The organism is Cytobacillus sp. QJM3NY_8, from assembly GCF_056173585.1.
On sequence record NZ_CM149681.1, the window covers coordinates 4,068,489 to 4,183,831 of the forward strand.

The following is a 115,343-nucleotide window of genomic DNA, read 5'->3' on the forward strand; positions in this document are numbered from 1 at the left end:
TGGGATCCATTTCGGACAGTAACAAAGTAAGGAAGCAGCCTGCCCTCTTTGGACTTTACCGGAAAATAACGCTGATGCTCCTTCATCGATGTAATTAAAACCTCTTCCGGAAGCTCCAGGTATTCTTCTTCAAACTGGCCATATAATGCTGTTGGATACTCAACCAGGTTATTTACTTCTTCCAATAAATCTTCATCTACAGGGATCACCCAGTCATTTTCTTCTTCTATTTTTTGCAATTGTGATAGAATTGCACTTTTTCTTTCCTGCGGATTAGTTATCACATATTGCGCCAGCAGGGACTTTTCATAATCAGAAGGATTGTTAATTTCAATCTCTTCGCCCAGAAAGCGGTGGCCCCTTGTAAGGTTAGAAGTATGAACGTTTGTAATTGCAAAAGGAATGACTTCATTTCCGAATAATGCCATAAGCCATTTGATCGGCCTGATAAAGCGCAGCTCCTGGTTTGCCCAGCGCATATTTTTCGGGAATGATAACGAGGTGACAATCTGCTGGAGTTCCGGCAGCAGTGCTGCTGTTTCCTTTCCTTTTATAAATTTGCTGACATGGGCATATTCAACCCCATTAATTTCTTTAAAGAATATATCTTCAACAGAAGCTCCCTGGCCCCGGCTGAATCCAACCGCAGCTTTTGACCATTCTCCATCCTCGGTTAAGGCAATTTTTTTTGCAGGTCCTTTCGCTTCCTCATTTATGTCCTCCTGGGCGGTATCTACTCCCGTTACAAGAACAGCCAAACGGCGTGGAGAAGAGAAAGCGCTGATCTCGTCAAAAGATATTTTCTTTTCCAAAAGCCATGAGTTCACTTTATCTGAAAGCTGATTCATTGAATTAGTGACAAATCTGGCAGGCATTTCTTCAAGTCCAATTTCCAGCAGAAGATCTTTCTTATTCATGAGATTCTTCCTCCTTATCCTTTAATATTGGGAAACCGAGTTTTTCTCTCTCTTCATAAAAAGTTTTGGCTACTTTTCTGGCCAGATTTCGGCATCGGGCGATATAGCCGGTTCTTTCTGTAACAGAGATCGCTCCCCTTGCATCAAGCAAATTAAAGGTATGAGAGCATTTTAATACATAGTCATATGCCGGGTGTACTAGGCCTTCATCCATTTGTCTATGTGCTTCTTTTTCATAAATATTGAACAAATTGAAGAGCATTTCCTGATCTGATGTTTCAAATGTGTATTTCGAATGCTCGAACTCAGGCTGCAGGAAGATATCTCTAACCGTAAACCCGTCAGTCCATTCAAGGTCAAAGACATTTTCCTTGTCCTGAATGTAGGATGCAAGCCTTTCAATTCCGTAGGTAATCTCAACTGACACAGGCTTACATTCCAATCCGCCTACCTGCTGGAAATATGTGAACTGCGTTATTTCCATACCATCAAGCCAAACTTCCCATCCTAAGCCTGCACAGCCCAGAGAAGGATTTTCCCAGTTATCTTCTACAAACCGGATATCATGTTCAAGCGGATCAATGCCCAATGCTTTTAATGAATCAAGATACAGCTCCTGAATATTATCCGGCGACGGCTTCATGATCACCTGAAATTGATGATGCTGATAAAGCCGGTTTGGATTCTCACCATAACGCCCATCGGCAGGACGGCGTGAAGGCTCCACATAAGCAACATTCCACGGCTCTGGTCCAATCGCTCTTAAAAAAGTATACGGGCTCATTGTTCCGGCCCCTTTTTCAGTATCATATGCCTGCATCAAGATACAACCCTGTTCAGACCAATGTTTTTGAAGTGTTAATATCATGTTTTGAATATTCATAGGACACCTCTTTCTTATTGTATAAATTATAGCTTTATGAACTTAACAGCTGTCTACCCACCGCTTTTCTGTGAACATAAAAAACTCCCGTCTCTATGCCCAATGGCATAGGGACGAGAGTTTACCCGCGGTTCCACCCTATTTGCTGCGATTTTGACCACAGCCTCTTTAGTTGTCGATAGACAATATTGCTCTGGAGCGCCCTTCCTTAACCATCCATGCCCGGCTCCCACTATCCCGGGTTCGCTTTAATTAGAAAAGGTTAAGTACTCTTCTCCTTCACAGCAATTATATTTTATTACTTTGAATCATAGCGGAATGGATTTAAATTGTCAATAATAACAAAAGCCAATGCGCTTCGCCTATAAAGAAACGCATTACATTAAATCATTAAACTTAGCCATTTGATTCAGAAACTTCTTTGTCTTCAAGTTTAAGCCTGAATACTCTTCATAATAGGCAGAAATAATCTTTTTCAATTCAGCTTTGGTTTCTGGTTTGACAGAGATATTGCCGAGCCGGGACAAGTCAAAAAAGTAAAACAGGCGAAGAAGCTTAATTGTCGCCTGGGACACTTTATAATGATAAGGATCCTTATCAAGGCAGCGGTGACAAATAAGCCCGTTTTCGCGGATAGAAAATGCAAAATGCCCGTCAGTGCTTCCGCAGACAGAACATTGATCAAGTACTGGATATAAACCCAGAGCATTCAGCATTTTCATTTCATAAATGTTTGTAAGAATTTCCGGGTCATATCCTTCGTTTATTAAATTTAGGGTTTGATACAGCAATTCGAACAAAAATGGGTTGGGCTTCTTATCCTCAATGCTTTTATCAGTCAAATCGACAATATAGCTTGCATATGCAGTCAGAAAAATATCTTCTTTAATGGACCGCATAGATGAAATCATGTCCCCCTGCTGCAGGGTACCCAAACCGCTTCCACGCTGAACTAAGAAATTCCCGTATGTAAAAAGCTGGGTGACAGCAGCAAGTCTGCTGTTCGGCTTTTTCGCTCCTCGTGCCATCACACCAACTTTTCCCCATTCACGGGTATATAAAGTAACAATCTTATTTGTTTCACTATAATTAGTTGTCCTGATGACGATGCCTTCACATTTATCAAGCAACCGTGACACCATCCCTGTCTTTCGACAAACCTATGAGATGGGAAAATCAGCTTCTGCTAGCTCTTCATCATTGCTGCCGGGTATATCCTGAGTTTCCTTTTCTAGCTCCTTGAAGAGAAGATATGTGTCAATATTTCCTGTCTGGGAAAACACTCTCCAGGTAAAATCCATCATCGAAAACCCCACCTTTCAGTTATTCAACTAGCAATTTCTTTATCCCAATACATTTATCTATATCATAGCCTGTCTTTGTAAAATCATGAGACGAAAATATTGTCAATCACCTGCATGCATATAAATCAGAAATGAATAATACTTTAATTAGGGCTGGGTTTAGTACTCATCTTCACGGAAGCCAAAGTCGCGGAGCTGTGACATTTTATTGCGCCAGTCTTTTTGGACTTTGACCCATAGCTCCAGGAAAACCTTTGATCCAAGAAGATTCTCAATATCAACTCTTGCTCTTTTTCCGATTTCCTTGAGCATTTTCCCTTGCTTTCCAATCACAATGCCTTTTTGGGAGTCACGCTCCACAATGATTGTAGCCATGACATGAATGACATCCTTATCTTCGCGGCGTTCCATTTTATCAATGGTTACAGCAAGCGAGTGCGGTATTTCTTCTCTTGTTAAATGCAGTGCTTTTTCCCTGATCAGTTCGGAAACGATAAATCTCTCTGGGTGGTCCGTTACTTGATCAGCTGGATAAAACTGCGGCCCTTCCGGAATATATTCTTTAATCTGTCCTAACAGCGTCTCTACATTATTGCCTTCTAAAGCAGAAATGGGGATAATTTCGCTGAACTCGTACTTTTCCTTGTAAGACTCAATAATTTTAAGAAGTTCATCAGGATGTACCTGGTCAATCTTATTGATTACAAGGAAAATCGGTGTACGGACTGACTGAAATTTCTCAAGTATGAATTCTTCACCGCGTCCAAAGCCTTCCTGGGCATTTACCATAAACAGTATGACATCCACTTCTTTAAGTGTATTTTGGGCAACTTTCATCATAAAGTCTCCCAGTTTATGCTTTGGCTTATGGATTCCTGGCGTATCAATAAATATAAATTGTGCGTCATTGGTAGTCAGGACACCTTGAACTTTGTTGCGCGTTGTTTGCGGTTTATCACTCATAATCGCAATCTTCTGCCCGATTACGCGATTTAAGAACGTTGACTTCCCTACGTTCGGTCTGCCGATTATGGAAATAAACCCTGATTTGTGTCCTTTTGGTGTAGTAGTGTTATTCATGTAAATCCTCCGGTGAAAATGCTCCTGGCAGTAATTCTTCAACTGTTAATTCCTTAATATCCCCTTTTAAGTTGGTTAAAACCACTTTCATTTCAGGCGGACATAATTCGGCTATTACCTGTCTGCATGCACCGCATGGGGGAACTGGACGGTCTGTGTCAGCAACTACAGCTATGGCTGAAAAACTTTTTACGCCATCAGAATACGCTTTAAAAAGCGCAGTCCTCTCAGCACAATTACACATGCTGTATGCAGCATTTTCGATGTTGCAGCCATGAAAGACCTGCCCGTCACTGCTTAATAGTGCCGCTCCTACTTTAAATTTTGAATATGGCACATATGCTCTATCTCTTGCAATCATTGCTTCTTTTATTAGTTGATCGCTGTTCACAAATAATTCTTCCTTTCCTGTAAAGCGAGTTGCTCCCCAAGCCAATAAACCCAAGGTTTGGACCTGCAATGGGCCTTGTGAAATTAAGCAATGCGCTCAATAGCTTCTTCGGTAAGAAGCAGCCGCTTCTCTTTTATTTTACAACATTTCACTGTGATTTTCATCGTTTGTAGCAAAAACGTAACAAAAAAATTGAATTTTCTAAAAATACATAGGCTGATTTAATTTTGAACCAGGTCCCTGTTCTGAATGAGATTCCACAAACATCTCCCCAGCATGCAATATTTACTGCTGTTCTGTCATTTTAGCGGATTCAGTGAGCGTTTTCAAACCCATGCTCTAAATTTTTTCACCATACTTCAGACTTTGCTGTTTATATAGAAATACCAAAAAGCAAAGCTGCCCATCCGGACAGCTTCACATTACTGCAAAAATATGAGAATTTTAGGAAGGAATATAACTCCGCCTATAATTACACTTACAATTGCATACACCAATACTGCTCCAGCAGCAATATCCTTTGCTTGCTTTGCAAGGGGATGATACTCTTCTGTCGCCAGATCCACAACCCTTTCAATGGCAGTGTTCAGCAGTTCGAGTGAGAGCATGCCCCCTATGGCCAGGAGAATGATTATCCATTCAAGGCTGGAAATGCCAAAGAATACCCCAAACATAATAACAGCTATCGACACTGCCAAATGTATTTGCAGATTCCTTTCATTCAATAATGCTGCCCTAATGCCGGAAAAAGCAAACGAAAAGGATTTTAGGACACTGTGTTTTCGGACCTTTCTATCTTGTGAGCCCGAATTCATCTAATATATCCTTTTGGCGGGAAAACATTTTTTTCTCATCTTCTGGATTTTCATGATCATATCCAAGAAGATGAAGGAAGCCATGGACCGCCAAAAAACCAAGCTCCCTTATAAAAGAGTGACCGTACTCCTCAGCCTGCTCCTTGGCCTTTGCAACTGAGATAATGATATCCCCCAGGACTCTGGGCATATCGGCACCAATCAGTTCGATTTCACCTTCACCCAGCTCTTCCATTGCAAAAGAAATAACATCTGTCGGCCGATCTTTATCCCGATACTCCCTGTTAATTTCCCGGATGCGTTCATTGGTCACAAATGTGATGGATACTTCGCTTTCCGGCTCCACAGATTCTTTAGAGGCAGCAAAATTAATTAGCTCTTCAATTTTGGCTATATCATTTTCCTGAAGCTCATTTGTTTCGTCCAAAAAATCAATATTTAAATTCATGCCTGTTTCACCTTCTGTTTTGTCATTTCAGGATACTCGATACGTGAATGGAAAATCCCGTTTAACGTTTCGCAGAACGAGTGTGAAACGGTTTCCAGTTCTTTTAAGGTTAAATCACATTCATTCAGCTGTCCATCCTGAAGTCTGTCTGCGATTATCTTTTTGACCAGTTCCTCTATTTGTTCTGTTGTAGGATGCGCCATGGAACGGACTGCAGCTTCCACACTATCAGCAATGCCAATTACTGCCGACTCTTTTGATTGCGGTTTTGGTCCCGGATAGCGATAGTCCTCTTCCTTTACTTCCAGCCCATTCTGTTTTGCTTTGTAGTAAAAATATTTAAGCAATGTTGTTCCATGATGCTGTTCGGCAATATCTACTATCTCCTTCGGCATCTTATGCTTCCTCAGCATTTCAGCCCCATCGGCAGCATGGGCGATTATAATATTCTTGCTGGTATGCGGAGGGAGGCGATCATGCGGATTCTCAATATTAACCTGATTCTCGATAAAAAACTGAGGCCGCTTTGTTTTACCGATATCGTGATAATAGCATCCCACCCTTGCCAGAAGGCCATTCGCCCCAATAGCTTCACACGCTGACTCGGAAAGATTGGCAACCATTACACTATGATGATAAGTTCCGGGAGACTCGGTCAGTATCTTTCTCAGCAGAGGATGATTAGGATTAGATAGTTCTATCAGCCTCATAGTAGACAAAATTCCAAAACCTGCCTCGAAATACGGCAGCAGGCCAATTGCCAGCACTGCAGACGAAATACCTGAAATCAGAGCAATAACAAAGTAAAAGCCATATTCAATCGTATCATAGTGGCCGTTTCTTAAGAAAAGCATTGAAAAGATAACAAGTATGTTTACTGCGGATACAAATAAACCAGCCTGCAAGATTTTGGAGCGGCGATTCTGCTTGCTCAAAAACAATATAGCAGCCAAGCCGCTGCAGAGGATATAAATGGCTGATGTCAGCTGAAATGTGCCAGTAACGCCTTCATTAAAAATTACGCTTCCTGCAATAGCCATAATGATCGTATAGTACATGGCAAGCTTTTCATCAATCAGTATTTTGATTAGCATAGCTCCCATGGCTGCAGGGTAAATGTATCCTATCTCTGAATAATCAGCATATTGGAATAGACTGATGACCTTCATCAGCAATATGGATAAGATAAAAATTAGGCTAAACAGCAAAAGATAACTTTGCTTTGTTTCCCGCTGCACGTTCATTTCATGGAAATAATAATATAGGGCTGATAAGACAATGACGATTATCAGCGATAGCCCTATAAAAGGCTGAATCGAATTAACACTGTCAAGAAGTCCTGCAAGTTCCAGCTGCCTGTATATGTCCCGGCTGATAAGCTGATTTTCCTCTACGATTATCTGTCCCTGCAGGATCTTAACCGGCTCGACACTCTCAACAGTCTGCTGCCGTAATTCTTCCGTGGCAGCAGGATCATAAAATTGATTTTGATATATAGCATAACGTCCCAGTTCTATTGCAGCTTTTTTTAAATCTGAATTCAAGCTGGTGAACTTCAATTCTTCTTCAACCCGCTTTTTCGCGTTCTCCACCTGTTCAGCCGGAATCTCATTATTCATAATTTTATTGATGGCCGTTACCGTAAGGTCTTTTGCAATGCTCAGCTCCCCCTCCTTTGCCTGCAGCAAAGAAAGGAAAACGCCATCTGATACCTCACGTGTTACGTCATCAGTGAGCTTTTCCTTAACCATAGCCAATTTATCTTCAGGACGGGTGGCTTCTGGGTCCGGTGCCTCAACATTATTATCGGCCTCAGTTTGAGCAGCTTTCTTTTTCTCTTCCATCTCTTCTTTTACTTCATCGTTCACTTCCGATACAGATCCGAAAATGGAGGTAACCAGGTCAACTCTGTTTTGTGCAATCTCTTTTTTTACAACGTAAATATCCTTAACATTATTTTCTGCTTCTTTTCTCTTTCTTTCTGTGCTAGCTTTATCCTCTATTGTTATTGGAGACCTTATAGTCTGTTCAGCAACAGAGAACAGACTTAAATCCAGTTTTTCAGGCTTAACATTGCTATACATGGAAAAATACATAACAATCCCCAAGAGAATAAATAAGAGAACACGAAAAAAGGTCATATTAAGCAAATTTCTGATTGTTGACATACTCTGCTGAAGGTTTGGCACATTTACCCCTCCTGTCCTGGGTAAAAAAATTCCAATAACTTTAAAAAGCATTTCAGTATTAATTATGTAAAATCATAACAGCTTTTTTGATGGTTTTCACCAAGAAAAAATGGCCTATCTATTAACAGGTTACCTAAACATTTCATTAATAGCAAATAATTCCATGATAAATCCTGCTATCATTCATACCGGTGGAATTTTTTACTCAACGAAAAAACCGCCAAAGTCGGCGGTTTATCAGTTCATTAGTTATCTTCCTTTTCGTATGCATGGATAATCCTGGCCACAAGCGGATGCCGAACAACGTCACTTTGTTCCAAATGAACGAATGATAGCCCACTTACACCCTTTAGTATATCTTCAGCCACTATCAGGCCGGATTTTACTCCTTTTGGAAGGTCAACTTGTGTTCTGTCTCCAGTAATAATCATTTTTGAGCCGAAGCCAAGCCGGGTTAGAAACATCTTCATTTGGGCTTGAGTTGTATTTTGCGCTTCATCCAGAATGACAAAGGCATCATCTAAAGTTCTTCCGCGCATGTACGCAAGCGGTGCAATTTCAATCGTGCCTCTTTCAATCATTCTTTGTGTATGCTCTGCACCTAATATATCATGCAAAGCATCATACAATGGCCTTAAGTAAGGATCGACTTTTTCCTTCAGATCCCCCGGCAGAAAACCAAGGCTCTCGCCTGCTTCGACTGCAGGACGGGTGAGGATAATCCTTTTCACATTCCCATTTTTCAAAGCATTTACAGCCATGACCACAGCCAAATATGTTTTTCCCGTTCCTGCTGGACCTATGCCAAAAACCAGGTCATTCCCGCGGATTGCATGAATATATTGACGCTGGCCCAGTGTCTTAACGCGAATGGACTTGCCTTTTGCATTTTTTGTGATTTCTTCTTCATATAAATCACTGAAATACTCAAGTGTACCCTTATGAGCCATTTGAAGAGCATACATAACGTCTCTCTGGCTTATATTTATTCCTTTCCGGATTACATAAAGCAGTTTATCCAGAACCTTTCCAACGAGTTCTACCTTGTCCATTTCTCCAGACACATAAACAGATTCTCCCCTGGTTACAATGGAAACATTCAGTTCTTGCTCAATAACTTTTAGGTTTGCATCCGAATTCCCCAATAGGGCAATTGCTTCGTTTGGGTCTTCTAGCTGCAGGTTCATTGTTTTCAAGTCTTCTGTCATTCCGAATCTCCTTGAATAATTGGTTGTCCTTCTGCAATATTCTCAATAATTTGGAAATGTATTGCTATAGTTACTTTACCATTGTCAATTGATTGGTGCAAAACTTTTTCTCCCATAACTTTAGCATTTTCATCTAAGCTGCTTTTTATTTTTTTTCTTGCCAAATCTTTCGCAGCTTCAAATGCCTCTTTATTCGAATAAATTCTTGTGACTTGCTCCCTTTCACGGAACGTTTTATTCACATATGAAATAGGAAGCTCCCATTTCAGGAATTTTACGCTTTTTTCATTTTCCTCTAATTCATATTCTTCAAACTCCGGGCTCCCAAACCCCCATATTGGGATCTCAAGATTTCCGATCGTAAGTGCATGCTTGACTTTTTCATTGCCGCTGAATACTTTGAAAGTGCTCTTAAGCGGAAGAATGACCTCAGATTTATACCATGTTTCCCCGAAAATCTCCCCCTTCGAAGGAACAGTCTCTGTTTGACCTTCTTTCCCGATTATCCCTGAGACCAAAAGCTGTCCTGGCTGAACATGATCGTGTATATCAACGACGGGACGCCCTTCTTCGACAAACATATCTACAATGACGGCTTTTTTCTTCGCTACCAAATGGCGCGGACTTAAATACTCAGGCTTCTTAGGCTCATTTTTCTCTACGACCTGTAGATGGTAGGTTGTCCCTTTTAACTCCACACCTACCCAAGTAATCGCTTCAATATTGTTTGAAAGTTGACGCTGAATAGACTCCACGTTATCAACAAAGAACTGCAGCTTTCCTTTTTTAACCCCCATCTTGTCCAATTCTTTGATAATCTGATATTCAGTAGCAGGATTTGCCCCCTTAATCTCTATTCCCCAAACCATATTGGATAAAAGGAGAATGACTGCAAAAAATGCGAGGGCACCAGCAGCAAATCCGCTGTTTTTCAGCAGCCTTTTCACAAGGAATGGAGCTCCTGCCCGCTGCAGGAACTCGATTCTGCAATCGCTGTTCCTGGCGTGGCTCCTTATTTTTTTGGCATCTTCCAATTTCATTTTGAAGGTGACTGATTGCGTTCCATGGTTTTTCACATTCCAGATATTGATTCCGCTGCGGGTAAGCGCATTAATAAACCTTTCTATTCCCTTCCCGCTTGCTTTAACTGTTACAAGCCCCCTGTAAAATTCGATCCACTGGTTCTTCATTTCCTTCCCCCTGAATTCTTAATCAGTGTCTGAAATATAAGTTACTGAGTCAATTTTCCCCTCCAGCAGTATTTCTTCTGGCAGTATCGTTTTTATGACGAAAGCTTTCCCTCTAATTAAAAGCTGCCCCTGCTTCAAAAGCAGTCGTAATTCCTTATCTGAAAAAGCCAATAATCCCCTGTGGTTCTCTATATAGATATGGATTTGTCCAATCATTGTGATGCGGGGCAGATCCATCATGACATCTTGAGGAAGCTCCATATTTTTAGTCATCCAGCCGCGGACGAATTGTCCCCACTTTTTTGCCATAAAAAAAGAACCCCCTTTCATCTCATATTTATGAAATGAACGGAGGTTCTAGCACTTATTTTTGATAAGAATAGAATGTATCAATGCCAACCCTCCCAAAAAGGCAAATAACGCCTTTTGGTGAGACTCGTCTTGTGCTTGAGGCCCGCAGGATAAGGAAGGCTTCGTCAGCATAAACATCGCAAGACCGAAAGCGACAGCTTTTGGGAGGATGCGGGTCATCCAGACGCTGCCACAGGACGCAGCGATCTTAGTCTGCGTTCCTTCGCGGGCAAGGAGCTTCCGCTTTTCTTATTGCTTCCTGTTCAAGGATCGGTGAGGATTTTTTGATCTTGGTGGTCCAAGGATTTCAGACCAAATTATTCCGTCAGCAAGCGATTGTTTCCTAAACTCAAAACTTCCTGCTCCAGATGGTTCTTTTCGATGCTCTGCGTTTGTATTGGAAGCTGTTTTCGCTATTTTACTTGCTTTTCTTTCTGCAGCTCTCCGCTGATTCTGAAGAGCCTTCATGCTTTCTTCAGCCTGCTGTTTACGCTGCCTGTATTCTTCTTCTATTCTTTTGGCTTTCTCTTCCTGCTGCCTGTATTCTTCTTTTAGCGTTTCGGCCAATGCAGAATCTGCCGAAGTTCTTTCTGCCTGTGCCCTCTGCTCTTGCTGTACTGAACGGGGAGTCTGTTTAACAGGCTTTTCCTCCTTCTTTTTTTTGAAAAAGGAGGAAATGAAAGCTATTAAGGCAATAAGAATAAAAGGATTCTCCAATAAGAATTCCAAGAGAGTTTCCTCCCTTCTCCCAATATGGGATCATTTAGTCATTTTTGCGGCCATTTTTGCCATCATCACTCATATTGCCGATTGAGTCCCTCATTTCGGTATCAGCCGAGATGTTTTGGATATTCATATAGTCCATTACACCAATATTTCCAGAACGGAGCGCTTCTGACATGGCAAGCGGCACCTGAGCCTCTGCTTCCACAACCTTCGCTCGCATTTCCTCAACGCGGGCTTTCATTTCCTGTTCTTGCGCTACTGCCATTGCACGTCTTTCTTCCGCTTTAGCTTGGGCAATCTTCTTATCTGCTTCAGCCTGTTCAGTCTGAAGTTCCGCACCAATGTTTTTGCCGATATCGACATCTGCAATATCAATGGAAAGGATTTCAAAAGCGGTGCCTGCGTCCAGACCTTTTGAAAGAACGGTCTGAGAAATCATATCTGGATTTTCCAAAACCTTTTTATGATTATCAGATGAACCGATTGTAGATACGATCCCTTCCCCGACACGTGCTACGATTGTTTCCTCTCCAGCTCCCCCGACAAGGCGGTCAATATTGGCTCTTACAGTAATTCTGGCCTTTGCTTTAACCTCAATACCATCCATCGCCACCCCTGCAATAAAAGGTGTTTCAATTACTTTAGGGTTAACGCTCATCTGTACTGCTTCCAAAACATCTCGGCCTGCCAAATCAATAGCGGCACTTCTCTCAAAACTTAAATCGATATTTGCACGATGGGCTGCAATCAATGCATTCACAACCCTGTCAACATTACCTCCGGCCAAATAATGGCTTTCCAGTTGGTTTGTTGATACATTCAGCCCTGCTTTGTGTGCCTTAATAAGCGGGTTAATAACACGGCTTGGGATAACCCGGCGAAGCCTCATCCCAATTAATGTAAAGATACTGACTCTGACACCTGCTGCCAATGCTGAAATCCACAGCATTACCGGCACAAAGGTGAATAATATCCCAAGTAAAATGACACCAAGTACAACGGCAACCAGAACAAATACTGTCCCTGCTTCTAACATATTCCTACCTCCTAATGATTTTATTTATCTAAATCAAGATTAGATACTTCCCTTACAACAATACGTGAGCCTTCTGCTTTAACAACTTTTATTTTTGCCCCTTTAAGGATAAAGCCTCCCTCACTGACAACGTCAATCCGCTCATCCCCGATGACGACTGTACCAGATGGCCTTAGAGCTGTAAGTGCATAACCCTCAAGGCCAAGCAGTTCAAGTCTGCTCTTATTTGAGATATAGCCTTTTTCTGTATTTGTGCTATCGGTTAATATTATTTTTTTAAAGAATTTCATCTTTTTACCAAACACCTTTATCATTAATATAGATGCCAATATTGAAACTCCCATAGCAATTAAAATAGACATCCCCATATGGGCTGCATTGTCAGCAGCCAGGAACAGGCTGCCCAATACTGCTGCTATTCCAGCTATTCCTGCAATTCCTCCAGGAAGGAAAAACTCAGCTATTATTAAACCTATGCCAATTACAAACAGAATTAAAGTTTCATATCCTGCCAGACCGGCCACCATATGGCCATAAAAGAAAAGGAGCAGAGCCGATAACCCCATGAGGCCAGGGATGCCGAAGCCAGGTGAATACAGCTCCAGAACAAGTCCGAGGCTTCCGATGGACAATAGAATTGGTATAACGACAGGATGGGTAATAAAACGGGCCACTTTTTCTGCAAAGCTTTCATCAATTGTCTGTATATCAGCTCCCTCAAAGCCGAGCACTTTCAGTAATTCCGTCCTTGAATCTACTGTGCCTTCCGAATACCCTACCTCTTTAGCCTGTTCCGCTGTAAGGGTAAGAAGCTTCCCTTTCGGCGCCCCCAAATCTGGCAGATCCACCGACTCATCTGCCATAGCAAGGGCATAAACAGGATCTCTGTCCGTTTGTGCGGCAGCACTCTGCATAGCCGCAAACCAGTATGATTCAGCTTTTTTGCCAGCCGTATTTCCCTGCTGATCAATAATTGCTGCAGAACCCATTGTTGAACCCGGGACCATGTATATTTCATCCGTATTCAAAGCTATATAGGCACCTGCAGATAAGGCCTGCTTATTGACAAAAGATATTGTTTTTATATTTGTCGAGGTTAACAGCCTTCCGATTTGCCCGGCTGCATCCACTGCGCCTCCGGGTGTATTTATTTCAAATATAATGGCTGAGGCATTTTCTTCTTCAGCTGTTTGGACCGCTCTGTTTAAAAATGCATAAAGCCCTTTTTCCACAGTTTCTTCAATAGGAACAATCAGTATTTTTTCATTATCGGCTTTTCCTTGAAAAGGGCTTCCTAAAAGCAGCAGAGCAAAAAACAATGAAAAGGCGGTTATTGCTCTTCTGGCAATCAAATCTTTCCCCCCTTTAACCGCAAAATTGATTCTATTTGTATTTACGATTCAATTATTAAAAAGTTTCATTTTTTATTTTTCCCTCTGATTAGTATTTACAAAGCGGCTGTATTATTAGTATAACCTAGAAATGAATGTAAATCATGCCAGCAGTATTTAGTCACATAGCCCTAAGGATATGCATAAAATAAGTCAGCGCAAAATAAAAAAGACCGTCAGCCAATGGCTTTCGGTCTTTTATTGCATAGTTTTATGAAAGGTGTTGTTGTACAAGTTTATTTACAAGTGAACCATCTGCTTTGCCTTTTACTTTAGGCATAATAGCAGCCATCACTTTTCCCATATCAGCTTTTGATGAAGCACCAGTTTCAGCAACCGTTTCTGCAACAATTTTTGAAACTTCATCTTCAGAGAGCTGTTTTGGCATATATAATTCGACATACTGAAGTTCAGTACGAATTTTTTCAACAAGATCTTCACGACCTGCTTTTTCAAATTCATGGAGGGAATCCTTGCGTTGTTTAACTTCGCGAGAAAGGACAGTCAGCTCCTGTTCTTCGTTAAGATCTTTACCAAGCTTGATTGCTTCGTTTTGAAGCGAAGCTTTAATCATACGAATGACAGTAAGCTTTTCTTTTTCTTTATTCCTCATCGCTTGTTTCATATCTTCATTTAAACGCTCGAGAAGACTCATTACATACACCCTCTCTTACCACTTACGCTTTCTAGCAGCCTCAGACTTTTTCTTACGTTTAATACTAGGTTTTTCGTAGAATTCGCGCTTTCTTGCTTCCTGCAAAGTACCAGTTTTTGATACTGAACGTTTGAAGCGACGAAGAGCATCTTCAAGCGATTCGTTTTTACGAACGACGGTTTTAGACATTCTCTTTCCCTCCCTCCGAGCACAACACACTTACATCAACAACATGGTTTATTCCATGTACCTTGCAATTATAATATAACAGCTTATCAAGGTCAACAGTAATTAGCCTGCTATGAGATGAGTTTTTATTTGATTGTGATTGTTTAATACCCCGTTCATCACAAACGAAACAAATTTTCGCACTTAAGCATGTCCCAGCATACTGTCCCATAGTATTAATTGTAGGGGGTGAATGCTTGGTCCAGCTGTTATTATTTTTTCTGCTAATCGGGTTATTTATTTATGGTATGACACTTTTAAGGTCAGGTCTATTTAATTTATCTGCCGATTCATTAAAAAAATGGCTGGCAGTGATGACAAATTCACCCTGGAAAGGCCTTGTTATTGGCACAATCGTCACAGCTGTCCTGCAGAGCAGCTCAGCGGTAATGATCATTACAATTGGAATGGTAGCTGCACGGATGCTTACTTTTCCCCAGACAATCGGCATCATTTTAGGAACCAACATCGGGACAACATTTACGACAGAATTAATCACTTTTAATATAGAATCTTATATTATTCCGCTTGCTGCTGCCGGAAGCATCCTGGCTGTATTGAAGAAAAATAGCATGCGAAGCACCGGTCTGGCATTGCTGGGTTTATCAGCGGTTTTTGCCGCAATGCGCGGGTTTGAATATCTTGCCAGTTCAGTTAAAAATAATGATATGGTCAATCATTGGCTGCTTACCTTGGATGGGAATTATATGTTCGCAGTAGCGGCTGGGATTGTCCTTACTGCGATTATCCAATCAAGCACCGCAACAACTGGCATTATAATGGGGTTTTTAACTGCAGGAGCAATGGATTTGGATACCGGCATTGCCATAATGCTTGGATCTAATATCGGAACATGCGTAGACGCTTATTTGGCATCCATTGGTTCTGGAAAAGAAGCAAAGCTGACTGCCTTTGCCCATATCTGGCTCAACTGCCTAGGTGTCGCAGCCTTTTATCCTTTTATTCATGCCCTTGCTGTTTTTGGACAAAGTGCAGCAGGTTCTCCGGATGTGCAGCTTGCACACATCAGTGTTTTATTTAATGTAATATCTTCACTGCTTGTTCTTCCAGTTGCAAATCAGTTTGGAAGGTTTGTCATCAGGCTTCATGACCGATAGAACAATAAAAAAATGCCGGTAAATCCCGGCATTTTTTTCAACAAATATAATATTTTAAATTTCGACAACTGTCTACAGGTGCCATCGGCTCACAGGTCTAAGCCGATAAACGGGCACCTTCCGCTTTTCTTAGTAATCCGAATCGCTTGTTAAACCGTTGACAATAGCAGCCCCAGAGCTTGCCCCAATTCTCGTTGCACCTGCATCAATCATTTTCTGTGCATCTTCAGCGCTTCTGACACCGCCTGAAGCTTTAACACCGATTTCCGGGCCGACAGTTTTTCTCATCAGGGCGATATCTTCTGCAGTTGCTCCGCCTGTTGAAAATCCTGTAGATGTTTTAACAAAGTCAGCCCCTGCTTTTACAGAAAGTTCACATGCACGAACTTTTTCTTCTTCAGTAAGAAGACAGGTTTCGATAATAACCTTTGTTAGTGCCTTTCCTTTGGCAGCATCAACAACCGCACGGATATCTCTCTCCACTAGCTCATTGTCTCCGCCTTTTAAAGCGCCAATGTTAATGACCATATCTACTTCTGTTGCACCGTTTTCGATGGCATTCTTTGTTTCATATGCTTTTGTTTCAGGTGTGGAAGCTCCCAGCGGGAAGCCGATTACCGTGCAGACTTTCACTTCAGTCCCGTTAAGCAAGTCGCTTGAAAGTTTGACCCATGCCGGGTTTACACAAACTGATGCGAAATTGTATTCTTTAGCCTCGGCACAGATTTTCTCAATTTGGTCTTTTGTTGCATCGGCTTTAAGTAATGTATGATCGATCATTTTTGCTACGTTATTTGTCATTGTAACTACTCCTTTTAAAAAACAGTTAGTTGTACGTACCTCTTACATAATATCACTTAGATAATAAAATATCGAGCACTATTTATGTTTTTTGTAATCGTTTTCGAAAGTAGTTTTTCCCAAAAGATATTAATAAATTAATCAAAATCACTTTTCTCGTAGATTGATGTTTTTGCTTAGGAATTCATCCCCTTTGATTTCAGCACGGGGCACCTGCTTTCCGCAGGGAGCAACGGGATCCTCCTTCCGCAGGACATTGATTAAGCTTCCTGGAATGAGCACCGCACGAAGGAAATGCTTCAGCATTTTCGAGGATCAAGTGCCCTCCACTCCAATCAACTCAGTAACTTAGTTAATTTAAGAGCAATAAACTAAACAATAACAGCTTAATAAAAAAAGGAATTACCCTTAGGTAATTCCACTAAACTGCAGCCTCTTCTGTTTCATTCAATTCATCAAGGACTCTAACAAATTGACCTTCATTGTAAGGGTAGCCAGCTTTTGTAATCTTAACTTTTACAATCTGGCCGACCATTTCTTCTGCCGCCGGGAAGACGACTTTCAAGTAATTGTCAGTGTAGCCGACAAATAAACTGCTGTCACTGCTTTCCTTAAAGCTTTCCTCCGGAATCACTTCAAGAACTTCGCCTTCATACTGAGATGCGTATTCTTTTGCAAGCTGATCTGATAATGCAATCAGGCGATGGACACGCTCATTTTTAATTTCTTCATCAATCTGGTCGTCCATTCTCGCTGCAGGTGTTCCTGTACGCTTTGAATAAGGAAATACATGAAGCTCGGAAAATTTATGTTCTTTAATAAAGTTGTAGGTTTCCATAAATTCTTCTTCTGTTTCTCCCGGGAAGCCAACGATAACATCTGATGTAACAGCCAAACCTGGGAGAGCTTCTTTCAAGCGCTCAAGACGCTCAGCAAAGAACTCCATGGTATACTTGCGGCGCATTCTCTTAAGGACAGTATTTGAGCCAGACTGAAGAGGAATGTGCAAGTGTCTTACAACAACCTTGGACTGATCCATAACTTCAATAACTTCATCGGTAATCTGGCTGGCTTCAATTGAAGAAATTCTTAAACGTTTAAGACCTTTTACCTGAGCCTCCAGATCCCTAAGAAGCATAGCCAGATTATAATCTTTCATGTCTTCGCCATACCCGCCTGTATGGATTCCAGTCAGAACAATTTCTTTATAGCCGGCATCAACCAGCTGCTGGGCCTGCCGGATTACTTCTTTTGGATCCCTGGATCTCATTAAACCGCGCGCCCAGGGGATAATGCAGAAAGTACAGAAGTTATTGCAGCCTTCCTGAATTTTAAGGGAAGCACGTGTCCGATCGGTAAATGCCGGAACATCAAGCTCTTCGTAGACACGATTCTTCATGATGTTTCCAACACCATTAATCGGCTGCCGTTCTTGTTTATACTGCTCGATATATTCAAGCATCTTTACTCGATCCTGGGTGCCAACAACGATATCCACACCAGGAATCGCCATAATTTCAGCCGGTGAGGTTTGTGCATAACAGCCCGTTACACAGATAACCGCATCAGGGTTTTTCCTGATTGCCCTTCTGATTACCTGGCGGCTTTTCTTATCACCAGTATTTGTAACCGTACATGTATTAATTACATATACATCTGAAACGGATTCAAAGTCTGTCCGTTCATAGCCAGCTTCTTTGAACAGCTGCCAAATGGCTTCTGTTTCGTAATGATTGACTTTGCAGCCAAGTGTATGAAATGCAACTGCAGGCATCTAATTTCACCCCATTAATTCAAAATGATAGGAAACAGCTGACAGCAAATAGAGAGGTGCTGTCTCTGTTCTTAAAATACGCGGCCCCAATCCGCAGGCAACAAAGCCTGCTTCCTGCAGCAATGAAACTTCATTGTCAGAAAGACCGCCTTCAGGCCCGAATACAACCATAAGCGATTGTCCTTTATTCATAGAAGTAAGTGTTTTATAGAGCACAGAGTCCTCTCCCTGCTTCGCTTCTTCCTCAAAGGCAATCAATTTATATGAATAATCTCCAGATAATTTCAGCAATGACTTCAAATCAAGAGGTGCAAACACTTCAGGCACCATGGTCCTGTGTGACTGTTCAGCAGCTTCTTTAGCAATCTTCTGCCATCTCTCTGCTTTTTTCACAGATTTCTTCGCATCCCATTTTACTACTGAACGGGCTGAAGTAAAAGGGATAAAACGGTGTGCTCCCAGCTCAGTGCCTTTTTGAATGATCCACTCAAGCTTATCCCCTTTAGGCAGTCCGCTCACAATCGTAATATTGGCAGGCAGCTCAGAAGACCCTTCAATCCATTGTACAACTTCTGCAGCCACATGTTCATCGGTAATTTCTGCAATTGCGCAAAGTGCACTATTTTGGGATTGATCAACACAGATAATCTGATCGCCTTCTTTCATGCGCATTACTTTTACAATATGATGGCGGTCTTCCCCTTTAATTAGAAAGACATTTTCCTTTACAGCACTCTCTGTGAAATACCGCTGCACAACCTGCACCCTCTTTCTTGCCTGTCCAGAATTCTTTCAACTGTAAAAGGGGGGTAAGTTCATTACCCCCTTTTTTACATTATTGCTTTCTCCTTGCCACAATAGCAACCCAATCTTCCATTTGAATGGTTTCTTCAACTTCAAATCCCGCTGCGGAAATAGCATCTCTTACTTCCTGTTTCTTCTGCTGGATAATGCCTGAAGCGATAAAGTGCCCGCCTTCCTTTACGACAGATGCAACATCATCAGTAAATCTGAGAATCACTTCTGCCAGGATGTTGGCAACGACCACATCAGCTCCCTGACTGACACCGTCGAGCAGGTTTCCTTGTGAAACCTCAACTATATCCTGCACTTTATTCAGCTTAATATTTAATTTAGCTGAATTTACTGCCACTTCATCAAGATCAAGTGCTTTCACCTTCTCAGCACCGAGCATAGCTGCTGCAATGCTTAAAACTCCCGATCCTGTTCCTACATCTACAACTTTATCACCCTGTTTTACTGTTCTTTCAAGTGCTTGTATACACATCACCGTTGTAGGGTGTGTTCCCGTTCCAAAGGCCATTCCAGGGTCAAGCTCTATGATAAGTTCATCACTGCTGACAGGTGTGTAATCCTCCCAGGTTGGGACAATTGTAAAACGTTCTGAAATTTTTACAGGATTATAGTATTTTTTCCAGGCAGTAGCCCATTCTTCTTCATTTACTTCACTGATGCTGACTTTATTTGCCCCGATGTCAATGTTAAATAATATCAGGTTATTGATGGCTTCTTTTATTTCATCGACAGTTTCACCGAGAAAACTATTTACTGGCAGATACGCTTTTACAATTACGCCTTCTTCAGGATAATCCTGCGGATTGAGCTGGTAGATTTCACCGAATTGGTCCTTTCTTTCTTTTACAAGTTCTAAAGGATCCTCAATTACAACTCCGCTTGCTCCGGCTTCATGCAAAATATTCGAAATCGGTTCAACAGCTTCATTTGCAGTATGAATACTGATTTCTGACCATTTCACTACTACCAACTCCATTCCTTTATTCACCTTTAAAGGCTCGTTTTACTTTCGAAAAAAAGCTTTCTTCCTGTTCTCCCTGAGGAACTGTTCCGCTGATTTCAGCAAATTCGCTTAAAAGCTGCTTCTGTTTTTCTGTCAGCTTTGTCGGAGTAATAATACGGACAATAATATGCTGATCCCCTGTTCCATATCCTCTGACATTAGGGACACCTTTTCCTTTTAGACGGAATTTTGTTCCTGTTTGTGTGCCTGATGGGACTTTCAGCTTTACTTTTCCATGCAGTGTAGGCACTTCGATCTCATCGCCAAGGGCTGCCTGCACAAACGTAATAGGCATCTCACAATATACATCATCGCCATCACGCTCAAAGAATTCATGTGAACGAACATGGAATACGACATAAAGATCGCCAGGAGGGCCTCCATTTACACCGGGTTCCCCTTGACCAGCCACTCGAAGCTGCTGGCCATCATCAATGCCTGCAGGAATTTTCACATGTATCTTCCTGCGTTTTTGTACTTTACCAGTTCCTCGGCAAGTAGTGCACTTCTCCTTAATTTCTTTGCCGGTGCCGTTACAATAGTGGCAAACCCTTCTATTTACTATCTTGCCAAATGGCGTATTTTGTTCTACATTCAGCTGACCTGATCCATGACAGTGACGGCATGTTTCCGGCTTCGTTCCTGGCTTCGCGCCTGATCCGCTGCATGTCTCACACGTTTCTTCACGCGGAATTTCAATATCGGTCTCTTTGCCAAATACTGCTTCCTCAAAGGATAAGGACATGGTGTACTGCAAGTCTGCACCCTGTCTTGGGGCATTTGGATCACGCCGGCGGGAGCCTCCTCCGAAGAAGGTGCTGAAGATGTCTTCAAATCCGCCAAACCCTTCAAATCCGCCTCCGCCAAAGCCCTGATTAGGGTCCGTATGCCCAAATTGATCATAGTGGGCCTTTTTCTGGTCGTCGCTGAGGACTTCATATGCTTCTTTAACTTCCTTGAACTTCTCGTCTGCATCAGGCTCTTTATTAATATCAGGATGATATTTTTTTGAAAGCTTTCGATAAGCCTTCTTAATTTCATCCTTGGATGCACCTTTGCTGATTCCAAGAACTTCATAGTAATCCCTTTTACTCATGATTACCACTCCCCGATTCATTTCACATAAAGGTTATTGTATCATTCTCTAATTATATTCCGCAACCGCAATACACACTTCTAAAGCAGAGAATTATGCATTGGCATTTGCCGCTTCCCCAAAGAAAGGACCCCGGTCCACTCATAGGGCAAGGGGCAAAAAACATTTTTATGCATATTTAATGGATTGTTTCAAACAGAAATAAAAGCCAAAGCCAAGAAAAACCTGACTTTGACTTTTGATGTGAACCTGTAGCTGGTGTGTAGATCACACCATCATTTAATTGATGATTTATTTATCGTCTTTAACTTCTTCGAACTCAGCATCGACGACATTATCGTCGTCACTTTTGCTTTCAGTGCCTTCTGCACCCTGTGCACCCTGAGCAGCTTGAGCCTGCTCATAAAGTTTCATTGTTAACGCCTGGACAACCTCCTGCAGGGCATCTTTCTTCTCACGGATTTCATCCAAATCGTTCTTTTCAATTGCAGCCTTTAGGGCATCTTTTGCTTCATTTGCTTTGTTCACTTCAGCTTCATCCACTTTGCCTTCAAGATCTTTTAGAGTCTTTTCGGTAGTGAATACCAGCTGATCCGCTTCATTGCGGAGTTCAACTTCTTCTTTGCGCTTCTTATCTGCTTCAGCATTTTCTTCAGCTTCTCTTACCATTTTTTCGATTTCTTCATCAGATAATCCTGTTGAAGATTTAATCGTAATGGCCTGCTCTTTATTTGTGCCCAAGTCTTTAGCGCGTACGTTCACGATACCATTTTTGTCGATATCGAAAGATACTTCGATTTGAGGCACTCCACGAGGAGCAGGAGGAATATCGCCAAGCTGGAAGCGGCCCAGTGTTTTATTATCTGCAGCCATCGGGCGTTCCCCTTGAAGCACATGGATATCAACAGCTGACTGGTTATCAGCAGCAGTTGAGAACACTTGGGATTTTGATGTTGGGATGGTTGTATTGCGTTCAATCAGCTTAGTGAACACTCCACCCATTGTTTCAATTCCAAGTGACAAAGGAGTTACGTCCAATAGGACAACATCCTTGACGTCACCTGTTATTACACCGCCCTGAATGGCTGCACCCATTGCAACAACTTCATCAGGGTTAACTCCTCTATGCGGTTCTTTTCCTGTTTCTTTCTTGATTGCTTCCTGTACTGCAGGAATACGAGTTGAACCGCCGACAAGGATAACTTTATCAAGTTCTGAAGGAGTCAATCCAGCATCCTTTAACGCCTGGCGTGTAGGTCCCATTGTGCGTTCTACAAGGTCTGCAGACAGTTCTTCAAATTTAGCTCTTGAAAGTGTAACTTCAAGGTGTAAAGGTCCTGCTTCCCCAGCCGTGATAAACGGAAGCGAGATTTGCGTTGAAGTCACACCTGAAAGATCTTTTTTCGCTTTTTCAGCGGCATCTTTTAAACGCTGAAGAGCCATCTTATCTTTGGCAAGGTCAATGCCATTCTCTTTTTTGAATTGATCAACCAGGTAGTCAATAATTACTTGGTCAAAATCGTCTCCGCCAAGACGGTTATCTCCGGCAGTGGATTTTACCTCAAATACTCCATCGCCAAGTTCAAGGATAGACACGTCAAAAGTACCGCCGCCAAGGTCATAAACAAGAATTGTCTGGTCTTCATCCATTTTATCAAGACCATAAGCCAACGCTGCAGCAGTAGGTTCGTTGATGATTCGTTCAACTTCCAGGCCGGCAATTCTGCCTGCATCTTTTGTAGCCTGACGCTCAGCATCGTTGAAATATGCCGGAACTGTGATTACTGCTTTAGTAACATTCTCGCCAAGATAGTCTTCTGCATAAGATTTCAAATATTGAAGAATAATAGCAGAAACCTCTTGAGGCGAGTATTCTTTTCCTTCGATTTCAGTTTTATGATCAGTTCCCATGTGGCGTTTAATGGAAATGATTGTGTTCGGGTTTGTAATAGACTGGCGCTTTGCGACCTCTCCGACCTGGCGCTCGCCGTTCTTAAACGCAACAACTGAAGGTGTTGTACGGTTGCCTTCCGGATTTGGAATTACTTTTGGTTCGCCGCCTTCAAGGACAGCGACACATGAGTTTGTTGTACCTAAATCGATTCCGATAATTTTGCTCATGTTCTTTACCTCCCCAAATATGTAGTTATTGATTTACTTTAACCATTGATGGACGAATGACTCTATCCTTTAACTTGTAGCCTTTTTGAAATTCTTCGACCACGATATTGGAATCAAAATTCTCATCTTCCACCTGCATCACAGCCTGGTGTAAATGAGGATCGAATTCTTTCCCAACTGCTTCAATCTGTTCTGCGCCTTCTTTTTTAATAGCCTCCAGCAAGCTGCGGTAAACCATTTCCATCCCTTGAAGGATAGATTTAGCCTGTTCATTTTCAGCTTCCATCTGAAGAGCCCTCTCAAAATTGTCAATTGCAGGCAGCAAATCGGAGATTAAGCTCTGTGCTCTATATTTTTCAGACGCTTCAAGGTCAAGCCTTGCACGGCGCCGGGAATTTTCAAAATCAGCCTGAAGGCGGTAGATGCGATTCTCTTCCTCTTCCAGCTTGCCTTCCAGTTCAGCTATTTTCGCTTTCGCTGCTGTAAGCTCTGCATCAGTGCTTCCCTCATCAGTACCAGCTTCTGCTTCTGCCTCCGCAAATACCTCTTCAATAGGAGCCTCATTTTCGGTTCCTTCAGGTTCGTTGGTTTGTTCATTTAATTCTTGGTTTAGTGTGTCTTTCTCTTCTGCCAACATGTTCACCTCCCTTAAAGAATGGGTGTTTCTTCGAAATAAAAACCATAAGGAAAGGAGTGGAAAGGTTTTTCCACCCTTAATCAATATCTCCACCATCACCTGTTTTGATACAGTTTAGATAAAACAGCTGATAGGTCTGCACTGATATAGTTCAATAAGCTTATGACTCTTGAATATTCCATTCTGGTCGGCCCCAGAATGGCAATGGTACCGAGCTGTTCGGTGCCGATCGAATAGCTTGCTGTTATCAGACTGCAGTTTTCCATTGCTGAATTATTATTTTCCCGGCCGATTTTTATATTGATCCCTGACTTATTTTTACGGATTAAATCATATATGCCTTCTTCCTGCTCGATCATATTCATGAGGTTTTTAACCTTTTCAATATCATGAAACTCGGGCTGGCTGAGCATATTTGTTTTACCGCCGAAGAAAAGCTTATCATAGGCCGGTATCTTGATTGTATCGGCAATTGAATTCAGCATTAGATCGTAATTATTGATATGATGCCTTAAAAGAACGGCAACTTCTTTATATAACTTATTGTTCAGACTTTCCAATGGTGCACCGGCAAGCCGGTCATTAAGGATATTAACAACCTTCTCCAAATCACCGGCATCAATGTTTTCCGGCAAGTGGAACATCCTGTTCTCCACATGGCCAGTATCTGTGACAATAATTGCTATCGCTGTTTCTTTATTCAAGGGAACGATCTGAATTCTCTTCAGCTTGTTATCCCTTACTGCAGGCCCGAGGACAATGGATGTATAATTTGTCAGCTCAGATAGAATTTTTGCCGATCTTTGAACGATTTTCTCGAGCTCATAGATTCTTTCCGCAAAGATAGATTGCACTTTGTGGATATCATGCTGATTTAATTTTTGCGGGGATAAAAGGTGATCCACGTAGTAGCGGTACCCTTTTTCAGATGGAATCCTCCCCGATGAGGTGTGTGTTTTTTCAATAAACCCAAGTTCCTCTAAATCAGCCATCTCATTTCTGATCGTCGCGGAACTAAAAGAAATTTCTTCTTTTTTCGACAAGGTTCTCGACCCGACAGGCTGTGCAGTTTGAATAAAATCATCAACAATTACTTGAAAAATTAATAATTGACGATCTGTTAACACAGTTATCACCTCTGTTAGCACTCTTTGTTCCTGAGTGCTAATTCTACTAATAAATTATCAAATCAAACGTGCAGTGTCAATAATTTGGCTTTCTTTTTTCCCGACGCAATCCCCATGCCTGATTACCCTATAAAGGACTGAAATACTTCATTTCCAAGGAAGCGTCCTCGCCTTGTCAATTTAATATGCTCTTCCTCTGCAATAATTAATTCTTTTTCAGCATGCTGTTTAATTTGTACTTTAAACAGCTCCAGCGGATCTTTGCCAAATTTCTCTTTAAAGCGACTTATTGAGACACCTTCCGTTTTTCTCAGTCCAAGAAACATTTCCTCTTCCATCTGTTCTTCCAGGGGTACCTTATGCTCTTCCAGGATCGGAAGCCGGCCGTTTTCAATAGGCTCCATATATTTTTTCAGGGGTCCGTGGTTTGAACGGCGAAGCCCTTTTACATAGCCATGTGCGCCAGCCCCAAAGCCAAAGTACCATTCATTATCCCAATAAGTGATGTTATGCCGGCTTTCATAGCCTGGTTTTGCAAAATTGCTGATTTCATATTGCGCAAAGCCGTGCGTGCCCATTTGTTCCATTAATAATTCATACATCTCAGCTTCCACATCTTCTCCAGGAGTTGGCAGTTTTCCCTTCCTCATCAGATTATAGAATACCGTCTTGGGTTCAATGATCAGCGAATAGCCGGAATAGTGGGCAATATCCAGTGTAAATGATGTTTCGAGTGTATCCTTAAAATCCTGAAGTGTCTGGCCAGGAAGACTATATATAAGATCGATACTGATGTTATCAAACCCGACTTTTTTTGCAGCTTCAATTGACTGAAAAACGTCTCTTGCTCTGTGTGACCTTCCAATTTTTTTTAAGAGTTCATCATTAAAGGTCTGAACGCCAAAGCTGAGCCGGTTGACTCCTGCATCATGCAATATTTGAAGTTTTTCCTCAGTGAGATCTCCCGGGTTAGCTTCGAATGTATATTCCGTGAAAGAGTCATAGGGAAGCTGCCCTTTGATAGTGCCGCAAAGCTTTTCAAGCTGTTTCCCGTTCAGCGCAGTTGGCGTACCGCCTCCTACAAAGATGGAATCAAGGCGGGATGCAGGTACTTCTTTCAAAGCAAGATTCATCTCTTTGTCAAGAGAGTCCAGATATTCTCCAACTGGCTGGTTCTTCAAGAACACTTTATTAAAATCACAGTAATGACAGATATGTTCACAAAATGGGATGTGTATATAAGCTGCTTTAATCATTTATTTCACTACTTTCATCATTCAATCGCTTTCCACTTAATTTATATAGCTTTTTGAATTTCACCCGTTGATTTCCGCTGCAGGCACTCAAGCTTTCCCACGGGGCTCCCGAAGCTCCTCGACGCTCTGCGTCTTTGGGGTCTCCCCTGGCAGCTGCTCCCGCAGGACGATGAATAAGCTTCCTTGAATCAGCACCGCACGAAGAAAATGCGGCAGCATTTTCGAGAATCTCGGGCCTTTCGCTCCAATCAACTTAATGTTTTAATGATTTAGCCACTGGAAAGCAACAAGTTTTAAAACACATTCAATAAAAAAGAGGTTAGTGCTGTTATTATTATGACAGCATATCTAACCTCTTAAAACAAAGCAAATATTTTACTTTTTAGGGCTGTTATCATCCATCTTCAAGACCGCCATGAAGGCTTCCTGCGGAACTTCAACAGAACCGACCTGTTTCATCCGCTTTTTACCTTCTTTCTGCTTCTCCAATAATTTACGCTTACGGGAGATGTCTCCGCCATAACATTTCGCCAATACATTTTTGCGGATGGCTTTAATGGTTGAGCGGGCTACAATTTTCTGGCCGATCGCCGCTTGAATAGGAACCTCAAACTGCTGACGGGGAATTAGCTCTTTTAACTTCTCAACGATTACTTTTCCTCTTTCATAAGCAAAATCCTTATGAACGATGAAGCTTAATGCGTCTACTTTTTCTGCATTTAACAAGATATCCATTTTAACAAGTTTTGATGGCTTGTACCCAATTAATTCATAATCAAAAGAAGCATATCCTTTTGTATTGGATTTCAGCTGATCAAAGAAATCATAAACAATTTCCGATAAAGGAATTTCATATATAATGTTAACTCTTGTTTCATCCATGTATTGCATATCAATAAAGATGCCGCGTTTTTGCTGGCAAAGTTCCATTATGGCTCCCACATAATCATTCGGCGCCATCATTGTAGCTTTTACATAAGGCTCTTCTACACGGTCAATCTTTTGCGGATCAGGCATATTGGATGGGTTATCCACTTTAACCTCTGTGCCATCAGTCAGGATGACATCATAAATAACACTTGGTGCTGTTGTAATCAAATCAATTTTGAATTCGCGCTCAATGCGCTCCTGAATAATTTCCATGTGAAGCAATCCAAGGAAACCGCAGCGGAATCCAAAGCCAAGCGCTTGTGACGTTTCAGGCTCAAACTGCAGGGCAGAATCGTTCAGTTCCAGTTTTTCAAGTGCTTCACGCAAATCATTGAACTTGGCGCTGTCTATTGGATAAAGTCCGCAATAAACCATCGGATTCATCTTTCTGTACCCAGGAAGAGCTTCGGCTGCACCATTTTTCGCACTTGTGATGGTATCACCTACACGTGTATCGCCAACATTTTTGATTGCAGCAGTCAAAAAGCCGACGTCTCCAACTGACAATTCAGGCAATGGAGTGGATTTAGGAGTGAACACACCAACCTCAGTAACTTCAAACTCTTTGCCAGTTGCCATCATTTTAATTTTATCCCCTACTTTAACCGTACCTTCCACCACACGGATGTAGGCTACTACTCCACGGTAGGCATCATAAAGGGAGTCAAATATAAGCGCCTTTAAAGGGGCATCCGGATCACCTACTGGAGCGGGCACTTTTTCAACGACCTGTTCAAGGATTTCTTCAATGCCGATTCCTGCTTTTGCTGAAGCAAGTACCGCTTCAGAAGCATCGAGGCCGATGACTTCTTCGATCTCATTGCGCACCCGTTCCGGATCCGCACTTGGAAGGTCAATTTTATTGATGATCGGAAGAATCTCAAGATCGTTATCCAAGGCCAGATATACATTTGCAAGGGTCTGCGCTTCAATACCCTGAGCCGCATCCACAACCAGGATTGCACCTTCACAGGCTGCCAGACTTCGGGATACTTCATATGTAAAATCGACGTGTCCCGGGGTATCAATTAAGTGAAAAGTGTATATCTCTCCATCTTTAGCTTTATATTTTAGCTGGACGGAATTAAGCTTGATCGTGATGCCGCGCTCTCTTTCGAGGTCCATGGAATCAAGGAGCTGATCCTTCATTTCGCGCGATGTCAGCGCATTGGTTTTTTCAAGGATCCTATCCGCCAAAGTCGACTTGCCATGGTCAATATGGGCAATGATCGAAAAATTCCTTATTTTCTCTTGCCTTTTTAGTCTCTCTTCTCTGTTCATTATAAATAATTCAACTCCTACTATAAGAAAAGCGCAAGCGCCTTAAGACAGGCGCCTGGAGCCAAGTGTGTTCAATTTTAAATAGTCCTTTTAGTTTATACACTATTTTTGATTATATCAGTACGTTTGTGAAGATTCAATGCTAAGCTTTACGTCTTTAACCGTCCAAAAAAAATAAGGCTGCCCTCTTGAGCAGCCTATTTTCCGGTTATTAAGTCTGTAATGAATGCGACCGATTTTTCTGTCAGCTCTGATAAACCTTCGGATATACTTTTTCCCAGAGATGAAAAAAAGTTATATGCTTTCATCTCTTCAAGCTTTTCTTTTTTCTGCTGAAGATCATGGCTGGACAGATCATTCCCCAGGACAGATGCCTGCACTTCACCTTCATTGGTTTCATTTAAGGTTAGGGCACTTTTGAAATCTTCGTCATGGAAACCCTTCATTCTGTGGATTCCTTCATTTGCCTGCTGCATTCCAAATAATACTGAGACAAACATAAGGGCTGCCAGAAAAAGAGCTTTTAGCATAAATATTTTCATTCCGCATCATCCTAATACTATTTCTTTTCAGATTCACCGCCAGCTGATGAATTTACTTCCTCGGCCTGCCAATAATATTCACTGAACACTTCTGCGATTGCTTCTGCCGAACGGTTTAATTCTTCAAACGTATTATCAACTCCGCCAAATTCAATGAGAATGGCATTTCCCGATAAATCCTGATTGAAGTTGCCATTTGTCCCTGCACCTTCTTTTTTCATGATTCCCCTGCTTAACCCTTTGTACTTAACGTTCAATCTATCATGCAGCTCTTTCGCAAATTTTAAGTTCTTTTCATAGTTCGGGTTATTTCCGCCAATAATGAAAGCTAATTTGGCATAAGACTCTCCGTTTATTTCTTTCGTTGTATCTTTTTTTCTTTTTGAATCACGGTGAATATCGATTAAGTAAGACAAATCCCGGTTGGACGTAATTGCAGCCTGAACAACTTCTCTGGATTCCTGATAGGAGCGTCCATACGTTAATCCTTTCTTGCTTAAATTCCCCTGGATATCCGTTTTGTCGACAAAGGTCCCTATTCCTTTGCTCTCCATCTCTTCTTTAAGTTTATCACCAATCTTAGTAACGTTAATTTTGGAATGATAGGCTGCATCAGGATTGGTTACACCCTTTAAATAAGGAAGATAGGATTCAGTATTGTGCGAAAAGTAAATATAGACCGGTTTTTTATCACCTGTTGACATCGGCGGTGTTTTCGATTGTTTCGAATCACCGTCAGGCTCAAGTCCTTCGGTGTTTTGCAGGGCTGCTTCCTGTTCTGCCATCAGCACTTCGATAGGAGGAGAAGATTCCACAGGCATGTTTGTATAATCCGTTCCTTCACCAGCAACAAGAATCTTACTGTCATAAATAGAGAAGAATGGAAGCTCCCTTCCCAAAAGGCTTCTGGGATCATCCAAATTGACATTTGTGGATAGCTTAAAAACCAAATTGGCAATGCCCGGGGGAGAACTGGTTTCAGAAACCCCCTGGAGAAATGAGTGGTTTTCCCATCCAAGAAAATGATAAAGCATTTCTCCTGTCAGGCTGTTCGCGGCAGAATTAACTGAGGAGGAGCTGATTCTGTATTCCGGCTTTAATGAAGTTAATGCTCCGCTTATTGAAAATATCATAAAAAGAAAAAGCAAAAATCCGCCTATGGCTTTCAGCAAGCTTGTCCCTTGAATGGTTACTACAAGTCCGTTCGATTTAAAAGGTTTCATTGTTCCACCTCTCCTTGCTAGTCTAGTAAATGTTATGACTTTGCTAGAAAAGATAGAACATGTTATTTCCTATCTGGTATAAAAACCGGCATTATCCTGATTCACTTTTTGATGGAGTGCTGCGTTCAAACCGTTAGCAATTAAATTTGACATATCTTCAATAAATACATCCACTTCCTTTGGAGTCACCATAAGGTTGTGGCCCAAAGGAGACAGGACTTCATAAATAAGCTTCCGCTTCTCCTCTTCAGGCAAGGTTCCAATCATGCCAAGGAAGGTTTTTCTATGATGTTCTTCCGGCAGGTCTTCATCTGTCAGCTTCTTCTTCTCTCCAAAAGTCATTCCTGCAGGAGCCAGGGCACGTGATGGACGTCCGCCTTCTTTCATTTCCTTACCGAAATGCTTGAGGATGTAATCAATTGTATCGCTTGTAATGGACACAGCATCAACAACGGTTGGGATGCCAATCGCTATGACAGGTATCCCTAAAGTTTCTTTGCTGATTTCTTTTCGCTTATTCCCGACACCAGAACCAGGGTGAATCCCTGTATCCGAAATTTGAATGGTAGAATTCACTCTTTCAATTGATCGGGAAGCAAGAGCATCGATTGCAATGACAAAATCGGGCTTTGTTTTGTCAACAATGCCATAAATAATGTCACTTGTTTCTATCCCGGTCAGGCCCATCACTCCCGGGGAAATAGCACTTACTGGCCGATAGCCTTCTTCTACACTTTCAGGCTGCAGCTGATAGAGATGCCTTGTAATAAGCAAGTTTTCACATACTTGCGGACCCAGTGCATCGGGAGTGACATTCCAATTGCCCAGACCGACAATTAAACAGGATGCATCTTCATTGATTCCCAGCTGCTTAATAAATTGGGAGAACTCACTCGCAAATACAGACTCTACTTTGTGCTGCAGCTCCGTATCCTGCTGGCGTATGCCCGTCACTTCAAGGGTCAGATATTTTCCCTCTTTTTTCCCCAATGCCTCTGCACCTTCTTTTGTTACTTCAACAAAAGAAATTTTTATATCATTTTCTTCTCTTTCTTTAATTATTACGCCTTCTATTTGGGAGAGATTCTCCTGCTGATGAATATTGTCTTTCTGCCTGTCGGAAATAACCATTTCCCTGGCTTCAATGGCAAGGTCCGTTCGGACTGAGTATTGGCTTAAATCTATTGATTCCTTCAAATTTATCCCTCACATTCTCAGCTATTGGAAAATAACACACATTATACTAAAATTCGGATATATACTATCATTGCCTTTAAAGTCCAAAAACATGCAGAATCGCCTCCAGCAATTTTGATTACAGAGTATTGCATTATGCCCCCGTGTTTGATAAAATATCACTTGTTCTTAATTATTGTTAATGAATGTGAATGTCGAGTTATAGAATCTCGATGCTTTTTCAGGAGGTGAATGGAATGCCAAACATTAAATCTGCTATTAAGCGTGTTAAAACTAGCGAAGCTCGCAACGCTCATAACGCTACAGTTAAATCAGCAATGCGTACAGCTGTAAAGAAGGTTGATGCTGCAGTCGTAAACAACGATGCTGCTGCTGCAACTGAATCTTTCGCTGATGCTGCTCGTAAACTAGACAAAGCTGCTGCAAAAGGTCTTATCCACAAAAATGCTGCTGCCCGTAAAAAGTCTCGTTTAATGAAAAAAATGAACTCTTTAAACGCTTAATGTTTGAAGATATCGGCTATCTTAAGGGATAGCCTTTTATTTTACGTAAAAAAGCGGTCCAGTTGGACCGCTTTTTTACGTAATCAGAATTACTAATTTTGTCTCAATACTCAAGGTGCCGGAGGCAGAAACGTTATTTCTTTATGGATTTTTTCTGAGAGCCTGACTTTGCAGACGAAACAGGAACATTTCAATCAGCATGGTTTTATTCATGCCTCCAGTTTTCATTTGGTAATCTGCATCAGCAAGCAAGCTTATAATCGCTGCAAGTTCTTCGTCTGCAAACATCTGCGCCTGTCCAGCTGCAAGTTTCACCCGGAAAGGATGAATCTTTAAGTAGCCGGCAATCTGCTGCTGGCCGTAGCCTCTTCTCGCAAGCTCCTTCACCTGATAAATCAATCTGAACTGCCCTGTAATAACAGATAAAATCTTAATGGGTTCTTCATTTTGCTTTAATAAATCATAATAAATTCTCAGGGCTTCTTCTATTTTGCGGTGAACAACTTTGTCTACAAGGGAAAAAATGTTTTGCTCCAATGACCTTGATACCATTTTCTCTGCCATTTGTTCATCGATTCGCTTCGTGTCATTCGCATATAAAGCTAATTTATCGATCTCGTTTGTCAAGATAAATAGGTTGGTGCCTGCCAATGTCAATATTAGCTCAACTGCCGATTCATCAATCTGCACGCCATTAAGTGCTGCGCGTTCCCTGATCCAGGCTTTCAATTCTCCTTCATTTAGTTTCTTTGCTTCAAGGATTGCAGCCGTTTTTTTCAATTGTTTAGTTATTTTTTTCCGGTCATCCAGCTTTTCTGCAGTTGAGGAAAATACCACCACTGAATACGGGGCAGGCTCTTTCATATAGGCTTCCAGCTTTGACAGATTATGCTCCTGTTTAGCCTTCGATTTTTCTGATGTTAAAAAAACTGGGTTATGTAAAAAGATCAGTCTTCTTTCCCCCATAAACGGAAATGTCTCCGCATCTTCAAGGGCTGTATCGATTGGGGTTTCCTCAAGGTCATAAGAGGATAAATTAAAATCAGCTTCATCTTCGCTTAGCACATTGTTGATCAGAAGCTGCTTCGTTTCGTTTATAAGATAAGGTTCTGTTCCATATAATAAGTAAATAGGAGCAAAACTTTTTGCTTTTATCTGCTTCCAAATATCAAAAACCAATTTCTTTCTCTCCGTTCGCCTTACATTATATTCACTTTATTGCAGTCTAACGGGCAGGGATAAAGCCCCTATCCCGCTGATTGCATGTTCACTATATATCCTAAAGAACCAATGCCAATTTGACAAGACATAAGAAATTGGCGCCCAGAAGAACGCCAATTTCCAATCTATATAGAACGCTGCCGCCTGAGGCCCGGGATACTCAGGAAGCTGCGGTGCACCTTTGTTCTATTATTTTTCCCTTGATGTGCCGGCATATTTGTGACAACTCCTGCTATTGCAGGAAAAGGGCAGGGGAACTCTAGATTTTTTTATTTGAATGACTTATACTATATAAGGAAATAGGAGGGGTAGACTGTGAACGAATTTGAAAAGAACGTCCAAAGCAAACGTAATGATGCCATCGACTCTGGAGTAGGATTCATCGTATCATTCGGTTTCTTCGCAACGTTATTTGTTATTGCAACAGTCATTAAATTTTTAGGAGCTTAATGGCTACATAAAGTAAGTAATTGTGTCATACCTCTGACACATCGAGGCTGCCTCAGCAGTCTCTTTTTTTTGTGGCTGTAAGTGATAATAGGCATTGAGAGTATGGAAAGGGAGCTGAAGCATTTCTAACATATACTATGGATGCTGAACGGAAAAGGTTCCTGAATTTCCTTTAAAAACATAGTTAACCGCCCCTTGCTTATCGGTTCTCAGAACATTCACATTAATTTCTTTAAGCCTGCCCGTTACATCATTATGAGGATGCCCATACCTGTTGTTTCTGCCTGCAGAAATAACGGCAATTCTCGGCTTAACAGCAGCCAGAAATGATTCTGTTGTGGAGGTTTTGCTTCCATGATGGGCAATCTTTAAAACATCAATTTTCAAATTGGGATAAGCTTTTATAAGCTGACTTTCCCCCGTTTCCTCCAAATCTCCGGTAAACAGCCAGTTAAGGCCACCCACTTTGGCAAAAAGGACAATAGAGCTATCATTTTTCTCTGTATACACGTCCCCCATCCGATCTCCAAATGGAGACAAAACTTGAAATACGGAATCTCCTTTTGACCAATTATCTCCAGCTTTAGTGAATACAATATTGCTTTTTTTTAATTTAGCCTGAACAATCAAATCCTTTTCAGCCTCTGAAATTTCCGCTTCCTGTGAAAACACAACAGACTTTACCCTCATTTCCCTAATCACAGCTGATGCTCCTCCAATATGATCCATATCCCCGTGAGTCAAAAAAAACTTATCTATTTTACTGATCCCTTTGCTTTTCAGAAAAGGCACTACCGTATCCTTTCCTGTTTCATAAGGATCACTTCTCATCCTCCAATCCTCAGTGTCAAACATAAGCGTGCCTCCTGCATCTATCAGATAATTCCCTCTTCCATATGGAAGCTTTATCAGAATGCTGTCACCCTGTCCAACATCTATAAATGTAATTTCACCGGCAGGAGTAAACACATTCGACAAGTACTGAATTAGTATGGCAAGGATTGGAAGCACACCGCTCCTGATAAGAGCCTTTTTATTTTTTGACCTTTCCCAGCCTGCAAAGAATGCGGGAATCAGGAGCAGATAGACGATCAGCATAATCAGGGATGGCCTGCCAAGAACAAGGGTCGAGTTAGGAATAGCCGAAAGCAATTCAGCAATCCAATTTAGAAAACTGATAAGTCTTTCAAATACATTGAGCAATAAAACTGCTTTCCCCCCTGTTAATAAATCAAAAATGAAGAGAATCAACACCACCGGAAGGATTATGAAAGAATATAAAGGCACAAAAATCAGATTGGCAATTATGGAAATAATCGATACCTCATAAAAATGCCACAGAAGGATCGGAATGGCAGCCATCTGGCAAACAAAAGAAACTGCCAGGATAGCAGCGTATGATTCAGAAAATCTTTTGAGGATGATGGGAGCTGAGAGAATAAGCGATAGGGCGACAGCAAACGACAGCTGAAACCCGGCATTATAGATGATATAAGGAGAGATAAAAAGGTAGCCAATAAACACAATAGAGATAACATCAGCTAATTGAATAGGTGCCTTCAGCTTCTTTGCGAGCAAGATCACAAGCATCATAAACACAGCCCGCAGAACAGATGGTGCTGCCCCTGTCAGGATGGCATATAAAGGCAAAACCAATAATAAGATGCTGGTCATTTTTTCTCTGGTGATTCCAGCACGTACACCAGCAAGAAAGAACATCCCAGCTAGCATACCTACATGAAGGCCGGATATCGCAAGCAAATGGATAATTCCGATTTTCTGATAAGAAGCAATAGTAGCCTGATCAATAAAATTACGTTCGCCGAATATAAGGGCAATAGCCAGTGGAGCTGATTGTTCAGGAAAATGGTCCAGGAGATAATTAATTCCCGTTTCTCTTATTTTTAAAATGGTTAATACAAGGCTGCTTTTACGGTAACTGCAATCAGAGAGGTTTAACTGTTCCATTTCGAGGATCCAAAAGATGCTGTTGTGGTTTAGATATTCCTGATAGCTGAAGGAATTAGGATTGGTGGATGTTGGAGGGGTCTGTAAGGTGCCATTTACCCGGCATGTCATACCTGTTCCCAGGTTGTCTGTAAGGGTCTTTTTTTCTGCTTCGGATTTAATTTTATACCTGGCTGCCAGCTTTTCTTGTTTATCTGCTAATTCAATGAAGACTGTAAGAAGATCTCCATCTATTTTTGCAGATTCTTTCATTGTTACTTCGAACTCGCTCTCATTTCCGGAAAGGCTTGTCCTATTGTGTTCGGATGCAAATTCACTGCGCATGATAAAGGCAAGGAAAATCACTATCATAATGGCAGCGTTATAGGATGATAAAATATTTCTTTTTAAGAGGAAAAATGTCAGAAGAAAAATAACGATAGCAATAGCCGGATGAAAAAAAGATGTCAAAATTCCCAGCAATGAGGCAGCAGCCGCATAGATCCATCTGCCTTTCATATCATTTGCTCCTTTATTTTTTTAGAAGGAGTAAGACCTTCATTTCAGGTGTTACTCCTTGAATGTTTTATTTCTCGAAAAGCTTGTCCTTTGTTTCTTTATAGCTTTTCACCAAGTCCCTATCTTTTCCGCTTTTTTCAAGCTCATTTATTAATTCTTCTATAAAATCATGTTTTTCTTGTTTGCTGTCATCAAAGGACACTTTTTCTGCTATTACCTGTACTGTTTTCACTCCAGCCTTTTCAAAGAGCTCAATTCCATATGGGTGATTTTTATAATCCTGTGCGTAATAAACAGTTTTAATTCCCGCCTGTATGATCGCTTTGCAGCATTGGAGGCATGGAAAATGAGTTACATATATTTCCGCATCAGTTGTAGGTACCCCGAATTTTGCACACTGCAAAATCGCATTCATTTCCGCATGAATGGTTCTGACACAATGGTTATCAATAACATAGCAGCCTTCATCAATACAATGTTCACCGCCCGCAATCGATCCATTATAGCCTCCGGCAATGATCCTCTTATCCCTTACAATGGTTGCGCCTACCGCAAGCCTTGTACAAGTGCTCCTCAAAGCAAGCAAATGGCTTTGCGCCATAAAATATTGGTTCCAGGAAATCCGATCCATCTTGCAGTCTCTCCCCTTCCGTCTTTTGCACAGGCGTATATGCCCTTAATTCAAAAACAAGCTTTTTCTCTAAATAAGTGTAAGCCTCATGCTCGCTAAGGTCAATGGAATGAAATTATTTTACACTAATATGTTCTTTGAGTTTTTCAAAGGTTTTCTCTCCTATCCCTGATATTAATTTCAAGTCTGCAACATCCTTAAAGGGTCCATTTGTCTCCCGGTGTTCAATTATGGCTGCGGCCTTAGATGGGCCGATTCCCGGCAGCATCTGCAGTTCTGATTCATTGGCTTGGTTTAAATTTATCTTTCCATTATCCTGCTGGCCTCTCGCCTTTCCATCTTCGACCGTGGCCTCCTCGAGAATTTCACCCTTTTCTGGAACATATATGACCATTTCATCCGTAATATTGAGGGCAAAATTGATTTTGGTTCCATCTGCTTTATCTGTCAGTCCGCCTGCTTTTTCCAGAAGGTCTATCACCCTGTCACCTTCTGCCGCTTCGTATACTCCCGGCTTTTGTACAGCTCCTTTAATATCTGCCTTCATTGGCTGTGGCATCTGTTCCGCCTGTTCATCACCTTCTGTTTCCATTTCTTTATCATCATCTTCCTTTTCATTTAATTGAACTGTCTGTTCAATCTCAGGCAATAATTCAGCCTCTTGAACAGGCATGAAAAAATAATAGAGGAAGGCAGCCAGTGCAATGGCGGCTCCTAAAGCGTAAATTTTATGTGTTTTTATCCATTGAGCCATTAAGGATCAATCCTTTCTTTTTGGAATAAATGTGTTTTTGATACATATCGTTATATGAGAGAGCTTGCTTTTGAAGGAGGGATAAAGCAATGAAAATCGGTATAATTGGCACAGGTAACATGGGGAGAATACTGACCGAGGCTTTCCTCGATGGCGGAACCGTTTCCCCATCCTCCATGACAATTACCAATCGGACAGCGGCAAAAGCGATGGATATAAAGGAAACTCATCCGGATATTACAGTTGTAAATAACGCAAGAGAGGCCGCACATCGTTCTTCACTTATCTTCATTTGTGTAAAGCCTCATGATGTGTATAATGTCGTTCAGGATATTTTGCCGTCCCTGTCAAAAGATAAATGTGTAGTTTCAATAACCAGCCCTATTAGTGTAAAACAGCTTGAATCTATTCTGCCCTGTTCAGCAGCCAGGGCGATTCCAAGCATAACAAATCGGGCCTTATCGGGGGTTTCGCTTTTATCATTCAGTGAACAGTGCAGCGAGCATTGGAAAGGGATACTTCATAAGCTTTTTGAAAGCATCTCCACGCCTGTCTTTATCGAGGAAAATATTACACGGGTTTCTTCAGATATTGTCAGCTGCGGACCTGCCTTTTTCAGCTATTTGACACAGCGCTTCATCAACGCGGCAGTTGCAGAAACGGAGATTGATAAAGAAACAGCCACAAAGCTTGCAGGAGAGATGCTGATCGGACTTGGGGATTTACTGAAAAAGGGATTTTATACATTGCCGACATTACAGGAGAAGGTATGCGTCAAAGGAGGAATTACAGGAGAGGGAATTAAGATTCTTGAAAGCGAGCTTGGCACAGTATTTGAGCACTTATTCCAGGCAACACATTCCAAGTATGACGAAGATCTTATTGAGGTAAAGAAACAGTATTCTCTCCATTAGCTATTCGATGTTAATGGAAATAATCCTTCTTTTTTCTAAAAAAAAACAGCCGGATTGCTTCACAGTCCGGCTGTAATATATATTAGTTCCTTTTCTTTGCAATAAAAATGATTCGTTCAGCCTGACTGCCTGGAGGGCCCTCTTCAAAATCTGCTGAAATGTCTAGCAGTTCAAATCCGCATTCTCTAAGCCAATTTTCATATTGATCAATAGGATACGTACGCTGGAAGTGAAGTTCGTCATAGCGGTCATACTTTCCGGTTTCTTCTTCCAGGACAAAAAATGAAAGATCATGCTCCACAGAATTAGGATATTCACCCTGATAGCTGTGCCAGATATATGAAATTTCCTCATCATTTTCAGCAAATGTCTGGTTCATAAATATCTGCATGATTTTATAAATGGAGTGAACATCAAATATAAAAAGACCATCCCTTTTCAAATGGGCGCGGGCCCTCATGAAGGTGTCCTTCACCTCTGATTCCGTCTTCAGATAATTTAAAGAATCACAAAAAATGCCAATAATGTCAAATTCACTGAATCCTTCAAGTTCAGCCATGTTTTGCAGGTAAAAGGGGATTTGCAGACCGTTCTGTTCTGCCTTTGCCTGTGCAACAGCCAGCATATCCTCTGATAAGTCCACACCAGTAACATCATACCCCTGTTTACTTAGCCTTATAGAAAGCTGGCCTGTGCCGCAGGCAAGGTCCAGCAGTTTTTTTCCGGGCACATTAAATTCCGCATGCTTTTCATTGACCAATTTAATCCAGCTGTCATAAGGAACATCTTCCATCAGCCTGTCATAGAGATAAGCGAACTTTCCGTAGCTCATTGGTTAAGCATGCCCTGAACGTTCTCGACCGGTGCATCGCCCCAAAGTCTTTCCAGATTATAGTAGCTTCTTTCATCCTTATGGAAAATATGAGCAACTATATCACCCATATCGACTAGAATCCACCTTGCTTCATCAAAACCTTCCATCCTTTTAACAGCAAACCCGTGTTCTTCAGATTTTTCTTTCATTTCCCGAGCAATGGCCTGCACTTGTTTATCTGAGTTGCCGTGGCAAATTACAAAGTAGTCCGAAATCAGAGAAATGCCTTTCATATTAAGTACTGTTATATCTTCTGCCCGTTTATCGTCTGCTGCTTTAACTGCTGTCATCAGCAATGTATTTTCATTCATCTAATCAGTCCTCCTTATTCATTACAAGGTCATTATAAGTTTGAAAGGACGCTGGAAAAACCGGCTGCCCTTTTTTCATTAAAAACATGATGGTATTTTGGACGGCCTTGATTAAGGCTTTGTTCAGATTTGTCTCCGCTAAATCACGCACTTCACCAACACCTGGAAAGTGCCTTCCAGGTTCAATATAATCCGCAAGATATATGATCTTTTCAAGAAGCACCATTCCCGGCCTGCCGGAAGTATGGTACCTTATAGCATCCAAAACCTCTTTATCATTAATTCCTGCTTCCTTCTCCGTCAGAAAAGCACCGACGGGAGCATGCCAAAGTTCACTATTGTACTCCAAAAGCTCACTTGGCATTCCTTCCTTAATGATAATTTCCCTCATCTCTTCCTTAGGACGAAACTTAGCATAATCATGAAAAATAGCCGCCAGTTCCGCTTTCTTTGTATCAGCACCATATTTCGCTGCAAGGTTAATGGCTGTTTCCATCACTCCTACTGTATGAAGGTAGCGATGTTCAGTCAGCTGTTCCTTTACAATTGCAAGAGCCTGTTCACGATTCATATAAATGATTCTCCTTTATATAACTCCGTATAGCATCCGGTACCAGATAGCGAATAGTTCCGCCTTCCTTTACACGGCTTCTGATCATACTCGAGGATATCCCCATTTCAGGAATGTCAGCATAAAGAATCGGATACGGAGTCTGCAGATTGTAAGATGGCCGCCTCACTCCTATAAAAGTAATCAATTCAAGAAGTTTGTCAATGTTATGCCACTTGGGCAGATACTCAACCATGTCAGCTCCAATAATAAAATAAAATTGCTTTTGAGGATAGTTTTCCTTCAAAATCCTGATTGTATCGTAGGTAAATGAAGGACCATCGCGCTCCAGCTCAATCAATTGCAATTTAAAGCGGGGATGGCTCTGCAATGCCAGTTTCAGCATTTCTGTACGATCACCGCTGCTTACATTATCAGACCGCTTTTTATGGGGAGGTTCATGGTTCGGCATAAACCAGATTTCATCCAAACCATGAGAAGACATTACCTCATTCGCGATAATGAGATGGCCTAAATGAGGCGGATTAAAGGTCCCTCCAAGTATGCCTACCTTTTCCATTTACACTCCTCCATGCTTTCCAGTTTTATGCTGAAGAAATTTACGGCAAGTCGATTTGTTTGTTTTCTTTCGATTCTTTATATAAAACAATTATATTCCCGATGATTTGTACAACATCAGCCTTTGTACCTTTTGACAGCTGCTGCGCCACCGTATCCCTGTCTTCTTCACAGTTTTGAAGGACTGAAACCTTTAATAATTCACGGGCTTCCAGTGCTTCTCCAACTTGTTTAATCATATTTTCATTTACCCCGCCCTTTCCTACTTGGAAAATCGGGTTTAAATGGTGGGCTTTTGATCGTAAAAAACGTTTTTGCTTTCCTGTTAGCATGATAATCCTCCCAGCTGATTTAAAACTTTATGTCTCATTCTTTCAATGTCAGGTCCAATACCAGTCCACATCTCGAAAGCAAGTGCACCCTGATATACAAACATATCGATTCCATTCTGAATTCCCGCACCCTTTTCAGCAGCCTCAGTCAGAAGCTTTGTTTCAAGCGGGTTGTATATGATATCACTGACAAAGGCTCCAGGCTTAAGCTTATGTACTGAAAGCGGGCTTTGGCCAATTTCCGGATGCATCCCTATCGATGTAGTCTGAACTATTAGATCGTATGTCTCGAGGCTTCCCTCTGCGTCCGGTCTGCTCAGCACTCGCGCCGGGACACGGAAAGGGCAATCATTTATAATTTGTTCCGCCCTCTTTGGAGTCCGATTGCAAATATCCAGAAGCTCAGGACCTTCTTTGGCAATTGTAAAATAAATGGCTCTTGCAGCTCCGCCCGCCCCCACTATGAGCACTTTTTTGTCTTTAATTGATTGTTTTTGATTCAGCAGGCCTTTTACATACCCGCTCCCATCCGTATTATAGCCTATTAGCTTTCCGGTCTGATTGACTACTGTATTAACTGCTCCAATAGCCTCTGCCAGGGGATCCAGTTCATCTAAAAGAGGGATGATAGCCTCCTTATGCGGCACTGTAACATTAAATCCCGCAATGCCCATTGCCCTGAACCCTATAATAGCATCCGTCAGATTTTCCCTTGATATATGGAATGCCTGATAATGTGCATCAAGACTGTAAGCCCCAAATAGATCATTGTGCATAGCGGGGGACATTGAATGGGAAATCGGATCCCCAATCACCCCAAACAGCTTTTTCAAAATTCCTCACCCCTTTTGAAAAGCGTAAGCAGCTGCAGGTTCACAGCCTAAATTAAAGACTTCCTTATCATGGCATGGACACCTTTAGGAACATATGCAGCTACCTTGGCCCCGCCTTCATTTACTGTAATCCAGCCAAGCCCTGAAAATACTATATCTGTTTTTGGTTCTTTTATTGTGAATTCATGTTTCACAAGCTCCGGGAAGGTTTCCATTTGTTCTTCCCTTGGCGGTGTGAGCATCTCTCCCGCATGATTCCGATACAGCTCATCGGCCTTTTCAGTTTTGGTGCGGTGAATAGTTAGTTCATTGGAGAAATGGCAAACAAATGAACGTCGGCCCCCGGCAATGTAATCAAACCTTGCCAGTCCGCCAAAGAACAGGGTCTGCGCTTCATTCAGCTGGTAAACCTTAGGCTTTATTTCCTTTTTAGGTGTTATAACCTTTAAGTCCCTTTTATCTACATAATGGGCCATTTGATGATGGTTTATTATACCTGGCGTATCTACTAAAGCTTTTCCGTCAGATAAAGGTATTTCGATAATATCAAGGGTTGTGCCAGGAAAGTGGGAAGTTGTGATGACATCGCCCCCACCTGTTACTTCCTTTAATATACGATTGATGAATGTGGATTTACCTACATTTGTACACCCTACTACATACACGTCTTTTCCTTCCCGGTAATGGTCGATAGCTGCTGCAATCTCGTTAATGGAATACCCTTTCGCAGCACTTGCCAGATAGACTTCTTCCGGTTTCAGTCCCAACTGTTTTGATTCCTGCTTCATCCAGTTAATCAGCTTGTTTGTTTTCACCGACTTTGGAAGAAGGTCAACTTTGTTTCCTACAAGCAGGATTTTATTGTTGCCTACAAAACGGTGGAGCCCAGGAAGCCAGCTCCCGTTAAAATCAAAGATGTCCACAATCTTCACGATAAGTGCATCACTTTGTCCAATTTCATTCAGGATCTTAAGAAAATCATCATCCGTCAAGCTTACATCCTGAACTTCATTATAATGTTTCAGCCTAAAACAGCGCTGGCAAATAATCGTTTCCTTCTGCAGAGCTGAATGAGGAGCATAGCCCAGCTCATCAGGATTTTCTGTTTGAACTTTTACTCCACAGCCTATGCAAACAAATTGTTCTTCACTCACTTCTTAATCCTCCCACTGAATCATTCCCTTTTTTCTGAACCAATTTAATATTCGTCTTTCCACAAGCCGGTTAAATTTTGTAAAAAATCCGTCAGTCTGAGCGACAGGCACGACCAAAATAGTATGGAAGCCGCTTCTGTTTCCCCCCAGGACGTCAGTCAGCAATTGATCACCAATCACAACTGTTTCTTCTTTTCTCAGCCCCATCTCTGATAGAGCTCTTCGGAAGGCCCTGCCCATTGGCTTTCTTGCCTGGTAGATAAATGGAATATCGAGGGGGTGGGAAAAAGCCTTAACCCGATTTTCATTATTATTTGAGACAATGGTAACCTTGATGTTACTTTGCTTCATTTCTTCAAACCAGCTAATCAGCTTCGGTGTTGCATTTGGCCTGTCCCATTCGACTAGTGTATTATCCAGGTCCGTGATAATTCCTTTAACTCCTTTTTCCTGTAAACTGTGGGGAGTAATTTCAAATATACTTTTAACATGCTGATCAGGCAAAAAATGCTTTAACACTATATTTACACCTCAATCATAAATTCTTATGGTCCAACAATATTGTTTCTGAATCCTCAAATACCGCTCGGGCTTTAATAATAATTAGTTTCAGCAGTGTTTTCACTATTGAAAAACACCGATTTCATCATACCCAATTTCATCTTCTCTTTCAAAATAAAAACCGGAGGATACAATCCAGCTGTTCTATTTTATACGATTCCACAAAATGGGGAAAGACACTCAAAGCTCAGTAAATTTCCATGGAATAGATATTATTTATCCTTATAATAAAAATTTTTCGACAAAAAACAACTGCCCTTCAACCCTGTGGATAACTTTATGCACATAATCCAATATGATTTTTATACTTTTTCCCTTTTTATAAACAAAATAATCACAGGTTATCCACTGTTTCCTGTGGATAAGAGAACAGTTGTTCTAATCGTTTAATTTTGCTAGAGTAGGGGTACAACATAAAATCTTACATTATATGTATAAAATAATTCTTTTAGAACTGAAATATCAAGTGCCTGGAGGTGGGACAGGAATGCGTAAACTGTCAGATGATTTACTAATCGAATCATATTATAAAGCAAAGGAACTGCAGCTTAGCAAAGACTTCATTCGTTTAATCGAAACAGAAATCCACCGTCGCTCACTATCAAACAGAATAAAAGTTACTTCTTAAAAATGGACAAGCCCTTAATAGGGCTTTTTTTATTCTCCATATCCATTAAAAACTGAAATAAGCGGCCCAAACATTCACAATAGCGTCCCAATCCGCTCCCCTACTTTAATGTGAGCAGGAGTCCTGATTGACTTTTCAAGTTCGAATTTCCCTTGCTCAAACAGGAGAATGACAGTAGAGCCAAACGTAAAATAGGCCATTTCCTTTCCTTTTTCAAGCTGATCCCCTTCATGTATAAGTTCAATGGAATTTACAAACATAGCGCCAACCTTCACAATCGCGATTGCTGCATCTCCATGCCTCACCTCAGTTATGCTCCGATAATTTTTGGAAAGTGTATCTCTACCATATTTTAATCCCCATTTGTTGACCGGATAAGACTTCAGCCCAAGAATCCATTGATCTGCTACTTTTCCAGTGACCGGGCTGTGTATCCTATGATAGTGGCTCGGACTTAAATAAAAGATCATATAAGTGCCGCCTGCATATTTTCCTGCTTTATCTTCACCCAGCATCTCAGAGATGGAATATTTTTTTCCTTTTACTGTAATAACACGGTCCTTCCGGATACTACCAACATCTTCGATAACAGCATCTACAGGACTGACTGCCGAGTTAGGGCTCAGATCTGTAACTCTTGCACCTTCTTTAAGCCTTCTAATGAAAAATTCATGCAGTGTTGGATATTCATTCAGGCTTTTTTCCATTTCACTTTCATTTATATTATAAACCCTTGAAAATGACGGAATGACCCGCCTGCTCAAATTTGATTTTGCAAATTTCTGCAGTATCCCGGATGTCCATCTTCCATTTGTCAATTCAATCAGCAGGCGATATACAGGTTTTAACAAACGACATGCCCCCTAAAAAAATATGTTCTTTACGAACAGGCATAAAAAGCATAGAATAAAATATTATTATATAACATATAAAACTAAGTTTGCCATAGACTTCCTCAGATTTGACACTTTTTTTATTTTTGGCTTTCTTGAAATACTGTGGATTGCTTCTTTTTATCCTTCCAGATTTTTCCCAATTAACGTACACTTTAACACATTGCCCATAAGAAAAAACTTCTTATAGTCTGCAGGCTGTGATTCCCAGGTGCAAGGAGTGTTTGACATGTTTTTACAGGATGTTCTTGATTTAACCATCAAGAAGCTAAAGGCACAGACAGCCAATATCTTAACTCTGTCTAACCTGTTCTTAGGGTGCTTTGCTATTTTATTTTCTATTAATGATAATTTGAAATTGAGTATGCTGCTGATCTTTATCGCAGCTCTTGCTGACCGTTTTGATGGGATGGCAGCGAGAAAAATGAATATTGAATCGGATCTAGGAAAGCAGCTGGATTCCATGAGTGATATTATTTCTTTTGGAGTTGCTCCTGCACTGCTCCTATACATGGGAGTCCTTTATGATTTTGGGGCACCAGGAGCTTTCTTAACTGCTCTATATATCGGCTGTGGAGCTTTGCGGCTAGCCCGTTTTAACATCAGTGACAATAATGGCTATTTTACAGGCTTGCCGATAACGGCTGCCGGCTGCCTGGCCACTTTATGCTTTCTGGCAATTCCATATTGGCCTTCACCTTTATTTCTCTTTATAATGCTGACACTTTCCATTCTAATGATAAGCCCTTTCAGACTGAAAAAAATGTAAAAAAGCCGTGCTCATAATAAGAGCGCGGCTTCTGCTTTTATTAATTTTCTGTTAATGCCAGGAATTCTTCCACATCGTCCATGCATAATTGAACGGCACTTTCCCAGAACTCAGGTTTTGTTAAATCTGCATATAAATGCTTCATAGCTAAATCTTCGACTGTCATCGATGCAGTATCCTTTAATAATGCTATATATTTTTCTTCATACCCTTTTCCTTCTTTAAGAGCCTGTGCATAGATTCCCAGCGAGAACAAATATCCAAAAGTATATGGGAAATTATAAAATGGCACGCCAGTAATAAAGAAATGGAGCTTTGAAGCCCAGAAAGATGGATGATACTCATCAAGTGCGTTTCCATAAGCTTCTTTTTGGGCATCCGTCATGATTTCATTCAGACGGTCCGCACTTACAACTCCTCGTTTTCTTTCTTCATAGAATCGTGTTTCAAACAGGAATCGTGCATGGATATTCATTAGCAGCGCAACAGACCTTTGCACTTTATCTTCTAAAAGCGCCAGTTTCTCTTCCTCTGATCCAGCATTTTTCACTGCTGCATCAGAGACAATCATTTCTGCGAAAGTAGAAGCTGTCTCAGCAACATTCATGGCATAATTTCGATTCAGCAAATGAAGGTCCCTCATTGCATATGTATGAAATCCATGCCCCAGTTCATGTGCCAGGGTTGAAACATTGGATGGTGTCCCTGAGTATGTCATAAAGATCCTTGATTGACTGCTTTCAGGGAAGTAAGTATGGAAACCGCCTGGCGCCTTTCCTGGACGATCCTCTGCTTCAATCCATTTTTCTTCAAACGCTTTTTTAGAAAAGGCTGTCATTTCTTCTCCAAAGTGAGCAAACTGCTCAAGAATAAAATCTGCACCCTGCTGATAAGTTAATTTTGTTTCTGACTTGGAGAGCGGGGCATCCAGGTCATACCAGCTTAATTTCTCTAAGCCTAAAAGCTTTGCTTTTCTCTCCAAATATTTAATAAGAGGTGCTTTATTTCTTGAAATGACATTCCACATGGTATCCAGGGTTTCTTTTTTCATTCTGTTTAAGTCCAGAGGTTCTTTGAGGAAGTCGCTCCAGCCTCTTAGTTTATATATATTTAATCTAAAACCGGCTAAATGATTTAAGGTTTTAGATAAATAATCAGACTGGCTGTTCCATGATTTTTCCCAATTATCAAAAACTTCCTTGCGCAATTTTCTGTCAGGACTTGAAAACTTATTAGCAGCCTGTCCAACTGAAAGCTGCTTTATCTCGCCCTTTTCAGTGTAAGGAATTTTTATATTTCCTACTATTACGTCATACATCTGTCCCCATCCGTGGTAACCATCAACTGCAAGGGCATTAATGACCGTTTCTTCCTCTTGCGAAAGTTTTTCTGAGGCATTTTCGCGGCGTTCGTTTAATACAAATGAAAGCTCAATTAAATCCTTATCATTTATAATTTGCTCCCATGAACTTTGATCTAAACTTGCAAGCTTCTGATCAAATGCCGTTAAAGCGTTTTGAAAAGCTGCACTAAGTTCCGTAGTTGTCCCTCTAAGATCTTTCGCTTTCTTATCCTCGGTATTTTGGGCCTGAAGACAGCTCACAAAAGCACCAGCCTGACGCACTTTTCTTGCCGTCTGCTGGAAAAGCTCAATGATTTCACTTATTGCAGCTGAATCTGCAGCTGAATTAGCAGGCTCCCAGTTATGTATTTGATTAAAAAATGAATCAATATGCTTTCTTGTTTCCAGTAAATGCTGATCAAATTCTGCTGAGTCGCTTCCACCCTTAAAAAAGACATCCAAATCCCAAACTGACGAATAGGCTGTTACAGTCATATGATCCCCCCATAAAAAATTTCGATTACAGAAATATTATACCGCGATTTTTCCGAAATTTCTATAAAATATTCTATATAAAAGAAGCCCATACCCTTGGTATGAGCCAACTTCTGGTTATATCTCTACCTGAAATAGCCGCCGCCATAGTATGCAAATCCTCCAAAAACAAGCAGCAGGATCAGCAGTACAACTACGAGGGCCAGCCAGAATCCTCCGCCTCCATAATAACCGCATGGATAAGGAGGGGGAACGGGATAACCGCCATAACCATAAGGCATAACCTTTACCTCCCTTCGCCTTCTATTACTAAGATATGTAATTTATGGACCAGCGATTAGGCTTTTACACTAAAATCCCGGTGAAAATCGGTATGTTCCCAGCACCTCTCTTAGAATGGTTCATAGGATATACTAGAAGGAATTTTATGGGAGGAGTGTTAAATGAAAATTATCTCAATCTGTAAAAAATGCAAAGGTACAGGCAATATTACAGCATATAAATTCATAAAGAAAACCTGCCCTGTCTGCAAAGGATCCGGCAAAGTAACTAAGCACCTTTCCGATTTTAAAAAAGAGGAACGGAATAAGTTTTTTCTTCACTCTTTATAGGGAGCTATTTATCTGAACCCTTCCATAGGCAAGGGTTTTTTATTTTACGCTGAAATACTATATAATGACATCGATAATCATAATATCCGTTAAACTGATATGAATTGGAGTGAAATCAATGAAACAAGGCAGAATGATTTTGGCAGTTCTCCTGTTATTGTTCGCAGCTGGCTGTTCTGCTGAGAAAGAGCAAAGTAAAAAAACTGCTGATGAACCATCAAGTAAAACTTCAGATGAGGCTGACTATACTATTATTGAGGCATCAGCTCAGCAAATCGAGCATATTCAAGGAATTGGATACCCGGGAAATGATACTGCACTCTACCTATCGTCCAGCGATGGCTTAAAGTTTTATAAAGATGGCACTTGGCATGAGGCCACTTCCCTTAACCATGACTACATGGGTTTTCAGGCAGTCAAAGATGGATTTATTGTCAGCGGCCAGCCTGATAAGAACTCCGTCATAAAAAACCCTCTTGGTATTGTGAAAAGCACTGATAAAGGAGCTTCTTTTAAAGACCTGGCTTTTAGCGGAACAAGTTCCTTTCCTTTTTTAGCTGCCGGCTATGATACAAATATAATCTACATGATCAACCAGGAAAAAAGCGAAGAGCTTGAGGCAGGTGTTTACCGCTCTCAGGACGCAGGCAAAACATGGGAGCCAGTCAGCTTAAATGGGCTTGAGGGTGACACACTTGGTATGATCGCGGCACATCCAACTGATCCGGAAATCATGGCTATGTCCACAAGAAGCGGCATCTTCTTCTCAGAGGATAGAGGTGAAAATGTAAAATTAGTATCTGATCCAATCATGGCTACAGCACTCACCTTCACGGAAAATAGCTTGTACTATGCGTATGCAGATCAGGAAAAGGTGCAAATGAGTAAAATCGATCTTGAAACGATGGAAAACTCACATATTAAAATCCCTTTTCTCAGCTATGACAACCCTATTACATACATTGCTGCCGATAATAAATCTAGCGGAACACTTGCAGTTTCAACGTATCTCAAAGATTTATATGAATCAGCAGACAGCGGTGAAAATTGGCAGCTTTTGTTAAAAAACGGAAGAATAGAATAACCAAAACGAAAGCTACTTGTTCATAGGAACTTCAACTAAAACCGCCACGTTCAATGGCGAACGCTGCAGTCTGTACATCCTGTGCAAGTCCAACAGGCATAAGACTTCACGCAGGAAACCTCCCAAAGCAAGCTGTGGTCGGGCGAAGCATCTCTGCCGAAGCGTTCCTTGCCTGATTTCTGGAGTGATTTGGCTTATGACCCGGGCGCTGGAGCTGGATGCAGACAACATTTCGCGGATTTATTCACAACGCTCCATTTTATAGTTCCTATACAAAAACCAAAGGGACAGTTGAACTGTCCCTTTAGCTGTTATTTTTCCTTTTTTCTTTTTCCGCCCGATAAAACTCATGAAACATTTTCATCAGTGCCCTCTTTTCAATACGGGAGACGTAACTTCTAGAGATGCCAAGCTCTTTGGCAATTTCTCTTTGTGTTTTTTCTTTTTGCAGGTCAAGCCCGAACCTACCCACAATTACTTCTTTTTCCCTGTCATCTAAAACATCAATATACTCCTTCACTTTTTCCAGCTCCATATTTAACTGTATGGTATTAATAACATCCTCAGATTCCGACTTAAGAACGTCAATAAGGGATATTTCGTTTCCTTCTTTGTCCTGCCCGATGGGATCATGAAGGGATACATCTTTCTTCGTCTTCTTCAATGCCCGCAAGTGCATCAGTATCTCATTTTCAATACAGCGGGCTGCATAGGTGGCAAGTTTTGTGCCTTTACCTTCTGAATAGCTCTCAATGGCCTTTATCAGTCCGATTGTCCCTATTGATATCAGATCTTCAGAATCCTCGCCTGTGTTTTCGAATTTCTTTACAATATGGGCGACCAGCCTTAGATTATGTTCAATAAGCATATTACGGGCATGTGCATCGCCTGCAGCCATCAATCGCAGGTATTTCTTTTCATCTGCAGGAGACAGCGGTTGAGGAAATGCATTATTTTTTACATAAGATACAAGAAACACAATCTCCTTAACCAAAAACCCGAGTGCAGTTAAAATACCGGACATCGTTCCACCCCCGCTTTGAATGCGTTCAAAAACGTCTATAACTAATTCCTATGTATGGATGGAGTTGTTTTTGTCTGTCCAATCGAGATATTTTCTTCAGAAAATATTTTATTCTTCATTTTCTCTGCAATTAGACAAGCTATCCGTCACAGTAATAGGATATAATCATTCATGTAATAAATAATTATGGCTGGTATTCCCAATACATAGCTTTGGAAGAAAGAGGTCTTGATATTTGAATGCCCAGAGAATCATTTTAGCTCTCGTTTTTTTTATTGTTCTGCTTGACAGCCTAGCCAAATTTATTTTCGAAGGTTTTTCTTTAAAGACCTTGCTGATATTGCTTGGAGTTTCTGGAATCGTATTATTTCTCTGGATTTTCCCAAACAAAAAGGACTGACTTTTCAATCCCAAAGTCAGTCCTTTTTCTTTTATTCCAAGTTACTCGGCTACGCTCACCTCAGCCGATATGATGCAGCCGATAGTGCCGCATACAACCAATCCCATTACGATCCAAAACATCTTTCACACCCCTATTAAATTCCTTATTTTCTTTAATGTAACATGGTTTCTGCTTCAGAAAAGGAGAGGAATATGAACATTCTGTTAATCCGGATCAAGTGGATCAGTTCCTTTTTTTACGGAATTTCAGGGTTAAAATTAAAATATGCAAAGACATGCACCATACCTCCTAACCGGTTACAGCTTTGTTAGGTGGAATCTTTCTCCACCCAGAAAATTGCCTGACGTCCTTGTAAAATGTAAAACATTTAGCAAACCACCTTTCCTAATTTTTTATACTTAAATTAAAATGGACGGTAAATAGAGAATTGACGATCTCGGTTTTGATCGATAATTTTTTTAGCCAATTGTTCGCGTACAACATCTTCTGCTGATAATTGACGTTTTTTTATTGTGACTGTCAAAAATAATATATTTAGTGTCATTAGATATTCCACCTCCTTATTCATATCCAGCCTGAAGGCACAAAAAAGCCGCAAAGAGATACACTCCCAGCGGCCTGGCCATAAGGCATAAAAAACCGCAGGGCACAATTCTCCCTGCGGCATGGATATGTAATGTCAATTAAGCAAATCTAAGCGATCCATTCCATGTAGGTCGAATTTGTAAAATATTTATTTAGCTGTGCTTCTAATACAATTGCTTTTAACATCATTTCATTCGACCTCCTTTTTAGAATATTTTCACTTATATTGGTAATTATATCCACAGTTATATGGTTTGTAAACCTTTTTTGATTATTTTTATTAATTTTTTTATTAAATAAAAAAAACGCCCGGAAATCCGGACGTTCATTTTATTTATTTCCTCATTAGGTATTCCTGTCCTTCATCCGTTTCATTCAATTTACTTCGGTAACGTTTTGAAAGGATAAAGAAAAGGATTGAGCCAAACAGGAAAGCTGAGGAAGATCCAGCCATTATATATAAATCAGAAACTGTGTTTGCAGTGTCAGGGATAATCAAACCAATGTAAAAAAATGATCCGACAGCAAGCATAGAAATTGCAAAACGCTTGAAATCCACCATTTTTTCAAATAAATGCTTTGCTTCATTTTTCATTTATTATCACCTTCTATGGAATAGATCTTATAAAAGACTATAATCCTACTTTAACATATATGGCAGTTGTGAAGGTGATGTAAATATTGTAAGCGAGGGAAAAACATCTAAATTAGAAAAGCAGAAGGCGCCTGAAGCTAGACAGTTATCGAAGTGCAAACATATAGGTGCTGATATTACGAAAAGACGGCTTCCCATGATGAAAAGCCGCCAAAACGCCGTTATCCTTTATTATTGCTTTAGAGAATCGACAATCTTCATTACCAGCGTAGCGGAATGAAGTGCCGCCTTCTCCAAAAATTGCTCAAATGAAACATCGGATTCTTTTCCAGCAATATCAGAAAGTGCACGAATGACAACAAAAGGAATCTGAAATTGATGGGCAACCTGTGCCACCGCCGCTGCTTCCATTTCTACTGCCTGCAAGTCTGTAAATTTATCACGGATATAGTCAACTCTTGCAGGATCATTCATGAAGGAATCACCTGTTGCAATTAACCCTCTGACAACCTGGATATCCCCGATTTCCTTTGCACACGCTTCAGCGATCTGCACCAGATTGCTGTCTGCTTCAAAAGCAGGCGGCAATTGGGGCACCTGGCCATATTCGTAGCCAAAAGCAGTAACGTCTACATCATGATGCCTAACTTCCGTGGAGATTACCGTATCTCCCACATTCAGTTCAGGATTAAAGCCTCCAGCAGAACCGGTATTAATTACATAATCCGGCTTATATCTCTCCAAAAGAATAGCTGTGGACATGGCTGCGTTTACTTTGCCTATGCCTGAACGGAGAAGCACCACTTCCGCGCCATTCATTTTCCCTGCTGTATACTCGCACCCGGCGATCGTTTCCTGGCTCTTTTCTTCTATTTTATCTCTAAGTAATGTTACTTCCTCTTCCATTGCTCCAATAATAGCTATTTTCATAAATAAAACCTCTTTCTCATTTTTCTAAGCTTTTGATTGCATTCATCAGTAATAGAATGCCCATATGCAATATCCAAAGTCTATTCTACCATCATAGACGGGATGTTTGCCATATTCGATAATCTATCCATACAGCCACCTATCCAGAATTGAAAGTTGCCAGACTTAAATGCACCCCATAAAATAAATAGTGAAAACAGTATGGAAGGGAAGGGGAATCACAATGAATTTTCAGTTTGATTTGATAGAAGATAAGGTTGAGTTCTTTGAGGCTCTTGCTTTAAAAGATCTTGAAAAGAAGATAAATGCACAAATTGAGCATAATAAAGCAATTCTTTTAACCGTCCATCACGTTTCCCATCAAATGCATCTCGATGAGAATGGGAGAACGTATTACTCGGCAGTGGTGCACTTTAAGGCAAAAAAATAAGGACGCCGCTGGCGTCCTTATTACCTAATTAATTTATTGCATTTAAAACTTCCACTTTGGATGGCTTCCAGCCTTCTCCGTCAACCCAGTCAATATATACTCGGTACTTTTCGCTTTGATCTTTTGTGGAAATTGTCCCAACAGAGCTGTTTGGCCCATTATTGCCAAGGAACCAAACAGTCATATTGCCCTGTTCGATACCTGTAGCATATGAAATGGCACTGAGCATTTCCTGCCAATCCACATGATTTTGATCGTAGACAGCAGTATGTTCTCCGGACTGAGATGTGCCGACTGGTTTCCATGCTGGATTTTCAATCGTTTTTTCAACATCAGGCCCGCTTCCGCCTTCTGTTACGACTTGTTCTTTATCTTCCTCAGACTCATCTTCAGCTTCATTCTCTTCAGCCTCTTTTTCTTCTTTATCAGATTCTTTATCTGCTTTCTCTTTGTCTTTACTCTTATCCTGCTCTATGTCATTGTCCTGGTCTTCCTGGCTGCTCTCATTTTGTTTCGATTCAGATGCTGTCTGTTCATCAGCAGGAACTGCCTGGTCATTATTTCCGCCGAGGAATATTTTGGCTGATACAACAATAATTAGGACGATAACAAATGCAATAAGACTATTTAAAATGATATTGGTTTTTTTTCTTTTTTCCCGTTTTCCAAAACGGGATTCTCTGCTATTCCCTTTCAAGGCTTTCTCCTCCCAAATCTGTCAAGATTACAAGTAAATATCTAAAGGTGCTGTTTGATACACTAATATAATATATTTTTACTTATAAATCAGTCCGTTAATTTCCGCTACAGGCCGCAGCGAACCCGCGGGGAGTGCTGCGAGCTTCCCGCAGGAGTAAAGCGCCCTCCGCTCCAATCAACTCAGTGCATATGCATAAAATCTACATACGTTGATAGAATCAATATTAAAACCTAAACAGCGGCTGTCAACATTCTAACATGGAAACAGGTTATCTTAAAAGGAATAACCTATGGACTCAGGCACTGCCAGCAGTTATATGGACGACGGCAGCATGAGGAAAGTTACACTATACCATATTTGTTTAAGAGTCTGCAGAGCCAGATGGAGGATTTTCTTCATTATGATTATTGTTATAGATTTCTTTCACAATATCAGAAAAAAGCGGATTTACTCCTCCTGTGTCTTCAGTAACTTCCAGGTTTACAGCTACAAGGGCATATTTTGGGTTTTTATAAGGAAAATAACCCGCAAACCATTTATTGTGAAGCTGTTGCCCATCTGCCATAATACCTGTTTCTGCAGTGCCCGATTTGCCTGCAACCTCGTATGGAAGTTCTTTAAACCAGCGGCCGGTCCCTTCTTCATTTAATACTACTTCCCTAAGCAGCCTTTGAAGCTTCATAGCGGTAAAAGGGGCAATTTTATCTCCCTCCAGCTTCTGCTCCTTGAATTCTATAAGAGATGTACTGTTTTTATATTCTATTTTAGAAACAACCCGGACCATTTCTTTATCTCCTCCTCTTGCTATAGTTGCCATCATGTTGGCAACAGCAAGTGGAGTGGCTCTCACTTCATGCTGTCCGATCCCTGTCAAGCCTGCAAAATTACTGTCTTTTTTTGCATCTTCTGACAGAAACACTCGTCCTTTTTCTTCGTCTTGAAGCTGTTTGAAATCATTAAAATGATAAATATCCCCCTGCCAGCTCACAGGACCCATTAATGAAAGTTTATCTGCATACTCCTCAAGGAGATCCGGGTTAATATCTTTTAGCTCCTTAGCAATGGAAGCAAATGTATTATTGCAGCTTCTGGCAAAGCTATCATTAAAATTCAGCATCCCATGCTGGTATTTAAGATCAGGCTCCCCGTTTATTTTCCTGCTGCAGTCAAATTGCCTTTTCGGATCGTCCAGACCTTGATCAATTGCCGCAGCTGCCACCACTGTTTTAAAAACTGATCCCATAATTTGCTGTTTAATCATATGATTTACTGTTCCGCTGCTTTCTTCATCAAAAGGATTATCTTTGTTAATGGATGGACGTGACACCATAGCCAAAACTGAATTAGTCTCTATATCAAGGAGGACAACTCCCCCTTTTTTAATCCCATGCTGATCAGCCAATTTTTCGGTCATCATCTGCAAATCGTAGTCCAAGGTTGTTTTAATATTGACCGGATAAAAGGGATTTGCCGGCTCAACATATTTTACATCAATCCCAAACAGCGGGCCGCCTGTCCCGTCCACATGATAAACAAGTTTTGATGCTCCTTCAGGAAGCAGAAACTCATCAAAACTTTTCTCCATGCCGGTAATGCCGATCATTGTGTCAGAAGACAGATCTTTGCTCGGATATCTTTCATTTAAAACGTTCTGATTTTGTCCAGTAATTCCAATAAGCTGGGCTGCAGGTTTTTCGGAACGGCTGTATTTCTTCTCAACAGCAAAGACACCCGGAATTTTCAATGCATTGATGTCCTCCATCTGCTCGAATGACAGCTGAATTGGCTCTGGGGTTCCAAAAGCAAAAGGCTCCTTTGCATTCTCAACTGAATGTCGCAAGGAATACTCCGAAGCACCTGTAATCTTAGATATCTTATTTATATCCCATTCCATTCTTGCAAGGAAGGGGAATAATATAAGAACAGATTTATTTTCAAATGTCATTGGGTTTCCGCTGCGATCCAGGAAATTCCCTCTTCCTGCATCAATAATCATTTCCTGGGAACGCTGGCGGACACTCGATTCCAATAAATTAATTTCTCTGTCTGTAAAATGCTCTGTTGAAACAAGCTGCAGCTGTATCAGTCTGCCCATAAGAAAACCAAGGACCATGAAACTAACGATTAGCCAGCCTACTGCTCTTTTTCTCCACATAAAAAACACCTCGTCAAAAGTCTTGACGAGGTTTTCTGATTTCAAACCAGCTATTCTTATTTAATGGAAACAATACGTACGTTCATTTCTCCACCCGGAGTCTGAACAGTCACTTCATCTCCAACTGTACGGCCAATCAGGCTTTTGGCAATTGGCGAATCATTTGAGATTTTCCCTTCAAATGGATCCGCCTCAGCACTTCCCACGATAGTGTAAGTTTCTTCGTCTCCATCTGGAAGCTCTACGAAAGTAACGGAACGGCCAAGTCCCACAATATCTCCGGCCATTTCTTCTTCTTGGATGATCTTTGCATTGCGGATCATATTTTCAAGAGTGGTAATCCTGCCTTCAACAAATGCCTGCTCTTCTTTCGCTGAATCATATTCTGAGTTCTCGGAAAGATCCCCGAAGCTTCTTGCGATTTTTATACGTTCAACCACTTCTTTGCGTTTAACCGATTTTAAATATTCAAGTTCCTGCTCAAGTTTTTCTTTACCTGCTTGTGTCATTGGGAAAACCTTTTCTGTAGCCAAAACCTTCACTCCTTCGAATTACACATCTTTAAAAGTATGTGTTCTATAATGTATGTACTTCTTTTTATCATATTTTTAGGAAAATGAACAGGAGCGCGTCCTTTGTTAAAGGGCGCGCAGATCATCTTTTTATGTTCACTGGCTCTGATAATTTTAAAATGCTGATCGCAAGCAACATAGCCATTCGGTAAAAGGATAAGTCCTATTGAACATTTTCAATGCTATTGTTTCATAAAAATGACTTTTGTTCAAGAATTGTTTGAATTTTTGTGACCATTAAATCGATGGCAACATAATTATGCCCGCCTTCAGGAATAATGATGTCAGCATATCTTTTGGTCGGCTCTATAAATTGATTATGCATCGGCCGTACCACATTTACATATTGTTCTATAACTGAATCCATGGTGCGTCCCCGTTCTTTTATATCCCTGAATAAGCGGCGGATAATACGCAGGTCGGCATCCGTATCTACATATAATTTCATGTCCATCAGATTACGGAGCCTCTCATCCTCAAGGATCAGAATGCCTTCTAAAATGATGACATCCTTTGGTTCGACTTCAATTACCTCTTCGGACCTTGTATGCATGGCATAATCATATACAGGCTTGTTAATCGGTTCATATCTCAGCAGGTTTTCAATATGTTCAATTAGCAGGTCGTTATCAAATGCAAGCGGATGGTCATAATTCGTTTTCAATCTTTCTTCAAAAGGCAGATGAGTCTGATCCTTATAATAATAGTCCTGTTCGATCATAAGGATTGAATGCCCTTTGAAACGATCATAGATCGCTTTGGTTACGCTCGTTTTTCCTGAGCCGGAACCGCCGGCCACCCCAATTACAACGGGTTTGCGTTTCATTGATTAGAGCTCCTTTCGCATCATGTTGTTAGGGTATACCGGCTTATCAACCTTAAATTGAACAATTTGAAGCGGATGGCGCGCTGCATCCAGCTCATTGCCTTTTTCATCCCATATTTTATCGATGACTTGTGTAAAATTGTCAATTTCCGGACCAAAGAATTCCACTTCTTCTCCAGGCTGAAATTTGTTTCTCTGCTGAAGGGTAACAACCTGTGTATCCGGATTGTATTCCAGTACAAGCCCAACGAAATCGATATTCGTCTTTTTGCTATGATTTCCAAACATTTGCTCTTTATACCCAGGAACCCCTTCAAAGAAAGCGGGAGCTGTTTCGCGATTAGCACATTTATCGAGCTCTACAAGCCATTCCTGCTTAATCTTGAAGTTATCTGGATCTGCACAATAGGCATCAATCACTTTACGGTACACGCTGACTACTGTTGCAATGTAATGAATGGATTTCATGCGTCCTTCTATTTTTAAGCTGTCGATTCCCAGTTCAATCATACGGGGAATTGATTCAATCAGCTTAAGATCTTTCGGACTCATGGCAAAAGGAGCATCTCCTTCGCTGTATAAAGGAACTTCATTCTCGCCTTCAAGCTGGTATAAATCATAATCCCAGCGGCAGGATTGACAGCAGCCGCCTCTGTTGGAATCACGGGCTGTCATATGATTGCTGAGTGTACAGCGTCCGGAGTAAGCAATGCACATAGCCCCGTGGATGAAGGTTTCAATTTCAATGTCTACCTTCTCCTTCATTTCTTTGATTTCCTCCGCACTTGTTTCACGCGCAAGGACGACACGCTCCAATCCTTCTTCTTTCCAGAACTCCACTGCTTTCCAGTTAGACAGGGACTGCTGCGTGCTTAAATGGACTTCTATCTCAGGTGCAACACGGCGGCAGGTTTCAATGATAAGCGGATCTGCTACAATGATTCCAGCTACTCCTGCTTCTTTAAGACCCAGCAAATACTCCTCAAGACCATCAATATTTTCGTTATGCGCGAAAATATTGGTTGTAACATAAATCTTAGCTCCGTATTTTTTGGCGAATTCCACGCCCTCTTTCATTTCTTCAAAAGTGAAGTTGCCTGCGTTCGAACGAAGGCCATATTCCTGTCCGCCAATAAACACGGCGTCTGCACCATAGTGGACGGCAATCTTCAGCTTTTCAAGGTTTCCTGCCGGAGCAAGCAATTCAGGCTTCTTTACAATAACCCTTTTGCCGTTGACAATTTCGGAAATTTTCTCTTTTACCGCTGCCATAAAGCTTCCTCCTCTTTCTTTTTAATTTAGTCAAATCAGTAGACGGTTTCTTTAAAGAAGAATCCTGTATCAAGCTTACGGTTTGCTGGCTGAATTTCTTCAATTTCAGCGAGTAGATCCTCTTTTATTTCATCGTATTGGTCCGGGTCTTCAACACATAGATCAATAGCTTTTCTGTAGAGCTTAGTGACTTCGATAATATATTCAGGACTTTTTAATACCCCGTCAATTTTAAATGAATCAACGCCAGCTTCAATCATTTCCTGCAGTTCATCAATAATGCAGATGTCATTAGGGCTCATGATATGGGTGCCATTTTCATCTTCAAAGATCGGGTATTTGTTTTCCCGTTCCTTATCGTGAAGGAACATATTTCTTTCCTGTTTGCGGTTTTCAACTTCCAGAGCTTTTCCCTGGTATTCATAATAATTGCCAAGCAAGGAGCGCTTAGATTGGAACATTGCAGTCATGCCATGAACCTGCACTTCAATTTCCACTTCAGCATTTTCTTTTATTTCAATGATGGCATCCATATTAATCTCTCTTGCCAGGACTGCGCGTTTAGCACCTTTTCTGCCCCAGTAATTGCATGTATACCAGTTTGTTGCAGTAGTTTCAGTATTCCAATGAAGTTTCATATCAGGTGCAGCCGAGCGGGCTGCCATCAATACTGCAGGATCCCCAAAGATGATAGCATCTGCATTTATTTCTTTTAAGAAACTGATATAGCCCTCGAGTTCAGGCACTTTATCATTATGAAATAAAGCATTCATCGCCACATACACTTTTTTCCCATGCTCGTGGGCAATTTCCACCGTTTTTTGCACATCTTCCCTTGTAAATTCTCCTGCAAGCCTCAGTCCAAAACGCTGTTCACCTACAACAAAGGCATCTGCACCAGCTGACACAAGCTGCTCGATATCTTCAACTCTTGCGGGTGTTACTAAGAGTTCAGGTTTTTTCATTATGATCACCTCTTTTTACTAATTGCCACGCCATCCCCAACAGGCAAAATAACTGTGTGGTATTCAGGATGACTCATTAACCATTTATTAAAAACATCAATTTTTTTAACCAGATTCCGGATACGTTTATTTTCTATATCAGGTTCACACACAAGACCTTTAAAAAGAACATTGTCTGTAATGATTACGCCATCAGAAGAGAGATAGCGGGAATATAATTCAAAAAAACGCTGATATTGTCCCTTTGCTGCATCGATAAATATAGCATCATAGGGTCCATGTTTTTTGACATCCTCCTCAACTTCCAGAGCATCTCCCTTTATAATAAGGATTTGCTCCTTTTTCCGGGCTTCATCTATATATTGCTCGGCAAGCTGATAACGTTCCACATCGCGTTCAATTGTTACAATTTTCGCTTCAGGAACTGCAAATGCCATTCTGAGAGCAGAATAGCCAATTGCTGTGCCTACTTCCAAAATCGTTTTAGGCCTTTGGATGCGCAAAAGCTGAAGCATTGCCTCGATCCCTGCCAGTTCCATGATCGGTACATTATGTTCCCTGGCGTATTGCTCCATTTTGTCCAGTAACTGGGGTCTTTCAGGTATTATTTCCTCTATATATGCATGCAGCTTATCGTTCATCAAGCTGGCATCACCTCGTTCAGACGGAATTTTATTGTCAAGCTGCGGCTCCCAGGGACTCACAGGTCTCAGCCGCTTTTCTATTTAGACATGAAAAAATAGCGTTCACAGATAGGATGTGAAAATGCGCTGTGCGGCATTCCGGCTTAGGTGAGCCTGTATCCATGCTTGTCCGTGATTTACGCTATTGCAAAGCTATATCGCAGTCTAACGGACAATAAGACCCCACTCCAAGACTGAATGAAAATCAAAGAAGTATATGTGAGGTCAAACTGTCCGTAAAGGTACGAAAGAAGAACAAAGACTAAGAACGCCACGTCCTTCCAAAAGCTGCGCTTTCGGTCGTGCGATGTATCGCTGCCGTAGCTTTCCTTGTCCAGTGGCAATGTCTTTGTAACCCACATCCTGTGGGCCTTAACTAACAATTAGCGGGGATAAGGCCCCCACTAATTGAAGTTTCACTGTAATAAAACACCTGATCTATTTTACCATAATTAAAAGGGGAATGCTATATCTGCACATTCCCCTTTTTGCTGTTCAATTATTTGTTATATGCTGTGCTTTCTTTTGATTATGCTCATCCAGAGTTTTTGAGAAAAGCACTTCTCCTGTAGAGGTAGCCAGGAAATACAGGTAATCTGTCTCTGCAGGCACCAATGCTGCTTCAATCGATGAAACACCGGCATTGGCAATTGGTCCTGGCGTCAGTCCAGGATACTTATAAGTGTTGTATGGCGAGTCGATCTCCAGGTCTTTATATAGGACCCTTGATTTATGCTCTCCATGTGCATACAGGACAGTTGGATCTGTCTGAAGCGGCATTCCTGTGTCTATCCGATTGTAGAAAACACTGGCAATCTGATCACGGTCTACTTTCGCCGTTGCTTCTTCCTCAATGAGCGATGCCATTGTCAATAATTTGTGCGGGGTGTATTCACGCTGCTCCATGTCACCTCTATATTCATTAATAACTGATGCCGTTTTATCGAGCATAACTTTGACAATTTCCTCTATAGTCGGATCTTCTTTGTAAAAAGGATAGGTTGCCGGAAATAAGTATCCTTCAAGGGGATACTTAATATTTTGTGCAAGGATTTCCTTTGTCAGCAATTTAGGATATTCTGCCATTAACGACTCAATAAACGCTTTATCATTGAGTTTCTTTAAAACGTCTTCAGGTTTTTTATCAGTCTTTTCGGCAATAATTCCTGCAATTTGCTCAAGCTGTTTTCCCTCAGGAATGGTGATCTTGAAAGCCATTTCTTCCATAACTTTACCTGTTTTCAAGCTATCCAGGATTTCCTTCATATTCATGGAAGGCTTTAATTCATATTCTCCTGCCATGAATCCAGCTTCATTTTTAAATTTCACATAATATTTAAATACACGTGCATCCCTGATGATTCCATTTTCTTCAAGAACAGTGCCGATTCCTGTAACAGATGAACCGATTGGTATTTCTACTTTCTTTGGCTTATCATTGTCGGGATCAACAGGCTTTAAAGCTGAATTAATATAAAAATATCCGCCGCCAATCACTGCAGCAGCTGAGATTAATAATATGATTGCAACAATCATTACAATTTTCCGGACTACTTTCGCTTCCCCTTGGCGCTCAATCATTTTTTCGCGCATTATTTCTTTTTTCCCTTTTTTATCGTCTGCCGACATCACATATCCCCTCCGTTCCAAAGACGTTGGCTTCTTTTGCAAAAGACAGGCTAAATCATGATGTTATCCTGTAAATTAACCAGTTGCTTGCTTGCCAACAGGCCTAAGAATAATTCCTGATACATCTCGGCTTATTATACTATATTTTCTTTTGGAAGTCGCAGGATATTACAAAAACCAAAAAGATTCGCCAATTTTTTCCACATTTTTCACTCCTGATTTTATTAATTATGGTCCATCTGAACTAATATCAGAAATCCAGAGAAAATAAAAAAACTGGCCCGGGGGCCAGTTTTATTAATCTTCCTGCTCATCAAGGAATGTGTTAAGCATTTCTTCAATTAAATCCCATTCCTCTTCTGTTTCGATTGGCTGCAGTTCGCCGTCCTTGCTGTCTTCGCTTGGGCTGAATGCCGATGCATGAATTTCAATTTCTTCATCATCATTTTCATCTGCCCCCACTGGGTAGTACAGGACATATGATTTGCCGAATTCTTCGGAATCGAACGTGAACAATACTTCGCAAAGCTGCTCGTTGCCTTCCTCGTCAATTACAGTAATGTTGTTATCTCCATGGTTCATTTCTGTTCACCTCATTAAATTTGGCTATTTAAAAAGCCTTGTAAAATCATGACGGCTGCCATTTTATCAATGACCTTTTTCCGTTTCTTGCGGCTGACATCCGCTTCAAGCAAAACTCTTTCAGCTGCCATTGTAGAGAGACGTTCGTCCCATAATACGACTGGAAGACCAAATAGCTTTTCCAGCTCTGAAGCATAGAACTGGCTTGCTTCTCCGCGGGGGCCAATGGTTCCATTCATATTTTTAGGCAAGCCGACAACAATTTTACTGACTTCATGCTCTTTTATTATTTCACTAATTCTTTCAAAACCAAACTCTTTTTCTTCCTCGCTGATTTTGATGGTTTCCAAGCCCTGCGCTGTCCATCCAAACGCATCACTTAGAGCGACGCCGACTGTCTTAGAGCCGACATCCAGTCCCATAGTCCGCATGTTTACCCCTCACGCTGCTGTTTTAAGTATGATTTAACCAATTCTTCGATGATCTCATCCCGTTCAAGTTTACGGATGATATTGCGGGCATCCTTATGGCGGGGAATGTAAGCTGGATCCCCGGACAGCAGATAACCGACAATTTGGTTAATAGGGTTATACCCTTTTTCCTGGAGGGCCTCATAAACTTGAAAAAGAACTTCATTCACATCTTGTTCGATTGGTTCCTCAGGAAAATTGAACCTCATTGTTTTATCAAATGAGCTCATATCTTACACCTCGCTTTTCTGTATGAAGGATGAGGATAGCTTAAATGTGCCGGAACTGAAATCCGGTGAACAGCCAGCTTGTCCTGCTCTTCATAACGGTTTGGCCTGCCGCCTGAATATACAGAGCGATCAATAAATGATCTTGTTCGTGACAGGAAAACATGGTGAAGAACAAGCTGTTTCTTCCTGATGATGAACAATTTCTCTTGGTTACCTTCATTTTACACTACTTCTCAGGGATATCAAACGGATTTAACCCATTCTTCCACAAATTGCAGAGCACTTTCAAGTTTTTCCGGGTCTTTTCCGCCAGCCTGGGCCATGTCCGGACGGCCGCCTCCTCCGCCGCCGCATTTTGCAGCGACTTCTTTGACCGCTTTGCCCGCATGGAAACCTTTTTTGATAAGGTCATCTGTTACCCCAGCTATAATATTCACTTTACCCTCATTTACACTGCCTAATACAACAACTGCAGATCCGAGCTTTTGTTTTAAATCGTCGGCCATATTGCGCAGGTTATTCATGTCTGACGCCTGGACCTTCTCAGCAAGAACAGTAATGCCGTTGATTTCTTTTGCCTTTGATACCAGGCTCCCTGCTTCAATATTGCCCAATTTCGCAGCTAAAGATTCGTTTTCTCGCTGCAGCTGCTTCATTTCTCCAAGCAGCACATCAATTCTTGAAGATAAATCTTTTGGATTGGTTTTTAATTTGCCTGAAGCTTCTTTTAAAACATGAATCTGGTCATTCATCAGCTTGTATGCAGCCTCGCCGGTTACAGCTTCAATTCTGCGAGTTCCTGCCCCAATTCCGCTTTCCGATTGAATCTTAAACAATCCGATCGAAGAAGTGTTCGGAACATGGCACCCGCCGCAAAGCTCAAGACTATAATCTCCAACCTGAACAACACGGACAATTTTTCCATATTTCTCTCCAAATAGTGCCATAGCCCCCATTGCCTTTGCCTCGTCAATATCTTTGAAATTGATATCAACATCAAGGCTTTCCCAAATTTGTTCGTTGACAATAGCCTCAATCTTCTCCAGTTCTTCAGAGGTAATTTGACCGAAATGAGAGAAGTCAAAGCGCAGGCGATCAGGACCTACCAGAGATCCAGCCTGGTTGACATGGCTTCCCAATACATCTTTTAAAGCCTGATGAAGCAAGTGAGTTGCTGTGTGATTCTTGATTACCTTAGAACGTATTTGCTCATCTACCGAAGCCAATACAGATGCTTCAGCCTTCAGCGTCCCTTCTTCAATGACAGCTCTATGAAGGTTTTGTCCATTTGGCGCTTTTTGAACATCCTTAATGGAAACCTTTAAACCCTCTTCTTTAAGAGTTCCCTGGTCCGCAATCTGTCCGCCGCTCTCTGCGTAAAATGGTGTTTCATTCAGAATCAGCTGGACTTCTTCACCAGCATGGGCTTCATCAATTAGCTGCCCGTCTTTTACGATGGCTGCTACTTTAGCTGCTGTCTGAAGCTTATCATATCCAACAAATTCGCTTTCAATTTTCAACTCACCTAATACGCCGCCTTGGACCTGCATGGAATCTACATCCTGGCGCGCTGAACGTGCACGCTCACGCTGACCTTCCATTTCCTTTTCAAACCCGGCATGATCCACTTTCATTCCTTCTTCTTCCGCATATTCCTCAGTTAATTCTACGGGGAATCCATACGTATCATAAAGTCGGAAGACATCTGCCCCCTGAATCGTAACACTGCCTTTTTCCTTTTCTTTCTTAATTACAGATGACAGGATGGCCAGACCTTCATGAAGTGTTTCATGGAAACGTTCTTCTTCATTTTTGATGACTTTTTGAATAAATTCTGTTTTTTCTTTTACTTCCGGATAGAAGTCATGCATTATTTCCCCTACTACCGGCACCAAATCATACATGAATGGCTCATTTATATTGATTTGCTTGGCATATCTGACTGCACGGCGAAGCAATCTTCTCAAAACATAACCCCGTCCTTCATTGGAAGGCAGTGCACCATCCCCCACTGCGAATGCTACTGTGCGGATATGATCAGCAATAACTTTAAATGCAACATCGGTTTCTTTAGAAGCTCCATATTTCTTGCCCGAGATTTCTTCTGTTCCTCGGATAATCGGCATAAATAAATCTGTATCAAAGTTTGTAGGCACATTTTGTACGACAGATGCCATCCGTTCAAGACCCATACCGGTATCAATATTTTTCTTTGGAAGAGGCGTATAGGTGCCATCCGGATTATGATTGAATTCAGAAAACACAAGGTTCCAAACTTCTAAATAGCGATCATTTTCACCGCCTGGGTATAGTTCAGGATCTTCCGGGTCATTTCCATATTCGGGTCCGCGATCATAGAAAATTTCTGTATTTGGGCCGCTTGGGCCTTCTCCAATATCCCAGAAGTTTCCTTCGAGGCGGATAATTCTTTCTTCCGGAACCCCCACTTTTTCCCGCCAGATTTTAAAAGCTTCGTCATCTTCGGGATGAATCGTAACAGATAGCTTTTCATCTTCAAACCCAATCCAATTTTTATCAGTCAAAAACTCCCAGGCCCAAATGATGGCTTCTTCTTTAAAGTAATCACCAATTGAGAAATTGCCAAGCATTTCAAAAAATGTATGGTGCCTTGCTGTTTTGCCTACATTTTCGATATCGTTGGTGCGGATGGATTTTTGGGCATTTGTAATCCTTGGATTCTCTGGGATGACACGGCCGTCAAAATATATTTTTAGAGTGGCAACACCACTATTAATCCAAAGCAGAGAAGGGTCTTCGTGCGGAACTAGGGAAGCGCTGGGTTCAACAGCGTGTCCTTTCTCCTTGAAGAAGTCTAAAAACATTCGGCGTATTTCTGCACCTGATAATTGTTTCATACTAACCAGCCTCCTAAAATTATGTAAAAGCTTTAAAAAAACACAAAAAAAGCCCTCATCCCTGGACAGGGACGAGAGCTTGCTCGCGGTACCACCCTGATTATGGAAGTTTATGAACCAATGACCAGACCTTTATCCAGTTCATTAGGAAATCTCCCATCTCTCAGATCCTTAACGCGGATAAACGGCAGGGATTAGCTGCACTCGGGATTAGCTTTCTGTTATCCTTCATCTAGGAGTTCTTTCAGCCTGGGAACTCCCTCTCTTATGTGAATGCAATAGTAGCATTTCACGCAGATGGCCTATAACATACTTATTCCTTCAACATGTTTAATATAGCTTTATAGACGAATTATAGCGATTTATCTTTATTGTTGTCAACATCATGATGATGTTCCAGTGATTTTTGGTTGTTTATTTTTTGAAAAGTGTTTTTTCGCATGTATGATGCTTACTTTAATGACAGCTAAAATTGGAACTGCAATGATTAATCCCAATATCCCTGCTGCTTCCCCGCCAGCCAGCAAGGCCAGCATAATAAGAAGCGGATGCATATGAAGGCTTTTTCCAACAATGAGGGGTGATAGGATATTCCCCTCAAGAAACTGAAGAACAATAATGATGCCAACCGTAATCACGATCATCTTGACCGATAAAGCAGAGGCAATGATAACAGCCGGTACCGCTCCAATAATTGGGCCAAAATAAGGGATTACATTAGTGACCCCTATTATAGTGCCAAGCAAAAGAGGGTAGCGCATATCAAAGATCCAGAAAAGCAGAGAAGAAATGGCCCCGATGGCCGCACATACCAAAAGCTGTCCTCTAATATAGCTTCCCAGGGACTTATCTACATCTCTTAAGAATAAGACGCCTTCCTTTCTCCATTTCCTTGGCGTCAAATACCAGGCAGCCTTTTTCATAATCGAAAAATCTTTAAGCAGATAAAAAGAAATGAAGGGAATAACAGCGATAATCACAGCATAATTCAATACATTAAGAAAAAATGTGATTACCTTTGATAAAAGATTATTCAACCGTTTCTCCACCGCTGCAATGAAATCATCTATCCTGGTTTGCAGGCCATCAGGCCATGTTGATGTTTTACTCTGAATAAGGTCTATCCATCCCCGGTACTGATTGGCAAATTGAGGAGCATTTTCCGCAAGATCACGCAATTGGTGAATAAAAGCCGGAATCCCTTTATATAAAGCAAGGCTGATTCCTCCGAAAAATAAAAAATATATAATAAAAACGGCAAGCCCCCTATGAAGGCCAGTTTCATGCAATTTCTCCACAATCGGGTGAAGGAGATATGTAATAAATGCTCCAATAACAAACGGTATGAATACCGCAAATAAGATTTCCAGTACAGGCATCCATAATGCCTGAAGCTTTAGGAAGACTAAAATCACAATAAACAAGAGAAGCAGAAATCCAAGCCGGTAGTACCATTTCATTTGAATATTCAATATGGCCCGCCTCCTTGTTTTTATTGTGATAGGTTCCTGGGGATTTATACATGTGCTTAATAAGATAAGCGCAAGACATTTGTACATGAGAGGAAATCAGCCATTCCATTACACAAAAAAGCTGGCCCTTTTTAAGAACCAGCCCCAAAATCATTTTTAGAATAAAGCTTTCGTTATTTTTTTTTGCATGCGTTTCATTTTTCGGCCTGATATCATATTATTTTTTTTGGCGTAATTATAAGCCGCCATACCTGCACCAAGCATCATTGCAGAGGTTAATATTTTGTTCAATCTGCTCACCTCTTTCGTCCAAAATTACGAAAGATACCTGCGCTCATCTTCTTCAAATAAATCATCAAGGGAGCTAAGTGTACCATCTTCCTCTACCTGATGGGTATTAATAACCCCCTTGGCCAAGGAAAGTTCTATAAAGCAATTCCAGCAGTAATATTGGTTAATTCCAATTTTTCCAATATCTTTGCTCTGGCAATTTGGACATTTCAGCACGGAAAAGACACCTCACTATTTTACATTTACAATTATGGCGTCTTTTCCTATTGCAGGCGGGTCATCGGTTTTTATGACACGTTTTCCTTCCAGCACATCTGAAAAGAAGCCATCCGACAGTTCGTACCCTACAATCGTGCCCAATTCTTCCCTGAAGTATACATCCTCAAGTAAGCCCAGCCGTTCACCTTCCTGGCTCATAATCATTTTGCCTGTTAACCGGTTATGGGTCTCACATGTATAATCCTCATGTTTTGGAATTGCTTGCAGAACAGAGGAATCTTCAATCATTACTCCATCCCAGCCAAAAGATGTTACGTCCTCAATATTGATGATATATGTCTTTTTCAGAAGAGCGCCCTTTCGCAGCAGTAATCCCTGTACTTTACCGGTGCCTGTGATGGATAAATCACAAATATCGCCTGCTTTATTGCCGGTTTTCAATTCAAAAACCGGCAAACCCTTTAATAAAGAAAATGTCCGCAAAGAGAATCCCGCCTTCCCGAACATTTTTAGTTTTCACTGTCCCTTAAAAAACATGACGAAAAACCTTTGCCATGGGAGCCAAAACATTTTTTCTTTCCCTTTTACTTGCCAGTATATCTCCGCTTATTAAAGCGCTCATTACGCTCTCCACCATCCGAAAGTTCCTCTGAAAATTCATAATCCGGCTGCTGCGGCTTTTTACGCCGTTTCACACCATGGAGATTGAGAAGAGAGGTTCTGCTTTTATTATTCATGTTCACTGCTCCTATATATAAATTTATAATCAAACGACTACACAGTGCTTCTATTGCCAGGATTATTTAATTCCCCTTTGGCTGAATCTTTCTTAGTATCCCCTTTAACCAGGTCAGCGCTGGAGGTTAGATTGGAGGCTGACAGCTCTTCTGAAGCCATATTGTTGTTTGGTGCAGCTTCTTCATTCCACTTTCCCATGAAATCCCCCCTCGAAATCTGATGGTATACAAAAAGAACAGTCTGTTATTAAGACTGTTCTTTTTAGCTATACTCTTTTTCCATAAAATCATACGGTGTTATACTTCCCATTCCTATCATTGGATCGGCTTGGAGAAGCCTTTCTTCGAGGGTTAAGGTTTCAGGCAGTGATAACTCAGCTGTATCTTCCTGTATTGTTTCACCATTTAATGGAATGGCATCTCTAAGCTTTTCTGAAAGAGTTGTCAGTCGGGCCTGTTCATCCGCACGTTCCACACCGATTTTCAACGCATCTTCTTCACCGCACAGTATTAAAAATTGTCTGCTGCGGGTAATGGCGGTATAAAGAAGATTTCTCCTAAGCATCCTGTAATAGCTTTTAACAATTGGCAAAATGACGATAGGGAATTCACTTCCCTGGGATTTATGGACTGAACAGCAGTAGGCATGCGTGATCTGATTAAGATCCTGCCTTGTGTATGTAGCTTCTGCACCATCGAAGGATACGACAATCATATCCTGTTTTTCCGTATTTTCCTTTGCGTAAAAAATAGAAACAATCTCACCCATATCCCCATTAAACACATTATTCTCAGGCTGATTGACAAGCTGAAGGACTTTATCGCCGATTCTGTATTTCACATCACCGAAGGACAGCTCTTTTCTCGTTCCATCAGGATTTGGATTTAGTATTTCCTGCAATATTTCGTTTAGCCTGTCAATTCCTGCAGGTCCGCGGTACATAGGGGCAAGCACCTGAATATCTTTTGAAGAATAACCTTTCTTCTTGGCATTCAGGACAACCTTTTCAACAACATCCGCAATTTGGCCCGGCTGGCATTTGATAAAGGAACGATCTGTCTGCTGTGCAGAAATGTTCGCCGGAAGTTTGCCTTTTTTCATTTCATGAGCCAATTCAATGATTGAGGATCCTTCAGCCTGCCTGTATATATCTGTTAAACGAACGGTAGGAATACGTTCTGAACGCAAAAGATCTTTTAAAACCTGGCCTGGCCCCACTGAGGGCAGCTGATCTTCATCCCCCACAAGGATCACCTGCATATTTTCAGGGAGAGCCTTGAAAAGCTGATTAGCAAGCCAAACATCAACCATTGATGTCTCATCTACAATTAAAATCCTGCCTTCCAATGGACTCTCTTCATGCCGGTCAAACCCTTCGGTCCCATTCCAGCCAAGCAGGCGGTGGATGGTTACCGCAGGCAGCCCTGTTGACTCGGCCATCCGTTTTGCAGCCCTTCCTGTAGGCGCAGCCAGCAGGAAGGGAAAAGGCTCTTCCTTTTTATAGTCTTTTGGCTCCAGGGAGCAGCCATGCAGTTCGGCATATAACTCAACAATTCCTTTAATAACGGTTGTTTTTCCTGTACCAGGGCCGCCAGTCAGTATCAGCATAGGAGACATAAGAGCTGTTTGAATGGCTTCTTTTTGGGTCGGGGCGTACTGAACACCCAGACGTTCCTCCAGATTGCCAAGGGCCAAAAGAAATTCCGACTCCGGAAACTGTTCATCATATTGTGTTTGCTTAAGGATCCGTTTAATATTGGTTACAAGTCCCTTTTCAGAAAAGTAAAGGGATGGAAGGTATATTTTTTGGCCTTCAGCCATGATTTTCCCTTCCTCTTCAAGCTTAATCAGTTCATTGGATATATCCCTGTATTCAATGCTATCACGCTTATTTTCTTCTAAAAGCTTCTTCACACTTTGCAGAAGAGGTTTTGCTTCAGTATAAACATGGCCTGCCTGCATGCTTTCCATTTCAAGTATGTAGAGGCAGGCTGCTTTAATACGATCAGGATGATTACCTGATATGCCGATTTGATATCCCAGTTCATCTGCACGGCCAAAGCCGACTCCTTCTATATCCTCAACCAGCTTATACGGATTGCTTTGGACGACTTCAATCGTCATTTCTTTATATACTTGATAAATTCTCATGGAAAGCTGCGGACCAAAACCATATTGATTTAGCGCAATCATGGCTTGCTCAAGGCCTTGATGTTCCATAAGCGTGTCGTAAAGCAATTTTGCTTTTTCAGGTGACAGTTTTGGAACCTTATCGAGAAGAGACGGCTGATTCAGAATGCGTGTAATCGCATCTTCGCCAAGTGTTTCAACGATTTGCTCAGCGGTTTTCTTTCCAATCCCTTTAAATAATTCGCTTGATAAATAATTGGCTACACCTTGTTTGGTCTGGGGAAGATCTTTCCGGTAATGGCTTGCGTGGAATTGGACACCGAACTTAGGGTGATCCTTGAATTCACCGTAGAAAATATACGTTTCCTGCTCATGCATCTTTGGCAGATAACCTGTAATGACCGCTTCTTTTTCATCATAAGAGTCATTCGTTTCATCAACCCGGATTCGCACAACCGTATATAAGTTTTGCTCATTATGAAAGATTGTGACAAGATGTCTGCCTTTTATGAACTTTCCCTGTTCGACAAAAAGATCCATGGAATCCTGTTTCTCCATTTCCTTATCCTCCCCATAATACATTTAGCTCAAGTCACTGCCGCCTTTTTCAATCAGCTTTTTTCCATACCCGGCAAGCATATGGTCCGGCTGAATTTCCAGTGCCCTATTAAAGTAAGAGAGTGCTTCATTTTCCTGTTCTTTAAATCCATAAGCTACTCCAAGGTTGTAATAGGCATCTGCATGCTCCGGCTCAATTTCAATGCACTTTTTCATCTGCTGGATTGCTTCATCAATATAATCGAGCTGCGCAAGGCATAATCCATATTGAAAATGTGCTTCGGCATCGTTTTCATTCAGCTCCACACTGCGCTGCAAATAAGGCAAAGCCAGTTTACCCTGGTCAAGTGCTGTTAGGGACATACCGAGCATGAAGAAGTTATCTCCAGTTTCCAGGCCTTTTTTCAATGCTGTTTCAAACATCTTTTTGGCTTCGTCAAAATGCTGCAATTCATAATATAAGTTTCCCGCACTGTAATACGCAGCTGCCGCGTTTTCATCAAGTCCTATTGCTTTTTCATACAACTTCAGCGCTTTTTCGTTTTCCCCTACAGCTGATAGCACATTTCCAAAGTTAATATAGGAAACAGGATCAGAAGGATTTTCTTCAATTGCTTCCATAAAAACCTTCGCTGCTTCTTCCCATTTTCCTTCTTGCATATATTGAATACCCATTTGGTTCTTATCCATTATTCATCACTCCATTCAAATCAAAGTATAGCATATTTGAATTTTCATTTTCCGCTGTCCGCTATTTCCATAATAAAACCCCGATTCTATGTAAGAATCGGGGGCCCGTCTTTTCTTAACCCACATAATCCAGCTGTTTGCCATCTTTGAATATTTTATCAATTGTTCCGCCGCCAAGACACTCGTCTCCACTATAAAAAACAACAGCCTGCCCCGGGGTAACAGCTCGGATTGGCTCGTCAAAAATAACTTGTACTTTTCCATCTCCAAGAATCTGAACCTTTACTCTGCTATCAGCCTGGCGGTATCTGAACTTAGCCGTACATTCAAATTCCTGCGGCTGTTCTGAATGGGTAACCCAGCTTGCATTAACAGCAATAATGGAGTCTGAATAGAGCATTTCATTGTGGAAGCCTTGTCCAACATACAAGACATTCCGCTTCAGGTCTTTACCGATTGCAAACCATGGTTCACCTGCTCCGCCAATGCCAAGTCCATGTCGCTGCCCAATGGTATAATACATCAGACCATCATGCTTGCCGACAATCTTTCCGTCCATGGTTTCCATGTTCCCTGGCTGAGCGGGAAGGTAATTTCCAAGGAACTCCTTGAAGTTGCGTTCACCAATAAAACAGATGCCCGTGCTGTCTTTCTTTGCTGCAGTTGCCAAACCGGCATCCTTTGCCAGTTCTCTCACTTTTGATTTTTCAATGTCGCCAATAGGAAACATAACTTTTTCGAGTTGATCCTGTGTTAACTGATTCAGGAAATACGTTTGATCCTTATTATCATCAAGGCCTCTTAGCATTTTGTATTCGCCATCCCTGAATTCCACGCGTGCATAGTGGCCAGTAGCCAGGTAGTCTGCGCCAAGGCTCATAGCGTGTTCAAGGAAAGCCTTAAATTTTATTTCCTTATTGCACATGACATCAGGATTGGGCGTTCGTCCTGCCTTGTATTCTTCAAGGAAGTAGGTAAACACTTTATCCCAATATTGCTTTTCAAAGTTTACTGCATAATAAGGAATTCCGATTTGGTTGCATACCCGGATGACATCATTGTAATCCTCTGTGGCGGTACAAACACCGTTCTCGTCGGTGTCATCCCAGTTTTTCATAAAAATCCCGATCACATCGTACCCCTGTTCCTTCAGAAGAAGGGCTGCAACAGAAGAATCAACGCCTCCGGACATTCCGACCACTACGCGGGTATCCTTTGGATCTTTTTTCATTTCTATTTCACCTCAATTCTAAACGCTTAGACTTGCATTTTTTTCAAATATCCTATCTATTTAGCCAGCCGCTTCACGATTTTAGCAGTCTGTTCTGCAGCACTTTCAGCTTGTTCCTTTGTATTAAAGAGGCCGAAGCTGAAACGGATGGAATTTTGCAGTTTGTCTGATCCTTTTCCAAACATACTGACAAGGACGTGGGATGGATCGATGGAGCCTGCAGTACAGGCCGATCCGCTTGATGCTGCTATTCCAGCCAAATCAAGATTAACTAGCATGGCTTCAACATTTGTTCCGGGAAAGCTTAAGTTTAAAACATGAGGCAGGGAATAATCAAGTGATCCGTTCAGTTCAAAAACAGCACCTTCCTGCTTCAGTTTATTCATGAACAGCTTCCTTAAAGAATGCAGCTCTTCCCGCTTAGTTTCCATCTCCTTCTGAGTGATCCGAACAGCCTCCTCGAAGCCTGCAATAGATGGAACATTTTCAGTTCCTGCCCTGCGCTTCCTTTCTTGTTCACCGCCAAAAAGCCGTGAAGAAAGTTTCACATCAGGATGGGCGTATAAAAAGCCGATCCCTTTTGGGCCATTAATTTTATGGGCGGAGACGGAAAGCAAATCCACTTTCAAGTCCTGCACATCAATTTTTTCAAGCCCGTAAGCCTGAACAGCATCGGTATGGAATTTAGCAGGATGCTCCGCCAATAACTCGCCTATTTCCTTAATCGGCTGAAGGGTCCCTATTTCATTATTTCCGTACATAATGGTTACAAGAATGGTATCCTCCCGCAAAGCATCTTCTACTTCCTTTACCGAAACACGCCCATTTGGATCAACAGGCAAATACGTTACCTCAAAGCCCTGTTTTTCAAGCTCCTCACACGCATGCAAAACCGCATGATGTTCAATTTGGGTTGTGATGATGTGTTTGCCCCTATCGCGGCAAGATTCAGCTGTTCCAAAAATCGCATGATTATCAGCTTCTGTACCGCCGCTTGTAAAAATAATGTCATTGGCTTTTGCACCAATACTGTTTGCTAAAGCAGACCTTGCTTCATCGACAATATGGCGTGCACTCCGCCCGAAATAATGAATGCTGGAAGGATTTCCATATTCAGATTTCATGACTTCAGTCATCCGTTCAATCACTTCCGGATGCATTGGCGAAGTTGCTGCATGATCAAGGTATATTCTTTCCAATTTATCTCACCTACTTCATTTCGTCCTGCTGCTTGTATTTTCCACATGAATTATTCCCTGATTAAGGACTAAATATAAAACATATAAGCATCTGATTCGCCGGTATCTGTATGGCTGGCAAGATCTTCAAGCGTTGTGTTATCAAGCACATCTTTCACAGCATCACGAATACGCATCCATAGTTCTCTCTTTGCAGGCTCTTCATCTTCAATTCCTTCCACTGGACTGATCGGCCCTTCCAGAACTCTGATGATATCCCCGGCAGTAATTTTTGTAGGCTCTTTCCCTAAAATATATCCGCCGTATGCACCTCGGATGCTTTTAACAAGCCCTGCGTTCCGAAGCGGCGCTATAAGCTGCTCGAGATAGTGCTCAGACAGGTCATTCGTCTGGGCAATCGATTTTAACGAAGTGGGACCCTCCCCATGCTTTTTGGCTAATTCAATCATTATAGTTAACCCATAACGTCCTTTAGTAGATATTTTCATCAGCTTGCACCTCTATCCTTTTCTTTAAGCATTTGATTCGCATAGATATCCTTTTCTCTAAGTTTTGCCAAAAATCGGTCAGTTAAAGCCTGACACTGCGGCAAAGCAGCACCGACAATTGGCCCGACTGCAAGACTTAGCACAATTGTGCCCCAGAATACAGGGCCCCCAAGCTGCCATCCAACAGTCAGTACAGCAATTTCCATTAAAGCTCTGACATTTCTGACTTTCCAGCCGGTTTTTGCTGTTAATGCAATCATCAGGCTATCCCTTGGCCCAGCTCCGAGCTGAGCCGAAATATACAGCCCCATTCCATAGCAATAAACAACTATGCCAAAACCAAACATGGCCAATTTTCCCGCCAGCCCATCAGGGGTCTGCATAAATGGCAAAAGCAGATAAGCGTCAATAAACAGTCCGATCAGGACCATATTCAAGAAAGCACCGACTTGTGGAAGTTCCTTTGAAATAAGGGCTGCAGCAGCTAATATGAATATCCCAACAATAATGGACCAGCTGCCTATCGTCAGGCCCAGCTGGTAGTAGAGTCCTACATGCAGAACATCCCAGGGGGTTGCCCCTAAATCAGCTGTAATTAACAAAACAATCCCCAGGCTCATGACAAGCAGCCCTATTAGATAAATCAAAAACCTGGAACCGATTTGCCCTTTATTTTTCAGTATCATGTGCCCCAACGCTCCCCGCAAGACCTGCAAATATATATGAAGTTTAAATCCTTAGTAATATTATAGACTTTTGACATTATAGCATATTTTAGGAGGAAAAGGGGCGGGCCGGGATTGGACTCAGTACAATACCGGCTGTAGCCTAATTGATTTCGCAGCAGGAAATGTTATGGTATCTTAAATAGAAAGCGAAAACTTTGCTGAAAATTGATAGGCAGACTGAAGGCTGCCAGCAAAAGGCTGGAGTGATAACTTTGAACATTAAACCTCTTGCATTCCGGATGAGGCCTAGAACGATTGATGAAATCATTGGCCAGGAGCACCTTGTTTCAGAAGGAAAAATTATCCATCGCATGGTGCAGGCTAAGCAGCTGTCATCGATGATTCTGTACGGCCCCCCAGGTATAGGCAAAACCTCGATTGCAAGTGCCATTGCAGGGAGCACCAAATACGCTTTCCGTACTTTAAATGCTGTGACTAACAATAAAAAAGATATGGAAGTGGTAGCGGCAGAGGCCAAAATGTCCGGAAAGGTTATTCTGCTGCTGGATGAAGTCCATAGACTTGATAAAGGCAAACAAGATTTCCTGCTGCCCTATCTTGAAAATGGCAGCATCACTTTAATTGGCGCCACAACCAGCAATCCATATCATGCAATTAACCCGGCTATTAGAAGCCGATGCCAAATTTTCGAACTAAAGCCGCTGTCTGCTGATGATATAAAAAAAGCACTGACAAGGGCTTTACTGGATAAGGAACGAGGCCTTGGCAATAGACAAACGGAAGTTACCGATGATGCACTTACACATCTTGCCACCGCTTCAAATGGTGATGTCAGAAGCTCGCTAAATGCATTGGAATTGGCCGTCCTTTCAACTAAAGAAGATGAAGAAGGAATCATTAAGATTGATTTGTCTGTTGCCGAGGAATGCATTCAGCGCAAAAGCTTTACACACGATAAAGATGGAGATGCCCATTACGATGTCTTATCCGGTTTTCAAAAGTCCATCCGCGGAAGCGATGTAAATGCGGCATTGCACTATTTAGGAAGATTAATTGAAGCAGGCGACCTGCAAAGCATAAGCAGAAGACTTTTGGTTATTGCCTATGAAGATATTGGACTGGCATCGCCGCAAGCCGGAGCCAGAACCCTTGCAGCTATAGAAACAGCTGAAAGGATTGGATTCCCGGAAGCAAGGATTCCGCTTGCAAATGCGGTTATTGAGCTCTGCCTCTCTCCAAAATCCAATTCAGCATACACAGCATTGGATTCCGCAATAGCGGATATCCGCGCAGGCAAAAGCGGTGAAGTCCCTGATCACTTGAAGGACGCCCACTACAAAGGAGCAAAAGAGCTTGGCAGGGGCATCGGATATTTATACCCTCACGATTATGAAACAGGCTGGGTCAAACAGCAGTACTTGCCTGACAGAATTAAAAACAAGGTATATTATCAGCCTAAGAAAACAGGCAAATTCGAACAGGCATTAGCATCTGTCTATGAAAAACTTCTTAAATAGCAAAAGGTCTGGCAGCAATGCCAGACCTTTTGCTATTTGGGCTTTTAAGCAGAAACATCCCTTTTATTAAACACATAAAATGCAAGTACCTGGAAAAGCAGAAAATATATAAATATCATCATGATGGAAAATCCAATCGTCATCCCGTGAACCATTGGCATTCCTTCAAAATATTGAAGGAGGTCTGTATTGGCAAAAAGGCTGTACTTGGCCCAATCATATTTCATTGCAATCAGCCTTGTGACCTGTCCTCCCATAAACATCAGAAACAGGGAAAGTCCTATCGCCAGCGAGCTATTCCTGAAAACAGCTGAAATCATAAAAGCCATGGTTGCAAGCATAAGCATATTAATGGATTTAAGACCATAATAAGCTATCAGATGAAGTCCCATGCTTTGTTCTATCACTGTTCCATTGTAATAATATAAATAAGGAAATGCTTCTGCAGGAAATCCAAAGAGGAGTCCGCCCAGCAGTGCTGAATATCCGAAGAGGACGGCCAGCACCAGCAGACCGAATAAAATCACGGTAATATACTTTGCTCCCAGGATTTTAACTCTTTTAATAGGCCTAATCAAAAGTAGTTTGATGGTTCCCCATGTAAACTCACTCGCCACGATTCCCCCGGCAATAATAATCGTAAACAGGCCGGCAAATTCAATCAGCTGTGAGGTGTCAGATACAAATCCCCAGATAGAGTATTCCTGATTCGGTGAAATATCATTCTTAATTCTGTATTCGTTTATGGCAATCTCCCTCTGATACTGTTCCTTCATATCTCTGGGAGCCATTTCCCCCATCTCTTCAAGCTGTTTTTTATAGCTTTCGTTTTGAGTCTGCAGTCCCTTTTTCCATTCCGAATTATCCGGGACTGTCCCTCCGCTTTCCTGATATTTTATAAAGGCGCCTGCAACAGTCGTCATAATTAAAAGAAGTCCGATCATGACGTATGTGCCCGGCCGCCTAAAAATTTTCATCCATTCATTTTGAATCAGTCCGAGCATCACCTGCACCCCCTTTGTACTCTGTTACTTCCAGAAAACGGTCTTCCAATGTTTTGGTCACTTCACGAACGGCAAATATTTTCATATCTTCCTGGACAAACACTTTTATCATTTCAGGTATATCTTCCCGGACAAGCGAAAGTATCACACTAGTTTCTGTAAGCTGTACAGGCAAACCAGGATGTGCCCCTTGTAAAATTCCGTTTGCTTTTCCAGGATCATCCACTTCTACTTCGTAAACTTTTTCTTTCCCCTGTACAAAATCACTGATGTGCTGAACATCAATCAACTTCCCGTTTTGAATAATGCCGATTCTGTCACACATCATTTCCATTTCAGATAGTAAATGGCTGGAAACAATGACAGCCATTTCTCTTTCTCTTGCAAGCATCCTCAGGTGATCCCGAATCTCCCTGATGCCGGCAGGGTCAAGCCCATTCGTAGGTTCATCCAGAATGAGGATTTTGGGATCATGCAAAAGACACTGTGCCAGACCAAGCCTCTGCCTCATGCCTAGCGAGTATGTTCTGACTTTATCATGAATCCGATCCGCCAGTCCTACAAGCTCAACCGTTTCATCAATTTTTTCTCTAGTTATACCTTTTGACATTCGTGCATAATGAACCAGATTTTGATAGCCTGACAAAAACTTATACATCTCAGGATTTTCCACAATGGCTCCAATATGGGAAACCGCCTTTTCAAAATCTGTTTTGATGCTGCTGCCAAGAATTTTAATGTCCCCGGAAGTAATGCCGATCAAGCCCACCAGCATTCGAATAGTGGTGGTCTTCCCCGCACCGTTTGGGCCAAGGAAACCGAATACCTCTCCCTTTTTCACCTCAAAGCTGACAGAATCAATAATCGTTCTTCCTTTTATTACTTTTGTAACGTCCTGTATTTCTACAAGAGTATCCATTTAGGCAACCTCCTCCCATCTTTTAAAGTCCAGTTCTTTGCAGACGCCTTTAAAGTCGGGATTATTATTTGACTTACACTATTTTACCTTTCAACAACTGAGAATGGAATATTTTCATCTATTAGGGTGACGATAAGCCTAACAATCGTATTTTCCGAGGTGGTTAAAGGAATGAAGGAACGGAAAGATTTATGGAAACCGGAAGAGGATCAATTACTCGAAGAGACAGTACTTGAATACACATCAAATGGGGATTCAAAAGCATCAGCTTTTAAGAAGGCAAGTACTGAACTCGGCCGTACAGTTTCAGCCTGCCAATACCGCTGGAACACAGTCATAACAAAAAGGACAGATTATGGAACCCAAGAAATCTCAAGCAATAATGCAGCCTGTCAAACCCATGAAAATCCTGACTCTGTTCCCCCTGAAAATTTGGCTCAAGTTATACGCTTCCTAAGGAACTTTGCGAAAACACAGCCTATTTCAGAACAAATGAAGGAAAATAAACGTCTGCATGAAGAACAAATGCACTTAAAACTTCAAAATCAGCAGTTAATTAGAAGGTTGAAGGAAAAAGAAGCGGAATTTAAACATCAGCTTATGCAATACGAGGAAATGGCAAGCATCCTGAAAGAAGCCGACCAGCTTCTGAAGCATGAAAGCAATGAAGAGAAAAGAGCTGTTCATTGATTCGAGGATTCCAAAACATTAATATGCGCAAAGACCGGCCTGCAGAAAGCCGGTCTCTTTTCAGTCATTTACACGTGCAATTTTAATATCGCTTAGTAGTTCTCTAGTTACGTAGCTAGCCATGATTAAACCTGCAACAGAAGGAACAAATGCGTTGGAAGAAGGCGGCATTTTGGCCTTTCTTATTTCAGCATCATCTTTTCCAACTGTTTTGCGGACATCTTCCCGGATAACGATCGGGCTTTCATCGGAGAATACAACCGGAACGCCTTTTCTGATTCCTTCTTTTCTCAGGCGTGTGCGGATAACCTTAGCAATCGGGTCAGTATGAGTTTTGAAGATATCAGCAATCTGGAACCTGGTCGGATCCATTTTATTTGCAGCACCCATGCTTGAGATCATTGGAATCCCTCTGTTCAGGCATTCTTTCATTAGATGAATTTTATAAGAAATCGTATCGGAAGCATCAACTACAAAGTCGAGTCCATAATCAAAGAATTGCTCATAGGTTTCTTCTGTATAAAACATTTTTAAAGCAATAACTTCACAGTCAGGATTGATATCCTTGATTCTTTCTTTCATTAAATCCACCTTTGGTTTCCCGACAGTGGATAATAAAGCGATGACCTGCCTGTTCACATTTGTAATATCAACATCGTCTTTATCAACCAGAACAAGCCGTCCAACACCGGAACGCGCCAGTGCTTCCGCTGCAAAGGAACCAACTCCGCCGATGCCCAGTACTGCCACGGTACTATTTTTCATTTTTTCAAGGCCTTCTTTGCCAATAGCCAATTCATTCCTGGAAAATTGGTGAAGCATATATAAATCAACTCCATCAGATGTTATTTAAAAAGCATGTATTATCTTATACCCGATAATGAATATATCATACTTGAACTTTAAAGCAAGTAGTTCTATAGGATTAATGACATTAACATTTTAAGCAATAATTAAATCGAAACTTTCTATCCAATAGTGTTAACTGCGCTATCATATTTAATCCTTATCATCATATCAGCAATAGCTCAGTTCAAGTACGAACATAAAGAACAGGACAAACAAAAAATCCATGCTCACGAGCATGGATTTTTACAATCGTATGTACTAAAGAGTCCCAATCGTGCCGTCGCTATTGATGCCCTCGTTTTGAACCCGCACTCAGCAGGTGGGTGTCCTGTTTCCTGCGTTTGTAAGTCCTCATCCATGAGGCTTTTACGCTGCGGGAAAACTCCGGACTCCCGAAGGAATAATGTTGGTCAAAATTTCAGGTTTTACAACGAACACATCAGGACTCTTTATTTATTGATACGATCATATCACACGGTTTCTTCTTTTTCAAGCTGATGAAATGGAGCTAATTTGAACATTTTTATCCATTTTCTTCCTTGAAGTTATGGAACCTGCCTTAAAATCAGGAGTTACTTCCCAGTTTATTTTTCTGAAAAACGTGTTTTTTTCACCATTTAATCATTATATAGGAAATTACTCACTTTTTTTCAAATTAAGCGCTAAGTGCAAATCATTAAGCTGGGACTGGCTAACTTCACCAGGAGCTTCTGTTAGCACACAGCTCGCACTGGCTGTTTTAGGGAAGGCAATCGTATCCCTTAGATTTGTTCTGCCAGCAAGCAGCATTACAAGTCTGTCTAATCCAAGGGCAATTCCGCCATGCGGAGGAGTGCCATATTCAAATGCTTCAAGCAGGAATCCAAACTGTTCAACAGCTTCCTCTTTTGAGAAGCCAAGCACACTGAACATTTTTTCTTGAACGTCTCTTTCGAAAATACGCAATGATCCGCCGCCAAGCTCGTAGCCGTTTAATACAAGGTCATATGCTTGTGCACGGACTTGAGCAGGATCTTTATCAAGAAGATCTAAATCTTCTCTGGCAGGCATTGTAAAAGGATGATGGGCTGCATAATAGCGGCCTTCTTCCTCATCGTATTCCAGAAGCGGCCAGTCTGTAACCCAAAGGAAGTTAAACTTGCTTTGATCAATCAGATCAAGCTCTTTTCCAAGCTTTAATCGCAGAGCGCCGAGTGCATCTGCCACAACATTTTTCTTATCAGCCACAAAGAGGAGGAAGTCTCCTGGTTCTACTGACAGAGCAGCATAGAATGCTTTTTGCTCATCCTCAGTCACAAACTTGGCAATCGGACCTTTTAAACCGTCTTCTTCCGCTTTTAACCATGCAAGCCCTTTTGCACCATAAACAGCAGCAAACTCTGTTAGGGCATCAATATCTTTTCGTGAATACTTTCCTGCACCTTTTTTTACATTAATGGCCTTAACCTGTCCCCCGGAAGCTACTGCTCCGGCAAATACTTTGAAGCTTGACTCTTTTACTATTTCGGATAAATCCGTCAATTCCATCCCAAAGCGTGTATCCGGCTTATCAGATCCAAAACGGTCCATCGCTTCCTGATAGGTCATGCGCGGGAATGGAAGCTGGACATCCAGGCCTTTCACTTCTTTCATGATCTTTTTCATCATGTTTTCCATTAGGCCGATGATGTCTTCCTGGCTCATAAAACTCATTTCGATGTCGACCTGAGTAAATTCAGGCTGGCGATCTGCACGCAGGTCTTCATCACGGAAGCATCGTGCTATTTGGTAATAGCGTTCAAATCCGCCTACCATTAATAACTGCTTAAAGATTTGAGGTGATTGTGGAAGAGCATAGAATTCACCCGGATGCACACGGCTTGGAACTAAGTAGTCACGGGCTCCTTCCGGTGTGCTCTTCGTTAAGATCGGTGTTTCAACATCAAGAAATCCTTCGCTGTCCAGATAATCCCTCATCGCTTTTGTTACTTGATGACGCATCTTAAAGGTATCAAACATAATAGGGCGTCTCAAATCCAAATAGCGGTATTTAAGGCGGACATCTTCGGAAACATCCGCTTTATCATCAATGACAAAAGGAGGTGTTTTTGCTTCATTGATGATAGTCACTTTCTCTGCTTTAATCTCAATGCGCCCTGTTTTCAGGTTCTCATTGATGGTGCCTTCTTCACGCGCAATTACTTCTCCCTCTATATCTAGAACAAATTCATTGCGGATCTTCTCAGCTGCTGCAAGAGCTTCAGGAGAAACCTCCGGATTGAATACCACCTGAACAATGCCAGTGCGGTCACGAAGATCCACAAAGATCAGCCCGCCTAAATCCCGGCGCTTTTGTACCCAGCCTTTTAAGCTTACTTTTTCTCCTATAGCTTTTTCCGTTACTTCCCCGCAAAAATACGTTCGCCCAAACATTCTAATTCCTCCCAAATATAAAACTGATTTATGATTGATAAAGCTCTGTAAATTTTTCTATGAAAGAATCAAGACCAAGCTCTGTTTGTTCTCCCGATTCCATTGATTTTACATTAATTTTGTTCGCTTTAAGTTCATCTTCACCCAAGACAGCAACAAACTTTGCATTCGACCGGTCTGCCGCTTTAAACTGGGCTTTAATTTTTCTGTCAAGATAATCTCTTTCAGCAGAATATCCTGCCATTCGAAGTTTTTGAAGAAGGCCGACTGTGTAATCCTTTGCTTCCTCTCCAAGGGATACAAGGTAGCAATCAATGTCCTTATTAAGAGGCAGATCCACCTTCTCTGCTTCAAGAGCAGCAATGAATCGCTCGATACTTAAAGCAAAACCTATTCCCGGCGCTTCAGGACCGCCAATTTCCTCAGTGAGGCCATTGTATCGTCCGCCGCCGCAAAGAGTGGTAATTGCTCCGAAACCTTCGGAATCACTCATAATTTCAAAGGCCGTATGATTGTAATAATCCAGGCCGCGAACAAGATTTGGATCAACAATAAAGTCAATATCCAGGTTCTTTAAATACTTTTGAACCTTCTCAAAGTAGGTTTTTGAATCATCATTTAAATAATCAATGATGGATGGAGCAGATTTCATAAGTTCATGTTCACGGTCCTGTTTACAGTCCAGGATGCGCATTGGATTTTTTTCAAGGCGATTCTGGCAATCCTGGCAAAACTCCCCGATCCGCGGCTTGAAGTGATTGACCAGAGCCTCTCTGTGTGCAGATCGGCTTTCTTTATCTCCCAGGCTGTTCACAATCAATTTAAGCTTTTGCAGGCCCATGCTTCTATAAAGTGACATTGCCAGTGCGATAACTTCCGCATCAATTGCCGGATCCGCGCTGCCGATCGCTTCGACACCGAATTGGACAAACTGGCGAAAACGTCCTGCCTGGGGGCGTTCATAACGGAACATTGGTCCCATATAATAAAGCTTTACAGGCTGGCTCGCATCACCGTACATTTTATGTTCAACGAATGACCTTACAGCAGAAGCCGTTCCTTCAGGACGAAGTGTCAGGCTTCGTCCGCCGCGGTCTTCAAACGTGTACATTTCTTTTTGAACAATATCTGTCGTGTCTCCAACACTGCGCAGAAATAATTCTGTATGTTCAAAAATAGGTGTTCTGATTTCACGATATTGAAACTTCTCACAAAGTTCCCTTGCCTTTTCTTCTATCAATTGCCATTTTTCAACTTCCCCCGGCAAAATGTCCTGCGTTCCCCTCGGTATTCGGATAGACATGAAAATTACCTCCTAATGCAAAATGATAACTATGTATAATTTATTGACCCTTTACGCTTTAGCTAATAAATAGGCCATAATCGAAAGCATCGACAAAATAAAAAAAACTCCCGCCTCCTTGTATATTAAATACAAGGGACGAGAGTTTGGTTTTCCCGTGGTGCCACCCTAGTTGAAGCCAATATATAGACTTCCTCTTTTACAGTTAACGCCTGTTAACGTTCAGCTCCTACTAAAGATCACGCCTTTTTCAGAGAGAAACCTACGAAGTGTTCTTTCGTTAAATCATCATGTGAGAATGCTTTCAGCCGGGCGGCACTCTCTCTCTTTTCATGTGGGGTTTAACTACTCTTCTCCATCAATGGTTTATCGAAAAGCAGAAACGCCTTGGTCAGGCGCTGCAGCTAGACATTTAATTGTAATTGTCATTTTATTTATATTATAATACGGAGCATTTTCATCAATGTCAAGACTAAAAACATGTTATGATCGTTCCAGCTTTTTTTTCAGTTTCCTGACATCCTTGAGAGATAGTCCAAACTCTGATGCGAGTTCAATCATGTTTGAGTTTTGTTCTCTTTGTATAAAATCATGAAAATCCACCCCGAACAGCTGATTTTCACCAGATTGTGCAGACATCCCTTTTTCACCAAATCTCATAGTGCTCACCCTTTTTTTTATAGTCTGTTCTATTCTTTCCATTTTCAGATGAAATGTTTCATAACAGGACAAATTTAATTCCCAGCTAAAAATGATTGCTGATAAACCGATAATAGAAGGGAAATTGCACAAGATGCAGAAGTATTCTAGGACCAAAGTTATCTTGACTGCCAGCACCTTGTTTGTTTTTCTTTTAATAAGGATTTTAATTATGAAAGGAGGCGGCCTGTTGAAGAAAAAACCACTTATTCTCGTGATATGTCTTATGTTTTTGGCTGGCATAACACAGGCGGAAACACAGGTTAAAGCTGAAAACAGTTCTGTAACAATCCCCACAAATAATCTTAACGTCCGTCAAGGCCCAGGCTTAAGCTACCCCATTCTGGGACAAGCCCAGAAAGGAGATCAATTTAACGCTCTTTCCCGTGAAGGAGATTGGATTAAAATTAATTTCCAGGGGGAAAACGGCTATGTGGCCAGCTGGCTTGTTTCCGATATGACCACCAGTCAGAGAGGAGAAAAAGCAGCCAGTTCAAATTCCCAGGCAATCATCACAACAGATGGCCTGAGGGTGAGAAAGGGACCTGGCACAAGTTACGGTGTCCTGGGAACTATACATAAAGGAACAGCCTATAAGGTCATGAGCACAGAAGGAAGCTGGGTTAAGATCCAAACACCTTATGGAGATGGATGGGTCGCAAATGAATTCGTCCAATACAGCGGCAGCCAAAAGAAAAATTCATCAAGCAGCAGCCAAACCGGGAAAATCACGGCAAACTCCTTGAATGTAAGAAACAAGCCATCGCTTAATAGTGACGTCATCGGCAAACTAAATTCGGGGGAGACAGTAGCTGTTATTTCTCAAAATGACAGCTGGACAGAAATCTCTTTCTCGGGCAATGCCGGATGGATCAGCAGCCAATATATTGCGGTTCAATCCTCACAATCAGAAAGCAAGCCAAAACAGTCGGCGTCCGGGAAAACCGGCACTGTTACGGCAACTTCTTTAACCGTTAGGAATAAAGGATCGTTAAATGGGAAACCGATTGGTTCTGTTACAAAAGGCCAAACCTTTCCTATTCTTGAGCAAGCTGATAATTGGGCAAAAATTGAATATCAGACTGGTTCTTATGGATGGGTAGCAAGCTGGTTCATAGACATAACAGCCGAGAAAAATTCCGGCTCTTCCCAGCAGAGTGTAAACGGCAGTTCTGCAATTATATTACATAACGGATCAAATATTAGAAAAAAAGCCAGCAGCCAGTCATCTGTCATTCACAGGGCAAATAAAGGGGACAGCTTTGAAATTATCAGCCTGAATGATGATTGGTATGAAGTCCGCCTTCCAAACGGCGGGACGGGTTTTGTAGCAGGATGGATCGTCAAGGTTGAAGGATCTGCACCTGCAGTAACAAAACCGGGAGCAGAACAGCACCTGGAAAATAAAACAATCGTCCTTGATCCCGGCCATGGTGGCCGTGATAACGGGACAACAGGGGCACGAGGGACTCGTGAAAAAGATATTACAATCAGGACCGCTCAATTGCTCGCAGACAAATTAAGATCTGCAGGTGCAAATGTTATTCTTACCAGAAGCGGAGATACCTATTTGCCGCTTCCTTCCAGAGTAGGCATTTCACATTATCATAATGCAGATGCTTTCATCAGCATTCATTATGACAGCACGCCAGATCGCACTGCAAGAGGAGCGACTACTTATTATTATCATCCTTTTCAACAGGAACTTGCAGCCAATATCCACTCCAATGTAATAGCCATGACAAACCTGAGAGATCGGGGCTATAGAGCTGGAGATTATCATGTGATAAGAGAGAATAAACGCAATGCAGTTCTCATCGAGCTTGGATATCTGAGCAATCCGGCTGAAGAGGCCCTGATTTCTTCTGCACAGTATCAGCAATCAGCAACAGCAGGAATTTATCAGGGACTTGCCCGCTATTTCAAAAATTAGCAAAAAGCCCCGGCATCCTACTTTGGGTGCCGGGGCTTTTTTGCGTTTCGTTATAAATTAACTTACTTGCTTTCTAAAATTAACGTAACGGGTCCATCGTTGGTTAACTGAACATCCATCATGGCCCCGAATACACCTGTTTCTACTTTCAGGCCTTTAGCTTCTAAATACCGGTTAAAAGCATCATAGATATTTACGGCATGCGCCGGGCTAGCCGCTTCCATGAAATTGGGCCGTCTGCCCTTCCGGCAGTCTCCATATAAAGTAAACTGGGAAACCGAAAGAATTTCACCTTCCTGATCCAGCAGGGAAAAATTCATTTTGCCATTTTCATCTTCGAAGACGCGAAGATTGGCAATTTTATCAGCCAGAAAAGCTGCGTCCTCTTCCTTATCTTCATGGGTGACTCCAACGAGCAAAACAAACCCCTTTTTGATGCTTCCGACGGTTTTGCCGTCCACCGTTACGCTGGCTTCTTTGCTTCGCTGCACTACAACACGCATTCTATCTGCTCCCTTTAGTTCATAATCCTTCTTACTGCATAAATATCAGGGATTTGTTTAATCCGATCCACAACCTTTTGCAGATGGCTGACATTGTGTATGGCAATGGACATATTAATCGTTGCTGATTTATTGCGGTCTGATCGTCCTGATACAGCTGAAATGTTGGTTTTCGTTTCATTAACAGCCTGAAGGACCTCATTTAATAATCCCCTGCGGTCATAACCGGTAATTTCAATTTCAACATTGTATTCTTTCCGGTCATTTAAGGCTGTTTCCCACTCAACCGGGATGAGCCTTTGTTTTGCATCATCCGTTTCAATATTAGGACAATCATCACGGTGTACAGAAACTCCTCTACCCTTTGTAATAAACCCGACGATTTCATCTCCGGGGACAGGATTACAGCAGCGGGAAAGGCGAATCAGCAGGTTATCAATGCCTGAAACCCGGACACCGGATTCGCGTTTTTTGGCAGATGGAAAAGTCTTCAGTTCCGAAACAGCATTTGTAATATCGGAGGTTTGTTCAAGATCGCGTTTCTTGCGCCATTTTTCTGTCAGCCTGTTGGCAACCTGAAGTGCCGTTACTCCGTTATAGCCAACAGCAGCATACATATCTTCCTCTGTGGCAAAATTGAATTTCTCTGCGACCCTTTTTACATTATCAGATGTCAAAATTTCCTTCAGGTCGAAATCCATATTGCGAATCTCCCGCTCAACAAGCTCTTTTCCTTTTTCCACATTTTCTTCTTTTCTCTGCTTTTTGAAAAAGGTTCGTATTCTATTTTTAGCCTGTGAAGTCTGAGCAAGCTTCAGCCAATCTTTGCTCGGTCCATATGAATGCTTGGATGTCAGGATTTCAATAATATCGCCGGTCTTCAATTTGTAATCCAGCGTGACCATTTTTCCGTTGACTTTGGCACCGATTGTCTTGTTTCCAATTTCCGAGTGAATTCGGTAAGCAAAGTCAATGGGAACGGATCCGGAAGGAAGTTCGATGACATCCCCTTTAGGAGTAAAAACAAACACCATATCGGAAAACAAATCGATCTTCAGTGATTCCATGAACTCTTCAGCATTTGCAGCATCATCCTGAAACTCCAGGATTTCACGGAACCAGGTCAGCTTCTCCTCAAATGAAGAGCCCTCATTCACTCTTTTTCCTTCTTTATAAGCCCAATGGGCAGCAATACCAAACTCTGCAATTCTATGCATATCCATGGTACGGATCTGGACTTCCAGCGGGTCACCTTTTGGCCCGATAACCGTGGTATGAAGAGATTGATACATATTCTGTTTAGGCATGGCAATGTAATCTTTAAAACGGCCGGGCATCGGCTTCCAGCATGTATGAATAATCCCGAGAACCGCATAGCAATCTTTAATGCTGCTTACAACAATGCGTACAGCAAGAAGATCATATATCTCATTGAATTGCTTGTTTTGAAGCGCCATTTTTCGATAGATGCTGTATATATGCTTAGGGCGGCCGGATATCTCTGATTTAATTGAAACCTCTGACAGCCTGCCCCGCATGACATTGATAACATCATCCAGGTACTCTTCCCGTTCCGCTCTTTTTTTCTTCATCAGGTTTACAATCCGATAATATTGCTGCGGATTTAGGTACCTTAGAGCCGTATCTTCAAGCTCCCACTTAATCTTTGAAATTCCAAGCCTATGCGCAAGAGGTGCAAAAATTTCAAGCGTTTCGTTCGAAATGCGGCGCTGCTTTTCAGCTGGCAGATGCTTAAGTGTCCGCATATTATGAAGACGGTCAGCAAGCTTAATTAAGATTACACGGATGTCCTGGGCCATTGCCACGAACATTTTCCGATGATTTTCAGCCTGCTGCTCTTCCTGTGATTTATATTTAATTTTCCCCAGTTTTGTTACACCATCGACAAGCATTGCCACTTCTGAATTGAAGGCTTCTTCGATATTCTCCAATGAGATTTCGGTGTCTTCAACCACATCGTGAAGAAAGCCGGCAGCAACCGTTGATGGATCCATCTCCAGATCAGCAAGGATGCCTGCCACTTGAATTGGATGGATAATGTATGGTTCACCGGACTTCCTATATTGTTCACGGTGGGCATGCTTGGCAAACTCGTACGCTTTTTTTACAAGCTCTGCATGCTCATCGTTTAAATATTCTTTTGCTCTGTTGATGACTTGCTCGGCGGTCAGAACTTGATCGTTCGCCATGGAATCACCTTTATCTCCCTGAATTTTATGCATTTGCATAATGTAATAATTTTGTAATTGGATTTATAACAAGTTATAAAAAAAATTAATATTGCTACTATTATCGAAAAAAAAAGTGAAGATGTAAAGGGATAGACTGTTATTTTTATGGGAATAACAAAAAATTTGTCGTTTTTTGTCCGAATTTCTTTATTGTTTTTCCATAATTGGTTTTGGAAGCACTTAATATACCTATTTTGACAGATAAATTAAAAAGAGCACCATTTCGTATGGCGCTCTCTTGGTATGAAAAAATTAATATTGCATCAATGTCAGAATATCGTAATCGTCAAGCTTTTTACGGCCATCAAGGTATGTTAATTCGATAAGGAATGCAATGCCAGCCACTACTCCGCCAAGTTCTTCAACCAGCTGGATGGTTGCATCAATTGTTCCGCCTGTCGCAAGGAGATCGTCAGTGATCAGAACTCTTTGCCCAGGTTTGATGGCATCTTTATGAATGGTTAATATATCCTTGCCATATTCTAAGCCATAATTAACCTTGACTGTTTCACGGGGAAGTTTTCCTTCTTTGCGGACAGGGGCAAAACCTACACCTAATGAATAAGCTACAGGGCAGCCGATGATGAATCCGCGGGCTTCCGGGCCAACAACCAGATCAATTTTCTTTTCACGGGCATATTCAACAATTTGGTCAGTCGCATATTTATACGCTTCACCGTTGTCCATAAGTGTTGTAATATCTTTAAATTTTATGCCTGGCTTCGGCCAATCTTCAACAATTGTTATATACTGTTTTAAGTCCATTTTTCTTCCTTTGCCTCCTCAAGTTTTACAGCCCCTTGCATAACTTCATCAAACCAGTCTTTGAGCTGCTGAAAGGATGAATAGAGCAAATCGCTCTCAAGAGTGTATTGTGCCTGTTTAAGCTGATAGGTTCGCGAATCAGCTAAATCACGTTTAATTGATGTATTGTTTAACGAAATGACACCATTATTTATTTTAACAAAATCCAATTCAAAAAACACTTGAGACATAAAATCTACCGTTTCCCTGCTCCATCCCTTATGCTTCGCTATATCATTCCCATGACGCCTGATATCGACCGAGCCTTTTTTAGCAAGAAGGGCAAAATACCACTTAAAATGATCTCTTGTTGGAATAGTGCTGAAATAGTCACTGTCCTCTTTATAAAAATGAGCATAAATTCTGGCAGGTTTTTTTCCGGAGAATACATGAGCAAGCATTTCCTTTGAAGGCGGCATATCAGCAAGCACGATGTTTGAGCCATCTAGTTTTAATGCTTCTGCATCCTCTTCAGATGATATTTTCACCATACTTTCCCCTGCATATGTCCTGAATTTGGATATATGTTCCTCATTAAAGAATATCCAAGTAGTGTTTACCTCAGGAATGACGCTTTGGAGCCTTTCGAGCCGCTTTAAACTCCGGATATCAAATAGCTGCCAGGAGTTCACTGCCATATCCTGCAGGAAGATTTGCGGTTTTTTAATATTATTCCATTCATTAATGGATAATTCGCCAATAACCGATAGCTTGGAATATGGTGAAATCTGCTCATGCAAATGTCCGAGTCCAAAGCCGATTCCATCAAGGGAAGATCCATCATTTTCGATGGTGACCTTTATATGAGTTTGATCAGATCCGATTTTTCTCATAGCGGCAATATTGGCCTCTTTTATCATGACTTTCGGTTTTGGATTTCCCATCCCAAATGGGGCAAGCAGCTGCATTTCTTCAATAGAAGAGAGGCTGATATCCTTTAGATGGAAGACGCCATCAATGCTGGTTACCGGAATAAAATCTTCCTCGGTCAGCTGTTCATTTGCAAGAGTATTCAGTCTATCCCTGAGGTCATCGACCGATTCAATTGACAAGGTCATTCCTGCCGCCATTGGATGGCCCCCAAAGTGGGGAAGGATATCCCGGCATTCAGAAAGATTTTTGAACAGATCAAAACCTTTAATACTTCTTGCTGATCCCTTTGCCAGCCCTTTATCACTGTCATAACTGAGAACAATAGCTGGGCGGTAAAACTTTTCAACAAGCTTCGAAGCTACTATTCCAATTACACCGGCATTCCAGCCTTCTTTGCCTACAACAATTACTGAATTCTTACTGATAGGAAAATTAGTTTCAACCTCTTTAACCGCTTGTGCTGCAATGTCATTGACAATAGCTTGCCTCTCTTTATTTAACGTTTCAATTTCTTCAGCAATGGCTTGTGCTTCATAAGGATCATTTGTCAGAAGCAAATCCACTGCCGGATCCGCACTTTCAAGCCTGCCGGCTGCATTGAGGCGAGGCCCGATTGTAAAGCCGATTGTTTCTTCATTAATGGATGGAAGTTCAATTCCAGCCGCTTTAAACAAGGCTTTCAAACCTGTATTCTTAGTTGATTTCAGCTTTTGAATCCCGCGCTTGGCAATAAGCCTGTTCTCTCCCGTTAAAGAAACAAGGTCGGCAATTGTGCCGATTGCAGCTATTTCCAAGAGGTGATCAGGCATTTCACCATATAGCGCATGTGCAAGTTTAAATGCTACTCCAACACCGGCCAGTTCCCGGAATGGGTATCTGCTTTCCGGATGCTTAGGATGCACAATTGCCCATGCTTCAGGAAGCTCATGGCCAGGCTCATGGTGATCTGTAATAATCAAATCCATTCCAAGCTCTTTTGCAGCCTTTGCTTCGTTTACAGCCGATATCCCTGTATCTACGGTAATAATTAAACGGATGCCAGTATCAGCGGCTTGCTCAAAAGCCGGGATATTTGGTCCATAACCTTCAGTAAATCGATTCGGTATGTAGAATTGGACGTCAGCACCGAGATCTCTAAGTGCCATCATCATGACAGAAGTGCTTGTCACTCCATCCGCATCATAATCACCAAAAATTAAGATAGGTTCCTGTTTTTCAATTGCTTCTTTTATTCTGGAAACAGCTTTTGCCATATCTGTCATTAAAAAAGGATCATGAAATTCCTGGTCTTTATCCAATAAAAAATACCGTGCTGAATCAACGGTATCCATTCCGCGATTAATTAACAGCGATGCGGCCAGTGGAGAAATATTCAATTCCTTTGAAAGCTGCTGCACCTTATCCTCCTGTGTTTGCCGAACAATCCATCGCGTTCTTGAATGTAACATACGTTCACCCCTCAGCTTATTAATTATACAAGAGGGGGACATGTGTTTCAATAAGTTAAAATAGGGATATTCCATACAGATTTGGAAAGAAAGATATGAATTGCAGGCCACTTTTTTGCGGACAAGAGAAAAACTTGGGCAAAAGCCCAAGCCTGTTTTATTTTAATGAATATCCCTATCCAGCTCTTTTTCAAACTCTTCATTATTGGCATTATCCTTTACCGCATGTCCCGCATGCAGCTTTTCATTTTCCTTTTTTAGTATTTTCACTTTCCTTTGAAGTGAGTAAATACGGACAAGGCCCACAGACCCGACAATCATTCCTCCCATAAGGACTGATCCTAAAATCACTAGAATCAGCGGCCACTGGCTTTCCCCAAACAAGTAGTTTACCGTTACATTATCAACATTGATTACTGCAAAAACAGCGACTATTAGTGCAAATAAAAAACCAAATAATAAAGCCCATTGAAATTTCATGCAATCCTCTCCCCAATATTTTCTCTAATTTACGCGCTCTTCACTATAAGGATTAATGTGCACAAATACATTTTGAACATTTTCCAATCCAAGCAGCTTGCGTTTCACTTCTTTGCCCACCCGGTGGCCATCCTCAACAGTCATATTGGGATCCACTGAAACTTTAATATCTACAATAACATAATGTCCGTGTTCCCTGGCGTGCAGTTCATCAATCCTTTTAACCAGATCAACGGATTCAGCAGTTTTGCGCATCTCAAGTGTATCTTCTTCATGAAGCACATGATCAAGTGTGCTATGAATGGATTCTTTCCCCAGCCTCCATGCCATCTTGAGAATCATAAGGGAAACAATGAGACCAGCAACAGGATCTGCATACTCAAGCCATTCGATCCCCATTCTTCCGCCAATTATTGCACATCCAATGCCTATTAAAGCTGCAATTGATGAATAGACATCTGAACGGTGTTCATAGGCATTTACAATTAAAGCATCACTGTTTAGTTTCTTTCCCAAATTATACTTATAACGAAACATCGCTTCTTTCACAATGATAGAAACCAGCACTGCAGCTACTGCAATTGCTTTTGGAGGTTCAATTGGCGAAAAAAATGACTCAAATGATGATTTGCCGATTTCAATTCCCACGAGGAACAGCAAAACCGCAACAATAATGGCTGCAATCATTTCAGCTTTTCCATGACCATATGGGTGATCCTTATCCGGCGGCTGTTTTGCAGCTCTCAGCCCTAAATATACAGCAAAGGATCCGGCTACATCTGAAGCAGAATGGACCGCATCTGCCACGAGCGCTTTACTTCCTGAATAAATGCCTATTCCCCATTTGATGGCAGCAAGAATAATATTGCCCACGATGCCAATAATGGCTGCAAATTCAGCTTTCTTAAAACGATCGTTATTTTCCAAAGCGATACTTCCTTCCTCCCTGAACTTGTTTTTAGTTTATCCTATTTCCCGGAATCATTAACCTTTTTTGTAAAATAGACGGCATCCAGTTTTCCAGATTAACAAAAAAACTCAGGCATTCGCCTGAGTCTTTGAAAGTATTATACTTGAGGTTCGTCACTGACTTTGCGTTTTTCTTTTACGGTATTAATAACGCCTTTTTCTTTCAGTTCTTTGCCTTTCCATACTGCCCAAATCTGCGCAGCAAGGAAAATCGATGAATAGGTACCTGCAATTAAACCGATCAGAAGCGCAAACGAGAAATTTCTGATTGACTCACTTCCAAACACCAGGAGCGCAACGACAGTAAATACAACAGTTAAAACAGTATTCACAGAGCGGCCAAGCGTTTGGCGAAGACTTTTGTTTACAACATCAGCAATATCTTCGAATGATTTGAGCTTTTTCTTTTTCTGCATATTCTCACGCATCCGGTCGAACGTTACAATTGTATCGTTGATCGAATAACCTACTACCGTCAGTACTGCTGCAATGAAGGTAATGTCCACTTCAAGACGCGTAAAGCTAAATACAGCGATTATAAAGAAGGCATCATGCAGAAGCGCAAGAACTGCTGGAATAGCCATCTTGATCTCAAAGCGAATGGTTACATAGATGATAATGCCTACAGAGGCTATGGCAAGAGCTTTTAGTGCATTTTTAGCGAGCTCTTTTCCTACAGTTGGTGAAACTGTGCTGACATTCGGATCTTGACCGAATTCTTCATGAAAATGAGTTTTAACCTCTGCTATTTCATCTTTAGTTAAAACATCTTTAAATCTAGCAACACCGATTTCTTTATTATCGCCCGAGATGACAATATCATCTGTCTCGATTCCAAGCGCTGATAATTCAGCTTGAAATTTTTCTTTTGTTAAAGGTTCACTTGCCTGCTGCTCGATGCGGGTACCGCTGACAAAATCGATTCCTAGATTTAAGCGGAAAATAGAAACAACAATGATTCCCACTGCAATTAATACAGCAGAAAGGATGAAGAACTTCTTGCGGTTCCCTACAAAATCAAATTTATCGAACTTGGTCGGCAAATCCAGAGTATCGTAATTTTCAGCAATGTTTTTGATTTCACTTTTCTTAACACCAAACCAGCCTGGCTTTTTATTCAGTGCTTTACTATGGACCCAAAGCCCCATTAGCAGCCTTGTGCCATAAACCGCAGTAATAAAGCTTGCCAGGATGCTTATAATAAGCATGGTAGCAAATCCTTTTACAGAACTTGTCCCATACATGAATAAAACGGCTGCTGCTAAAATGGTTGTGATATTTGCATCAAATATCGTCGAAAGTGAGTTTTTCTCACCAGCCTGGAAAGCTGATTTGATTGTTCTGCCCACTTTTATTTCTTCGCGGATTCTCTCATAGGTAATAATATTCGCATCAACAGCCATACCGACCCCCAGAATGAGCGCAGCAATACCAGGCAGCGTCAATACGCCATTCATCCAGTCAAATACGAGTAAAATCAGATAAATATAGAAAGATAATGTAATTGTTGCTATAAACCCAGGGAAACGATATACCGCAATCATGTAGATAAATATAATGGCAATTCCAATAATACCGGCAAGAATAGTCGTTTCCATTGCCTGCTCACCGAATTTCGCACCTACCGATGTCGAATAAACTTCATCGAGCTGTACTGGCAGGGAACCGGCATTCAACAAATCCGACAGTGTCTTTGCTTCTTCAATCGTAAAATTCCCAACAATGGACACGGTATCCTGATTAAAGATCTGGCTTACCTGTGGAGCAGATAAGTATTTTGGATCTTCTTTTGCTGACTCAGCCTGGAATGAATCCTGGCCTTCTTCAAAATCAAGCCAAATGACAAGCAGGTTATTTGGCGCTCCCATATTGACAATTGTTTGAGTTACATCTTTAAATTTGCTTGCACTCTTCAGCTTCAATGAAACACTTGGCTTTCCGTTTTCATCGAATGTCTGCTTTGCCCCATTTTCAGCAAGGTCTGAACCATCCATCATCAATTGATCATTAACATCTCTAAATGATAGATTAGCTTCTGTGGATAGAATTTCCCTTGCCTTATTCTGATCTGTTACACCAGCAAGCTGAACGCGGATCCTCTTATCTCCCTCAATCTGGATATTCGGCTCACTGACTCCAAGAACATTGATCCGCCTATCCAGTGCTTCGGCAGTACTTGCAAGGACGGCTTTATCAACCTTCTGCCCATCTTTTGGCGTTACCTCATAGAGGACTTCAAATCCGCCCTGCAAATCAAGGCCAAGCTTAATATTTTTTAAAATGTTGTTTGTCGTTGCCCCTGCCAGGCTTCCCAATAATACAACAATCAGGAAAAAGGCAACGATACGGCTGCGCTTTACCATTATGAATAAATCCTCCTTAGCTATCGCCCGCTTATTGAAATCACAAGCATCACTTCAACCTCTGTGATGCATCATTAACCATACAGTCTTGCGTCGGAAAGCTGCATATCTTTTCAATGCAGCCCCCAGTATTATGACTTTGTTTGAACCCTAGCTGGCTTTACTATCCGTTCTTGAATTTCATTCTATGTATGAAAACTGACATGAAATAATACCGTTTACTCCGCTTTTCATTATGAGACAGATTGTAAAACCTGTCAATTTGTCATATACCATGTTAATTTTTGTAAAAAGTAGAAAGGTGACTATTTTAACAGTTCCCTTCTCTCTTCTTCACTATCAAAAACAAAGTCAGCCTCTTTAAAAGCCTCGATGGTAGCATAGTGAATGTATTCACTCACTTTTACCTCCATGATTTCCTCTACAATTTCAAATAGCCTGACATTTTCTTTTGTGTTTTTCCACTTCTTCTTTGTGAGGAATTCCCAGAGCTCCTGTTCAGTCACTTTTTTATATCCCAGCAGCCGAAATTCATCTAATTTGCTTTCCAATGCAGGTTTTACCGTAGTGCGAAAATAATCATATTCATGGCCGATTTTCACTTTCAGCCGCCTCCCCGCCATTATTCACATGGAAATTATGATAGCTTGTCATGCTTTGTCCTCTTCCTTGCATATAGATAATTGTATATGATAATACCCATTTTGAGAAGGCAGGGAGTTGAATGTCCAAATTTCTGAAAGGTACCATGATCCTGCTCGCTGCAGGCCTGGTGACCAGGGTCCTGGGCTTTATAAACAGAATTGTCATTGCCCGGTTTATTGGAGAAGAAGGCGTTGGCCTTTATATGATGGCTTTTCCCACCATGATTCTAGTCGTCACTATCACACAGCTTGGGCTGCCGGTTGCTATTTCTAAGAATGTGGCCGAAGCGGAGGCAAAGGGAGATACAGCAAAAATCAAGAAAATATTAGTTGTTTCCTTAGCGACGACTATCTCACTTTCAATTGTTTTCACTCCTGCTTTAATTTTGCTTGCTCCATTATTATCAGATACACTCTTTACCGATGAACGCACACAGCTTCCTTTGATGGCGATCGCCCCTATCGTGCCGATCATTGCAATTTCTTCTGTCATTCGGGGTTATTTTCAGGGCAGACAGAACATGAAGCCTGCTGCCTATTCCCAGATGATTGAACAGATAGTCCGAATAAGCCTGATTGCTTTGATGACTAAGGCATTTCTGCCATACGGAATTGAGTATGCGGCAGCGGGAGCCATGCTGGCAGCAGTCATTGGGGAGCTTGCATCATTGCTCTATTTAATGACCACATTTAAGCTTAAAAAGAAATTCAGAGTCAGGAAACAATTCTTTAAATTTGTGTCTTCCGGAAAAAGTACATTTAACGAATTGATGACCGTCGCTCTTCCAACGACAGGCAGCAAAATGATCGGTTCAGTCGCCTGGTTTTTTGAACCGATTGTGGTAGCACAGAGTCTTGCACTTGCAGGGGTGGCGGCCGCTGCGGCTACGAAGCAATATGGTGCTCTTACCGGCTTTGCCATGCCTCTTCTGATGCTTCCATCGTTTATTACTTATTCTTTGTCAACATCTCTTGTTCCGGCTATCAGCGAAGCAAATTCCCAGAATAATATGCGTCTGATCGAATACCGGCTTCAGCAGGCACTTCGGTTTGCATTTATTACTGGCGGCCTGGCAGTGGTGGTTCTTTATGTCCTTTCCGATCAATTGATGGAAGTAATGTACGGCTCCTCAAGCGGTTCTCATTTTATTAAATTGATGGCGCCATTTTTTCTGTTTTATTATTATCAGGGACCTCTTCAGGCAACTTTACAGGCATTAAATCTGGCCCGTGCCGCAATGATCAACAGTCTGATTGGCGCTGCCGTTAAAACGGCAGTCATCTTTCTACTTGCCAGCCAGCCTGCATTTGGCATCAATGGTGTTGCGATGGGAATTCTGACCGGCACAGTCCTGGTGACAATGCTTCACTTTGCAACAGTACTGAAAGCTATTTCGTTTACTTTTTTCATCAGGGACTATCTAATGACGTTTATTGCCATGTTTTTGTCAGGGGGCATTGGCTTCTGGATGCTCAAAGATTTACTTTCCCCTGACTTAAATACAGCAGTGAGGGTAATTGTGATTTCTTCCGCCATCACTTCTGTATATATAATTTTCTTATTATTCTTCAAGCTTATTAAAAAGAGTGATCTGATTCGGATTCCATGGGTTGGCAGATTATTATCAAGGTTTGCATTTAGATAATGTGCCTATATCAGCAGGGTCAGCTCAATTTTGCCTATCTTGAGCTGGCCTCGATTTATTTCCTTTCGTCAAGCAGATCTACATAAAATTGGCCATTTTCATAGCTGCAGAATGATATATTTGATATCTCTTTATACCCCTCTTTTCTAAGCTCCTGACGAAGCCAAAAGTCACTTTTGTTTATCGTTTCCAGATTAGTTTTCTGAATTGTCCCATCTATGATTAAAGGGATTGTAATTCCCCCCTCTTTGCTGTCCTTTTTTTCAAACACTGACAAAGTACCGGAAGATTCAAGGATGGCAAATTCCACATCTGAGATTTTGGAAATATCTTTTTCTCTTAACTGCAAAAGCAGGTCATCAAAGTTATACCTCTGTTTCCTCATGGCATTTTCATCAATTTTTCCTTTATTAATAATAATGGTCGGTTTGCCATCAACGACATCCCTGAAAGTTTTGCTCTTCAGGGAAAGTATGGCCAGCACAATCTGCACAACCATCAAAAGGAGCATTGGCAGCACATTTTTCAGGATTTCTGAATCCGGAGTTTCAATCGCCACTACTGCAAGTTCAGCAATCATGATATAGACGACTAAATCCAGGATGCTTAGTTCACCAATTTCTCTTTTGCCCATTAGTCTAAAAATGAGAAGAATGACTGCATAGAGAAATAATGTTCTTCCTACAATTATTAGATATTCTTCCACTTCTACAGCACTCCTTTTGATGCAATCCTTTATATCCTTCCGCATATTAAAACTTTTATGATTTTATCTGGCTTTTTCTTTGAACATTTTAGATTCTATTTTTTCATTGTGTGAATATGCTTGTACTAAGGATTAAGCTGAATAGCCTCTGGGGTAAAAGCTGTTCCTATTTACTAATTCAGAAGGGAGAGGGTCAATATAGAAGAGTCAAAGAACTTCGGAAGCGCCGTACTTTATGGAATTATCGCCATTTTTGCCATTGCTGTAGCGAGCAGTCTCGTTTTTTCACTGCTTCTGCGGTTCACCTCGCTGCAGGAGTCTTCCCTGCAGTATATTATTTCTGCTGTTTCATTTGTTTCTCTTTTTGCGGGCGGGTTCATATCCGGAGGTAAAGGGAAGCAAAAAGGATGGCTGCTTGGAGGCTTGACAGGCCTTATTTACTCAATCGTTATTTTTCTATTTCAATATCTGGGACATGACAGTTTATTTGATATGGAGCAAATGATATACCACACCTGTTTTACGCTGACTGCAATGATGGGCGGTATATTGGGAGTTAATCTCAACACTAAAAGAACAGCTTAAAAAAGAAGGTCCTGAAATTCAGGACCTTCTTTTTTTGATATTAAGATTTTGCTAATGCATCGCCAGTTGCCTGCGTTACTTCGCGGATCGCTGCACGATCGTATGTAAGACGGCTTCCGTCACCACATTTAATAACCACTTTGTCTTCGTCGATGGCATCAACGAATCCATGAAGACCGCCGATTGTAACAACCTTATCTCCCTTTTTTAAATCACTTTGCATTTGCTGAACTGCCTTTTGGCGTTTCTGCTGCGGACGAATTAACAGGAAATAGAATAAAACAAACATCAGCAATAATGGTCCTAATGTTCCTAAAAGCTCCATAGTTTTCCCCCCTTTCAAAGATTGTCCCGATTTAAGGAAAAGCTGCTCCTTAAACGAACTCTCAATTTTTATTATTAAAAGTTCTTCGCGTTAGGCTTATTGAATCCATACCTTTCGAAAAACTCTTCTCTAAAATCACCCAAGCGATCATCTCTAATCGCCTGTCTTACCTGCTCCATTAATTTTAGCAGAAAATAGAGATTATGGTAAGTTGTAAGCCTGATTCCAAATGTTTCGTCACAGCGGATCAAATGCCTGATGTAAGCACGGCTGTAATTACGGCATGTGTAGCAATCGCAATTCTCGTCAATTGGGCCAAAATCTCTTGCAAATTTTGCATTCTTAACAACCAGTCTGCCATTACTTGTCATCAATGTTCCGTTTCTGGCAATCCTTGTAGGGAGAACACAGTCAAACATATCAATCCCTCTGATTGAACCATCAATCAGGGAATCAGGGGATCCTACTCCCATAAGGTATCTTGGCTTATCAGACGGCAAAAGCGGTGTTGTGAACTCAAGTACACGGTTCATTACATCTTTAGGCTCGCCTACAGATAAACCGCCAACAGCATACCCCGGGAAATCAAGAGATGTTAAGTCTTTCGCGCTTTGTTTACGCAGCTCCTCATATTCTCCACCCTGAATAATTCCGAAGAGTCCCTGATCATTCGGGCGTTTATGTGCTTGTAAGCATCGCTCAGCCCAGCGGGAAGTCCGCTCTACTGACTTCTTCATATATTCGAAGGATGCTGGGTAAGGCGGGCATTCATCAAACGCCATCATAATATCTGAACCAAGGGAATTTTGAATGTCCATTGCTTTTTCAGGTGATAAAAACAGCTTGTCTCCATTCAGGTGGTTCCTGAAATGAACGCCTTCTTCTTCAATCTTACGGAATTCACTAAGACTGAACACCTGAAACCCGCCGGAATCTGTCAGAATGGCCCGGTCCCAATTCATAAACTTATGCAGGCCGCCTGCTTCTTCCACAATTTCCTGACCGGGTCGAAGCCACAGGTGGTAAGTATTGCTCAGAATAATGCCCGCACCCATTTCCACTAATTCTTCAGGGGACATGGTTTTTACTGTAGCAAGTGTTCCCACAGGCATGAACACAGGAGTTTCAAAAGATCCATGCGGCGTATGGACCCGTCCCAGACGGGCACCGGTTTGCTTACATGTTTTAATTAATTCATAACGAATTGCAGTCAACTTACAGTTCTCCTTCCATTTAAAGCGCAGAGCGCCCCTTTATCGGCGCTAGGAGCTAGACAGTTATCGAAGTACAGAGATAACCTATTTATTAAATAATGAGCATAGCATCTCCAAAGCTGAAGAAACGATAATGCTCCTCCACGGCCTGATTATAGGCATTCAGAACGTTGTCACGGCCAGCCAGTGCACTTACAAGCATAATCAAGGTCGATTTAGGCAGATGAAAATTTGTAATCATGCCATCAATCGCTTTAAATTCATAGCCTGGATAAATGAAAATATCTGTCCAGCCGCTTGCTTCTTCAAAACGGCCATTATGCATGGAAGCAATGGTTTCTAAAGTCCTTGTGGATGTAGTCCCCACACTGATAATTCTTCCTCCCTGCTCACGCACTTCATTCAACAGCCGTGCAGTCCCTTCTGTTACCTGGTAAAATTCAGCGTGCATTTCATGCTCATTCAAATCATCCACACTAACCGGCCTGAAAGTTCCCAGACCAACGTGCAGAGTAATAAAAGCAATATGCACACCCATTTCCTTAATCTCTTCAAGAAGCTGCTCAGTAAAATGAAGGCCTGCTGTAGGGGCTGCAGCAGAACCGCGTTCACGGGCAAATACAGTCTGATAACGGTCACGATCATCAAGCTGCTCCTTAATATAAGGCGGCAATGGCATTTCTCCCAATTCCTCCAGCACCTCATAGAATATCCCGTCATACTTAAACTCCAGTACCCTGCCGCCATGATCTGAAGTTCCAGTGCAAACAGCAGTCAAATTGCCGTTTCCAAACGTTATCTCAGTTCCTTCTTTCACTCTCTTAGCTGGCTTGACCAGCGTTTCCCAGGAATCCCCTTCAAGCTGTTTTAGAAGAAGCACCTCTATTTTCGCACCAGTGCCTGTTTTTTCTCCAAACAGCCTGGCAGGAAGGACCTTTGTGTCGTTCAGCACAAGACAATCTCCAGCTTTGAGATAATGTTTAATATTTTTAAATACACTATGCTGAAGATCTCCGGTTTTTTTATCAAGGACCATTAGCCTGCTGCTAGTCCGATCAGCCAAAGGCGTTTGTGCTATTAATTCCTCAGGCAAATGAAAATCAAACCAATCTACTTTCATGATGTCACCCTCTGTTATTCATATAGACTACCGAAGCCTTCCTATAAAATAAAAGATGGCAGAAAGGATAACACTGATCAAAATCGATGTAACGACTGGAAAATAAAATGTCGTATTGCCTTTCTTGATCACTATATCCCCCGGCAGCTTGCCAATATTAATAAACTGGCTTATAAATCCGATAGCAAAAATGATGGCACCAATGACCATCAGCCACTTTGATATGCCGCTCAATCAGCAGGCACCTCCATCTGAAAATGGCGGTACACCAGGTCCGTTACAATTCTTCCTCTTGGCGTCCGCTGAAGAAACCCAATCTGCAATAAATATGGTTCATAAACATCTTCAATCGTGTGTGCTTCTTCCCCAATGGTCGCTGCAATTGTTTCAAGGCCAACAGGACCGCCGCGGAATTTCTCTATAATCCCTCTTAATAATTTATGGTCAATATGGTCAAGGCCTAAACGGTCAACCTGCAAAAGCTCCAAAGCTTCCTTTGCCAGTGTTTCATCAACCTGGCCATCTGATTTGACCTGAGCAAAATCCCGGACTCTCCGGAGGAGCCTGTTTGCAATTCTAGGCGTGCCTCTTGACCTTCTGGCAACCTCAATGGCGGCTTTTAGATCTATACCTGTATCAAGGACCTCAGCTGTACGGACAACAATATCAGTCAGCTGCTCTTCTGAATAGTATTCAAGCCTGCTAAGCACACCAAAACGGTCCCTTAACGGGGCCGATAACGACCCCGCCCTTGTAGTCGCGCCAACCAGTGTAAAAGGCGGTAAGTCCAATCTGACTGATCTGGCACTTGGCCCTTTTCCGATGACGATATCAAGACAAAAGTCCTCCATTGCCGGATATAGAACTTCTTCTATAGAACGCGGCAAGCGATGAATTTCATCAATAAACAGGACGTCACCAGGTTCCAATGCAGTCAGGATCGCAGCCAAATCACCAGGCCTTTCAATGGCAGGGCCTGCAGTGGTTCTGATATTTACTCCCATTTCATTGGCTATAATGGCAGCCAGTGTGGTTTTCCCCAATCCAGGCGGCCCATATAGAAGGACATGATCTAAGGTCTCCTCGCGTATTCTGGCAGCTTTGATAAAGATCTCGAGGTTCTGCTTTACTTTATCCTGTCCAATATACTGCTTTAGTGTCTGCGGTCGCAGACTCTGTTCGAATGAAAGATCCTGAAGATCAGCTTCACCGGATATTATCCGCTCTTCCATACATAATCACCTACTTAATATCAGCTTAAATGAATCGGACCCGTCCAATACATTATAGTTTTAAAAGCTTTTGCAGAGCTTTCTTTATGTATTGGTCCGTTGTAAGCTTTTCCTTCTTCATTTCCGGTGTAATCTTTTTCAGTTCCTTATCTGAATAGCCCAGCGCCTTTAATGCAAGCAAAGCTTCCTCCAGGTCCCCTGAAGGTCCGCTTTCAGCCTGAAGTTTATCCGCAGAAAACAGATTAGGGAAAAAGTCAGGTACAATATCCGGCAGTTTCCCTTTCAGATCAAGAATCATCTGCCTCGCTGTTTTCTTTCCGACTCCAGGAAACTTAACGAGGAACGCTTCATCTTCATTTTCAATTGCCTGCACCACCTGTTCCGGTTCACCTGAAGCAAGAATTGCAAGAGCTCCCTTCGGCCCAATTCCGGTAACATTCAGCAGCTTGGTAAAAAGGGTCTTCTCCTCCCGAGTCTGAAAACCGTACAGTGCCATAATATCTTCCCGTACATAATGATACGTGTATATCCTTACTTCCTGCCCGAACTCCGGGGTATAGCTAAATGGATTTGGCGTTAAAATCTGATAGCCAATACCATTGTTTTCAATAACCACATATTCCGGCCCGATAAAATCCAGCTTGCCTCTTACGAATTCATACAATGCCTTTCTCTCCTCTAGTTTAACTGTACCTCATTGTACCATATTATATTTTAGGCACGAAGAATAAAATGCTGAACAGAATGGGGCCAGATACATTGCTTATGGAGGAAAATCCTTATGGTACACAAGACGCTTTATATCAGCCAATGCATTAAACTCATTTTATAGGTTAACGTCCACTTTTATTAATTGCTTCCCGCCTCTTTCAATACCGAGATAGCGCAAAGTTTCAGCGGAAGAATGGTGATTATAGATGGACATAATGATTGAAATGGCAATCCCTTTTCTATAGGCATGATAGCCAAATGTTTTTCGAAGTGTATGTGTTCCGATCTTCCCTGGAATTCCAGCTTCCTTTGCTGCATTATTTATGATCCGGTAGGCTTGCTGGCGGGTAATTGGCTGGTTATTCTTTTTGGATTTGAAGAGATAATCACATTCAGAGAAATCATGCTGAGTAAAATATTTTTTCAGTTCTTTTTTCACGCTGCTATTTAAGTAAAATGCTTTAATTTCATCACTATTGAGATCGTTTAAATAAATAAACTCTTTTATCTCCTTCCCATCCCAAACATCACTAATTTTCAGAGATAGCAAATCACTCACTCTTATGCCCGTATTTATACCTAATACAAAAAGCAAAAGATCCCGCTGTGACTGCTGTCTTAAAATCTCTTTAATTTTATTTATGCTTTTGATGTCCTTGATAGGATCAACATATTCCACAAGATTCCCTCCTGCAACTAATGTTACATAAGTATAAGCTATCAAAAAATAAGTAACATTACAAATGATTGAATGCAGTTCATAAGAAAAGCGGAAGCGCCTTGCTCTCCCCCGACATCTTGAGCAGGAAGACGCTGGACCTAGTCAGATTATCAACGTTCAAAATAATTATTTTCTTATTGTTTAAAAAACAGAAACATGCAAGAGAATCCCATTCCCTTGCATGTTTTACTGCTTTTCAATTCGCTTGCTTTTCACCGGCAGTATAGCTTTTAAAGGTCTCCAGAACTTCCACATATCGATCTTTTGTTACAATGGGGATTCCTTTTTTTAATTCTTCACATTTCGTGCTTTCTAATTTCCCTAAATCGATTTGAAAGAAAGACTGAATAATATTTGTTTTTTTCGGCCTTCCATTGAAAATGGTTAATGTGCCGTCCTCGGTTACACCGAAGTACCCATTTGCTTTTAATAATGGCGATATATCATCCATTTTCCGGCGGAACACTATATAATCCATATCCATATCAACAAGCTGCCATTGATCATATTTAGCCCAGAAATCTTCAAGGGTCCATATGATTTCCTCTATGGTTTCCTGGCTTACTTCCCCATCCAGATATTCTCTCTCCAAAATGACATCCATCTTAAGCGGCCCTTCAATGTGTTTTCCTGCTGCCTCAGCATATACAGAAGTACCCTCAGATAAAAAGTTGAATGCATCCGTCTGGAAGAAGGGATAAAAGGAAGCAGCTCCTATTATTAGCAAGCCCCATATGGTTCTCATGATCGATCACCTCGATTAAATAGTAACTTCTGCAGCATCCGCCTGAGCCTGTTTTCCCAGATCTTTATGCTTAGTGTGACCAACATTTTCATGTTTATCCTGAAAAAAATTAATTATGTAAAAAGGGCAAAGCCCAGCAGCTTTGCCCTCTATGCTGAATCATTATTTTTCCCTGCGGAATAAACTTTTTAAATCCCAATCAATTTGCTCTCGCGGGCCGCCATCACGAAGATTGTTATCAATATTTCTTAAACGGCTAAACGTTCCTTCGTCCGTTACCACCGTAGCAGATCTTCCGCGTAAATATGGCTGAACAGCTTCATGAATCGCTTCTTTCGTCTGTTCTTCCTTATCATAATCATTCAAATCCACAGCAATCAAAACATCGCTTCCATAGGTCACGGAACGGACATCCTCAACGTTAGGAACAGAAGCTGCAACGTTGCCAATTTTTTCAGCAAGCTCACCTTCATAAGCCTGATAATAAGAATTTTTGGCTTGTCGTGTATTGTCATCGAGATGGCCATGATAATTTGCATCGCTATGGCTAAAACGATTATCTCTCTGCAAAAAGCTGCGGTCCCTGTCAGCAAGAGGAACAGTTGGGTTTCCGGTATTTTCATTCCTGACTCTTCTTGCATTATTTTCCACTCTGTTGGAGCCATTATTTTTTCCCTCTGCACCCAGAGTATGATCCATCATTTCTGTCAGAGGCCCATCATTATCTGTACCATCTTCAACCCGGACATTTCCACCGCGGTTTCCGTGATTTTCATTTGAATAATATCCCATGGGCTGACCAATTTCATTCTTTCGATCAACAGATGCATCTTCGTTCGTTCCGCATCCTGCCAATCCCATTGTCATGATGGCAGCCATCGGTACTGCAATTAATTTCTTGTGCAAGCGAAAAACCCCCTCGCTAATATTACAAGCCCTGAGCATTGCTGCTCTTTCTTAGCTTGTGAGCGAAAGGAGGCTTTCATTCTGTCCATTTACGTCCATTTTTTTGTACATTATTTGTTTATCTCATTAACGGCATATTTAAGAGCTTTAATAAAACGCTGTCTCTCAGCAAACTGACCAACAGTTAAATCCAAAACAGGACGAATCTTTACAGAATCAAGATATGTTCTATCCCTTATTACACGATTCCATTCCCTAAATATATCAGTTGGAAATGCCAATGCATGAAGAAAGCCCTTTTCTTCAAGATTGGATTTAAATATTGAATATTTTCCTAAATCGTCAAATGACCATTTCATAAAGGGGAGGATGCGGTTCGCATACTGCAGGTAATCGGAATGTGGAGTACCTACTGCTATCAGGTCAAAATCAAGCAAATATAAAGATTGATCTTTAGCTCTGAGAAAATTATGATGTGCTACATCACCATGCAGAATAACCTTCCTCCCGGATTGAAAAAGCCAGGCGTCCTCTTCAATTCCTTTCAAGGCCCAATCTGCCCAGGCTAATAATTCATTAATAATTTCTTTTTGGACAAAATATCTTATTACTGGGAGATTATTAAGGAAAAGGGTCGCTCTCTCTCTCCACTTGTCTGCCTGCCGATATGCCGGCACAACCGTTTGGTAACGGCTTACAAGCTTCTCTGTAGTATCGTGGAAATTTTTCAGCAAATTTAGCCCTTCCAAACGATCGCTCTTCAAAAAATAGGTGAACACTTCTTCAGAAGGCGGGATATACTCCAGACACCCAAAATATGTCCGGTCAAAAAACAATGGCGGTTCTTTGGCAACCTCATAAAAAATATATGTTTTTGCAAATCCTTCATTCATTAATGATGAAGTAAATGCCTCCTGAAGCTTTAGCCGGTGATAGGATGAAAATCCTTTCAATACAAAGGCCCGTTCCTGTGTCCTCAGTAAATAAACCTTCTTTCTAATCGGCTTTAACTCTTCAATTTTAAAGGGCAGCTGATCTTGCAAATAGGAGAGGAGACGATTTTGAACTAAATCGTCTCCTCCATTATTAACCGTCGTATTCACTGCTTTCGTCAAAGCTTCTTGGCATTCCAAATGCCTCTCCGCCCATTTGGCCAAAACCTTGACCGAATGCTGGTCCTGGGCCATAGCCAAATCCCGGACCATATGCCGGCCCTGGACCGAATCCTGGTCCCGGACCGTATCCTCCCGGAGCAAATTTCGGTCCTCCGCATCCGCAATCATTAGAAGCACCCATCACTGAACCAGGCATTAATGGCTTTTGAGACATACCCGGAGATTCTTCCATTCCCTGCACCTGCGGCATGTGTGGCATTTGCATTCCCATGTCTTCTGCACCCATTACACCTGATGGCATTTGATGCGGCATCTGCGGCATCATTGCTCCTTGCACTTGATGCGGCATCTGATGCGGCATTTGCATTCCCACGTCTTCTGCACCCATTACACCCGATGGCATTTGGTGCGGCATCTGCGGCATCATTGCTCCTTGTACTTGATGCGGCATCTGATGCGGCATTTGCATTCCCATATCTTCTGCACCCATCACACCCGATGGCATTTGATGCGGCATCTGCGGCATCATTGCTCCCTGCACCTGTGGCATCTGATGCGGCATCTGCGGCATCATTGCTCCCTGCACCTGTGGCATCTGATGCGGCATCTGCGGCATCATCGCTCCCTGCACCTGATGTGGCATCTGATGCGGCATCTGCGGCATCATCGCTCCCTGCACCTGATGTGGCATCTGATGCGGCATCTGCGGCATCATCGCTCCCTGCACCTGATGTGGCATCTGATGCGGCATCTGCGGCATCATCGCCCCTTGCACTTGATGTGGCATCTGTTGTCCCATATCTTCTGCACCCATCACACCTGATGGCATTTGAGCCATTGGCATGAACGGCGAAGATTCATCATAATCCGGACTTTCAACTCCAGCCATCATACCCATATGCGGCATTTGATGCTCAGGCATCATCGCTCCCTGTACCTGCGGCATCTGGTGTGGCATCTGCGGCATCATCGCTCCCTGCACCTGGTGTGGCATCTGATGCGGCATCTGCGGCATCATCGCTCCCTGCACCTGGTGTGGCATCTGCGGCATCATCGCTCCCTGCACCTGATGTGGCATCTGATGCGGCATCTGCGGCATCATCGCTCCCTGCACCTGGTGTGGCATCTGATGCGGCATCTGCGGCATCATTGCTCCCTGCACCTGATGCGGCATCTGATGCGGCATCTGCGGCATCATTGCTCCCTGTACTTGAGGATAAGGCATTTGCGGGTAACATGGGTTAAAAGGAAACATTGGCTGATATTGACCTCCTTGATGTGTATATAAAGAAGATTCGCTTTCCGGCGATTCAGGACTTTCTTGATTTGGAGCCGGCTTTGCCTGCGGAAGGATATTGACTGGTTTAGGCGGGAGCTGGGGCTGTGGCTTGGATTCTGATATAGGCAGTGGTTTTTGCTGTGGTTTTGTTTCTGCAGGCTTCACTGGTTTTTCCTTCACTTTAACCTCTTTAGCCGGAAGCGGTTTCTGCTGCTGCGGTTTAACCTCTTTTGCTGGAAGCGGCTTTTGCTGCTGCGGTTTAATCTCTTTTGCTGGAAGCGGCTTTTGCTGCGGAGCCGGCTGCTGAATATTCATCATATAATAATTATTTATATCAATTTCAGGCATAATAGGCTTTGGCATTTTTGGCGTATAAGGTTTTTTGGGAACTTCTTTTGGTGCAGGTTTTGGCACTTCTTTCGGAATTTCAACCTTTGGCGCCGTTACTTTTGGCATTTCCTTTTTCGGTGCTTCTTTTACCGGCTTCTCCTTAGGTGCTTCAGCTGATGGCATGGTAATAGGTTTCTCTTTGGCAAAAGGTTGTTCTGCTTTTGGCATTTCCTTTTTGGCACCCATATTTATTTTTGCTTCCGGTTTTCCTCCAATAGGAGCCTCTTTTTTTATTGAGCCCCCGCTTGCAGGAACTTTTATTTTCATACCGGGCATAATCATATCAGGGTTGCTGAGCTGTGTATTCATCTTTTTCAGCTCTTCAAAATTCACGCCGTACTTTTTTGCAATCTTCCAAAGAGTATCCCCTTTCTGTACGATATGGATTTTCACTCTGAATTCCCTCCTATGCGTAAGGTGATACTTCCATCAATGATGGTTAGTATAGGCCCACACGATGTGGGTCACACAGACGTTGCCACAGGACGTGGCGTTCCTAGTCTGTGTTCCTAATCAGCATTTACGGGCATTTCATCCATTTATTTGAAAATTGCAGATTAGTGCCCGTTAATCGCGATGAGTCCATATAGTGTATGAAGAAATGGGCAAATTGCTAACAATCTACACAAAAAGATATGCATTTTTCCCAGGATTTATGCTTCATCGTTTCTTCTAATCCTATTAACAGCAAAGGGCAGCAAGGCAATAAAAAAATCCTCCCGGGCGGGGAGAATTTTTTTATTGCCTAAATTTACGCAGAGTATTTCTGTGTAATTTCCGCTGATTTAATGACCGGCTAACCTTTTGCAAACGCTTATGGACGTTCGAGCATCCTATCTAATGCCAATTTAGCAAATGCTGCTGTTTGTTCTTCAACCTGAATTAGATTTTGGCTTTCCCCCTGCTCAATTGCTTCAAGGCACCAAACAAGGTGCGGTAAATCGATTCGGTTCATGGTCAGGCAAGGACACATATGAGGGTTAAGTGAGATGATTTTTTTATCTGAATGCTGGGTGATAATCCTTTTAACCAAATTCATCTCTGTACCGATCGCCCATGAAGACCCAGGTTCTGAATGTTCTATTGCATCTATTATATAATTGGTCGACCCGGCCATGTCGGAAAGTTCCACAACTTCCCTTCTGCATTCCGGATGGACAATGATCTTCATTGCCGGATATTGTTCCCGAACTTTTTTGACATTTTCAACAGTAAAGTTTTCATGAACTGAACAATGGCCTTTCCAAAGAATTACTTTAATGTCCTCAAGCGGCCCTTCATATTCCAGCTGATCCGTAATGGGGTTCCATACAGCCATTTCCTCAAGCCCAATTCCGAGGTTATAAGCCGTATTTCTTCCAAGATGCTGGTCAGGCAGAAATACAATTCTCGGCTTCTGCTCAAACGCCCAGCTCACCATTTTTTCAGCATTCGAAGAAGTAACTGTTGCTCCTCCATGGCGGCCTACAAAAGCCTTGATGCCCGCAGTAGAGTTTACGTATGTTAAAGGAAGCATTGTATCGCCAAACATATTCTGCAGCTTCGTCCAGGCTCTTTCTGTTTGGCTGATATCAGCCATATCGGCCATAGAGCAGCCTGCGCGCATATCAGGCAATAGCACCTTTTGACTAGAATCTGTTAATATATCTGCCGTTTCAGCCATAAAGTGAACTCCGCAAAACACAATATATTCTGCCTCTGCATTTTCCTGTGAAAGCTGGGCAAGCTTTAGTGAATCACCGGTAGCGTCCGCAAACTGGATGACCTCATCCTTCTGATAATGATGACCCGGAATAAACAGCTTATTCCCAAGCTTATCTTTTATTTCTCTTGCTCGATCCTCCAGTTCCTTTATAGTCATCATTCGATATTTTTCCGGAAGAATAGTTGTTTGTTTTTCTGCTGTCTGAAAAATATTCATTTCCTCCATACCCCTTTGCCAATTATGCATTTATTTTTTTAGGAATTTATATCCTTTGAACGTCGGTAACAGTCCAGCTCCACATGGAACGCTTCGACAGCGTATTCATCGCACGACTAAAAGCGTTAGCTCTTTAGAGGAGGTCTCCCCCCTCGAGGTAACAAGCCAATCCTCCAAAAGGGCAAGAACACCTTCCTGGGAGGCTCGTCTTGTGGGTTGAGGCCCCCAGGATGGGGGTCATGCAGACGTTGCCACAAGACGTGGCGTTCCTAGTCTGCGTACCTTTGTGGGCAAGGCGCTTCCGCTTTTATTCCACAGTAACCTTCACACTTATATCAAGCGATTTCACGGAATGAGTAAGAAAACCCAATGAAATAAAATCAACCCCTGTATCGCTGTAAGCTGACAGGTTATCCAACGTGATTCCGCCGGATGCTTCTGTCAGGATCCCCTTCGGCACGCTGCTGATCCACTCTTTAATCTCTTCAGGGCTCCTGTTGTCAAACATGATAACATCTGCCCCTGACTCAACTGCTTCAAGAACCTGTTCTTTTGTTTCCGTTTCGACTTCAACTTTTACCATATGCCCAACTTTTGACCGTACTTCTTCCACAGCTTTCGAAATTGATCCTGCAAAAGAAATATGGTTGTCTTTAATCATGACTGCATCATAGAGGCCATATCGATGGTTAAATCCCCCTCCGCATCTGACTGCATATTTTTCAAGCATTCTAAGGCCAGGTGTAGTTTTTCTTGTATCGCAGATTTTCGTATGTGAACTATTTAATACCCGGACAGCCTCACTTGTTTTTGTTGCAATTCCGCTCATTCTTTGGAGCAGATTTAAGACCACTCTTTCTCCTTTTAATAAATCGGATACAGGCCCTGCAGCTTCAGCAAGGACTTGACCTTTCTCAATCCATTCTCCATCCTTTACTTTTATATTGACTTCAGCGGCTGGATTTAGCATCTTATATCCTGACCTGATTATTTCTTCTCCGCAAAAAATGCCATTGTCCTTTGCAAGGAAAACGACCATTCCAGTCTGATCTTCTCCAAAAATAAGTCCGCTTGTCAGGTCGCGGTCACCGATATCCTCGAGAAAAAACTGTTCAAGTTGCAATCGCAGCTTTAATTTGTTCATATTTACCACCCTTTTCAGATTTTCGGGATTGAATGATTCTTTTTCCAAGCCATTCATGACTTTCGAAGGGATAATCCTGCCGGAAATGGCCTCCCCGGCTCTCTGTCCTCCTTACTGCAGCGTCTGTTATCAGATAAGCTGCGATAAGCATGAAAGCCCGTGTTGCTTCCTCTATTGAAAGATCATCAAGTTCTGCTTTAATCCATTCTTCAATTTTGCAGCCTTTAAGCCAGGCAAGCTGATCTAAAAGCCCTTCTTTTGTTTTGATAATCCCTGCATTCTTCATCATTCTCAATTTAATTTCTTCAATTGAAGGTAAACTTTCTTTGATTTGACATCTGAATGCTGTCTCGGGAAATGTCAGTCCTTTAGCAGGATCACTTGACGGCTGTTCATTAATCCACTCCGCAAGCCTTTTGCCTAAATATAAACCTTCCAGAAGGGAGTTACTTGCAAGCCGGTTAGCGCCATGTACGCCTGTGCATGCAACTTCACCAATCGCATACAGGCCAGGAATGCTGGTGCGGCCCAATAAATCTGTTTTAATTCCTCCCATTAAAAAGTGGCTTCCGGGTGAAACTGGAATTTTCCCAATTCTTAAATCTACTCCGTTTTGTTCACAGATTTTTGTTATTGTCGGAAACCTGGATTTAAAGTTTTCAATTGAGGAGATATCCAGAAACACGGATTTCCCTTCCTCTAAAGAATGAAAAATTGCTTGTGACACAACATGTCTTGGCGCTAAATCTCCCAGTGGATGAAGTCCTGTCATTACTGGTCTTCCGTCTTCTGTAACGAGCCTGCCGCCCTCTCCCCTGACAGCTTCCGAGATTAGCCCTAATGCTTTACCGTCTTTATATAGAAGTGTGGGATGAAATTGGATGAACTCCATATCCGCTATCTCCGCACCTGCTCTGTACGCTAAGGCAATACCATCTCCGGTTACGGAATCGGCATTGGATGTATATTCATATAGCTGGCCGCAGCCCCCTGTTGCAAGCACAACATGAGATGAAATGAATCGATGAATTACACCATTTGAATCTTTTCCTTTTACCCCTATACAACTGCCTTCCGTTTCATTTATCAGCAATTGAAACACAAGAACATTTTCCATGATTCGAACGTTTTGATTTTTATTTGACAGCATAAAATCAATGACTGTTTTTCCAGTGCTGTCCCCGCCTCCATGAACAATTCTGCTTTCTGAATGAGCCCCTTCCATGCCTAACGCAAATGCTCCTTCAGAATCCATATCAAACAGGCATCCCTCTTGATTAAGCTCTTTTATCAGGGAGGGTGCCTCACTGGTCAGGGACAGCACTGCATCAGAATCATTATGAAACCTTCCTGCTTCGAGTGTATCCATGTAGTGCTTGGATGGGTGATCATTTACTCCCAGGGCAGCCGCAATGCCGCCCTGCGCCATATATGAGTTTCCATTTTTTATAGTTGACTTTGTGAGAATAATCACATTTAAGTCCTGTCGCAGCTTCTTTGCCAACTGCAAAGCGGCTACCCCGCTTCCAATAATCAAAACGTCGGCATTCATTATTTTATACCTCCTGTTTTTACAGGTGTCTTGACACCTATATTTACA

The 115,343-nt window shown here is 41.7% G+C and carries 115 protein-coding genes, 1 other RNA gene and 2 other annotated features (1 of these 118 only partly in view); of the genes, 13 read left to right on the forward strand and 103 right to left on the reverse strand.

Annotation, left to right across the window (positions count from 1 at the left end; translation table 11 throughout):
- From glyS to rpsU, 17 genes are all read right to left on the reverse strand, one after another.
- Nucleotides 1-917, reverse strand: the 5' end (the start) of a protein-coding gene (gene glyS, locus AC0VZ9_RS20975) for a glycine--tRNA ligase subunit beta (RefSeq protein ID WP_009332993.1). 1,156 nt of this gene lie to the left of the window's left edge; the window shows 917 of its 2,073 coding nt (coding positions 1-917); its start codon is at nt 915-917; its stop codon lies off the left edge, out of view.
- Nucleotides 910-1,800, reverse strand: a complete 891-nt coding sequence (gene glyQ, locus AC0VZ9_RS20980) for a glycine--tRNA ligase subunit alpha (RefSeq protein ID WP_009332994.1) — start codon at nt 1,798-1,800, stop codon at nt 910-912. Before glyQ ends, glyS begins: the two co-directional genes overlap by 8 nt.
- 106 nt (nt 1,801-1,906) lie before the next feature.
- Nucleotides 1,907-2,092, reverse strand: a binding site (T-box leader).
- 85 nt (nt 2,093-2,177) lie between these two features.
- Nucleotides 2,178-2,930: a DNA repair protein RecO gene (recO, locus tag AC0VZ9_RS20985; RefSeq protein ID WP_009332995.1), complete on the reverse strand. Its 753-nt coding sequence runs from the start codon at nt 2,928-2,930 to the stop codon at nt 2,178-2,180.
- Nucleotides 2,931-2,960: 30 nt separating this feature from the next.
- The gene (locus AC0VZ9_RS20990; RefSeq protein WP_009332996.1) at nt 2,961-3,104 is read right to left on the reverse strand and encodes a YqzL family protein; all 144 of its coding nucleotides are present in this window, start codon (nt 3,102-3,104) and stop codon (nt 2,961-2,963) included.
- Between the two features lie 159 nt (nt 3,105-3,263).
- Nucleotides 3,264-4,184: a GTPase Era gene (era, locus tag AC0VZ9_RS20995; protein WP_009332997.1), complete on the reverse strand. Its 921-nt coding sequence runs from the start codon at nt 4,182-4,184 to the stop codon at nt 3,264-3,266.
- Nucleotides 4,177-4,575 (reverse strand): cytidine deaminase, encoded by a 399-nt coding sequence (locus AC0VZ9_RS21000; RefSeq protein WP_009332998.1) that lies wholly within the window; start codon nt 4,573-4,575, stop codon nt 4,177-4,179. Before AC0VZ9_RS21000 ends, era begins: the two co-directional genes overlap by 8 nt.
- A gap of 422 nt (nt 4,576-4,997) precedes the next feature.
- Nucleotides 4,998-5,390 (reverse strand): diacylglycerol kinase family protein, encoded by a 393-nt coding sequence (locus AC0VZ9_RS21005; protein ID WP_019382857.1) that lies wholly within the window; start codon nt 5,388-5,390, stop codon nt 4,998-5,000.
- On the reverse strand, nt 5,368-5,838 hold the full coding sequence (ybeY, locus tag AC0VZ9_RS21010; RefSeq protein WP_009333000.1) for an rRNA maturation RNase YbeY: 471 nt from the start codon (nt 5,836-5,838) through the stop codon (nt 5,368-5,370). The genes AC0VZ9_RS21005 and ybeY overlap by 23 nt, the downstream gene beginning before the upstream one ends.
- The gene (locus AC0VZ9_RS21015) at nt 5,835-8,027 is read right to left on the reverse strand and encodes an HD family phosphohydrolase (RefSeq protein WP_019382858.1); all 2,193 of its coding nucleotides are present in this window, start codon (nt 8,025-8,027) and stop codon (nt 5,835-5,837) included. The genes ybeY and AC0VZ9_RS21015 overlap by 4 nt, the downstream gene beginning before the upstream one ends.
- Nucleotides 8,028-8,272: 245 nt before the next feature.
- The gene (locus AC0VZ9_RS21020; protein ID WP_475396694.1) at nt 8,273-9,235 is read right to left on the reverse strand and encodes a PhoH family protein; all 963 of its coding nucleotides are present in this window, start codon (nt 9,233-9,235) and stop codon (nt 8,273-8,275) included.
- Entirely contained in the window at nt 9,232-10,425 is a 1,194-nt protein-coding gene (gene yqfD, locus AC0VZ9_RS21025; RefSeq protein ID WP_009333003.1) for a sporulation protein YqfD, read from the reverse strand. Before yqfD ends, AC0VZ9_RS21020 begins: the two co-directional genes overlap by 4 nt.
- A gap of 18 nt (nt 10,426-10,443) precedes the next feature.
- Entirely contained in the window at nt 10,444-10,734 is a 291-nt protein-coding gene (gene yqfC, locus AC0VZ9_RS21030; RefSeq protein ID WP_009333004.1) for a sporulation protein YqfC, read from the reverse strand.
- Nucleotides 10,735-11,025: 291 nt separating this feature from the next.
- A complete protein-coding gene (locus tag AC0VZ9_RS21035) occupies nt 11,026-11,505 on the reverse strand; it encodes a hypothetical protein (RefSeq protein ID WP_009333005.1) in 480 nt (159 codons plus the stop codon).
- Between the two features lie 34 nt (nt 11,506-11,539).
- Nucleotides 11,540-12,538, reverse strand: coding sequence for a flotillin-like protein FloA (gene floA / locus AC0VZ9_RS21040; protein ID WP_009333006.1), 999 nt, complete (start codon nt 12,536-12,538; stop codon nt 11,540-11,542).
- A 20-nt stretch (nt 12,539-12,558) separates the two neighbouring features.
- Nucleotides 12,559-13,890: an NfeD family protein gene (locus AC0VZ9_RS21045; protein ID WP_475396695.1), complete on the reverse strand. Its 1,332-nt coding sequence runs from the start codon at nt 13,888-13,890 to the stop codon at nt 12,559-12,561.
- A gap of 250 nt (nt 13,891-14,140) precedes the next feature.
- A complete protein-coding gene (locus AC0VZ9_RS21050) occupies nt 14,141-14,584 on the reverse strand; it encodes a GatB/YqeY domain-containing protein (RefSeq protein WP_019382861.1) in 444 nt (147 codons plus the stop codon).
- A 15-nt stretch (nt 14,585-14,599) separates the two neighbouring features.
- Nucleotides 14,600-14,773, reverse strand: a complete 174-nt coding sequence (rpsU, locus tag AC0VZ9_RS21055; protein ID WP_009333009.1) for a 30S ribosomal protein S21 — start codon at nt 14,771-14,773, stop codon at nt 14,600-14,602.
- A gap of 236 nt (nt 14,774-15,009) precedes the next feature.
- Between rpsU and AC0VZ9_RS21060 the strand changes: the two genes are divergently transcribed.
- Nucleotides 15,010-15,930, forward strand: a complete 921-nt coding sequence (locus AC0VZ9_RS21060; protein WP_019382862.1) for a Na/Pi symporter — start codon at nt 15,010-15,012, stop codon at nt 15,928-15,930.
- Between the two features lie 129 nt (nt 15,931-16,059).
- On the opposite strand, the gene deoC is transcribed toward AC0VZ9_RS21060, so the two are convergent.
- The 13 genes from deoC to gpr all read right to left on the reverse strand — a co-directional run bounded on the left by deoC (nt 16,060) and on the right by gpr (nt 31,734).
- Nucleotides 16,060-16,731, reverse strand: coding sequence for a deoxyribose-phosphate aldolase (deoC, locus tag AC0VZ9_RS21065; RefSeq protein WP_009333011.1), 672 nt, complete (start codon nt 16,729-16,731; stop codon nt 16,060-16,062).
- 421 nt (nt 16,732-17,152) lie between these two features.
- Nucleotides 17,153-18,505, reverse strand: a complete 1,353-nt coding sequence (gene mtaB, locus AC0VZ9_RS21070; protein ID WP_217025888.1) for a tRNA (N(6)-L-threonylcarbamoyladenosine(37)-C(2))-methylthiotransferase MtaB — start codon at nt 18,503-18,505, stop codon at nt 17,153-17,155.
- A 6-nt stretch (nt 18,506-18,511) separates the two neighbouring features.
- Nucleotides 18,512-19,261: a 16S rRNA (uracil(1498)-N(3))-methyltransferase gene (locus AC0VZ9_RS21075; protein ID WP_071156940.1), complete on the reverse strand. Its 750-nt coding sequence runs from the start codon at nt 19,259-19,261 to the stop codon at nt 18,512-18,514.
- Between the two features lie 79 nt (nt 19,262-19,340).
- The gene (gene prmA, locus AC0VZ9_RS21080; RefSeq protein WP_009333015.1) at nt 19,341-20,282 is read right to left on the reverse strand and encodes a 50S ribosomal protein L11 methyltransferase; all 942 of its coding nucleotides are present in this window, start codon (nt 20,280-20,282) and stop codon (nt 19,341-19,343) included.
- A gap of 19 nt (nt 20,283-20,301) precedes the next feature.
- Nucleotides 20,302-21,420: a molecular chaperone DnaJ gene (gene dnaJ, locus AC0VZ9_RS21085; RefSeq protein WP_009333016.1), complete on the reverse strand. Its 1,119-nt coding sequence runs from the start codon at nt 21,418-21,420 to the stop codon at nt 20,302-20,304.
- Nucleotides 21,421-21,711: 291 nt separating this feature from the next.
- A complete protein-coding gene (gene dnaK, locus AC0VZ9_RS21090; protein WP_009333017.1) occupies nt 21,712-23,541 on the reverse strand; it encodes a molecular chaperone DnaK in 1,830 nt (609 codons plus the stop codon).
- 25 nt (nt 23,542-23,566) lie between these two features.
- Nucleotides 23,567-24,178, reverse strand: coding sequence for a nucleotide exchange factor GrpE (gene grpE, locus AC0VZ9_RS21095; RefSeq protein WP_282140534.1), 612 nt, complete (start codon nt 24,176-24,178; stop codon nt 23,567-23,569).
- 95 nt (nt 24,179-24,273) lie between these two features.
- A complete protein-coding gene (gene hrcA, locus AC0VZ9_RS21100) occupies nt 24,274-25,305 on the reverse strand; it encodes a heat-inducible transcriptional repressor HrcA (protein ID WP_071156932.1) in 1,032 nt (343 codons plus the stop codon).
- A 122-nt stretch (nt 25,306-25,427) separates the two neighbouring features.
- The gene (gene hemW, locus AC0VZ9_RS21105; protein ID WP_475396696.1) at nt 25,428-26,561 is read right to left on the reverse strand and encodes a radical SAM family heme chaperone HemW; all 1,134 of its coding nucleotides are present in this window, start codon (nt 26,559-26,561) and stop codon (nt 25,428-25,430) included.
- A gap of 375 nt (nt 26,562-26,936) precedes the next feature.
- The gene (gene lepA / locus AC0VZ9_RS21110; protein WP_071156928.1) at nt 26,937-28,772 is read right to left on the reverse strand and encodes a translation elongation factor 4; all 1,836 of its coding nucleotides are present in this window, start codon (nt 28,770-28,772) and stop codon (nt 26,937-26,939) included.
- A gap of 197 nt (nt 28,773-28,969) precedes the next feature.
- Entirely contained in the window at nt 28,970-29,314 is a 345-nt protein-coding gene (locus AC0VZ9_RS21115) for a YqxA family protein (RefSeq protein ID WP_009333023.1), read from the reverse strand.
- 17 nt (nt 29,315-29,331) lie between these two features.
- The gene (gene spoIIP / locus AC0VZ9_RS21120; protein WP_009333024.1) at nt 29,332-30,537 is read right to left on the reverse strand and encodes a stage II sporulation protein P; all 1,206 of its coding nucleotides are present in this window, start codon (nt 30,535-30,537) and stop codon (nt 29,332-29,334) included.
- 69 nt (nt 30,538-30,606) lie between these two features.
- Nucleotides 30,607-31,734 carry a GPR endopeptidase gene (gene gpr / locus AC0VZ9_RS21125; RefSeq protein ID WP_019382870.1) on the reverse strand — a complete coding sequence of 376 codons (1,128 nt, stop codon included), beginning with the start codon at nt 31,732-31,734 and terminating at the stop codon, nt 30,607-30,609.
- Between the two features lie 236 nt (nt 31,735-31,970).
- On the opposite strand from gpr, the gene rpsT reads away from it, so the two are divergent.
- The gene (gene rpsT / locus AC0VZ9_RS21130) at nt 31,971-32,237 is read left to right on the forward strand and encodes a 30S ribosomal protein S20 (RefSeq protein WP_009333026.1); all 267 of its coding nucleotides are present in this window, start codon (nt 31,971-31,973) and stop codon (nt 32,235-32,237) included.
- 141 nt (nt 32,238-32,378) lie between these two features.
- Here the strand turns inward: rpsT and holA are convergent, their stop codons facing one another.
- The gene (gene holA, locus AC0VZ9_RS21135) at nt 32,379-33,416 is read right to left on the reverse strand and encodes a DNA polymerase III subunit delta (RefSeq protein ID WP_217025891.1); all 1,038 of its coding nucleotides are present in this window, start codon (nt 33,414-33,416) and stop codon (nt 32,379-32,381) included.
- Nucleotides 33,417-33,773: 357 nt separating this feature from the next.
- On the opposite strand from holA, the gene AC0VZ9_RS21140 reads away from it, so the two are divergent.
- Nucleotides 33,774-33,908 carry a YqzM family protein gene (locus tag AC0VZ9_RS21140; protein ID WP_019382872.1) on the forward strand — a complete coding sequence of 45 codons (135 nt, stop codon included), beginning with the start codon at nt 33,774-33,776 and terminating at the stop codon, nt 33,906-33,908.
- Nucleotides 33,909-34,043: 135 nt separating this feature from the next.
- On the opposite strand, the gene AC0VZ9_RS21145 is transcribed toward AC0VZ9_RS21140, so the two are convergent.
- From AC0VZ9_RS21145 to AC0VZ9_RS21155, 3 genes are all read right to left on the reverse strand, one after another.
- The gene (locus tag AC0VZ9_RS21145) at nt 34,044-36,374 is read right to left on the reverse strand and encodes a DNA internalization-related competence protein ComEC/Rec2 (protein ID WP_475396697.1); all 2,331 of its coding nucleotides are present in this window, start codon (nt 36,372-36,374) and stop codon (nt 34,044-34,046) included.
- A gap of 67 nt (nt 36,375-36,441) precedes the next feature.
- Nucleotides 36,442-37,005 carry a ComE operon protein 2 gene (locus tag AC0VZ9_RS21150; RefSeq protein WP_009333029.1) on the reverse strand — a complete coding sequence of 188 codons (564 nt, stop codon included), beginning with the start codon at nt 37,003-37,005 and terminating at the stop codon, nt 36,442-36,444.
- 115 nt (nt 37,006-37,120) lie between these two features.
- Nucleotides 37,121-37,759: a helix-hairpin-helix domain-containing protein gene (locus AC0VZ9_RS21155; RefSeq protein WP_009333030.1), complete on the reverse strand. Its 639-nt coding sequence runs from the start codon at nt 37,757-37,759 to the stop codon at nt 37,121-37,123.
- Between the two features lie 89 nt (nt 37,760-37,848).
- Between AC0VZ9_RS21155 and comER the strand changes: the two genes are divergently transcribed.
- The gene (gene comER, locus AC0VZ9_RS21160; protein ID WP_475396698.1) at nt 37,849-38,673 is read left to right on the forward strand and encodes a late competence protein ComER; all 825 of its coding nucleotides are present in this window, start codon (nt 37,849-37,851) and stop codon (nt 38,671-38,673) included.
- Nucleotides 38,674-38,755: 82 nt separating this feature from the next.
- Here comER and AC0VZ9_RS21165 read toward each other — a convergent pair whose 3' ends face one another.
- Genes AC0VZ9_RS21165 through AC0VZ9_RS21200 form a run of 8 tightly spaced genes read right to left on the reverse strand, consistent with a single transcriptional unit; the run spans nt 38,756 to nt 43,825 of the window.
- Nucleotides 38,756-39,505, reverse strand: a complete 750-nt coding sequence (locus AC0VZ9_RS21165; RefSeq protein ID WP_019382875.1) for a class I SAM-dependent DNA methyltransferase — start codon at nt 39,503-39,505, stop codon at nt 38,756-38,758.
- Complete coding sequence (rsfS, locus tag AC0VZ9_RS21170; RefSeq protein ID WP_009333033.1) at nt 39,502-39,858, reverse strand: ribosome silencing factor; 357 nt, start codon at nt 39,856-39,858, stop codon at nt 39,502-39,504. Before rsfS ends, AC0VZ9_RS21165 begins: the two co-directional genes overlap by 4 nt.
- Nucleotides 39,859-39,862: 4 nt before the next feature.
- Nucleotides 39,863-40,429, reverse strand: a complete 567-nt coding sequence (yqeK, locus tag AC0VZ9_RS21175) for a bis(5'-nucleosyl)-tetraphosphatase (symmetrical) YqeK (protein WP_009333034.1) — start codon at nt 40,427-40,429, stop codon at nt 39,863-39,865.
- The gene (locus AC0VZ9_RS21180) at nt 40,419-40,988 is read right to left on the reverse strand and encodes a nicotinate-nucleotide adenylyltransferase (protein WP_019382876.1); all 570 of its coding nucleotides are present in this window, start codon (nt 40,986-40,988) and stop codon (nt 40,419-40,421) included. The genes yqeK and AC0VZ9_RS21180 overlap by 11 nt, the downstream gene beginning before the upstream one ends.
- A gap of 40 nt (nt 40,989-41,028) precedes the next feature.
- Entirely contained in the window at nt 41,029-41,319 is a 291-nt protein-coding gene (yhbY, locus tag AC0VZ9_RS21185) for a ribosome assembly RNA-binding protein YhbY (protein WP_009333037.1), read from the reverse strand.
- On the reverse strand, nt 41,313-42,152 hold the full coding sequence (gene aroE, locus AC0VZ9_RS21190) for a shikimate dehydrogenase (protein ID WP_019382878.1): 840 nt from the start codon (nt 42,150-42,152) through the stop codon (nt 41,313-41,315). Before aroE ends, yhbY begins: the two co-directional genes overlap by 7 nt.
- 47 nt (nt 42,153-42,199) lie before the next feature.
- Complete coding sequence (gene yqeH / locus AC0VZ9_RS21195) at nt 42,200-43,306, reverse strand: ribosome biogenesis GTPase YqeH (protein WP_475396699.1); 1,107 nt, start codon at nt 43,304-43,306, stop codon at nt 42,200-42,202.
- Between the two features lie 3 nt (nt 43,307-43,309).
- Complete coding sequence (locus tag AC0VZ9_RS21200) at nt 43,310-43,825, reverse strand: YqeG family HAD IIIA-type phosphatase (protein ID WP_009333040.1); 516 nt, start codon at nt 43,823-43,825, stop codon at nt 43,310-43,312.
- Between the two features lie 529 nt (nt 43,826-44,354).
- Between AC0VZ9_RS21200 and AC0VZ9_RS21205 the strand changes: the two genes are divergently transcribed.
- Nucleotides 44,355-44,495, forward strand: a complete 141-nt coding sequence (locus tag AC0VZ9_RS21205; RefSeq protein ID WP_009333041.1) for a sporulation histidine kinase inhibitor Sda — start codon at nt 44,355-44,357, stop codon at nt 44,493-44,495.
- Nucleotides 44,496-44,569: 74 nt separating this feature from the next.
- Here the strand turns inward: AC0VZ9_RS21205 and AC0VZ9_RS21210 are convergent, their stop codons facing one another.
- Nucleotides 44,570-45,346, reverse strand: coding sequence for a phosphatidylserine decarboxylase (locus tag AC0VZ9_RS21210; protein WP_475396700.1), 777 nt, complete (start codon nt 45,344-45,346; stop codon nt 44,570-44,572).
- A gap of 271 nt (nt 45,347-45,617) precedes the next feature.
- Here AC0VZ9_RS21210 and pssA point away from each other — a divergent pair, with 271 nt between their 5' ends.
- Nucleotides 45,618-46,157, forward strand: a complete 540-nt coding sequence (gene pssA, locus AC0VZ9_RS21215) for a CDP-diacylglycerol--serine O-phosphatidyltransferase (protein ID WP_019382881.1) — start codon at nt 45,618-45,620, stop codon at nt 46,155-46,157.
- 40 nt (nt 46,158-46,197) lie between these two features.
- On the opposite strand, the gene AC0VZ9_RS21220 is transcribed toward pssA, so the two are convergent.
- On the reverse strand, nt 46,198-47,994 hold the full coding sequence (locus AC0VZ9_RS21220; protein WP_475396701.1) for a M3 family oligoendopeptidase: 1,797 nt from the start codon (nt 47,992-47,994) through the stop codon (nt 46,198-46,200).
- 125 nt (nt 47,995-48,119) lie between these two features.
- The gene (locus AC0VZ9_RS21225) at nt 48,120-48,275 is read right to left on the reverse strand and encodes a hypothetical protein (RefSeq protein WP_009333045.1); all 156 of its coding nucleotides are present in this window, start codon (nt 48,273-48,275) and stop codon (nt 48,120-48,122) included.
- A 448-nt stretch (nt 48,276-48,723) separates the two neighbouring features.
- Between AC0VZ9_RS21225 and AC0VZ9_RS21230 the strand changes: the two genes are divergently transcribed.
- Nucleotides 48,724-49,689, forward strand: coding sequence for a F510_1955 family glycosylhydrolase (locus AC0VZ9_RS21230; RefSeq protein WP_251175130.1), 966 nt, complete (start codon nt 48,724-48,726; stop codon nt 49,687-49,689).
- A gap of 304 nt (nt 49,690-49,993) precedes the next feature.
- Here AC0VZ9_RS21230 and sigK read toward each other — a convergent pair whose 3' ends face one another.
- The 4 genes from sigK to mtnN form a co-directional block, all read right to left on the reverse strand.
- The gene (gene sigK, locus AC0VZ9_RS21235; RefSeq protein WP_009333047.1) at nt 49,994-50,713 is read right to left on the reverse strand and encodes an RNA polymerase sporulation sigma factor SigK; all 720 of its coding nucleotides are present in this window, start codon (nt 50,711-50,713) and stop codon (nt 49,994-49,996) included.
- 806 nt (nt 50,714-51,519) lie between these two features.
- Nucleotides 51,520-51,660, reverse strand: a complete 141-nt coding sequence (locus AC0VZ9_RS21240; RefSeq protein ID WP_019382886.1) for a YrzI family small protein — start codon at nt 51,658-51,660, stop codon at nt 51,520-51,522.
- 375 nt (nt 51,661-52,035) lie between these two features.
- On the reverse strand, nt 52,036-52,296 hold the full coding sequence (locus AC0VZ9_RS21245; protein WP_475396702.1) for a YrhC family protein: 261 nt from the start codon (nt 52,294-52,296) through the stop codon (nt 52,036-52,038).
- Between the two features lie 231 nt (nt 52,297-52,527).
- A complete protein-coding gene (mtnN, locus tag AC0VZ9_RS21250) occupies nt 52,528-53,226 on the reverse strand; it encodes a 5'-methylthioadenosine/S-adenosylhomocysteine nucleosidase (RefSeq protein WP_009333049.1) in 699 nt (232 codons plus the stop codon).
- Between the two features lie 223 nt (nt 53,227-53,449).
- Between mtnN and AC0VZ9_RS21255 the strand changes: the two genes are divergently transcribed.
- Nucleotides 53,450-53,656 (forward strand): YrzA family protein, encoded by a 207-nt coding sequence (locus AC0VZ9_RS21255; protein WP_009333050.1) that lies wholly within the window; start codon nt 53,450-53,452, stop codon nt 53,654-53,656.
- A 28-nt stretch (nt 53,657-53,684) separates the two neighbouring features.
- On the opposite strand, the gene AC0VZ9_RS21260 is transcribed toward AC0VZ9_RS21255, so the two are convergent.
- From AC0VZ9_RS21260 to AC0VZ9_RS21375, 24 genes are all read right to left on the reverse strand, one after another.
- The gene (locus AC0VZ9_RS21260; RefSeq protein WP_019382887.1) at nt 53,685-54,353 is read right to left on the reverse strand and encodes a YrrS family protein; all 669 of its coding nucleotides are present in this window, start codon (nt 54,351-54,353) and stop codon (nt 53,685-53,687) included.
- Between the two features lie 364 nt (nt 54,354-54,717).
- Nucleotides 54,718-56,511 carry a peptidoglycan D,D-transpeptidase FtsI family protein gene (locus AC0VZ9_RS21265; protein WP_009333052.1) on the reverse strand — a complete coding sequence of 598 codons (1,794 nt, stop codon included), beginning with the start codon at nt 56,509-56,511 and terminating at the stop codon, nt 54,718-54,720.
- Nucleotides 56,512-56,567: 56 nt separating this feature from the next.
- On the reverse strand, nt 56,568-57,044 hold the full coding sequence (gene greA / locus AC0VZ9_RS21270) for a transcription elongation factor GreA (RefSeq protein ID WP_009333053.1): 477 nt from the start codon (nt 57,042-57,044) through the stop codon (nt 56,568-56,570).
- 229 nt (nt 57,045-57,273) lie between these two features.
- A complete protein-coding gene (udk, locus tag AC0VZ9_RS21275; protein WP_009333054.1) occupies nt 57,274-57,909 on the reverse strand; it encodes a uridine kinase in 636 nt (211 codons plus the stop codon).
- A gap of 3 nt (nt 57,910-57,912) precedes the next feature.
- A complete protein-coding gene (locus AC0VZ9_RS21280) occupies nt 57,913-59,181 on the reverse strand; it encodes a peptidase U32 family protein (protein ID WP_009333055.1) in 1,269 nt (422 codons plus the stop codon).
- Between the two features lie 35 nt (nt 59,182-59,216).
- Nucleotides 59,217-60,146, reverse strand: coding sequence for a peptidase U32 family protein (locus AC0VZ9_RS21285; RefSeq protein ID WP_019382889.1), 930 nt, complete (start codon nt 60,144-60,146; stop codon nt 59,217-59,219).
- Nucleotides 60,147-60,151: 5 nt separating this feature from the next.
- Nucleotides 60,152-60,787, reverse strand: coding sequence for an O-methyltransferase (locus AC0VZ9_RS21290; protein ID WP_254178576.1), 636 nt, complete (start codon nt 60,785-60,787; stop codon nt 60,152-60,154).
- Between the two features lie 537 nt (nt 60,788-61,324).
- Nucleotides 61,325-62,458 (reverse strand): endolytic transglycosylase MltG, encoded by a 1,134-nt coding sequence (mltG, locus tag AC0VZ9_RS21295; protein ID WP_019382891.1) that lies wholly within the window; start codon nt 62,456-62,458, stop codon nt 61,325-61,327.
- Between the two features lie 297 nt (nt 62,459-62,755).
- Entirely contained in the window at nt 62,756-63,040 is a 285-nt protein-coding gene (locus tag AC0VZ9_RS21300; RefSeq protein ID WP_009333059.1) for a DUF1292 domain-containing protein, read from the reverse strand.
- A 14-nt stretch (nt 63,041-63,054) separates the two neighbouring features.
- Nucleotides 63,055-63,471 carry a Holliday junction resolvase RuvX gene (ruvX, locus tag AC0VZ9_RS21305; protein WP_026041800.1) on the reverse strand — a complete coding sequence of 139 codons (417 nt, stop codon included), beginning with the start codon at nt 63,469-63,471 and terminating at the stop codon, nt 63,055-63,057.
- 2 nt (nt 63,472-63,473) lie between these two features.
- Nucleotides 63,474-63,740, reverse strand: coding sequence for an IreB family regulatory phosphoprotein (locus AC0VZ9_RS21310; RefSeq protein ID WP_475396703.1), 267 nt, complete (start codon nt 63,738-63,740; stop codon nt 63,474-63,476).
- Between the two features lie 242 nt (nt 63,741-63,982).
- The gene (alaS, locus tag AC0VZ9_RS21315) at nt 63,983-66,616 is read right to left on the reverse strand and encodes an alanine--tRNA ligase (protein WP_475396704.1); all 2,634 of its coding nucleotides are present in this window, start codon (nt 66,614-66,616) and stop codon (nt 63,983-63,985) included.
- Between the two features lie 383 nt (nt 66,617-66,999).
- Nucleotides 67,000-68,088, reverse strand: a complete 1,089-nt coding sequence (locus tag AC0VZ9_RS21320; RefSeq protein ID WP_475396705.1) for an AI-2E family transporter — start codon at nt 68,086-68,088, stop codon at nt 67,000-67,002.
- 156 nt (nt 68,089-68,244) lie between these two features.
- Nucleotides 68,245-68,379, reverse strand: a complete 135-nt coding sequence (locus AC0VZ9_RS21325) for a YrzQ family protein (RefSeq protein ID WP_475396706.1) — start codon at nt 68,377-68,379, stop codon at nt 68,245-68,247.
- A 24-nt stretch (nt 68,380-68,403) separates the two neighbouring features.
- Nucleotides 68,404-68,595 carry a hypothetical protein gene (locus AC0VZ9_RS21330; RefSeq protein ID WP_009333064.1) on the reverse strand — a complete coding sequence of 64 codons (192 nt, stop codon included), beginning with the start codon at nt 68,593-68,595 and terminating at the stop codon, nt 68,404-68,406.
- Nucleotides 68,596-68,610: 15 nt separating this feature from the next.
- Nucleotides 68,611-69,081, reverse strand: a complete 471-nt coding sequence (locus AC0VZ9_RS21335; protein WP_009333065.1) for a PRC-barrel domain-containing protein — start codon at nt 69,079-69,081, stop codon at nt 68,611-68,613.
- Between the two features lie 101 nt (nt 69,082-69,182).
- Entirely contained in the window at nt 69,183-69,335 is a 153-nt protein-coding gene (locus AC0VZ9_RS21340) for a hypothetical protein (RefSeq protein ID WP_475396707.1), read from the reverse strand.
- A 37-nt stretch (nt 69,336-69,372) separates the two neighbouring features.
- Nucleotides 69,373-69,534 (reverse strand): hypothetical protein, encoded by a 162-nt coding sequence (locus tag AC0VZ9_RS21345; protein ID WP_175502159.1) that lies wholly within the window; start codon nt 69,532-69,534, stop codon nt 69,373-69,375.
- 63 nt (nt 69,535-69,597) lie between these two features.
- On the reverse strand, nt 69,598-72,024 hold the full coding sequence (recD2, locus tag AC0VZ9_RS21350; protein ID WP_475396708.1) for an SF1B family DNA helicase RecD2: 2,427 nt from the start codon (nt 72,022-72,024) through the stop codon (nt 69,598-69,600).
- Nucleotides 72,025-72,048: 24 nt separating this feature from the next.
- Nucleotides 72,049-72,714, reverse strand: a complete 666-nt coding sequence (locus AC0VZ9_RS21355; protein ID WP_019382898.1) for a tetratricopeptide repeat protein — start codon at nt 72,712-72,714, stop codon at nt 72,049-72,051.
- 115 nt (nt 72,715-72,829) lie between these two features.
- Nucleotides 72,830-73,945 (reverse strand): tRNA 2-thiouridine(34) synthase MnmA, encoded by a 1,116-nt coding sequence (mnmA, locus tag AC0VZ9_RS21360; RefSeq protein ID WP_258752407.1) that lies wholly within the window; start codon nt 73,943-73,945, stop codon nt 72,830-72,832.
- 56 nt (nt 73,946-74,001) lie between these two features.
- Nucleotides 74,002-75,144: a cysteine desulfurase family protein gene (locus AC0VZ9_RS21365; protein ID WP_009333071.1), complete on the reverse strand. Its 1,143-nt coding sequence runs from the start codon at nt 75,142-75,144 to the stop codon at nt 74,002-74,004.
- Between the two features lie 68 nt (nt 75,145-75,212).
- The gene (gene cymR, locus AC0VZ9_RS21370; protein ID WP_009333072.1) at nt 75,213-75,632 is read right to left on the reverse strand and encodes a cysteine metabolism transcriptional regulator CymR; all 420 of its coding nucleotides are present in this window, start codon (nt 75,630-75,632) and stop codon (nt 75,213-75,215) included.
- Nucleotides 75,632-76,318 (reverse strand): YczE/YyaS/YitT family protein, encoded by a 687-nt coding sequence (locus tag AC0VZ9_RS21375; RefSeq protein WP_009333073.1) that lies wholly within the window; start codon nt 76,316-76,318, stop codon nt 75,632-75,634. Before AC0VZ9_RS21375 ends, cymR begins: the two co-directional genes overlap by 1 nt.
- A gap of 254 nt (nt 76,319-76,572) precedes the next feature.
- On the opposite strand from AC0VZ9_RS21375, the gene AC0VZ9_RS21380 reads away from it, so the two are divergent.
- Complete coding sequence (locus tag AC0VZ9_RS21380) at nt 76,573-77,838, forward strand: replication-associated recombination protein A (protein ID WP_251175127.1); 1,266 nt, start codon at nt 76,573-76,575, stop codon at nt 77,836-77,838.
- Between the two features lie 44 nt (nt 77,839-77,882).
- On the opposite strand, the gene AC0VZ9_RS21385 is transcribed toward AC0VZ9_RS21380, so the two are convergent.
- Together AC0VZ9_RS21385 and AC0VZ9_RS21390 are read right to left on the reverse strand one after the other, a co-directional pair.
- A complete protein-coding gene (locus tag AC0VZ9_RS21385) occupies nt 77,883-78,842 on the reverse strand; it encodes an ABC transporter permease (RefSeq protein ID WP_475396709.1) in 960 nt (319 codons plus the stop codon).
- Entirely contained in the window at nt 78,820-79,761 is a 942-nt protein-coding gene (locus AC0VZ9_RS21390; protein WP_019382904.1) for an ABC transporter ATP-binding protein, read from the reverse strand. Before AC0VZ9_RS21390 ends, AC0VZ9_RS21385 begins: the two co-directional genes overlap by 23 nt.
- A 171-nt stretch (nt 79,762-79,932) precedes the next feature.
- On the opposite strand from AC0VZ9_RS21390, the gene AC0VZ9_RS21395 reads away from it, so the two are divergent.
- The gene (locus AC0VZ9_RS21395; protein WP_009333077.1) at nt 79,933-80,451 is read left to right on the forward strand and encodes a hypothetical protein; all 519 of its coding nucleotides are present in this window, start codon (nt 79,933-79,935) and stop codon (nt 80,449-80,451) included.
- Nucleotides 80,452-80,511: 60 nt separating this feature from the next.
- Here the strand turns inward: AC0VZ9_RS21395 and AC0VZ9_RS21400 are convergent, their stop codons facing one another.
- The 5 genes from AC0VZ9_RS21400 to AC0VZ9_RS21420 form a co-directional block, all read right to left on the reverse strand.
- The gene (locus tag AC0VZ9_RS21400; protein ID WP_009333078.1) at nt 80,512-81,273 is read right to left on the reverse strand and encodes a tRNA threonylcarbamoyladenosine dehydratase; all 762 of its coding nucleotides are present in this window, start codon (nt 81,271-81,273) and stop codon (nt 80,512-80,514) included.
- Between the two features lie 288 nt (nt 81,274-81,561).
- Nucleotides 81,562-81,749, reverse strand: a non-coding RNA gene (ssrS, locus tag AC0VZ9_RS21405) — 6S RNA.
- A 187-nt stretch (nt 81,750-81,936) separates the two neighbouring features.
- Nucleotides 81,937-83,712 (reverse strand): aspartate--tRNA ligase, encoded by a 1,776-nt coding sequence (aspS, locus tag AC0VZ9_RS21410; protein WP_475396710.1) that lies wholly within the window; start codon nt 83,710-83,712, stop codon nt 81,937-81,939.
- Nucleotides 83,713-83,740: 28 nt separating this feature from the next.
- Entirely contained in the window at nt 83,741-85,015 is a 1,275-nt protein-coding gene (gene hisS, locus AC0VZ9_RS21415; RefSeq protein ID WP_342025652.1) for a histidine--tRNA ligase, read from the reverse strand.
- Nucleotides 85,016-85,146: 131 nt separating this feature from the next.
- Nucleotides 85,147-85,386 (reverse strand) — a binding site (T-box leader).
- 112 nt (nt 85,387-85,498) lie between these two features.
- Nucleotides 85,499-85,675 (reverse strand): hypothetical protein, encoded by a 177-nt coding sequence (locus AC0VZ9_RS21420; protein ID WP_026041802.1) that lies wholly within the window; start codon nt 85,673-85,675, stop codon nt 85,499-85,501.
- 229 nt (nt 85,676-85,904) lie between these two features.
- Between AC0VZ9_RS21420 and AC0VZ9_RS21425 the strand changes: the two genes are divergently transcribed.
- Nucleotides 85,905-87,647, forward strand: a complete 1,743-nt coding sequence (locus AC0VZ9_RS21425) for an SH3 domain-containing protein (RefSeq protein WP_475396711.1) — start codon at nt 85,905-85,907, stop codon at nt 87,645-87,647.
- A 62-nt stretch (nt 87,648-87,709) separates the two neighbouring features.
- Here the strand turns inward: AC0VZ9_RS21425 and dtd are convergent, their stop codons facing one another.
- From dtd to AC0VZ9_RS21465, 8 genes are all read right to left on the reverse strand, one after another.
- Nucleotides 87,710-88,150, reverse strand: coding sequence for a D-aminoacyl-tRNA deacylase (gene dtd, locus AC0VZ9_RS21430; RefSeq protein ID WP_009333083.1), 441 nt, complete (start codon nt 88,148-88,150; stop codon nt 87,710-87,712).
- A gap of 14 nt (nt 88,151-88,164) precedes the next feature.
- Nucleotides 88,165-90,360: a RelA/SpoT family protein gene (locus AC0VZ9_RS21435; RefSeq protein WP_019382910.1), complete on the reverse strand. Its 2,196-nt coding sequence runs from the start codon at nt 90,358-90,360 to the stop codon at nt 88,165-88,167.
- 294 nt (nt 90,361-90,654) lie between these two features.
- Nucleotides 90,655-91,167: an adenine phosphoribosyltransferase gene (locus AC0VZ9_RS21440; protein WP_009333085.1), complete on the reverse strand. Its 513-nt coding sequence runs from the start codon at nt 91,165-91,167 to the stop codon at nt 90,655-90,657.
- On the reverse strand, nt 91,158-93,527 hold the full coding sequence (gene recJ / locus AC0VZ9_RS21445; RefSeq protein ID WP_475396712.1) for a single-stranded-DNA-specific exonuclease RecJ: 2,370 nt from the start codon (nt 93,525-93,527) through the stop codon (nt 91,158-91,160). The genes AC0VZ9_RS21440 and recJ overlap by 10 nt, the downstream gene beginning before the upstream one ends.
- A 162-nt stretch (nt 93,528-93,689) precedes the next feature.
- Nucleotides 93,690-94,007: a LapA family protein gene (locus AC0VZ9_RS21450; RefSeq protein WP_019382912.1), complete on the reverse strand. Its 318-nt coding sequence runs from the start codon at nt 94,005-94,007 to the stop codon at nt 93,690-93,692.
- Between the two features lie 24 nt (nt 94,008-94,031).
- Nucleotides 94,032-94,934, reverse strand: coding sequence for a cation diffusion facilitator family transporter (locus tag AC0VZ9_RS21455; protein WP_475396713.1), 903 nt, complete (start codon nt 94,932-94,934; stop codon nt 94,032-94,034).
- A 140-nt stretch (nt 94,935-95,074) separates the two neighbouring features.
- Nucleotides 95,075-97,339 (reverse strand): protein translocase subunit SecDF, encoded by a 2,265-nt coding sequence (gene secDF, locus AC0VZ9_RS21460; RefSeq protein WP_217025905.1) that lies wholly within the window; start codon nt 97,337-97,339, stop codon nt 95,075-95,077.
- A 305-nt stretch (nt 97,340-97,644) separates the two neighbouring features.
- Nucleotides 97,645-97,941 (reverse strand): post-transcriptional regulator, encoded by a 297-nt coding sequence (locus AC0VZ9_RS21465; protein ID WP_019382914.1) that lies wholly within the window; start codon nt 97,939-97,941, stop codon nt 97,645-97,647.
- Nucleotides 97,942-98,063: 122 nt separating this feature from the next.
- Here AC0VZ9_RS21465 and spoVB point away from each other — a divergent pair, with 122 nt between their 5' ends.
- Nucleotides 98,064-99,629, forward strand: coding sequence for a stage V sporulation protein B (gene spoVB / locus AC0VZ9_RS21470; RefSeq protein WP_251266933.1), 1,566 nt, complete (start codon nt 98,064-98,066; stop codon nt 99,627-99,629).
- 55 nt (nt 99,630-99,684) lie between these two features.
- Here spoVB and AC0VZ9_RS21475 read toward each other — a convergent pair whose 3' ends face one another.
- The gene (locus AC0VZ9_RS21475; protein ID WP_019382916.1) at nt 99,685-100,335 is read right to left on the reverse strand and encodes a DUF421 domain-containing protein; all 651 of its coding nucleotides are present in this window, start codon (nt 100,333-100,335) and stop codon (nt 99,685-99,687) included.
- 198 nt (nt 100,336-100,533) lie between these two features.
- Between AC0VZ9_RS21475 and AC0VZ9_RS21480 the strand changes: the two genes are divergently transcribed.
- Nucleotides 100,534-100,920 (forward strand): TIGR04086 family membrane protein, encoded by a 387-nt coding sequence (locus AC0VZ9_RS21480; RefSeq protein WP_082919404.1) that lies wholly within the window; start codon nt 100,534-100,536, stop codon nt 100,918-100,920.
- 40 nt (nt 100,921-100,960) lie between these two features.
- On the opposite strand, the gene yajC is transcribed toward AC0VZ9_RS21480, so the two are convergent.
- The 14 genes from yajC to nadB form a co-directional block, all read right to left on the reverse strand.
- Nucleotides 100,961-101,245, reverse strand: coding sequence for a preprotein translocase subunit YajC (gene yajC, locus AC0VZ9_RS21485; RefSeq protein WP_009333093.1), 285 nt, complete (start codon nt 101,243-101,245; stop codon nt 100,961-100,963).
- Nucleotides 101,246-101,319: 74 nt separating this feature from the next.
- Nucleotides 101,320-102,459 carry a tRNA guanosine(34) transglycosylase Tgt gene (gene tgt / locus AC0VZ9_RS21490; RefSeq protein ID WP_009333094.1) on the reverse strand — a complete coding sequence of 380 codons (1,140 nt, stop codon included), beginning with the start codon at nt 102,457-102,459 and terminating at the stop codon, nt 101,320-101,322.
- 91 nt (nt 102,460-102,550) lie between these two features.
- Nucleotides 102,551-103,579 carry a tRNA preQ1(34) S-adenosylmethionine ribosyltransferase-isomerase QueA gene (gene queA / locus AC0VZ9_RS21495; RefSeq protein WP_256814806.1) on the reverse strand — a complete coding sequence of 343 codons (1,029 nt, stop codon included), beginning with the start codon at nt 103,577-103,579 and terminating at the stop codon, nt 102,551-102,553.
- 27 nt (nt 103,580-103,606) lie between these two features.
- Entirely contained in the window at nt 103,607-103,813 is a 207-nt protein-coding gene (locus tag AC0VZ9_RS21500) for a DUF2905 domain-containing protein (RefSeq protein WP_009333097.1), read from the reverse strand.
- Nucleotides 103,810-104,811: a Holliday junction branch migration DNA helicase RuvB gene (gene ruvB / locus AC0VZ9_RS21505; protein ID WP_019382918.1), complete on the reverse strand. Its 1,002-nt coding sequence runs from the start codon at nt 104,809-104,811 to the stop codon at nt 103,810-103,812. Before ruvB ends, AC0VZ9_RS21500 begins: the two co-directional genes overlap by 4 nt.
- A gap of 52 nt (nt 104,812-104,863) precedes the next feature.
- Nucleotides 104,864-105,475, reverse strand: coding sequence for a Holliday junction branch migration protein RuvA (gene ruvA, locus AC0VZ9_RS21510; RefSeq protein WP_019382919.1), 612 nt, complete (start codon nt 105,473-105,475; stop codon nt 104,864-104,866).
- A gap of 162 nt (nt 105,476-105,637) precedes the next feature.
- Nucleotides 105,638-106,201: a tyrosine-type recombinase/integrase gene (locus AC0VZ9_RS21515; protein ID WP_019382920.1), complete on the reverse strand. Its 564-nt coding sequence runs from the start codon at nt 106,199-106,201 to the stop codon at nt 105,638-105,640.
- Between the two features lie 238 nt (nt 106,202-106,439).
- Complete coding sequence (locus AC0VZ9_RS21520; RefSeq protein ID WP_019382921.1) at nt 106,440-106,988, reverse strand: intercompartmental signaling factor BofC; 549 nt, start codon at nt 106,986-106,988, stop codon at nt 106,440-106,442.
- 162 nt (nt 106,989-107,150) lie between these two features.
- Complete coding sequence (locus AC0VZ9_RS21525) at nt 107,151-107,894, reverse strand: YhcN/YlaJ family sporulation lipoprotein (protein ID WP_009333102.1); 744 nt, start codon at nt 107,892-107,894, stop codon at nt 107,151-107,153.
- A gap of 110 nt (nt 107,895-108,004) precedes the next feature.
- Nucleotides 108,005-109,027 carry a phosphotransferase gene (locus AC0VZ9_RS21530; RefSeq protein WP_232292492.1) on the reverse strand — a complete coding sequence of 341 codons (1,023 nt, stop codon included), beginning with the start codon at nt 109,025-109,027 and terminating at the stop codon, nt 108,005-108,007.
- Nucleotides 108,981-111,071: a SafA/ExsA family spore coat assembly protein gene (gene safA, locus AC0VZ9_RS21535; RefSeq protein ID WP_475396714.1), complete on the reverse strand. Its 2,091-nt coding sequence runs from the start codon at nt 111,069-111,071 to the stop codon at nt 108,981-108,983. The genes AC0VZ9_RS21530 and safA overlap by 47 nt, the downstream gene beginning before the upstream one ends.
- A gap of 421 nt (nt 111,072-111,492) precedes the next feature.
- Nucleotides 111,493-112,599 (reverse strand): quinolinate synthase NadA, encoded by a 1,107-nt coding sequence (gene nadA / locus AC0VZ9_RS21540; protein WP_019380311.1) that lies wholly within the window; start codon nt 112,597-112,599, stop codon nt 111,493-111,495.
- Nucleotides 112,600-112,906: 307 nt separating this feature from the next.
- Nucleotides 112,907-113,743 carry a carboxylating nicotinate-nucleotide diphosphorylase gene (gene nadC, locus AC0VZ9_RS21545; RefSeq protein ID WP_217025910.1) on the reverse strand — a complete coding sequence of 279 codons (837 nt, stop codon included), beginning with the start codon at nt 113,741-113,743 and terminating at the stop codon, nt 112,907-112,909.
- Nucleotides 113,712-115,295 (reverse strand): L-aspartate oxidase, encoded by a 1,584-nt coding sequence (gene nadB / locus AC0VZ9_RS21550; RefSeq protein WP_475396715.1) that lies wholly within the window; start codon nt 115,293-115,295, stop codon nt 113,712-113,714. The genes nadC and nadB overlap by 32 nt, the downstream gene beginning before the upstream one ends.
- Between the last annotated feature and the right edge of the window lie 48 nt (nt 115,296-115,343).

Coding starts and splice junctions, on each gene's coding strand:
- glyQ (WP_009332994.1), bottom strand. CDS start 1,800: ATGAATATTCAAAACATGATATTAACACTTCAAAAACATTGGTCTGAA.
- AC0VZ9_RS20990 (WP_009332996.1), bottom strand. CDS start 3,104: ATGATGGATTTTACCTGGAGAGTGTTTTCCCAGACAGGAAATATTGAC.
- era (WP_009332997.1), bottom strand. CDS start 4,184: ATGAATAACACTACTACACCAAAAGGACACAAATCAGGGTTTATTTCC.
- AC0VZ9_RS21005 (WP_019382857.1), bottom strand. CDS start 5,390: ATGAATTCGGGCTCACAAGATAGAAAGGTCCGAAAACACAGTGTCCTA.
- ybeY (WP_009333000.1), bottom strand. CDS start 5,838: ATGAATTTAAATATTGATTTTTTGGACGAAACAAATGAGCTTCAGGAA.
- AC0VZ9_RS21020 (WP_475396694.1), bottom strand. CDS start 9,235: ATGACAGAAGACTTGAAAACAATGAACCTGCAGCTAGAAGACCCAAAC.
- yqfD (WP_009333003.1), bottom strand. CDS start 10,425: ATGAAGAACCAGTGGATCGAATTTTACAGGGGGCTTGTAACAGTTAAA.
- yqfC (WP_009333004.1), bottom strand. CDS start 10,734: ATGGCAAAAAAGTGGGGACAATTCGTCCGCGGCTGGATGACTAAAAAT.
- floA (WP_009333006.1), bottom strand. CDS start 12,538: ATGTTAGAAGCAGGGACAGTATTTGTTCTGGTTGCCGTTGTACTTGGT.
- AC0VZ9_RS21050 (WP_019382861.1), bottom strand. CDS start 14,584: ATGAGTCTTCTCGAGCGTTTAAATGAAGATATGAAACAAGCGATGAGG.
- rpsU (WP_009333009.1), bottom strand. CDS start 14,773: ATGTCTAAAACCGTCGTTCGTAAAAACGAATCGCTTGAAGATGCTCTT.
- deoC (WP_009333011.1), bottom strand. CDS start 16,731: ATGACAAATAACGTAGCAAAAATGATCGATCATACATTACTTAAAGCC.
- mtaB (WP_217025888.1), bottom strand. CDS start 18,505: ATGCCTGCAGTTGCATTTCATACACTTGGCTGCAAAGTCAATCATTAC.
- dnaJ (WP_009333016.1), bottom strand. CDS start 21,420: ATGAGTAAAAGGGATTACTATGAAGTTCTTGGAATCAGCAAAGGTGCA.
- dnaK (WP_009333017.1), bottom strand. CDS start 23,541: ATGAGCAAAATTATCGGAATCGATTTAGGTACAACAAACTCATGTGTC.
- grpE (WP_282140534.1), bottom strand. CDS start 24,178: ATGTTGGCAGAAGAGAAAGACACACTAAACCAAGAATTAAATGAACAA.
- hemW (WP_475396696.1), bottom strand. CDS start 26,561: ATGATTAAAGCAGCTTATATACACATCCCATTTTGTGAACATATCTGT.
- lepA (WP_071156928.1), bottom strand. CDS start 28,772: ATGAACAGAGAAGAGAGACTAAAAAGGCAAGAGAAAATAAGGAATTTT.
- AC0VZ9_RS21115 (WP_009333023.1), bottom strand. CDS start 29,314: ATGAAAATATTTATGCTAAAAGCTCTTTTTCTGGCAGCCCTTATGTTT.
- spoIIP (WP_009333024.1), bottom strand. CDS start 30,537: ATGAAACCTTTTAAATCGAACGGACTTGTAGTAACCATTCAAGGGACA.
- rpsT (WP_009333026.1), top strand. CDS start 31,971: ATGCCAAACATTAAATCTGCTATTAAGCGTGTTAAAACTAGCGAAGCT.
- AC0VZ9_RS21145 (WP_475396697.1), bottom strand. CDS start 36,374: ATGAAAGGCAGATGGATCTATGCGGCTGCTGCCTCATTGCTGGGAATT.
- AC0VZ9_RS21150 (WP_009333029.1), bottom strand. CDS start 37,005: ATGGATCGGATTTCCTGGAACCAATATTTTATGGCGCAAAGCCATTTG.
- AC0VZ9_RS21155 (WP_009333030.1), bottom strand. CDS start 37,759: ATGGCTCAATGGATAAAAACACATAAAATTTACGCTTTAGGAGCCGCC.
- comER (WP_475396698.1), top strand. CDS start 37,849: ATGAAAATCGGTATAATTGGCACAGGTAACATGGGGAGAATACTGACC.
- AC0VZ9_RS21165 (WP_019382875.1), bottom strand. CDS start 39,505: ATGAGCTACGGAAAGTTCGCTTATCTCTATGACAGGCTGATGGAAGAT.
- rsfS (WP_009333033.1), bottom strand. CDS start 39,858: ATGAATGAAAATACATTGCTGATGACAGCAGTTAAAGCAGCAGACGAT.
- yqeK (WP_009333034.1), bottom strand. CDS start 40,429: ATGAATCGTGAACAGGCTCTTGCAATTGTAAAGGAACAGCTGACTGAA.
- AC0VZ9_RS21180 (WP_019382876.1), bottom strand. CDS start 40,988: ATGGAAAAGGTAGGCATACTTGGAGGGACCTTTAATCCGCCTCATTTA.
- yhbY (WP_009333037.1), bottom strand. CDS start 41,319: ATGCTAACAGGAAAGCAAAAACGTTTTTTACGATCAAAAGCCCACCAT.
- AC0VZ9_RS21205 (WP_009333041.1), top strand. CDS start 44,355: ATGCGTAAACTGTCAGATGATTTACTAATCGAATCATATTATAAAGCA.
- pssA (WP_019382881.1), top strand. CDS start 45,618: ATGTTTTTACAGGATGTTCTTGATTTAACCATCAAGAAGCTAAAGGCA.
- AC0VZ9_RS21220 (WP_475396701.1), bottom strand. CDS start 47,994: ATGACTGTAACAGCCTATTCGTCAGTTTGGGATTTGGATGTCTTTTTT.
- AC0VZ9_RS21225 (WP_009333045.1), bottom strand. CDS start 48,275: ATGCCTTATGGTTATGGCGGTTATCCCGTTCCCCCTCCTTATCCATGC.
- AC0VZ9_RS21230 (WP_251175130.1), top strand. CDS start 48,724: ATGAAACAAGGCAGAATGATTTTGGCAGTTCTCCTGTTATTGTTCGCA.
- sigK (WP_009333047.1), bottom strand. CDS start 50,713: ATGTCCGGTATTTTAACTGCACTCGGGTTTTTGGTTAAGGAGATTGTG.
- AC0VZ9_RS21240 (WP_019382886.1), bottom strand. CDS start 51,660: ATGACACTAAATATATTATTTTTGACAGTCACAATAAAAAAACGTCAA.
- AC0VZ9_RS21245 (WP_475396702.1), bottom strand. CDS start 52,296: ATGAAAAATGAAGCAAAGCATTTATTTGAAAAAATGGTGGATTTCAAG.
- mtnN (WP_009333049.1), bottom strand. CDS start 53,226: ATGAAAATAGCTATTATTGGAGCAATGGAAGAGGAAGTAACATTACTT.
- AC0VZ9_RS21255 (WP_009333050.1), top strand. CDS start 53,450: ATGAATTTTCAGTTTGATTTGATAGAAGATAAGGTTGAGTTCTTTGAG.
- AC0VZ9_RS21265 (WP_009333052.1), bottom strand. CDS start 56,511: ATGTGGAGAAAAAGAGCAGTAGGCTGGCTAATCGTTAGTTTCATGGTC.
- udk (WP_009333054.1), bottom strand. CDS start 57,909: ATGAAACGCAAACCCGTTGTAATTGGGGTGGCCGGCGGTTCCGGCTCA.
- AC0VZ9_RS21280 (WP_009333055.1), bottom strand. CDS start 59,181: ATGGCAGCGGTAAAAGAGAAAATTTCCGAAATTGTCAACGGCAAAAGG.
- AC0VZ9_RS21285 (WP_019382889.1), bottom strand. CDS start 60,146: ATGAAAAAACCTGAACTCTTAGTAACACCCGCAAGAGTTGAAGATATC.
- AC0VZ9_RS21290 (WP_254178576.1), bottom strand. CDS start 60,787: ATGAACGATAAGCTGCATGCATATATAGAGGAAATAATACCTGAAAGA.
- mltG (WP_019382891.1), bottom strand. CDS start 62,458: ATGTCGGCAGACGATAAAAAAGGGAAAAAAGAAATAATGCGCGAAAAA.
- AC0VZ9_RS21300 (WP_009333059.1), bottom strand. CDS start 63,040: ATGAACCATGGAGATAACAACATTACTGTAATTGACGAGGAAGGCAAC.
- ruvX (WP_026041800.1), bottom strand. CDS start 63,471: ATGCGGACTATGGGACTGGATGTCGGCTCTAAGACAGTCGGCGTCGCT.
- AC0VZ9_RS21310 (WP_475396703.1), bottom strand. CDS start 63,740: ATGAGCTCATTTGATAAAACAATGAGGTTCAATTTTCCTGAGGAACCA.
- alaS (WP_475396704.1), bottom strand. CDS start 66,616: ATGAAACAATTATCAGGTGCAGAAATACGCCGAATGTTTTTAGACTTC.
- AC0VZ9_RS21340 (WP_475396707.1), bottom strand. CDS start 69,335: ATGAATAATAAAAGCAGAACCTCTCTTCTCAATCTCCATGGTGTGAAA.
- AC0VZ9_RS21345 (WP_175502159.1), bottom strand. CDS start 69,534: ATGGGAAAGTGGAATGAAGAAGCTGCACCAAACAACAATATGGCTTCA.
- recD2 (WP_475396708.1), bottom strand. CDS start 72,024: ATGGAGAAACAGGATTCCATGGATCTTTTTGTCGAACAGGGAAAGTTC.
- AC0VZ9_RS21355 (WP_019382898.1), bottom strand. CDS start 72,714: ATGGATAAGAACCAAATGGGTATTCAATATATGCAAGAAGGAAAATGG.
- mnmA (WP_258752407.1), bottom strand. CDS start 73,945: ATGAAAAAAGATCCAAAGGATACCCGCGTAGTGGTCGGAATGTCCGGA.
- cymR (WP_009333072.1), bottom strand. CDS start 75,632: ATGAAAATATCTACTAAAGGACGTTATGGGTTAACTATAATGATTGAA.
- AC0VZ9_RS21375 (WP_009333073.1), bottom strand. CDS start 76,318: ATGATACTGAAAAATAAAGGGCAAATCGGTTCCAGGTTTTTGATTTAT.
- AC0VZ9_RS21385 (WP_475396709.1), bottom strand. CDS start 78,842: ATGCTCGGACTGATTCAAAATGAATGGATGAAAATTTTTAGGCGGCCG.
- AC0VZ9_RS21390 (WP_019382904.1), bottom strand. CDS start 79,761: ATGGATACTCTTGTAGAAATACAGGACGTTACAAAAGTAATAAAAGGA.
- AC0VZ9_RS21395 (WP_009333077.1), top strand. CDS start 79,933: ATGAAGGAACGGAAAGATTTATGGAAACCGGAAGAGGATCAATTACTC.
- AC0VZ9_RS21400 (WP_009333078.1), bottom strand. CDS start 81,273: ATGCTTCACCAATTTTCCAGGAATGAATTGGCTATTGGCAAAGAAGGC.
- aspS (WP_475396710.1), bottom strand. CDS start 83,712: ATGTTTGGGCGAACGTATTTTTGCGGGGAAGTAACGGAAAAAGCTATA.
- hisS (WP_342025652.1), bottom strand. CDS start 85,015: ATGTCTATCCGAATACCGAGGGGAACGCAGGACATTTTGCCGGGGGAA.
- AC0VZ9_RS21420 (WP_026041802.1), bottom strand. CDS start 85,675: ATGAGATTTGGTGAAAAAGGGATGTCTGCACAATCTGGTGAAAATCAG.
- dtd (WP_009333083.1), bottom strand. CDS start 88,150: ATGCGTGTTGTAGTGCAGCGAAGCAAAGAAGCCAGCGTAACGGTGGAC.
- AC0VZ9_RS21435 (WP_019382910.1), bottom strand. CDS start 90,360: ATGGCGAACGATCAAGTTCTGACCGCCGAGCAAGTCATCAACAGAGCA.
- AC0VZ9_RS21440 (WP_009333085.1), bottom strand. CDS start 91,167: ATGGACTTAAAACAGTATATAACAATTGTTGAAGATTGGCCGAAGCCA.
- recJ (WP_475396712.1), bottom strand. CDS start 93,527: ATGTTACATTCAAGAACGCGATGGATTGTTCGGCAAACACAGGAGGAT.
- AC0VZ9_RS21450 (WP_019382912.1), bottom strand. CDS start 94,007: ATGAAATTTCAATGGGCTTTATTATTTGGTTTTTTATTTGCACTAATA.
- secDF (WP_217025905.1), bottom strand. CDS start 97,339: ATGGTAAAGCGCAGCCGTATCGTTGCCTTTTTCCTGATTGTTGTATTA.
- spoVB (WP_251266933.1), top strand. CDS start 98,064: ATGTCCAAATTTCTGAAAGGTACCATGATCCTGCTCGCTGCAGGCCTG.
- yajC (WP_009333093.1), bottom strand. CDS start 101,245: ATGGAGCTTTTAGGAACATTAGGACCATTATTGCTGATGTTTGTTTTA.
- queA (WP_256814806.1), bottom strand. CDS start 103,579: ATGAAAGTAGATTGGTTTGATTTTCATTTGCCTGAGGAATTAATAGCA.
- ruvB (WP_019382918.1), bottom strand. CDS start 104,811: ATGGAAGAGCGGATAATATCCGGTGAAGCTGATCTTCAGGATCTTTCA.
- AC0VZ9_RS21520 (WP_019382921.1), bottom strand. CDS start 106,988: ATGAGAACCATATGGGGCTTGCTAATAATAGGAGCTGCTTCCTTTTAT.
- nadA (WP_019380311.1), bottom strand. CDS start 112,599: ATGAATATTTTTCAGACAGCAGAAAAACAAACAACTATTCTTCCGGAA.
- nadC (WP_217025910.1), bottom strand. CDS start 113,743: ATGAACAAATTAAAGCTGCGATTGCAACTTGAACAGTTTTTTCTCGAG.
- nadB (WP_475396715.1), bottom strand. CDS start 115,295: ATGAATGCCGACGTTTTGATTATTGGAAGCGGGGTAGCCGCTTTGCAG.